Origin of the sequence: Rheinheimera baltica DSM 14885 (assembly GCF_000425345.1) — a bacterium.
GTDB lineage: Bacteria > Pseudomonadota > Gammaproteobacteria > Enterobacterales > Alteromonadaceae > Alishewanella > Alishewanella baltica.
Window position 1 is genome coordinate 1 of record NZ_AUDG01000003.1, and the last position, 115,343, is coordinate 115,343.

The 115,343-nt window shown below is 46.8% G+C and carries 102 protein-coding genes, 2 tRNA genes, 1 other RNA gene and 1 pseudogene (1 of these 106 running past the window's edge); 51 read left to right on the forward strand and 55 right to left on the reverse strand.

What is annotated here, in order from left to right; all coding sequences use genetic code 11:
- Window positions 1-486 precede the first annotated feature (486 nt).
- From H595_RS0102110 to smpB, 12 genes are all read right to left on the reverse strand, one after another.
- A complete protein-coding gene (locus tag H595_RS0102110; RefSeq protein ID WP_156885903.1) occupies window positions 487-885 on the reverse strand; it encodes a hypothetical protein in 399 nt (132 codons plus the stop codon).
- Window positions 886-928: 43 nt separating this feature from the next.
- Window positions 929-1,108 (reverse strand): helix-turn-helix transcriptional regulator, encoded by a 180-nt coding sequence (locus H595_RS24755; RefSeq protein WP_084153432.1) that lies wholly within the window; start codon window positions 1,106-1,108, stop codon window positions 929-931.
- A gap of 503 nt (window positions 1,109-1,611) precedes the next feature.
- A complete protein-coding gene (locus tag H595_RS24080; RefSeq protein WP_156885904.1) occupies window positions 1,612-1,749 on the reverse strand; it encodes a hypothetical protein in 138 nt (45 codons plus the stop codon).
- A 787-nt stretch (window positions 1,750-2,536) separates the two neighbouring features.
- Window positions 2,537-3,334: a hypothetical protein gene (locus tag H595_RS0102120; protein WP_027669698.1), complete on the reverse strand. Its 798-nt coding sequence runs from the start codon at window positions 3,332-3,334 to the stop codon at window positions 2,537-2,539.
- 3 nt (window positions 3,335-3,337) lie between these two features.
- Window positions 3,338-3,802, reverse strand: coding sequence for a hypothetical protein (locus H595_RS0102125; protein ID WP_027669699.1), 465 nt, complete (start codon window positions 3,800-3,802; stop codon window positions 3,338-3,340).
- A gap of 8 nt (window positions 3,803-3,810) precedes the next feature.
- The gene (locus H595_RS0102130; RefSeq protein ID WP_027669700.1) at window positions 3,811-4,023 is read right to left on the reverse strand and encodes a helix-turn-helix transcriptional regulator; all 213 of its coding nucleotides are present in this window, start codon (window positions 4,021-4,023) and stop codon (window positions 3,811-3,813) included.
- Between the two features lie 97 nt (window positions 4,024-4,120).
- Entirely contained in the window at window positions 4,121-4,987 is an 867-nt protein-coding gene (locus H595_RS0102135) for a hypothetical protein (protein ID WP_027669701.1), read from the reverse strand.
- Between the two features lie 4 nt (window positions 4,988-4,991).
- On the reverse strand, window positions 4,992-5,222 hold the full coding sequence (locus H595_RS0102140; RefSeq protein ID WP_027669702.1) for a hypothetical protein: 231 nt from the start codon (window positions 5,220-5,222) through the stop codon (window positions 4,992-4,994).
- 1 nt (window position 5,223) lies between these two features.
- Window positions 5,224-5,451 carry a hypothetical protein gene (locus tag H595_RS0102145; protein ID WP_027669703.1) on the reverse strand — a complete coding sequence of 76 codons (228 nt, stop codon included), beginning with the start codon at window positions 5,449-5,451 and terminating at the stop codon, window positions 5,224-5,226.
- Window positions 5,452-5,469: 18 nt separating this feature from the next.
- Window positions 5,470-6,693 (reverse strand): tyrosine-type recombinase/integrase, encoded by a 1,224-nt coding sequence (locus H595_RS0102150; RefSeq protein WP_027669704.1) that lies wholly within the window; start codon window positions 6,691-6,693, stop codon window positions 5,470-5,472.
- Window positions 6,694-6,926: 233 nt separating this feature from the next.
- Window positions 6,927-7,287: a transfer-messenger RNA gene (gene ssrA, locus H595_RS23765) on the reverse strand.
- A gap of 145 nt (window positions 7,288-7,432) precedes the next feature.
- On the reverse strand, window positions 7,433-7,915 hold the full coding sequence (smpB, locus tag H595_RS0102155) for an SsrA-binding protein SmpB (RefSeq protein ID WP_027669705.1): 483 nt from the start codon (window positions 7,913-7,915) through the stop codon (window positions 7,433-7,435).
- A 105-nt stretch (window positions 7,916-8,020) separates the two neighbouring features.
- On the opposite strand from smpB, the gene H595_RS0102160 reads away from it, so the two are divergent.
- Together H595_RS0102160 and H595_RS0102165 are read left to right on the forward strand one after the other, a co-directional pair.
- Complete coding sequence (locus H595_RS0102160) at window positions 8,021-8,455, forward strand: type II toxin-antitoxin system RatA family toxin (RefSeq protein WP_027669706.1); 435 nt, start codon at window positions 8,021-8,023, stop codon at window positions 8,453-8,455.
- 1 nt (window position 8,456) lies between these two features.
- A complete protein-coding gene (locus tag H595_RS0102165; RefSeq protein WP_027669707.1) occupies window positions 8,457-8,804 on the forward strand; it encodes an RnfH family protein in 348 nt (115 codons plus the stop codon).
- A gap of 45 nt (window positions 8,805-8,849) precedes the next feature.
- On the opposite strand, the gene H595_RS0102170 is transcribed toward H595_RS0102165, so the two are convergent.
- From H595_RS0102170 to nadK, 3 genes are all read right to left on the reverse strand, one after another.
- On the reverse strand, window positions 8,850-9,200 hold the full coding sequence (locus H595_RS0102170; RefSeq protein ID WP_027669708.1) for an outer membrane protein assembly factor BamE: 351 nt from the start codon (window positions 9,198-9,200) through the stop codon (window positions 8,850-8,852).
- A gap of 67 nt (window positions 9,201-9,267) precedes the next feature.
- On the reverse strand, window positions 9,268-10,941 hold the full coding sequence (gene recN, locus H595_RS0102175) for a DNA repair protein RecN (RefSeq protein ID WP_027669709.1): 1,674 nt from the start codon (window positions 10,939-10,941) through the stop codon (window positions 9,268-9,270).
- A 99-nt stretch (window positions 10,942-11,040) separates the two neighbouring features.
- Window positions 11,041-11,922 carry an NAD(+) kinase gene (nadK, locus tag H595_RS0102180; protein ID WP_027669710.1) on the reverse strand — a complete coding sequence of 294 codons (882 nt, stop codon included), beginning with the start codon at window positions 11,920-11,922 and terminating at the stop codon, window positions 11,041-11,043.
- A 127-nt stretch (window positions 11,923-12,049) separates the two neighbouring features.
- Between nadK and hrcA the strand changes: the two genes are divergently transcribed.
- From hrcA to H595_RS0102215, 6 genes and pseudogenes are all read left to right on the forward strand, one after another.
- Window positions 12,050-13,081, forward strand: coding sequence for a heat-inducible transcriptional repressor HrcA (gene hrcA / locus H595_RS0102185; RefSeq protein WP_027669711.1), 1,032 nt, complete (start codon window positions 12,050-12,052; stop codon window positions 13,079-13,081).
- 30 nt (window positions 13,082-13,111) lie between these two features.
- On the forward strand, window positions 13,112-13,675 hold the full coding sequence (gene grpE / locus H595_RS0102190) for a nucleotide exchange factor GrpE (protein WP_027669712.1): 564 nt from the start codon (window positions 13,112-13,114) through the stop codon (window positions 13,673-13,675).
- 217 nt (window positions 13,676-13,892) lie between these two features.
- Window positions 13,893-16,637, forward strand: coding sequence for an FAD-binding and (Fe-S)-binding domain-containing protein (locus tag H595_RS0102200; protein ID WP_027669713.1), 2,745 nt, complete (start codon window positions 13,893-13,895; stop codon window positions 16,635-16,637).
- Window positions 16,638-16,719: 82 nt separating this feature from the next.
- On the forward strand, window positions 16,720-19,389 hold the full coding sequence (locus H595_RS0102205; RefSeq protein WP_027669714.1) for an ATP-binding protein: 2,670 nt from the start codon (window positions 16,720-16,722) through the stop codon (window positions 19,387-19,389).
- Window positions 19,390-19,538: 149 nt separating this feature from the next.
- Window positions 19,539-21,919, forward strand: a pseudogene (locus H595_RS24530) (PAS domain-containing protein).
- 12 nt (window positions 21,920-21,931) lie between these two features.
- Window positions 21,932-23,566 carry a diguanylate cyclase gene (locus H595_RS0102215; RefSeq protein WP_027669715.1) on the forward strand — a complete coding sequence of 545 codons (1,635 nt, stop codon included), beginning with the start codon at window positions 21,932-21,934 and terminating at the stop codon, window positions 23,564-23,566.
- Between the two features lie 49 nt (window positions 23,567-23,615).
- On the opposite strand, the gene luxS is transcribed toward H595_RS0102215, so the two are convergent.
- The gene (luxS, locus tag H595_RS0102220) at window positions 23,616-24,125 is read right to left on the reverse strand and encodes an S-ribosylhomocysteine lyase (protein ID WP_027669716.1); all 510 of its coding nucleotides are present in this window, start codon (window positions 24,123-24,125) and stop codon (window positions 23,616-23,618) included.
- A gap of 225 nt (window positions 24,126-24,350) precedes the next feature.
- Here luxS and dnaK point away from each other — a divergent pair, with 225 nt between their 5' ends.
- From dnaK to H595_RS0102235, 3 genes are all read left to right on the forward strand, one after another.
- Window positions 24,351-26,264, forward strand: a complete 1,914-nt coding sequence (dnaK, locus tag H595_RS0102225; RefSeq protein WP_027669717.1) for a molecular chaperone DnaK — start codon at window positions 24,351-24,353, stop codon at window positions 26,262-26,264.
- Window positions 26,265-26,329: 65 nt separating this feature from the next.
- Window positions 26,330-27,466, forward strand: coding sequence for a molecular chaperone DnaJ (gene dnaJ / locus H595_RS0102230; protein ID WP_027669718.1), 1,137 nt, complete (start codon window positions 26,330-26,332; stop codon window positions 27,464-27,466).
- Window positions 27,467-27,573: 107 nt separating this feature from the next.
- On the forward strand, window positions 27,574-28,374 hold the full coding sequence (locus H595_RS0102235; protein ID WP_084153434.1) for a M48 family metallopeptidase: 801 nt from the start codon (window positions 27,574-27,576) through the stop codon (window positions 28,372-28,374).
- 95 nt (window positions 28,375-28,469) lie between these two features.
- Here H595_RS0102235 and H595_RS0102240 read toward each other — a convergent pair whose 3' ends face one another.
- Window positions 28,470-29,789 (reverse strand): Na+/H+ antiporter NhaC family protein, encoded by a 1,320-nt coding sequence (locus H595_RS0102240; RefSeq protein ID WP_027669720.1) that lies wholly within the window; start codon window positions 29,787-29,789, stop codon window positions 28,470-28,472.
- A 172-nt stretch (window positions 29,790-29,961) separates the two neighbouring features.
- On the opposite strand from H595_RS0102240, the gene H595_RS0102245 reads away from it, so the two are divergent.
- The 5 genes from H595_RS0102245 (at window position 29,962) to greA (ending at window position 37,934) form a co-directional block, all read left to right on the forward strand.
- Window positions 29,962-31,848, forward strand: a complete 1,887-nt coding sequence (locus H595_RS0102245) for an MFS transporter (RefSeq protein ID WP_027669721.1) — start codon at window positions 29,962-29,964, stop codon at window positions 31,846-31,848.
- Window positions 31,849-31,948: 100 nt separating this feature from the next.
- On the forward strand, window positions 31,949-32,758 hold the full coding sequence (gene dapB / locus H595_RS0102250) for a 4-hydroxy-tetrahydrodipicolinate reductase (RefSeq protein ID WP_027669722.1): 810 nt from the start codon (window positions 31,949-31,951) through the stop codon (window positions 32,756-32,758).
- A 197-nt stretch (window positions 32,759-32,955) separates the two neighbouring features.
- Window positions 32,956-34,095: a glutamine-hydrolyzing carbamoyl-phosphate synthase small subunit gene (carA, locus tag H595_RS0102255; RefSeq protein ID WP_027669723.1), complete on the forward strand. Its 1,140-nt coding sequence runs from the start codon at window positions 32,956-32,958 to the stop codon at window positions 34,093-34,095.
- A 144-nt stretch (window positions 34,096-34,239) separates the two neighbouring features.
- Entirely contained in the window at window positions 34,240-37,461 is a 3,222-nt protein-coding gene (gene carB, locus H595_RS0102260; RefSeq protein ID WP_027669724.1) for a carbamoyl-phosphate synthase large subunit, read from the forward strand.
- On the forward strand, window positions 37,458-37,934 hold the full coding sequence (gene greA / locus H595_RS0102265; protein ID WP_027669725.1) for a transcription elongation factor GreA: 477 nt from the start codon (window positions 37,458-37,460) through the stop codon (window positions 37,932-37,934). The genes carB and greA overlap by 4 nt, the downstream gene beginning before the upstream one ends.
- A 62-nt stretch (window positions 37,935-37,996) precedes the next feature.
- Here the strand turns inward: greA and radD are convergent, their stop codons facing one another.
- Both radD and yhbY read right to left on the reverse strand, forming a co-directional pair.
- Window positions 37,997-39,748, reverse strand: coding sequence for a DNA repair helicase RadD (gene radD / locus H595_RS0102270; RefSeq protein ID WP_027669726.1), 1,752 nt, complete (start codon window positions 39,746-39,748; stop codon window positions 37,997-37,999).
- Between the two features lie 114 nt (window positions 39,749-39,862).
- Window positions 39,863-40,159: a ribosome assembly RNA-binding protein YhbY gene (gene yhbY, locus H595_RS0102275; protein ID WP_027669727.1), complete on the reverse strand. Its 297-nt coding sequence runs from the start codon at window positions 40,157-40,159 to the stop codon at window positions 39,863-39,865.
- Between the two features lie 83 nt (window positions 40,160-40,242).
- Here yhbY and rlmE point away from each other — a divergent pair, with 83 nt between their 5' ends.
- The 17 genes from rlmE to H595_RS0102365 all read left to right on the forward strand — a co-directional run bounded on the left by rlmE (window position 40,243) and on the right by H595_RS0102365 (window position 57,764).
- Window positions 40,243-40,872, forward strand: a complete 630-nt coding sequence (rlmE, locus tag H595_RS0102280; RefSeq protein WP_027669728.1) for a 23S rRNA (uridine(2552)-2'-O)-methyltransferase RlmE — start codon at window positions 40,243-40,245, stop codon at window positions 40,870-40,872.
- Window positions 40,873-40,921: 49 nt separating this feature from the next.
- Window positions 40,922-42,850 (forward strand): ATP-dependent zinc metalloprotease FtsH, encoded by a 1,929-nt coding sequence (gene ftsH / locus H595_RS0102285; RefSeq protein ID WP_027669729.1) that lies wholly within the window; start codon window positions 40,922-40,924, stop codon window positions 42,848-42,850.
- 110 nt (window positions 42,851-42,960) lie between these two features.
- Entirely contained in the window at window positions 42,961-43,794 is an 834-nt protein-coding gene (gene folP, locus H595_RS0102290) for a dihydropteroate synthase (RefSeq protein ID WP_027669730.1), read from the forward strand.
- 3 nt (window positions 43,795-43,797) lie between these two features.
- Window positions 43,798-45,132 (forward strand): phosphoglucosamine mutase, encoded by a 1,335-nt coding sequence (gene glmM, locus H595_RS0102295; protein WP_027669731.1) that lies wholly within the window; start codon window positions 43,798-43,800, stop codon window positions 45,130-45,132.
- Between the two features lie 83 nt (window positions 45,133-45,215).
- Window positions 45,216-45,968 (forward strand): triose-phosphate isomerase, encoded by a 753-nt coding sequence (gene tpiA / locus H595_RS0102300; RefSeq protein WP_027669732.1) that lies wholly within the window; start codon window positions 45,216-45,218, stop codon window positions 45,966-45,968.
- Between the two features lie 2 nt (window positions 45,969-45,970).
- Window positions 45,971-46,300, forward strand: coding sequence for a preprotein translocase subunit SecG (secG, locus tag H595_RS0102305; protein WP_027669733.1), 330 nt, complete (start codon window positions 45,971-45,973; stop codon window positions 46,298-46,300).
- Between the two features lie 15 nt (window positions 46,301-46,315).
- A tRNA-Leu gene (locus H595_RS0102310) sits at window positions 46,316-46,400 on the forward strand.
- Window positions 46,401-46,474: 74 nt separating this feature from the next.
- A tRNA-Met gene (locus H595_RS0102315) sits at window positions 46,475-46,551 on the forward strand.
- A gap of 317 nt (window positions 46,552-46,868) precedes the next feature.
- On the forward strand, window positions 46,869-47,324 hold the full coding sequence (rimP, locus tag H595_RS0102325) for a ribosome maturation factor RimP (RefSeq protein WP_027669734.1): 456 nt from the start codon (window positions 46,869-46,871) through the stop codon (window positions 47,322-47,324).
- A gap of 29 nt (window positions 47,325-47,353) precedes the next feature.
- The gene (gene nusA, locus H595_RS0102330) at window positions 47,354-48,853 is read left to right on the forward strand and encodes a transcription termination factor NusA (RefSeq protein ID WP_027669735.1); all 1,500 of its coding nucleotides are present in this window, start codon (window positions 47,354-47,356) and stop codon (window positions 48,851-48,853) included.
- A gap of 21 nt (window positions 48,854-48,874) precedes the next feature.
- Window positions 48,875-51,559 carry a translation initiation factor IF-2 gene (gene infB, locus H595_RS0102335; protein ID WP_027669736.1) on the forward strand — a complete coding sequence of 895 codons (2,685 nt, stop codon included), beginning with the start codon at window positions 48,875-48,877 and terminating at the stop codon, window positions 51,557-51,559.
- A 71-nt stretch (window positions 51,560-51,630) separates the two neighbouring features.
- Window positions 51,631-52,089 carry a 30S ribosome-binding factor RbfA gene (gene rbfA / locus H595_RS21495; protein ID WP_037053468.1) on the forward strand — a complete coding sequence of 153 codons (459 nt, stop codon included), beginning with the start codon at window positions 51,631-51,633 and terminating at the stop codon, window positions 52,087-52,089.
- On the forward strand, window positions 52,089-53,012 hold the full coding sequence (gene truB / locus H595_RS0102345) for a tRNA pseudouridine(55) synthase TruB (RefSeq protein ID WP_027669737.1): 924 nt from the start codon (window positions 52,089-52,091) through the stop codon (window positions 53,010-53,012). Before rbfA ends, truB begins: the two co-directional genes overlap by 1 nt.
- A gap of 121 nt (window positions 53,013-53,133) precedes the next feature.
- Entirely contained in the window at window positions 53,134-53,403 is a 270-nt protein-coding gene (rpsO, locus tag H595_RS0102350; RefSeq protein ID WP_027669738.1) for a 30S ribosomal protein S15, read from the forward strand.
- Window positions 53,404-53,580: 177 nt separating this feature from the next.
- Window positions 53,581-55,710 (forward strand): polyribonucleotide nucleotidyltransferase, encoded by a 2,130-nt coding sequence (gene pnp / locus H595_RS0102355; protein ID WP_027669739.1) that lies wholly within the window; start codon window positions 53,581-53,583, stop codon window positions 55,708-55,710.
- Complete coding sequence (nlpI, locus tag H595_RS0102360; RefSeq protein WP_205623156.1) at window positions 55,691-56,599, forward strand: lipoprotein NlpI; 909 nt, start codon at window positions 55,691-55,693, stop codon at window positions 56,597-56,599. The genes pnp and nlpI overlap by 20 nt, the downstream gene beginning before the upstream one ends.
- Entirely contained in the window at window positions 56,589-57,764 is a 1,176-nt protein-coding gene (locus H595_RS0102365; RefSeq protein WP_027669741.1) for a hypothetical protein, read from the forward strand. The genes nlpI and H595_RS0102365 overlap by 11 nt, the downstream gene beginning before the upstream one ends.
- A 6-nt stretch (window positions 57,765-57,770) precedes the next feature.
- Here H595_RS0102365 and H595_RS0102370 read toward each other — a convergent pair whose 3' ends face one another.
- Window positions 57,771-58,127: a PilZ domain-containing protein gene (locus H595_RS0102370; RefSeq protein WP_027669742.1), complete on the reverse strand. Its 357-nt coding sequence runs from the start codon at window positions 58,125-58,127 to the stop codon at window positions 57,771-57,773.
- A gap of 292 nt (window positions 58,128-58,419) precedes the next feature.
- Here H595_RS0102370 and H595_RS0102375 point away from each other — a divergent pair, with 292 nt between their 5' ends.
- Window positions 58,420-58,758, forward strand: a complete 339-nt coding sequence (locus H595_RS0102375) for a hypothetical protein (RefSeq protein WP_156885905.1) — start codon at window positions 58,420-58,422, stop codon at window positions 58,756-58,758.
- Between the two features lie 65 nt (window positions 58,759-58,823).
- Here the strand turns inward: H595_RS0102375 and lipA are convergent, their stop codons facing one another.
- From lipA to leuS, 13 genes are all read right to left on the reverse strand, one after another.
- The gene (gene lipA / locus H595_RS0102380; protein ID WP_027669744.1) at window positions 58,824-59,789 is read right to left on the reverse strand and encodes a lipoyl synthase; all 966 of its coding nucleotides are present in this window, start codon (window positions 59,787-59,789) and stop codon (window positions 58,824-58,826) included.
- Window positions 59,782-60,489 carry a lipoyl(octanoyl) transferase LipB gene (lipB, locus tag H595_RS0102385; RefSeq protein ID WP_051219705.1) on the reverse strand — a complete coding sequence of 236 codons (708 nt, stop codon included), beginning with the start codon at window positions 60,487-60,489 and terminating at the stop codon, window positions 59,782-59,784. Before lipB ends, lipA begins: the two co-directional genes overlap by 8 nt.
- A gap of 49 nt (window positions 60,490-60,538) precedes the next feature.
- Entirely contained in the window at window positions 60,539-60,820 is a 282-nt protein-coding gene (gene ybeD / locus H595_RS0102390; RefSeq protein WP_027669746.1) for a DUF493 family protein YbeD, read from the reverse strand.
- Window positions 60,821-60,916: 96 nt separating this feature from the next.
- Complete coding sequence (locus H595_RS0102395) at window positions 60,917-62,074, reverse strand: serine hydrolase (RefSeq protein WP_027669747.1); 1,158 nt, start codon at window positions 62,072-62,074, stop codon at window positions 60,917-60,919.
- A gap of 46 nt (window positions 62,075-62,120) precedes the next feature.
- Window positions 62,121-62,936, reverse strand: a complete 816-nt coding sequence (locus tag H595_RS0102400) for a septal ring lytic transglycosylase RlpA family protein (protein WP_037053472.1) — start codon at window positions 62,934-62,936, stop codon at window positions 62,121-62,123.
- Window positions 62,933-64,051 (reverse strand): rod shape-determining protein RodA, encoded by a 1,119-nt coding sequence (rodA, locus tag H595_RS0102405; RefSeq protein WP_027669749.1) that lies wholly within the window; start codon window positions 64,049-64,051, stop codon window positions 62,933-62,935. Before rodA ends, H595_RS0102400 begins: the two co-directional genes overlap by 4 nt.
- Window positions 64,044-65,912, reverse strand: coding sequence for a penicillin-binding protein 2 (gene mrdA, locus H595_RS0102410; RefSeq protein ID WP_027669750.1), 1,869 nt, complete (start codon window positions 65,910-65,912; stop codon window positions 64,044-64,046). Before mrdA ends, rodA begins: the two co-directional genes overlap by 8 nt.
- A gap of 2 nt (window positions 65,913-65,914) precedes the next feature.
- Window positions 65,915-66,385 carry a 23S rRNA (pseudouridine(1915)-N(3))-methyltransferase RlmH gene (rlmH, locus tag H595_RS0102415; protein WP_027669751.1) on the reverse strand — a complete coding sequence of 157 codons (471 nt, stop codon included), beginning with the start codon at window positions 66,383-66,385 and terminating at the stop codon, window positions 65,915-65,917.
- Window positions 66,386-66,391: 6 nt separating this feature from the next.
- Window positions 66,392-66,712 (reverse strand): ribosome silencing factor, encoded by a 321-nt coding sequence (rsfS, locus tag H595_RS0102420; protein ID WP_027669752.1) that lies wholly within the window; start codon window positions 66,710-66,712, stop codon window positions 66,392-66,394.
- A gap of 62 nt (window positions 66,713-66,774) precedes the next feature.
- Window positions 66,775-67,410 carry a nicotinate-nucleotide adenylyltransferase gene (nadD, locus tag H595_RS0102425; protein ID WP_027669753.1) on the reverse strand — a complete coding sequence of 212 codons (636 nt, stop codon included), beginning with the start codon at window positions 67,408-67,410 and terminating at the stop codon, window positions 66,775-66,777.
- A complete protein-coding gene (holA, locus tag H595_RS0102430; RefSeq protein WP_027669754.1) occupies window positions 67,403-68,446 on the reverse strand; it encodes a DNA polymerase III subunit delta in 1,044 nt (347 codons plus the stop codon). The genes nadD and holA overlap by 8 nt, the downstream gene beginning before the upstream one ends.
- 19 nt (window positions 68,447-68,465) lie before the next feature.
- Complete coding sequence (locus H595_RS0102435; RefSeq protein WP_240474811.1) at window positions 68,466-68,960, reverse strand: LPS-assembly lipoprotein LptE; 495 nt, start codon at window positions 68,958-68,960, stop codon at window positions 68,466-68,468.
- Window position 68,961: 1 nt separating this feature from the next.
- Window positions 68,962-71,553, reverse strand: a complete 2,592-nt coding sequence (leuS, locus tag H595_RS0102440; RefSeq protein WP_027669756.1) for a leucine--tRNA ligase — start codon at window positions 71,551-71,553, stop codon at window positions 68,962-68,964.
- Between the two features lie 135 nt (window positions 71,554-71,688).
- Here leuS and H595_RS0102445 point away from each other — a divergent pair, with 135 nt between their 5' ends.
- The 9 genes from H595_RS0102445 to pnuC all read left to right on the forward strand — a co-directional run bounded on the left by H595_RS0102445 (window position 71,689) and on the right by pnuC (window position 79,315).
- Window positions 71,689-72,171, forward strand: a complete 483-nt coding sequence (locus H595_RS0102445) for a zinc ribbon-containing protein (RefSeq protein ID WP_027669757.1) — start codon at window positions 71,689-71,691, stop codon at window positions 72,169-72,171.
- Between the two features lie 101 nt (window positions 72,172-72,272).
- The gene (locus tag H595_RS0102450) at window positions 72,273-73,757 is read left to right on the forward strand and encodes a SulP family inorganic anion transporter (protein ID WP_027669758.1); all 1,485 of its coding nucleotides are present in this window, start codon (window positions 72,273-72,275) and stop codon (window positions 73,755-73,757) included.
- Window positions 73,758-73,785: 28 nt separating this feature from the next.
- Window positions 73,786-74,640, forward strand: coding sequence for a universal stress protein (locus H595_RS0102455; protein WP_027669759.1), 855 nt, complete (start codon window positions 73,786-73,788; stop codon window positions 74,638-74,640).
- A 125-nt stretch (window positions 74,641-74,765) separates the two neighbouring features.
- Window positions 74,766-76,217, forward strand: coding sequence for a sodium:proton antiporter NhaD (gene nhaD, locus H595_RS0102460; protein WP_051219706.1), 1,452 nt, complete (start codon window positions 74,766-74,768; stop codon window positions 76,215-76,217).
- A gap of 55 nt (window positions 76,218-76,272) precedes the next feature.
- The gene (locus H595_RS0102465; RefSeq protein ID WP_027669761.1) at window positions 76,273-76,623 is read left to right on the forward strand and encodes a putative quinol monooxygenase; all 351 of its coding nucleotides are present in this window, start codon (window positions 76,273-76,275) and stop codon (window positions 76,621-76,623) included.
- Between the two features lie 135 nt (window positions 76,624-76,758).
- Window positions 76,759-77,454 (forward strand): aspartate/glutamate racemase family protein, encoded by a 696-nt coding sequence (locus H595_RS0102470; protein WP_027669762.1) that lies wholly within the window; start codon window positions 76,759-76,761, stop codon window positions 77,452-77,454.
- 79 nt (window positions 77,455-77,533) lie between these two features.
- Entirely contained in the window at window positions 77,534-78,244 is a 711-nt protein-coding gene (locus H595_RS0102475) for a ZIP family metal transporter (protein WP_027669763.1), read from the forward strand.
- Between the two features lie 57 nt (window positions 78,245-78,301).
- On the forward strand, window positions 78,302-78,712 hold the full coding sequence (locus H595_RS0102480; RefSeq protein WP_037053475.1) for a DCC1-like thiol-disulfide oxidoreductase family protein: 411 nt from the start codon (window positions 78,302-78,304) through the stop codon (window positions 78,710-78,712).
- A 15-nt stretch (window positions 78,713-78,727) separates the two neighbouring features.
- A complete protein-coding gene (gene pnuC, locus H595_RS0102485; RefSeq protein WP_027669765.1) occupies window positions 78,728-79,315 on the forward strand; it encodes a nicotinamide riboside transporter PnuC in 588 nt (195 codons plus the stop codon).
- A gap of 143 nt (window positions 79,316-79,458) precedes the next feature.
- Here the strand turns inward: pnuC and H595_RS0102490 are convergent, their stop codons facing one another.
- The 4 genes from H595_RS0102490 to H595_RS0102505 form a co-directional block, all read right to left on the reverse strand.
- The gene (locus tag H595_RS0102490) at window positions 79,459-80,160 is read right to left on the reverse strand and encodes a DUF3379 family protein (RefSeq protein WP_027669766.1); all 702 of its coding nucleotides are present in this window, start codon (window positions 80,158-80,160) and stop codon (window positions 79,459-79,461) included.
- The gene (locus H595_RS0102495; RefSeq protein WP_084153439.1) at window positions 80,153-80,818 is read right to left on the reverse strand and encodes a sigma-70 family RNA polymerase sigma factor; all 666 of its coding nucleotides are present in this window, start codon (window positions 80,816-80,818) and stop codon (window positions 80,153-80,155) included. Before H595_RS0102495 ends, H595_RS0102490 begins: the two co-directional genes overlap by 8 nt.
- A complete protein-coding gene (locus H595_RS0102500) occupies window positions 80,815-81,420 on the reverse strand; it encodes an HvfX family Cu-binding RiPP maturation protein (protein WP_051219707.1) in 606 nt (201 codons plus the stop codon). The genes H595_RS0102495 and H595_RS0102500 overlap by 4 nt, the downstream gene beginning before the upstream one ends.
- A 95-nt stretch (window positions 81,421-81,515) precedes the next feature.
- Window positions 81,516-81,791 (reverse strand): hypothetical protein, encoded by a 276-nt coding sequence (locus H595_RS0102505; protein WP_027669769.1) that lies wholly within the window; start codon window positions 81,789-81,791, stop codon window positions 81,516-81,518.
- Between the two features lie 147 nt (window positions 81,792-81,938).
- On the opposite strand from H595_RS0102505, the gene H595_RS0102515 reads away from it, so the two are divergent.
- A complete protein-coding gene (locus H595_RS0102515; protein ID WP_027669770.1) occupies window positions 81,939-84,332 on the forward strand; it encodes a Lon protease family protein in 2,394 nt (797 codons plus the stop codon).
- Between the two features lie 39 nt (window positions 84,333-84,371).
- Here H595_RS0102515 and H595_RS0102520 read toward each other — a convergent pair whose 3' ends face one another.
- From H595_RS0102520 to H595_RS0102570, 11 genes are all read right to left on the reverse strand, one after another.
- Window positions 84,372-84,950, reverse strand: a complete 579-nt coding sequence (locus H595_RS0102520; protein ID WP_084153441.1) for a GNAT family N-acetyltransferase — start codon at window positions 84,948-84,950, stop codon at window positions 84,372-84,374.
- A gap of 80 nt (window positions 84,951-85,030) precedes the next feature.
- The gene (lnt, locus tag H595_RS0102525) at window positions 85,031-86,587 is read right to left on the reverse strand and encodes an apolipoprotein N-acyltransferase (RefSeq protein ID WP_084153443.1); all 1,557 of its coding nucleotides are present in this window, start codon (window positions 86,585-86,587) and stop codon (window positions 85,031-85,033) included.
- A gap of 5 nt (window positions 86,588-86,592) precedes the next feature.
- Complete coding sequence (locus H595_RS0102530) at window positions 86,593-87,465, reverse strand: HlyC/CorC family transporter (protein ID WP_027669773.1); 873 nt, start codon at window positions 87,463-87,465, stop codon at window positions 86,593-86,595.
- A gap of 33 nt (window positions 87,466-87,498) precedes the next feature.
- Complete coding sequence (gene ybeY, locus H595_RS0102535; protein ID WP_027669774.1) at window positions 87,499-87,960, reverse strand: rRNA maturation RNase YbeY; 462 nt, start codon at window positions 87,958-87,960, stop codon at window positions 87,499-87,501.
- A complete protein-coding gene (locus tag H595_RS0102540) occupies window positions 87,960-88,961 on the reverse strand; it encodes a PhoH family protein (RefSeq protein ID WP_027669775.1) in 1,002 nt (333 codons plus the stop codon). Before H595_RS0102540 ends, ybeY begins: the two co-directional genes overlap by 1 nt.
- A gap of 46 nt (window positions 88,962-89,007) precedes the next feature.
- A complete protein-coding gene (gene miaB, locus H595_RS0102545; protein WP_027669776.1) occupies window positions 89,008-90,441 on the reverse strand; it encodes a tRNA (N6-isopentenyl adenosine(37)-C2)-methylthiotransferase MiaB in 1,434 nt (477 codons plus the stop codon).
- Window positions 90,442-90,565: 124 nt separating this feature from the next.
- Window positions 90,566-91,414 carry a DMT family transporter gene (locus H595_RS0102550; protein WP_027669777.1) on the reverse strand — a complete coding sequence of 283 codons (849 nt, stop codon included), beginning with the start codon at window positions 91,412-91,414 and terminating at the stop codon, window positions 90,566-90,568.
- A gap of 117 nt (window positions 91,415-91,531) precedes the next feature.
- A complete protein-coding gene (locus H595_RS0102555; RefSeq protein ID WP_051219708.1) occupies window positions 91,532-96,067 on the reverse strand; it encodes an EAL domain-containing protein in 4,536 nt (1,511 codons plus the stop codon).
- Between the two features lie 120 nt (window positions 96,068-96,187).
- On the reverse strand, window positions 96,188-97,156 hold the full coding sequence (locus H595_RS23375) for a cobalamin biosynthesis protein CobD/CbiB (RefSeq protein ID WP_051219709.1): 969 nt from the start codon (window positions 97,154-97,156) through the stop codon (window positions 96,188-96,190).
- On the reverse strand, window positions 97,146-97,856 hold the full coding sequence (gene mtnN / locus H595_RS0102565; RefSeq protein WP_027669779.1) for a 5'-methylthioadenosine/S-adenosylhomocysteine nucleosidase: 711 nt from the start codon (window positions 97,854-97,856) through the stop codon (window positions 97,146-97,148). Before mtnN ends, H595_RS23375 begins: the two co-directional genes overlap by 11 nt.
- An 82-nt stretch (window positions 97,857-97,938) precedes the next feature.
- A complete protein-coding gene (locus H595_RS0102570) occupies window positions 97,939-98,826 on the reverse strand; it encodes a pirin family protein (protein WP_027669780.1) in 888 nt (295 codons plus the stop codon).
- 203 nt (window positions 98,827-99,029) lie between these two features.
- Here H595_RS0102570 and H595_RS0102575 point away from each other — a divergent pair, with 203 nt between their 5' ends.
- Window positions 99,030-99,566 carry an outer membrane beta-barrel protein gene (locus H595_RS0102575; protein WP_027669781.1) on the forward strand — a complete coding sequence of 179 codons (537 nt, stop codon included), beginning with the start codon at window positions 99,030-99,032 and terminating at the stop codon, window positions 99,564-99,566.
- Window positions 99,567-99,595: 29 nt separating this feature from the next.
- On the opposite strand, the gene H595_RS0102580 is transcribed toward H595_RS0102575, so the two are convergent.
- Window positions 99,596-100,045, reverse strand: coding sequence for a methylated-DNA--[protein]-cysteine S-methyltransferase (locus H595_RS0102580; protein ID WP_027669782.1), 450 nt, complete (start codon window positions 100,043-100,045; stop codon window positions 99,596-99,598).
- A 3-nt stretch (window positions 100,046-100,048) separates the two neighbouring features.
- Window positions 100,049-101,416 carry an AlkA N-terminal domain-containing protein gene (locus H595_RS0102585; protein WP_205623157.1) on the reverse strand — a complete coding sequence of 456 codons (1,368 nt, stop codon included), beginning with the start codon at window positions 101,414-101,416 and terminating at the stop codon, window positions 100,049-100,051.
- Window positions 101,417-101,600: 184 nt separating this feature from the next.
- Here H595_RS0102585 and H595_RS0102590 point away from each other — a divergent pair, with 184 nt between their 5' ends.
- From H595_RS0102590 to H595_RS0102600, 3 genes are all read left to right on the forward strand, one after another.
- The gene (locus H595_RS0102590) at window positions 101,601-101,945 is read left to right on the forward strand and encodes a HopJ type III effector protein (protein WP_027669784.1); all 345 of its coding nucleotides are present in this window, start codon (window positions 101,601-101,603) and stop codon (window positions 101,943-101,945) included.
- A 132-nt stretch (window positions 101,946-102,077) separates the two neighbouring features.
- Window positions 102,078-103,316: a DUF819 family protein gene (locus H595_RS0102595; protein WP_027669785.1), complete on the forward strand. Its 1,239-nt coding sequence runs from the start codon at window positions 102,078-102,080 to the stop codon at window positions 103,314-103,316.
- Window positions 103,317-103,342: 26 nt separating this feature from the next.
- The gene (locus H595_RS0102600) at window positions 103,343-104,428 is read left to right on the forward strand and encodes an AI-2E family transporter (RefSeq protein ID WP_027669786.1); all 1,086 of its coding nucleotides are present in this window, start codon (window positions 103,343-103,345) and stop codon (window positions 104,426-104,428) included.
- A 207-nt stretch (window positions 104,429-104,635) separates the two neighbouring features.
- Here H595_RS0102600 and H595_RS0102605 read toward each other — a convergent pair whose 3' ends face one another.
- From H595_RS0102605 to H595_RS0102620, 4 genes are all read right to left on the reverse strand, one after another.
- The gene (locus tag H595_RS0102605) at window positions 104,636-105,655 is read right to left on the reverse strand and encodes a hypothetical protein (protein WP_156885907.1); all 1,020 of its coding nucleotides are present in this window, start codon (window positions 105,653-105,655) and stop codon (window positions 104,636-104,638) included.
- A gap of 112 nt (window positions 105,656-105,767) precedes the next feature.
- Window positions 105,768-106,673 (reverse strand): metallophosphoesterase family protein, encoded by a 906-nt coding sequence (locus H595_RS0102610; protein WP_027669788.1) that lies wholly within the window; start codon window positions 106,671-106,673, stop codon window positions 105,768-105,770.
- A gap of 20 nt (window positions 106,674-106,693) precedes the next feature.
- Entirely contained in the window at window positions 106,694-107,728 is a 1,035-nt protein-coding gene (locus H595_RS0102615) for a helix-turn-helix transcriptional regulator (RefSeq protein ID WP_027669789.1), read from the reverse strand.
- Complete coding sequence (locus H595_RS0102620; RefSeq protein WP_027669790.1) at window positions 107,728-108,624, reverse strand: GGDEF domain-containing protein; 897 nt, start codon at window positions 108,622-108,624, stop codon at window positions 107,728-107,730. Before H595_RS0102620 ends, H595_RS0102615 begins: the two co-directional genes overlap by 1 nt.
- 201 nt (window positions 108,625-108,825) lie before the next feature.
- Here H595_RS0102620 and H595_RS0102630 point away from each other — a divergent pair, with 201 nt between their 5' ends.
- Window positions 108,826-111,591 (forward strand): TonB-dependent receptor, encoded by a 2,766-nt coding sequence (locus H595_RS0102630; protein ID WP_027669791.1) that lies wholly within the window; start codon window positions 108,826-108,828, stop codon window positions 111,589-111,591.
- A 14-nt stretch (window positions 111,592-111,605) separates the two neighbouring features.
- Entirely contained in the window at window positions 111,606-113,558 is a 1,953-nt protein-coding gene (locus H595_RS0102635; protein WP_027669792.1) for a phytase, read from the forward strand.
- 68 nt (window positions 113,559-113,626) lie between these two features.
- Here H595_RS0102635 and H595_RS0102640 read toward each other — a convergent pair whose 3' ends face one another.
- Window positions 113,627-114,010 (reverse strand): response regulator, encoded by a 384-nt coding sequence (locus H595_RS0102640; RefSeq protein WP_027669793.1) that lies wholly within the window; start codon window positions 114,008-114,010, stop codon window positions 113,627-113,629.
- A gap of 346 nt (window positions 114,011-114,356) precedes the next feature.
- Between H595_RS0102640 and H595_RS0102645 the strand changes: the two genes are divergently transcribed.
- Window positions 114,357-115,343, forward strand: partial view of a methyl-accepting chemotaxis protein gene (locus H595_RS0102645; protein WP_027669794.1) — the 5' portion only. It continues 567 nt past the right edge of the window; only the first 987 of its 1,554 coding nucleotides appear in the window; it begins with the start codon at window positions 114,357-114,359; the stop codon falls past the right edge of the window.

A 115,343-nucleotide genomic window follows, 5' to 3' on the forward strand; every position in this document is an offset into this window, starting at 1 on the left:
GATTTAAGAACGTTAGCACGGAAATCAGTTTGCATGTGCTGGCTTATAACCTCAAAAGAATGATGTCCATCTGGGGTTCTGAAGGATTAACTAAAAAGCTGCAAGAGCGTTACGGCTAGCGGCTGTAGTCGCTTTAGCTCCTGATACCACACCCATAACGCTCAATATCGGACTTAATAAGCCTCCGAACCGCACTGAATGAAAACTAAAACGCACACTCATTATTTCAGCGAGGCACTAACAGTGCATACTGGCGAACCGCTGAAAGAGCGGAAAATATGAGTTTTTACACAGCCTGGGCACAGAGCAGCTATCCGAAGAAGTGGTACTTTATATTTAATTAAACATCTGCTGGCGCAAACTGGTCTTGTTCACGACTTCTGTGGTCGCAATTGTGGTTGTCTCGTGTTGTATTTAATTTCATTTTTCGCTGGTATAAAAAAGTGTTTAAAGGGGTGCTATAGGGCAACTGAGGAAAGTAGCGATTCAGATACTCCGACCTAGCCTTATGTTGTGGGCACTATTAACCGGTTGCGCTGCCCAGTGTAACAAAGAGGCCACCAGTTCAAGCTCTACGTTTATGAGCGCCAGCTTTTCAGTATTGGTTAACGTTGCATTTTTGATATAGCGCATATTCAATGCCCGGCGCTGCGCCTCGGGCAAAGTTTCTGTTATCTGATCTATCTGGTCAACCCATGCCGGCGGCCTGATGCTGGCGCTGTCAAATCGTGTAGCGTTTTTATCAGTGCTGGCAAAAATACCGGTTTTGGCCTGTTCTATTACTTTGGCTGTGATAGAACTTCTGTGAAAGCCTACTGGCCGCTTCATTGCTGCCCAGTATTTGCCCCAATCCTTTAGCAATCGTCTTACATCTTTGATGTTCACAAGCTCGCTTCCGCTATTTGCCAAGCCTCGAATATTGATAGCTTTAGAATATCAGAGCAAATACGCAGACCATACTAAATTCTGGCTCTGTCTCTTTTGCTTCCCATCTGCCATACGTCCGGCCACTGACACCAACCAGTTGTGACAATTCATCTTGCGTAAGCCCTCGGTGTTTCCGTACACAACGTAATATAAAGCCACCGTGTAACACTGACCGTTGCATATGTCATAACCTCACCGTTGTTTAACCGTTAAGCTCTAGATATTACCGGTATCGATCCCGTTAAAAGACAGTCCTTAAGTGTTGAGCAATCATAAGCGGAAACAACGGAGCATTTGCACCGGCTTTACGGTGCATTTGTTCCGTCTTGCTGGAACATTTGTTCCGTAAATTGCCGGAGTATGTACAGCTTGATCAGCTCAGAAGCGTTATTGGGTATGGGCTTTGGTACACCTGTGGTGGATCACTATAGATAGCCGAAAAATACTGTTGCGCCGCGGCTTTCCGCGCCCCCTTGGCATAAAATGTACAGCTGGGGTCCCCTGTCGCTACTGGTTTTTATTTCACATGCCTTGGGTTTCACCTATTCATTGGCTGCCCATGAGTTTGATTTCGCGCTCATGTAAATCTGGTTTAAGGGCTAGGCTGCCTTAGCTGTTGAGATTGTAGTAGGAGGCAGCTTTATCCTCATATACTTAAAGATTAAACGTCCTTTTGCGCACTCTTTATTTAAATAGGACAGCTGCACCAACCATGATCATAAATACAGCAATTCCCACAGCGATGATAGTTCCAGCGACATCAGATCCTTTTGTGGACATCTTCCCTTCTACTTTTAAACTACTTTTATTGATACTATTCACAAATGTGTTGCTCCTAAGTTTGAGTTAGGGGTGAATACAAAAAGCCCCGGCATGCTGGTAACATCCGGGGTTTTGCTTTTTTGGTTTTATCCTAGTAACCGTCTTTGTTCGACTGAACTATTAAAGATATTCGTAAGGACTGTTAGTAACACTCGGCTTGTTAAACTGGCATAACAAATCACAGTTAAGCGGGTTTTAGGTTCTGGTCGGATCAACTCCTATGATTGGCAAAATACAAAGTGCGGACCAAACAAGTTCAATAAGCAAACGTACTAAAATTATTGGCGTCAGCTTTCGCAGAAAGTGACACCCTCTTAGTAATAGAGGATCTTACTAATAGAAGATCTTATGTGGGGGCAATTTGGCGGTCTTGTAGAGGGCAGATTGGCGGAGCTGTAGAGGGCAGTTTGGCGGATGGGGCGCGTATTAATCCTGATCGCTCTTGATTAGTAGTGATATTACCAGAGTGCGCCGGGAGCGCTGGTTGGCGGCATCTGTTCCGCCTTTCCGGAACCGTTGTTCCGTTTGTACGGAACTGCTGTTCCGGTACTTCGTCAGTGCTTGGCGGTTTCCGTCTTGTAAAACTCCCGGCAACTTTGTAACCAGCAGTGCTGCTGGCTTTCGTGGCGTCGGGCTACCCTGTAATGCCTGCACAGTGCCTGCGTGGAATGTTCAAATATTACAATTCCAGATTAAGCGCTAGCCCCTTAATATTGTGGCTTTAAGCATTCGGCAATTATGACTGGTGCCTGCATAATGCCTACACAGTGCCGGTACTTTGTGCAGTTCAGATGCTGCGCTTTAATTGATAAAGCATATCGTCTGCCCAATCCTGCAGATAGGGTTTAGCTGTGCTGTCATCGGCCAGCAAGTTGCTCAGGGCGGTTTCCCGCTCTCGTTCTATCCTCAACAATGGGGCCAGTAGCTCAGCCTCTGCAACACCTGGTGCTGCTATATGATTGCCCACTATTACAACAGCGCCGGTGCGCCTGGCTTGCTCGGTGTAACGCTCAAGCGTTCGTTTTGGTAACTGGCAATAGTGTGCTAGCCAATCCATGCTTTTAAAGGTGGTAACAGCGCTGGCGCTTTTGCGGTGCTGGTTAAGGAAAAGTAAGCGGCTTACTCTGTATAGGAACCAAGCGAACCCAGCCGGGCTGCTGTTGTTGCCATATTTGATAGCCAACTGAATATACTCCAGCGGGAATACAACTAAATTCGCTATTGCGCCAGCGTCATTGCTGCCGGTTGATTGCGCTTTTCTGTTGCGCTTCATTTGATCTTTCCTCCACTGATGCAAACTATAGCAATTGGCACCGAGCACGGCGCGGCCTGCGGCGTTCTTTCGTCGGGTTCTTTCAACCACAAATAAGCCGGCTAACTTCGATTGCTGGCGCTTAATGGTATCAGTAGACACGCAAAACATTAGCGCCCAGCGCTGGTATGGCACCCAGCGGCAAGGCTTATCCAGTGCAACAAGCCACCAATACAGATCAGCAGCCATTAGCGCCGTCAGTACACCATGAACTTGCACTATGTTAGTGTCTACTTCCAACCGTGTGGGTAATGCCTGGTTGTCTTGAACCATGCGTTACCCCCTTGTGCTTTGCCGGCAACTCTCTGCTGATTGCAAATACTGATTAAGGGTATGACTGGTTAACTGCCTCCAGTTTATCGGGGGCGCGTTGCGCCTTGCTCGCAACTGGTTAACCATCGCCTGCGCTCTGTCTGTTTGAGCTGTGGGCAAACTATACCGGGTTAGATGGCAAGCTGTGCCCTGATAACCTTTAACTTGTTCGCGCTGCCGGCCTACTTCAAGTTGGTGCCTGTTTGCCAGTTCACTGATCACGCTGTTCAGATGACGCGCCCTAATCGGCTGGTGCTCAGCTTCCTGGCAATTAATGCTACCGTTGTATAACAGCGCCAGCAAAACCCGTTCTATCTGGCTGGCGGGCTTTGTTGTTGCTGTTCTTGCGCCAATTTGTGTAAACTCTGAACCGTTATATTGAGTGTCTATTGGGCTGCCTTGCCGGGCGGCCTGATTTTTTTCTGACATATCGCCCCCTATGCTGCAGCCCGGCCAGCTTCGGCCAGTCGTTCATTAATCCAGCTATCTATATCGCTTTCCAGCCAGGCAACACGACCACCACCTATAGCAACAGGGCGGGGGAACTCTCCGGCGTTCATGCGGTTATAAATACTGGCTTTGCATAGGCCGACACGGGCAATTACTTCAGCCCGGCGGATCAGACGTGGTTTTGGTGTTTCTGTATTCATACTATACCCCTTTAGGCTTGTTTAGCTCTCAGGGGTATGTTCGTGTAATGGCTGGCGCTTAGTCTCGAAGTTAGCAGCTTTATGCTTATAACTTCGGTTAGCTGTTTAGCTTCGGTTGCCGCGCTGCTCTGGCAGATTTCGCCTTATCAAGCATGTCGGCAAAACCCCGGTCTGTTATCTGTATTTCAGTTAGCTGATTTTTTCTTAAAAGATCATTCAGCTGGGAGTACAATTTATAAGGGTCATCAACCAGCTCAAGTTGCAGATTCAAGGCTTTTAGAGCTAGTTCAACTATAGACAACGTTGCTTCTGCTCTGCCAGGGCTATTGCGCTCGGGCTTACTTGCGCTAATTAGCTCATTGTTCTGTGCAATGCTGTTGGCTATATCAGCATCATTATATTTGCTTTTAAGCGGTGCTCCAGTCGTTATTGCTGTGTGCAATTTTTTTAATTCGGAGTATGTGATTAGTATCTCGCTTTCGCTGAATCTTGCCTTAGGGCCCGTGTGACACACAACGGTAACACCAGCAGTGTTATCACTGAAGAGCCATAACGGATTAAAAGCATCACTATCTTTGTCTGCTCTCTCAGGACCTATCAACGGAAACTCGATTCGCCAAATACCGCTAATGCTTATGCCCGGGAAGCTGATTAAGCCGTTACGCTGCTCGCTTGTCAGAAAGTCTTCAGTATTGAAATGCAGTGCAGACATACCTAATGCCAGGCTTGTTACCGATTCAGCAGGATCAATTAGCTGCTTAATCTCATTGTAAACTGGCAGTTTTACAGAGAAATATGGCTGCTCTATGTCATCCGGCTTTAGGCATAGCTTAACTGCCCCAATTAACGCCCAATGTACTAAATCTTCGACCTCGCAATCTAATAGCCTGGATGCCCTGGCCAATGTGCAATACTCAAGCGGAAGTAGGGGCGGCAGTGGCCGCCCTGAATTGCTTTTCGGCATAGGTTTAACCCAGCTTTATTTGTTTAATTTGCTTATCGATATCATCCAGCCTTTCACCAAGTAACCAAAGCAGGTTAGCCAGCGTTGCCTCGTTCAGCGTCTTGAAGTTATCGTCCGAGCACAAGCTGGTAACAACCGCTCTAGCTTGACCGGTAAGGCGGTTCAGATTATCAACCGTGTCGATAAGCTGGTTTGATTTAGTTGTTTCTACCGGCGAAAGCTTTGCTGTGTTCATGTTATGTCCCTTGCTTCGATTGTTGTTGGTCGCTTAATTCCGAGGCCAGTGCCAAGGCGCGTTGCTGCCATTGTTGCAGCGCGTTAACCTTTGCCATATTGTCCGCCATTTCCCTAATTCCCTTGTATTCAACTATTAACTGTAACGCCTGCTTTTCCCTGCTTTGTTTCACTGCCGGATTAAATGCCACAACGGATACATTGCTGACTTTGCTATCAATGGTTTGCATCGCTATAACCTTTGTGAGTTAGCCGAACTTAGCCGGTATTACGTTTGTACTGCTGGCGCTTAAGCGCAGCGTGTCCAAGTAATCAGCCCAGCGCTGCATCATGTCAGTTCGCTGGGGCAGGTGCTTGGTTCTGTTGTACGCTCTGCCGTTGGCGTCTTTCACAGCGTGCGCCAGCTGCTGCTCTATCCATTCAATGCGATATCCCAGCACTTCATCTAGCAACGTCCTGGCCATCGCCCTAAAGCCGTGCGGTGTTAAGGTGTCGTTGTCATAGCCCAGCGCCCGCAGTGCAGTTCTTACGCCGTTTTCGGACAGTGGGCGGCTCTGCCCCCTGGGAGATGGGAAAACATACTTTAAGTGGCCTGTGAGCTGGTGCAGTTCTTCAAGTACTGCCTGGGCCTGTTTACTCAGCGGGATAATGTGCGCCTCGCGCATTTTCATCTTTTCCGCTGCTATCTCGATCCGGGCCTCAGCCATATTGATTTCTGACCATTCAAGGTGACGTAATTCACCCGGGCGGCAAAATAGTAAAGGTGAAAGCTGCAGCGCTGCTTTGACAATATTGGTGCCGGTATAGTTATCAATTGCCAGTAACAGCCGGCCTACCTCTGCCGGCTCAGTGATGGCCGGAAAGTGCTTTGTTATCGGGTTCTTCAATGCGCCCTTTAGATCTGCGCTAATGTCACGCTCAGCGCGGCCTGTTGCAATGGCGTAGCGGATAATCTGCCCGGCGGTTTGCTTTGCCCTGTGTGCTGTTTCGATAGCGCCACGTTTCTCTATGCGCCTTAAGGTGGCCAGTAGATCAAGCGGCGTTAGTTCAGCAATTGGTTTGCGTCCGATATAGGGGAATAAGTCTTTTTCCAGTGCTGCACTGGTGCGGTCGCGGTGGCTCTCGCTTTTGTCGTACATTTTCACTGCCAGCCATTCACGGGCGATCACTTCAAAGCTATTGGCTGCAGCTTGGTTACTGGCCAGCTTACGGGCCTGCTTTTCTGCGCTGGGGTCAACACCTTGCGCCAGCAGTCGGCGGGCTTCATCGCGGGCAAGTCGAGCATCTTTCAAACTGACGTCAGGATAAACGCCGATGGCCAGCAGACGTTCTTTACCGGTAAAGCGGTATTTAAAACGCCAGTACCTTGAACCGCTGGTTTTAACCAGCAGATAAAGGCCGTTACCGTCAGACAGTTTATAGTCCTTATCTTGTGGCTTGGCTTTCTCAACCTGCGTTGCTGATAACGGCATGTCGTAACCTCCGGTATGCTGGCGCTATATCTGATTGCTAATGGCTTTTAGCAGCCTGGGGTATCGGTTCGGGGGTATCACTCTGGCAGTTAGTCCGTATACCCCAGCAAATACCCTGAAAATCACGGGGTATCCGCTGGACAACATTAGACCAATATAGAATTTATGGCAATAAAAAACCCAGCAGTTACGCTGGGTTAGTGGCCGGTTATGGACTGGCTTAGTCCGTCATTTGGTGGAGCTGGCGGGAGTTGAACCCGCGTCCGAAAAACCTACATCGTCGGTACTACATGCTTAGCGCATTCATTTAGTTAACCCTATGAGCGCCGAATGGCAGGCTATCGTCGGGCGAGCCTGATTGGTTTTAACGTGTTGTCTCCAGGCGAAGACGCGACGCGATCCTATTAGGGGTGATCTTCCAGAGTCTCAGCTTATAGGCATGCGTGAGGGGAAGAGCTATCTACTGCCTATTAAGCAGCGATTGCGTAGTTTTCGTCGTTTGCGACTAGTTTTTTGCGGCTTTTTTACGAGGCCTACCGCACCTCGGCATGCACCTAAGAGTTCGTGAATCCCGTCGAATCCAGAATCAGCCCCGAATTCTGTGGTGTTACACTCACACTTACAGTGTTTGGCTATTGTACGCAGCTCGCTTTGATTAAACAAGTAAGCTTTGCATCGCCAGCCTTTTTTCTACAACACCTATTAGATGGGGTGTTGCAGGAAAAGTTTCAATTGCTGTTTAGCGCTTGGAATGTTTCATCATCCGCTCTTTTTCACGTGACCAATCTCTATCTTTAATATCGTCACGTTTATCAAAGGTTTTTTTACCTTTGGCCAGGTGGAATTCCAGTTTTACCCAACAGGCTTTCCAGTACATTGCTGTCGCTACTAGGGTATAGCCATCGCGTTCTTTTAAGCCGATAAGTTTATTTAGCTCACGCTTGTGCAACAGCAGTTTGCGGTTACGCTCTGGGTCGCATATTACGTGTGATGAGGCACTGTTTAGCGGTTGGATCTGCGCACCTAACAGGTAAGCCTCACCGTTATGCAAAATAACGTAAGAATCTGACAGATTAACCTTACCTTCGCGGATGCTTTTTAATTCCCAGCCCTGCAGGGCCATGCCTGCTTCATAGCGCTCTTCTAAAAAGTACTCGTGACGGGCTTTTCTGTTTTGCGCGATGGTACCGTTCTTATTTTTACTAGCTTGTTTTTTACTCATAATGTGTTGTATTCGCAGCTCTGTTTTCTATGTCAGCGATGGCTCAAGCCTTGTTGCAGCGCGTTATTCTGTTACAATCGGCGGCGAGTTTAAAGGGGAGAGAGTATGCCACAAATTGAGCGCAGTGCGCTGGTTTTTTACAGTGCAAAGCAGATGTTTGACTTAGTCAACGCTGTTCCTGACTATCCACAATTTCTGCCTGGCTGTACTTCTGCCCGTATCGTTAGTCAATCTGATACAGACATGGTGGCATCATTGCAAGTTTCCAAGGCTGGTATTGGTCATACTTTTACTACCCGTAATACATTGTACCCTGATCATCGTATAGCCATGCAACTGGTAGACGGCCCTTTTAAACAATTACAGGGAGGTTGGGAGTTTCAACCTCTTAGTGACAATGCTTGTAAGGTGATCCTTAAACTGGAATTTGAGTTTTCCAGCAAACTTATTCAGTTTGCCTTTGGTAAGATATTTAGCGAACTTACCGCGTCTATGGTGAATGCTTTTACACAACGCGCGAAGCAAGTGTATGGAGAGTAGCATGTCTGATTTAATTACCGTTGAAGTGGCTTATGCCTTACCACAGCGGCAAAGCTTGCTAACTGTGGCAGTGAATCATTTGAGCACCGTGCAGCAAATTATTGAGCAAAGCGGTATTTTGCAACAGTTTCCTGATATTGACTTAAGCCAACAAAAAGTTGGTATTTGGAGCCGGCCAGTTAAATTGACTGATAAGGTAAAAGCGGGCGATCGCATTGAAATTTACCGCGCCCTGATTGCGGATCCAAAAGATTTACGCCGTCGTCGGGCAGAGAAGGCTAAAGAAGAAGGGCGGGCCGACAAAACTACCGGTGGTCGGCCACATGAAGTAAAAGCAGGCGTTGAATAGCAAAAAACCAGCATTAAGCTGGTTTTTTTCACTTAACCGCAGCGCTTAAATATCCAGCGGCGTATCAAAGTCGGCAGACTTAGCAAAATCGCCTTTAATGTTCTGTAATTTATTATCTTCAAATTCAATGACTAATTGCTTTTCAAAGTGCTTACCGTTACCACTTTTCAACGCATAAAAATAATGCCAGGTGTCGTTGTCAAAGGCGTTAGCGGCCACTGGCGTGCCTAGTACGTATTTAACCTGCTCTTTGGTCATGGCAATACGCAGTTTGTCGATATCTTTCTGCTCTAAAAAGTTACCTTGTGGAATATCAATGCGGTATACCCAGCTGCTGCAGCCACTTAGGCCCATTAACGCTGTTACCAGTACTAAAGTTGCTATTACTGCTTTCATTTGTCACATCTGCTTTATCTGAATGGGCTCATCATACCCTATGACGCGCCCGGTTAAAAACCTTCTTTCAGACCCCTGGTGTACATAAAAGTTCGCGTGCGTTTGCTAAAGCGCTGGCGCTGATATTTTCGCCTGCCAGTAGGCGGGCTATTTCACTGATGCGCTCTTCATCTGTTAGCTGGCGCATACGGGTTTCGGTAGCCTGGCCGTCGATATATTTTTCCACAAACAGTTGTTGATGTCCTAAGCTTGCAACCTGCGGCAAATGGGTAACACAAATAATCTGCGTTGACTCGCCCAGCTGGCGTAGTAAGCGGCCTACACCAGCTGCGACCGGGCCGCTAATGCCAACATCGACCTCATCAAATATCAGTGTGGGGGTGGTTATTTTATCCGCCAATATCACCTGAATTGCCAAGCTGATTCGGGATAACTCGCCGCCAGACGCGACCTTATGCAGCGCTTGTAATGGCTGACCGGGGTTGGTGGATACCTGAAATTCAATATTGTCCAGACCGTTGGCGCTGGCCTGTTCAATACTCTGCTGTTGCAGTTGAATAGTAAAACGGGCATTCGCCATACTAAGCTCATGCATACTGCTTGTTATTTTCTCACTTAACAGGCCGGCGGCCGTCGCACGTTCGTTGCTTAATTGCGTTGCAGCTGTGACGTACTGCTGCTGCGCTTTAGTGATATCGTCAGCGAGTTGCAGTAGCCGTTTATCATTGCCAGTTAATGTAGCCAATTGAGCTGATAACTGTTGGTGTAGAGCGGGTAGCGCTTCATTAGCAACCTGATGCTTACGGGAGAGGTTTAACCACAGGCTTAAACGTTCTTCTACTTGTGCCAAACGTTCGGGGTCTAATTCAACTTTATCGGCGTAGCGACGTAATTCCCGGCTGGCTTCTTCTGTCTGCACTAACGCTTCGTTAAGCATTTGGGTAATGCTATTTAGCGCGGGGTCTAAACTGCTTAGTTGCTCTAACTGGGCTGTTGCCGCAGACAGCGCCTGATAAATATTTTGCTGCTCGTCATCATACATTAACTGCAGGCATTGCTGGCTTTGGCTTAGCAAGGTATTGCCATGGCTTAAGCGGCTATGCTCACTTTCCAAAGCGGCGAATTCATCTTCCAATGCAGCAAAGTTATCCAGTTCGGCAACCTGATATTCTAATAGTTGGCGCTGTGCATCTCGCTGCTGTTGAGATTGTTCTAGCTCAACGTATTCTCGTTGCAGTTGTTGCCAGTTGCGCCAAGCGCTGCGGGTAGCGTCCCGACTTGGGCTGTTGGTCGCGAAGGCGTCCAGCAACTGGCGCTGGTAGTCTTGTTTTAGCAGCTGTTGATGGGCATGTTGACCATGAATGCTCAGTAAATGTTGTCCCAACGCTTTTAACTGTTGCGCCGGTACTTGCACACCGTTGATATAGCCTCTGGAACGTCCTTCGCTACTTACTACGCGCCGGACAATACACTCGTTGCCCATGGCTAAGTCTTGCTCTGTAAGCCACTGCTGCGCGGCGTGTAGTTTGCCGATATCAAAACTGGCGACAATGTCTGCTTTATCTGCTCCGGGTCTTACTACACCGGCATCTGCCCGCTCACCAAGACACAACGATAATGCATCTATGGCAATAGATTTACCGGCACCGGTTTCGCCGGTAATGGTAGACATGCCATTGGCCCAGTCTATTTCTAAGGCACGAACGATGGCAAAATTACTGATATGCAGATGACACAGCATGCGTTGCTCCAGTGCTAAGTGGTAAGTCGCTGTTAATAATAACAGTGGTTATTTATACAGTAACTTTATACAGTAAATTAAGCGCTGGCAAGTAGCCGGTTAATAAAGTTTGCTACCCCAACCCAACTTATTTCGTAGTACGTTGAAATAGCTATAACCCGGTGGGTGAACCAGCCGAAGAGGGGTGGGATGCTTACGAATATAAATATCATCGCCAGGCATAACCGCCAGTATAACGTGGCTGTCGCAGCTAATTTGTAAATGGGCGTCATTAGTGCTAGCCACTTTTAGCCGGATGTTACTATTGCCAGATACCACTAGCGGACGGCTGCTTAGTGTATGAGGAAACATGGGCACCAGACAAACAGCGTCCAGGTCGGGGGTAAGGATAGGGCCGCCACCAGAAAGGGAGTAGGCTGTAGAGCCTGTTGGCGTGCTGACAATTAAGCCGTCAGAGCGCTGGCTAAACACAAACTCATCATCAATGTAGGCTTCAAATTCAATCATATGCGCAACTTTGTCGGCGTGCAGTACGGCTTCATTTACCGCGCTGTTACTGCTTTTTACTGTGCCGTGGCGATGAACCGATATTTCCAGTAAGTTGCGTTTCTCGGTGACAAAATTTCCAGCTAATACTTCGCTTAACGGTTGTTGAAAGTTCTCTGGGGCTAAATCGGTTAGAAACCCCAGGTTTCCCCGATTAACGCCTAACACTGCTACGTCAAACCGGGCTAATACCCTGGCAGCACCTAGCATGTTGCCATCACCACCCACAACAATCGCCAGGTCGCATTTTTTGCCTAATTCAACCAAATCCAGCACTTCAACGTCAGGGATATTGATAGATTGGGCCACACGTTCTTCTACATAGATTTTCAGTCCCTGCTGCTGTAGAAAAAGATAGAGTGCCATCAGGGTATTATTTGCCCCTTGATGATGCGGTTTGCCGATCAAGCCAACCGTAGTAAAAGCATGCTGCATAGCGGTTTCCTTTCAGTGCGTTCTCGCAGTATAACGGCAGCGTGCGTCAGACACTAGCGATGCAAGAAGCTTGAATTGTAAAGCGATGCCCCCATATCAAATGTCATTGAAGAAATGAGTGTGGCGCATGACGTTAACCCTAAGCAGACCAGAGCTTATTTTAAAGCTGATTGTTGAGCAGTATCTGTTGGATGGTCAGCCGGTGTCATCTAAGCTGCTTGCTGATAATACACAACTTGTAGTAAGTTCAGCTACCGTTCGAAATACCATGATGGCATTGGAGCAACAGGGGCTTATTCGTTCACCGCACACTTCAGCCGGGCGTATTCCTACCACCGCTGGCATTCGTCTGTTTATTGATAAAATGCTGCAGTTACAGCCACTGAGCAGTTTTTGGAATATGGAACTTCAGCGAAAGCTGGTACCACAGTTACCCGTATCACTGCTATGTCAGCAAGCTGGGCAATTACTGACAAACCTTACGGGCTTTGTTGCTATTGTCAGTGCACCGAAAGCAGATGGGCGTATAGTGCGGCAAATTGACTTAGTTCGTTTAGCCAGTGATCGCTTGTTGTTAGTGGTGATAGATGAAGATGGCGATATTTTGCATCGGGTGCTGCACTGCGAAACCGCAATTGATAACAGTACCCTAAGCAAGGTGCTGTGTTTGCTAAATGCCGCTTTGGGCGGCGGTGGACAATGGCAGGATGGTATTGAGCGCCTGGGTACCATAGTGCGTGGCGAGTCAGCGTTATGTCAGCAGTTATTGCAAAAGGTGCTTGGGCAACTGAGCTTAGATGAGTTACAACAGCATCAACCGCTTATTTACGGCCAGCATCAATTATTGTTAACGCCAGAATACCAGCAGAATACCGCGCTACAACAGGTGATGGACATGTTAGAGCGCCCGGACGGTTTAATGCAGTTATTACAAACGGTTACGCTGGATGAGCAACCCAAATTACTGTTAGGTAAAGAGTCTGGTTTTATCGAGCTGGCAAACGTGAGTGTGATAGTGCAGCGCTATCAAGTACAACCTAAACGCTTTATTGCGTTGTTAGGCCCGAGGCGAATGAATTACGCCCGATTAATTCCATTAGTGGACGCTTGTGCCCGCCAGTTAAATTTAAACTTGAATCGGCGCCAAGCATCCCCATAATACATCTACTTAATTTGGGAGTAGTAACGCATGACTGAGCAACAACAGCCAAACGACAACACAACTGAGCAAGCTAATGAGCATGCTGATACCGTTGAATTATCCGGTGAGCAGGCCATTATCACTAAATTAGAAGCCGAATTGGCCGAAACAAAAGCGCAATTGGCAGATCAGCAGGATCTTGTGCTGCGCATTAAAGCTGAGTCTGAAAACGTGCGCCGCCGTGCCAGTATGGACGTGGAAAAAGCACATAAGTTTGCATTGGAAAAATTTGCCGGTGATTTATTACCGGTAGTTGATAACCTGGAGCGCGCGTTAGGTTTTATTGACCGTGAAGACGAAACATTAAAAGGCGTGGTGGAAGGGGTTGAACTTACACTGAAAAGCTTCCTTGATACCGTAGGCAAATTTGGCGTAAACCAGGTCGATCCGCAGGGGCAGCCGTTTAATCCTGAACTGCATCAGGCAATGAGCATTCAGCCATCTGCCGACGTTGCGCCAAATACCGTTACTTTTGTTATGCAAAAAGGCTATGAGCTAAATGGCCGCTTATTGCGCCCGGCGATGGTAGGCGTTTCTAAAGCCCCTGAATAAGCGCTTCAGTATAGATACTTGCCTGATGTCTAATGCCGAACAGCGTAGCTGTTCGGCATTTTTTTAAGCTGAAACTATGTCCGGCGTGGAATTTTGGGGTCTTTGCGAATAATTTATACATTGCTTGCTTGTTGGCGCTAGAAAATTTATGCAAACTGTCTGCTGTTGCCGTATTATCGGCTAATCTAGCTTTAATGTTTTAGTGTCAGAGGGTGACATGCACGCGCAGTTTATTCAGGCCGTTAAACAGCTGATTCCGGCTGAGCGTTATTTTGACGACCCTATAGCCACGTTGGCGTACGGCACAGATGCCAGCTTTTATCGCTTGCTGCCCAAGTTGGTGTTGCGTGTTGAAAGCGAAGCCGAAGTGGTGGCGCTATTAAAACTGGCTAACCAATACAAAGTGGCGTTGACCTTTCGTGCTGCTGGCACCAGTTTGTCCGGTCAGGCAGTCACAGACTCTGTGTTATTGGTGCTGGGCGAAAATTGGCAGCAACGTGAGGTGCGCGGTTTAGGTGAACAAATTCGCCTGCAACCTGGCGTGATAGGTGCGCAGGCAAACCGCGCTTTAACCAAGTTTCAGCGTAAAATTGGCCCCGATCCGGCATCAATTAACAGCTGCAAAATTGGCGGTATTGTGGCTAATAATGCCAGTGGCATGTGTTGTGGCACCGCCCATAACAGTTTTAATACCCTGGCAGCTATGCGCGTGGTGTTGTTTGATGGCACTGTACTGGACACTGAAGACCCTGCCAGCGTAACTGCCTTTAAGCTAAGCCATAGCGCCTTGCTTACTGAGCTTGAATTACTAGCCAGACAAACCCGTGCTGACACAGCGCTAACAGATAAAATTCGGCATAAATACCGGTTAAAAAATACCACCGGTTTTTCCCTCAATGCGCTGACAGAATTTACTGATCCCATCGATATTCTAACGCACCTTATGGTCGGCTCAGAGGGTTGCCTTGGTTTTATCAGTGCCGTGACTTATAACACGGTGCCTGATTATCCGCATCGGGCCAGTGCATTATGGGTTTTCCCATCGGTAGAAAGTTGTTGTCGCGCTGTGAGTGTACTTAAAACTGCCCCGGTGTCCGCGGTTGAATTATTGGACCGGCGCAGCCTGCGCTCAGTGCAAAATAAAGCAGGAATGCCATCATGGGTTAGCACGCTATCAGATAACGCATGTGCGCTCTTAATAGAGAGTACTGCTGCCAGTAACAACTTATTGCAACAACAACTACTGCAACTAACTGCGTTATTGCCACAGTTTGAGCTGGAGCAGCAGGTTGCATTTAGCAGTGATCCAGGGGTATATAACCAACTATGGGCTATTCGCAAAGGCACATTTCCGGCCGTTGGTGCGGTGCGTAAAACCGGCACTACGGTGATTATTGAAGATGTGACTTTTCCCCTTGCGCAACTAGCAGAGGGGGTTTCCCGCTTACAGCAGTTGTTTGATAAATACTATTACACCGAGGCGATTATTTTTGGCCATGCGCTGGAAGGCAACTTGCATTTTGTATTTACCCAAGGCTTTGACGATGCGACTCAGGTGGCCCGTTATGATGCGTTTATGCAAGATGTTGCCGCCTTAGTTGCCACAGAGTTTGGCGGCTCTTTGAAAGCCGAGCATGGCACTGGCCGCAATATGGCACCTTTTGTTGAGTTGGAGTGGGGCACTGAGGCGTATCAGTTAATGTGGCGGATTAAGCATCTACTTGACCCGCAGCATATTCTTAATCCTGATGTGGTGTTAAGCCATAATCCGCAGCTACACCTGCAAAATTTAAAACCATTACCGGCAACAAACCCCTTGGTAGACAAATGTATCGAGTGCGGCTTTTGTGAACCAGTTTGCCCGTCGCGAAATTTAACACTGACACCACGCCAGCGTATTGTGACGCAGCGGGAAATATCACGCTTACAACGTAGCGGCGATGAACCTGAGCGTTTGCGCATATTGCAGCAGTCTTATCAATATAAGGGTAATGATACCTGCGCTGCCTGTGGGATGTGTAGTAGCGCCTGCCCGGTGGGTATTAATACCGGCGATTTAACCCGCCAGCTGCGGGCGGTGAATAACCGGCAATGGCGTGGTGTTGCCGCGTTCTTGGCCCGGCATTTTGCCGCGGTGTCCACCCTGGCGCGTTTTGGTTTGAGCATTGGCCGGCGATTTAGTGCATTGGTGCCATTTTGGCATTCTGCAATGCCAACGGCAAATTACAGCGTGAATCGCGTGGATAACAAGACGGCAGATGCCAACTTACAACCTGTGATTTATCTGGCCTGTTGCGCGGGCCGGGTGATGGCACCGCAGGTTGCTAGCCAAGACCCTCGCACCTTGCAGCAGGTAAGTGCCAACTTACTTAAAAAAGCCGGTTATCAGCTAATTGTGCCAGACGGTATTAACCAACAATGCTGCGGTATGCCGTTTCAATCTAAAGGCCAGTTTGCCGTGGGCAGTTTAAAACAACAAGAGTTGGAACAATGGTTATTGCAGGTAAGCAATAATGGTCAATGGCCGGTTTTTTCTGACAGTAGCCCATGCAGCTTAACTTTAAAGGGGCAACTAGATAGTCGATTAAACATTATCGACAGTGTCGATTTTTTGCATGATCAGGTGTTGCCCAAACTCAGTCTCACACCACTAACTAAGCCGATAGCATTACATATTACCTGCAGCGCAAGTCAGTTGGGGCAAACCAGCAAGTTGCAGCGTTTACTAAGTGCTTGTAGCCATAACGTCGTTGTTCCAGAAGGCATAAGCTGCTGTGGTTTTGCCGGGGATAAAGGATTTGTGTTACCAGAGCTAAATGCCTCTGCGTTGTCTGGTTTGAAACAACAGGTAAGTCATTGCTCACTAGGTGTCTCGACCAGCTTAACATGTGAATTGGGGTTATCCCGACACAGTGGTATCGAATACCAGCATCTGGTGTATCTGTTGGACCAGGTCAGTTGATGTTGCCGCGTTTAATTTATCGTTTGCAGTACAGCTTAAATTAGGCAATGCTGTACTAAGTTGATGAAACTGGTGCAGTTAAATGAACCTGAGAACGGGTCCGAAACCAATATCTATAAAGCGGCTGTATTGGCTTTGTGGTGCAGTTGTGGTGGCTATTATGTTGTTTGCCGCCTTTGCTGTTGCCAATCAACGAGCAAAGGTATTCGAGTCAAGGCTGGAAAGCTTACATCAACTGCAGACAGATAAGCTGCTTCAACTCAGGCAAGAGCTGAGTTTTCAATCTGAAATAATGTTAAAAACAATTATTGCTGATGAGCAGCTACTTAACGTGCTCAACGATATTGGCAGGGACGGGACAAATAACCCGACGCAAGGGCAGATTGAATCATACCGCCAACTTAAACTGGTTCTTGCCAGCTACTTGAAAAAGTTTGAGTCAAACGCTGTTACTCAATTGGGCCTATATTTGTCCGTTGATCAAAACGTGTTAATTAACACAACGCAGCCACAGGTTACACTCGGTGAGTTACTGACGTTCCCCGATATGGTTACGCGCGCTCAATCCCAAAAGCAACTTGTCAGCGGGCTTAGTTTAGAAGCCGATGGTTTAGGGTTTAAGTCAGTGTTGCCGCTGCAATACAGCGATAAAACGGTGGCTAGCCTTGCTCTGGTATTAGATATCAAAAAGGTGGCTGGTATCAGGCAGGCATGGGCGAATTTAGGCCATACCACCAATCTTTTTATGCAAACTGCTATTTTGCATGACACCCGCGTATTCGATGCTTTTTATAATCAACGGCCTCAAGGTTGGTTTCGTGCTAATGATTGGAGCACGCAGCATCCTAGTCAAATGCTGCATAGCTGGATAGAACAAGGCATTGTCGATACAAATGTTGAAGAATATAGAAAACTGGTTCCCCATGCTGATAAGCAATACTTAATGTCTGTAATGCCATGGCAGTTATGGGGGCAGCAAACTAATGACACCCAAAGTACGATTAGTGTTCAATGGCAGGATGTAACGGATGTATACAATGCCTATCTGTTTGAACAAAAAATAGGTGCAATGATACTGCTGCTATCAACATTTGGGGTGGTGTTGCTGGCTTTATTAATTATCCGTTTTTTGCTGGGTATTGCTAAGCGCGAAATGGCACTGCAACAATCGTTGTTACAACAATCGGAAAGGAAATTTGCGGCCTTGTTTAGATTGTCACCCCTGCCAATTTTATTAAATCGCTTTGATGACGGTGCCTATGTTGATGCTAATCCGGCAATGGAGCTTTTAGTTGGCTACAATCCGCAAGAGTTGAAGCAGCTAAGCTATTGGGATTTAACACCAGCGCGCTATGCAGAAGCTGAACAGCAACAGCTGCAGTCGCTAAGCCAAACCGGAAGCTATGGCCCTTACATTAAACAGTATTGCCATAAAAACGGTGAGCTTATTGATATTGAATTAAACGGTGTGCTTTTTGTCGACACGGCAGGTGATAAATATATCTGGACCATTATCAAAGATATTCGTGAGATTAAGCGGGTTGAAAAGTTAAAAGATGATTTTGTTTCAACAGTAAGCCATGAGCTTAGAACACCGTTAACGTCAATTGCAGGTTCGTTAGGATTGGTACTGGGTGGCGCTGTTGGTGAGCTTAACGCAAATGCCGAAAGACTGCTTAGTATTGCACACAAAAATAGTCAGCGTTTAAACTTATTAATCAATGACTTGATGGATATAGAAAAGCTAATGGCAGGAAAAATGCGTTTTGAGCCTGCCGCTTTGTCATTACCTGAATTATTAAACGAAGCGCTGGAACAAAATCAGCCCTTTGCCAAGCAGCATGATATTAAATTAACGCTTATCCAGCCGCAGCCACTGAGTGTATGGGTAGACAACGCCAGAATTCAGCAAGTATTGGCTAACTATATTTCTAATGCTGTGAAGTTTTCACCCGCGCATACCGAAGTAACAATTAGCGCAGAACAACACGGCCAAACCATTAAAATTTTGGTGCAAGATCAGGGGCCTGGTATTAGCGATAGTGACCAAAACCAATTGTTTAAACGTTTTTCTCAGTTGGCCAATGCTGAGCATCATTCTAAAGGTGGGACTGGTCTTGGTTTGGCTATTAGCCACGAAATTTTGTTGCAGTCTGGTGGTGACGTAGGGGTGACTTCATCGCCTGGGCAGGGAGCAACCTTCTGGTTAACACTGCCTATTTATCATTTTGATAAGCCGTTAGCTTCGCAGGAAGTGTCGGATAACACTGAAAACGTATCAGTACTTGTAGACGACGCAGATATTCCTCATGTGCAGGACTGGTTAGAAAAGCCAGTAAATCCTGAGTTACTTAGCGCTAAGCTTGGGCAATTTCTTAGCAACTTACCTTCTAATGCGGGTACCAAGCGTGTATTGCATATAGATGATGACACAGATCTGGTTACTATTATGCGACTACAGCTTGAAAAAAATTTTGAATATCATGCGGTAACAACCATTGAAGCGGCAAAGGCAGAGTTATCGGCTAATACCTTTGACTTGGTATTGTTAGACTTGGAGTTATCTGACGGTAACAGTATTAACTTATTGCCAAATATTGTTCAGCATCAAGGTGATATTCCGTTGATAATATTTACTGCACAGGATACCTCGACAGTAAATAAAGCCCTGGTTAAAGCGGCTTTTAGCAAAAACCGCTTCAGTACAAATATGCTTGCAACATATCTAACAAACCTACCTGAACAGACTTAAACATGAAGTAGGTGATTGACAACATTAACCGCTATCCTAGATAAACAACTATAAATGTTTCAAGATGAATAAAAAGTATCAATGCAACCTTACATCAGCTAGATGTTTATCTATGTAAGGTAACTCAAGTAAACTGTGTCGGAGATCATATGCAGCAGCCGATAATTCCGGCAAATGAACCAGAGCGTATACAAGCGCTGGTGAATACAACACTACTTGATTCTGCCGACGAGCCAAGGTTTGACCGGCTGACGCAACTGGTTCAGCTATGTTTAGGTGCTGAAATAGTTCTCATCTCACTGGTTGATTCAGATCGGCAGTGGTTCAAATCCCGACAGGGCCTGGATGCCTGCGAAACAGGCCGTGATATCTCCTTTTGTGGCCACGCTATATTATCAAACGATATTTTTGAAGTGTCTGATGCACTGTTAGATGAACGTTTTGCCGACAACCCCTTGGTCACCAGTGCACCGTTTATCCGCTTTTATGCTGGTGCACCGCTGCAAATTACCAACCAAAATATTGGTACTTTATGTATTATTTCCGTTCAGCCACGGCAGCTTACGCTATCAGAGCGGCAAATATTGCGACAGTTTGCTGATGCTATTGAACAGGAGATTATTGATAGACTGCAACAGCACGCTGAGCAGGATTTAAAGGCGAGTAGAGACCAATTTCGAACTTTGGTTGCCAATATCCCGGGTATTACCTATCGATGTAAAGCGGATAGTGATTGGACCATGTTGTACATGAGCGGCAGTATTGACCCATTATCTGGTTATCCGGCCAGTGATTTTATTAATAACGCAGTACGCAGTTACGCCAGCGTGATCCATCCTGACGATTGCGCTTGGTTGGAACAGGCAGTGTTAGATGCAGTTAAAACAAAGCAAAGCTGGATATTACAATATCGGGTAATACACAAAGACGGCAATATTCGTTGGGTAGAAGAGCGGGGGCAGGCTGAATACAACGATGATGATGAGGTGCTTTTACTTGATGGTTTTATTCTGGATATTACCGAGGAGAAAACTTTAAAACGGCAACTGCTTCAATTAACGTCGCAATTGCCCGGCGTGGTGTATCAATTTCAACAGTGGCCAGATGGCCAGATGGCCGTATGGCCTTTCCTTATGCCAGCGATAACATTGAGAAAATATATGGTGTATTGCCTGAGCAGGTAAAACATGATGCATCGCTGATACTCGATAAAATTCACCCTCAAGACCTGCCCGGGCTGCTTGACAGTATAAATAAATCTGCAGCGACACTAAGTAACTGGCAGTATCAATATCGGGTGCTAAATAGCACAGGTGGGTTAACTTGGTTATCAGGACATGCGGCACCTGAGCGCATGCCTGATGGCAGTACGTTGTGGCATGGTTACCTGGAAGATATTACCAATACTAAGCAGTATTATCTTGAACTTGAGCGTGTTAATAAGGCGCTTAAGTTGAGCCAGGAGCGTCTTGATACAGCGAGTGAAAATGCGCTAATTGGTTTTTGGCAGGCGTCGCTTGATACTGGTGAACTGTGGTGGTCGTCGGTTATTTATCAGATTTTTGGTTTTGAAGAAGCCACTACAACACCCAGCGTGGCATTATTCAAAAACGCGGTGCATCCCGATGACAGAGACATGGTGATACAAAGTGAAAAAGTAGCGCAGGAAACCGGTCTTAATGATGTGGTGCACCGTATTATCCGCCCTGATGGCACGATACGTTGGGTGCATGAGTTGGCTCGTATGCTGCCAGTATCAGACAGTGCAGTTGCAACTTTAATTGGTTCTGTTCAGGATGTAACAGAGCGCATGCAATTGCAGCAGTTGAAAAGTGAATTTATCTCTACTGTAAGCCATGAACTTAGAACGCCATTAACGTCGATAAAAGGTGCCTTGGGGCTGGTTAATTCGGGTAAATTAGGGCAAGTGCCTGAGAAAATGTTTAATTTGCTTACCGTGGCACACAGTAATAGTGAACGTTTATCTCACTTAATTGACGATTTACTGGATATTGAAAAACTGGCTGCCGGAAAAATGTCCTTTGATTTACAGGTCGTTAGTGTGCAAAAAGAATTGCAACATGCAATACGTAATTTACAACCCTATGCGAAGCAATTTGCCGTTATAATGCAGTTACAATTGGTGCCTTCAGCGCTTTGTATTAAAGCTGACGCGTCACGTTTACAGCAGGTTTTGACCAATTTGTTGTCAAATGCCATAAAATTTTCATCACATGGCGCGACAGTGACAATTGGCGCAAAGCACGAAGCAGACAAGGTGAATATTGAGGTTACGGACAATGGTCTAGGCATTGCGCCGGAATTTCAGCCCAGGGTGTTTGAACGTTTTGCGCAGGCTGACGGGTCTAGTAGCCGACAGCGTGGCGGAACAGGGTTGGGTTTAGCAATATGCAAAGAGTTAGTTGAGCAAATGGGGGGTAGTATTGGCTTTCGTTCCGTACTGCAACAAGGTTCTACATTCTTTGTTTCTTTACCGTTGCATCAAGACAGTAGCGGTCAGTTGGAGTAAAGCGTTAGAACAATGAAAGCCTTAAATAACAAAACTGACTTAACAGCTGCCTTTAGCAGTTTGCGCCAGCGTTTCGAGCAAGGGTTGCCACAACGTTCTGCGGCTATGTTAGCCATGGTACAAAAAAAGCCAGCACAGCAGATGTTGGCTGATATTGTTGCCGAGTCACATAAACTATCGGGGGCCTGTGGCACCTTTGGGCATGCACTATTAGGTGCGATGGCCAGACAAATTGAGCAGTTAGCGCAAGCGATAAGTGCTAAGCCTTTACAAGAGCAAGAGCAAACCATACCAGAGCTTATTCATACGGTACAGGAGTTTGACATTGCCGTGGCGCAAATGATTGCCGGAGTAACTGGTAAGCATGAGCTTCAGCGCCAGATGCCTGTGATGAAGAACAGTGTATGGTTGTTGTTAGATAACGCGGCACTCACTATTGAAATTACCGCTCAGCTGCAAGGCTTTGGTCTGCAGGTTGAAGAATTTAAAGATTACACCCAATGCGTTGCGCGACTAAGAGAGGAAACGCCCGCGATTTTGCTCGCCACCGTCGCGCTGTCTACGGGTGAATTATTGTTTGAACAGACGCTGTTGTTAAATAGGCTAGTTCAGCAGCAAATACGCCTAATGGTACTGGCAGAGGCCGACAGTTTTCCATTAAGGGTGCAGGCTGCTGCGCAACGTGCAGAAGCGTTTTTTGTTACGCCACTTAATGTACCTGAAATGATAACGTACGTTAGTGAATTGCTTGACTATAGCAGTGGCGTGGGCCGGGTATTTATTGTCGATGATGACAAGTTACTGGCCGAGCATTATGCGTTGGTGTTATCTACAGCGGGCATTGAAACACAAATTAGCAATCACGTTGAAAATATTGTTGATGAAGTGATGCGTTTTCAACCTGATTTAATTCTAATGGATATGTATATGCCAGAGTACTCTGGTGCAGAAATTGCCAGTGTGCTGCGACAATATCGTGATTTTAAACGCTTACCCATCGTGTTTTTATCATCAGAGCTGAACAAGTCTTTGCAAATTAAAGCAATGTCGCATGGTGCAGATGACTTTATAACCAAACCAATTGACGACATGCAGTTGATTCAGGCCATAAAAGTGCGTCTGGCGCGCAGTTTGCAAATAAAAAACCTAATAGAAAAAGATAGCCTGACGTCGCTCGTCAAACATGCCGCCATTAAAGACACTGCTGAATTAGAGTTTCTTCGTGTCGAGCGCAGCAAAAAGCCGCTAAGCGTTGTGATGCTGGATATTGACCATTTTAAAATGGTCAATGATACCTATGGTCATGCTGCTGGCGATTTGGTCATTACCGCCTTGGCGACGTTACTGCGCAAACGGATTCGTAAAACCGACCGTGCAGGTCGCTACGGTGGAGAAGAGTTTTTATTAGTATTACCCGATTGTGACACCCAGCAAGCAAAACTGATAACAGAGCAAATTCTTGATGCCTTTAAAAAGCTGACGTTCAGTGCTGGCTCTATTCAATTTAGTTGCACCTTTTCGGCTGGCGTAGTGTCGACCGATGATAACGACTTCGCCAATGCGATACAGATGATCGCCGCGGCAGACAGTGCGTTATATAAAGCAAAAGTAGCGGGACGTAAGCAGGTATTAAGTTGGAGTGCTTGATATCAGTTTATTAAGACGCAGCGTTGCTGCGTCTTATCTGTGGCAGGTATTACAGTGTATTTAATATTTCAGCGGGCAATGCCAGTTCATCATTGCGGTTTACCCTAACACCCCGGTCAAGAATGTTCTTGGCAATTTGCTTAGCTTCTTCTAGTGAGTGCATTTGTGCTGTGCCGCATTGATAGACGTTAAGTTCGGGAATATCGTTCTGGCTAGCGACATGCAGTACATCATCCATGGCTGCCTGCCATGCTGTTGCTACCTGTTGCTCATCTGGTGTGCCAATTAAGCTCATATAAAAGCCAGTGCGACAGCCCATCGGCGAAATGTCGATTATCTCTACATCTGCGCCGTTTAAATGGTCGCGCATAAAGCCGGCAAACAGGTGCTCCAGGGTATGAATACCCTTTTCCGACAGAATTTCTTCGTTTGGCACACAAAAACGCAAATCAAATACGGTAATGGCGTCGCCTTTTGGTGTGTTCATCTTCTTAGCAACCCGCACAGCAGGTGCTTTCATAATGGTGTGGTCTACAGTGAAACTATCTAATAATGGCATAACTAAACCCTGTAATTAACGACGGTTGATAGCAGCTATTATAGTCAGGTCAGCTGTTATAAGTTAACCGCTTTCGCCGCTAAAAGCGGCAAATCACGGCTAAAGCATTGCTTTTAGCTATTAAAGTAATTTTTTTACTTGAATAACCTTGAATGGATCAGGGCTAATCCCCATAAATGCTTCAACACAATTTGTAATTGTAAAGAATATAAGTGGAGAGCAGTTATGGGCAGAATTATTGGTATTGACTTAGGTACAACTAACTCATGTGTAGCGGTGTTAGACGGCGATAAACCTCGCGTATTAGAAAACGCAGAGGGTACACGTACTACGCCATCTATTATTGCTTATGCTGAAGATGGCGAAGTATTAGTAGGTCAGCCAGCTAAGCGTCAGGCGGTAACCAACCCGAAAAATACCTTATTCGCGATTAAGCGTTTAATTGGTCGTCGCTTTGAAGATGAAGAAGTACAGCGTGATATTAAAATTATGCCTTACGCCATCGTTAAAGCTGATAATGGCGATGCCTGGGTTGAAGTTAAAGGTAAAAAGTTAGCTGCACCACAAATTTCAGCTGAAGTGCTGAAAAAGATGAAGAAAACAGCAGAAGATTTCTTAGGTGAAGCGGTAACAGCTGCAGTAATTACTGTACCGGCGTATTTCAACGATGCTCAGCGCCAAGCCACTAAAGATGCTGGCCGTATCGCGGGCTTAGACGTAAAACGTATTATCAACGAGCCAACAGCTGCTGCATTGGCTTATGGTATGGATAAAAAGAAAGGTGACACCAAGGTTGCAGTATATGACTTAGGTGGTGGTACTTTCGATATCTCTATCATTGAAATTGACGACGTTGACGGCGAACAAACCTTTGAAGTATTGGCCACTAACGGTGATACCCACTTAGGTGGTGAAGATTTTGATAACCGTTTGATAAATTATTTGGTAGAAGAATTTAAGAAAGAGCAGGGCATAGACCTGCGCAACGACCCGCTGGCGATGCAGCGCTTAAAAGAGTCTGCTGAGAAAGCCAAAATTGAGCTGTCTTCAGCGTCACAAACTGAAGTTAACCTGCCGTACATTACTGCAGATGCGTCTGGCCCGAAACACCTTAACATTAAAGTCACCCGCGCTAAGCTGGAATCTTTAGTGGAAGACTTAATTCAGCGTACTATTGAGCCGCTGAAGCAAGCACTGAAAGATGCTGATTTAAGCGTTGGTGAAATCAACGATATTATTTTGGTTGGCGGTCAAACCCGCATGCCAAAAGTACAAGAAGCTGTAACAGCTTTCTTTGGCAAAGAGCCACGTAAAGACGTCAACCCGGATGAAGCGGTAGCAGTAGGTGCAGCCATTCAAGGTGCAGTACTTTCAGGTGATGTAAAAGATGTACTGTTACTTGACGTTACACCTCTGTCACTGGGTATTGAAACCATGGGCAGCGTAATGACGGCGCTGATTGAGAAAAATACCACTATTCCGACTAAGAAGTCGCAAGTGTTCTCAACAGCAGAAGATAATCAGTCGGCAGTAACGATTCACGTTCTGCAAGGCGAACGTAAGCGTGCGTCTGACAATAAGTCGTTGGGTCAGTTTAACTTAGAAGGTATTCGCGGCGGTCGTCGTGGCGAGCCACAAATTGAAGTGGTATTTGACCTGGATGCTGACGGTATTCTGCACGTGTCAGCGAAAGACAAAGACACGGGTAAAGAGCAGAAAATCACCATCAAAGCTAACTCGGGTTTAACCGATGAAGAGATTCAAGCTATGGTACGTGATGCCGAAGCCCATGCTGAAGACGATAAAAAGTTTGAAGAATTGGTACAAACCCGTAACCAGGCTGATGCGATGGTACATGCTACGCGCAAACAACTGGAAGAAGTGGGTGATAGCTTAGCGGCAAACGATAAAGAAGAGATTGAAACGGCAATTAAAGAGCTGGAAGCTGTGTTGAAAGGCAGTGATAAAGCTGTAATTGACGAGAAGTCTCAAGCGCTTATCCAGGCTTCTCAGAAGCTGATGGAAGCGTCTCAGGCAAAAGCTCAACAGGGCGGAGACGCTGCAGATCAGCCACAAGCTGATGGTAATGATGATGTCGTTGATGCTGAGTTTGAAGAAGTTAAAGACGACAAAAAATAAGTTTGGTTTAACCCAGGCTGCAGTATACTGCAGCCTTTTACGTTGAGAAACACTGAGCGAGAAGTATGTCCAAGCGTGACTATTATGAAGTACTAGGTGTTGCTAAAAGCGCCGACGATAAAGACATCAAAAAGGCTTATAAACGCCTCGCCATGAAATTTCACCCGGATCGTACTCAGGGTGATAAAGCTATGGAAGAGAAGTTTAAAGAAGTCCAGGAAGCCTATGAGGTGTTGTCGGATGAGCAGAAGCGTGCAGCCTATGACCGTTATGGCCATGCCGGAGTAGATCCTAACCGCGGCGCAGGCGGCGGTGCCGGTGGTGCTGATTTCGGTGATATTTTCGGCGATGTATTCGGTGATATTTTCGGTGGCGGCGGTGGACGTCGTGGCCAATCTCGAGCCCAGCGTGGTTCAGATTTACGCTACAACCTTGAGATGAGCCTGGAAGACGCCGTTCGTGGCAAGTCGGTAGATATTAAAGTACCGACTATGGTTGGTTGTGATAGCTGTGATGGTTCAGGTGCCAAAAAAGGCACATCAGCTAAGTCTTGTCCAACGTGTCATGGTGCCGGTCAGGTTACGATGCGTCAGGGCTTCTTTGCTGTACAGCAAACCTGTCCAACCTGTAGTGGCCGCGGTAAAATCATCCCGGATCCTTGCAGCAAGTGCCATGGCGAAGGCCGTATAGAGAAAACCAAAACGTTGTCGGTGAAAATTCCAGCCGGCGTAGATACTGGTGATCGTATTCGCCTAACCGGTGAAGGTGAAGCCGGTATGCATGGTGCACCAGCGGGTGATCTTTATGTGCAGGTACATGTTAAAGAGCATCCTATTTTTGTGCGTGATGGTAATAACCTTTACTGTGATGTGCCGCTGAGTTTTACTACCGCAGCGCTTGGGGGCGAAATTGACGTACCCACACTGGATGGCCGCGTTAAACTTAAAATCCCTGCTGAAACGCAAACAGAGAAAATGTTCCGTTTACGGGGTAAAGGTGTTAAGTCTGTGCGTGGTGGTGGTGTTGGAGACTTAGTTTGTAAGGTCGTGATTGAAACACCGGTCAATTTAAGCGATAAGCAAAAAGACTTACTGCGACAGCTTGATGACACTATGGCGGGTGATGGTGAGGCCAAACATCGGCCAAAATCTAAAGGGTTCTTCGATGGTGTGAAGAAGTTTTTTGATGACTTAACCAGTTAACTGCAAATGAAAAAGCCACCTGCGGGTGGTTTTTTGTTTTTTCGGGGATACAATAAAGTGGTGCTGACATATGTTTACCCGCTTTGGTCACAAATAAGGATATATTCATGTTGAAAAAGTTGTTTATTACCGCGACCTGCGCTCTCGTTATTGCTGCCTGTGCGCAGTCCCCTACTGGCAGACGCCAGATTATGCTGTTTAATGACGCTGATTTAAGCAAAATGGGTGCACAAACCTTCGACAGTATGAAAGCTGAAGTCCCTATTTCTAAAGACGCAAAAACCAATAATTATGTGCAGTGTGTGGCCAACAGTTTGTTGGCCGTTACGCCGGAGAATGTTCGTGCACAAAGCTGGGAAATCGTGGTGTTTGAATCCGATCAGGTAAATGCCTTTGCGTTGCCGGGCGGTAAAATTGGTGTTTACACTGGTTTGTTAAAAGTGGCAGAAAATAAAGATCAACTGGCTGCTGTGGTGGGTCATGAAATTGGCCACGTCATCGCAGGTCACAGCAATGAGCGATTATCCACTAATCAGGCAATTCAGACGGCAATGTCGTTGGGCGATGCCGGTATGAAAGCCTATGGTGTTAAATACCAGCAGGAAATTATGGCATTGATTGGTGCCGGTTCTCAATTTGGTATTGTGTTGCCATTTAGCCGGGCGCACGAGTCTGAGTCTGACATTATTGGCTTAGACTTAATGGCCCGAGCCGGTTTTGAACCACGTCAAGCGGTTAATTTGTGGCAAAATATGGCTGCTCAAGGCAGTGGTGGTACGCCAGAGTTTATGTCTACCCACCCGGCACCAGATACCCGTATCCGTGAGTTGCGAGAGAAACTGCCTGAAGCTATGAAAACATTTAATGAACGCAAAGCCGCGTCAGCACTGCCTAAATGTAGATTATGAACGGTTAACGTATTTTGCACATTACCGCATAACAGCTACCTCGTTATACGGTAATGTGATAACGCCAAACTGTTCCGTCCAGCTATCCCGTCAAACTAAGGCGTTGTGGTTTTACGTAACAACACGACCAACACGGCTACCAGTAACAGCAGCAGACAATAGTAACTTTGGCTAACGACTTGCCAGGGTGAAATACCAAAACTGGCCCCTAACAGTAGCGCTTGCGCACCGTAGGGAACTAAACCCTGACTGATACAGGCGAAAATATCCAGTAAGCTGGCGCTACGCCGGGGTGTAATGTGATGCTGTTGCGCCAGCGTTTTAGCCACGTCACCGGTAAGCACAATCGCAACAGTGTTATTGGCTATACAGAGGTTACTGATAAATGCCAACGCGGCTATGGCTAGTTGTTGTGCTTTATTACCTGCCAGCTGGAGCTTGTTGGCGATACGTTGAATGTTGTCGGCTATCCATTGTAAGCCTCCTTGCTGCTTAATAAACTCACTTAACGCACTTACCAGCATCGCCAGTAAGAATATCTCCTGTACATTAGCGAAACCTGTCGCGATATCTTTGCCCAAATTTGCGATGGCATAATCGGCAAATACTGCACCTTGTAATGCGGCTAAGACGATTCCCAGCAACAGCACAACAAAGACGTTTAAACCCATAACGGCAAACACTAATATTGCCGCATAAGGCAACACCCCGGTCCAGTTTACCGCGTTTGTTTGCACTTGCGCACTGTCACCGGCCCACACTACATACAGTAACAATGTGAGCAGTGCTGCGGGTAGAGCAATGTTAATATTTTCTCGAAATTTATCTGCCATCTGTGCGCCTTGTGTCCGGGTAGAGGCGATGGTGGTATCGGAAATAATAGATAAGTTGTCACCAAACATGGCGCCGCTTAACAGCACACCGGCAACTAACGCCGGTTCCAGGTCTGCTTGATTGGACAGACCCACAGCGATGGGGGCTAAAGCGCCAATGGTGCCCATAGAAGTACCCATAGCCGTGGAAATGAGCGCGGCAATCACGAACAAGCCAGGCAATAACCAGGGGGCAGGCACTAAACTCAGGCCGGCATTAACAGCCGCATCCACACCACCGGTTGCTGTAGCAACACTAGCAAAAGCACCTGCTAACAGGTAAATAATGCACATGGTGATAATATTGCTGTTCCCAGCGCCTTTAATCATTACATCGATCGATTGTTGTAACGGCGCTTTATGTAACCAGATTGCAAGCATAAGTGCTGGAATAATCGCCACATGCCCCGGTAGCTGATAAAAAGCATACGCTACGTCCTGGCTATGTAAATACAAGCCGGTCCCCAGAAATAACGCGACAAAAAAGAGCAGCGGCAACAACGAGCGTTTTGCGCCAATTGGTGTCGAAGAATGTGAATTCATAGTATTACCTTTTCAGTAAACAGACGGCCTGGCCATCTTAATAGCTGCGCAATATATAGATGGCTAGATGGCCTGTCAATTTGCGCAGATTATTTTCTCTGCTGGTATAAGCTACCTGAGTTGATTATGCTGGCAACTTATTTATTTGGCTGCTTTTTTCGCTGGAGTGTCTATGTCAGCTAACCGGTTAATCTACTCGCGGCGCTTTTTGCCGTTTTTTCTTACTCAGGCGTTCGGCGCCTTTAACGACAATGTATTTAAAAATGCGCTGATGTTAATGCTGGCGTTTACTGCTGCTAATGCGCTGCCATGGGACACGGACTTAACCATGAACTTAGCTGCCGGGCTGTTTATATTGCCTTTTCTATTGTTCTCTGCAACGGCTGGCACCCTGGCCGATGCCATGTGTAAAACAAAGCTTATCCGTGCGCTAAAGCTATTAGAAATCGGCTTAATGCTGTTAGCGGGGGCGGCTTTTTACTATGAGCAATATTTGTTGCTATTGGGGGTGCTGTTTTTAATGGGCAGCCAGTCTGCTTTTTTTGGTCCGGTAAAATACGCCATATTACCGCAGTTGTTGGATGACAAAACCTTATTAAGCGGCAATGCCTGGGTAGAGATGGGTACCTTTGTCGCCATTTTACTTGGCACTATAGTGGGTGGTTTGTTGGTTGGTGTTGCTAATGCACCGATCTGGATTGGGGCTGTTGTTATTGTATTTTCTGTATTGGGTTACCTTGTCAGCCGCAATATTCCGTTGGTTGGTGAAGTGCATCAAGCGGATCCGTTCAAATTTGCACCGTGGCAGCAAACAAAGGCAGCGGTTAGCATCAGTTATCAAAACCGTACTTTGTATCTGTCGATTATGGCAATTAGCTGGTTTTGGTTTTTGGGCGCGGGCTATTTGACGCAGTTCCCTAATTTTGCCAAGACGGTTTTGGGCGGCGACAATACGGTCGTTACGGCGTTGCTGGTGGCTTTTTCCGTTGGAGTAGGCGCAGGTTCAATGCTGTGTGAACGCTTATCTGGCGATAAGGTTGAACTGGGGATTGTGCCAGTTGGGGCCTTAGGGTTAACCATATTTGGTATCAGTCTGTTTTTTAGCAGCCCCGCCAGTATAACAACAGAATTGTTATCGCTGTCGCAATTTTTGGCAACCGGCCTCGGCTGGAAAGTGCTGTTTGATTTGTTGTTTATTGGCATATTTGGCGGCTTGTTTATTGTGCCTCTATATGCGTTGTTACAACAACGAGCCGAACCGCAGCAACGGGCCAGGGTGATTGCTGCCAATAATATTTTTAATGCGCTGTTTATGGTGGTAAGCGCGTTAGCCGGTATCTTATTTTTAAGTGTATTAGATTTAGCTATCCCGGAATACTTTCTGGTGCTGGCCATTATGAATGCGGTTATTGCAATCTACGTATTCAGCCAGGTGCCAGAGTTTGCGGTGCGTTTTGTCATTTATTTGCTGAGCCATACTATGTACCGGGTAACTAGCCGCGGGCTGGAGCATATTCCGGCAGAAGGGGCGGCAGTGCTGGTTGCAAACCATGTTAGTTATGTCGATGCATTGCTAATAGGAGGGGCCGTGCGTCGGCCAGTTCGCTTTGTGATGGAAAAAGCCATTTATGATTTACCTGTAGCCAATTGGTTGTTTAAAGCTGCGCGTACTATTCCGATTTGTAGTAAGCAAAAAAATGAAGTCGTATATGAAGCTGCATTTGTTGCTATAAAGCGTGAGCTAGACGCTGGAAACCTGGTCTGTATTTTTCCAGAAGGGCGTTTAACCAAAACCGGCGAGATAGATAGCTTTCGCCCGGGAATAGAACGTATTTTAGCGGAAACGCCGGTACCCGTAGTTCCAATGGCGTTACAAGGGTTGTGGGGGTCGTTTTTTAGCCATCACGGCAGTGGGGCATTTAAATTCAAAGGTCGGCTCTGGTCAAAAGTTGGTCTTGTTGCGAATGCAGCCATAGCTGCAGAGGTCGCCAATGCAATGACGTTGGAGCAAGAAGTCCGCCAACTCTATCAAGACAGTGTCGAGAGCAAACGCGTCTAAACAAAGCTTATTATTTAGCTATAAAGATGGCTATTTCTCTTCCTACCGCAGGCGGCTTTTGCTTTAATAGCCGCCTCTGAATTTTATAAAGAGTTTTACTATGGCCACTATCGGAATTTTTGGTGCTAACGGCCGTATGGGGCGTGCATTAATCACTGTTGCCAAAGAGCAGCAGCTTAATTTGACCGCTGCTACGGTGCGGGCAGGTTCTGAACTTATAGGCGTTGATGCTGGCGAACTAGCTGGCGTTGGTAAATATGATGTAGCTCTGAAACAAACCAACCAGAACAGCGTAAGTTTGGCCGACGTTTGGGTCGATTTTACCATGCCAGAACCAATGCTTGCGCACCTTGAGCTTGCTGTAACAGCCAAAAAAGCTATGGTTATTGGTGTTACCGGCTTAACTGACGCGCAATATGCTAAGGTACAGCAGGCTAGCCAGCATATTCCGATTGTTTGGGCACCTAATATGAGTGTTGGTGTGAACTTGTTGCTGCATTTGGTGCAAACAGCCGCCAAGGTAATGGGACAAACCGCTGATATTGAGGTTATAGAAGCGCACCATCGCTTCAAGAAAGATGCGCCATCAGGCACCGCAATGGCCATTGGCACGAGCATTGCCAAAGCGCTTGATCGCAATCTAGCTGACGTTGCAGTTTATGGTCGTGAAGGGTTTACTGGAGAACGTGAGCAGCAAACAATAGGCTTTGCTACCGTACGTGGCGGCGATATTATTGGTGACCATACTGCCTTATTCGCAGATTTAGGCGAAAGACTGGAAATTACACACAAAGCTTCAAGCCGAAACACCTTTGCGCAAGGCGCACTGCGTGCTGCTCAGTGGTTACAAAATAAACCGGCAGGACTTTATACTATGCAACAAGTGTTAGGTTTGGCTGATTTAAGCTAGTCTTTTGCCTTATTAAGGATGAAATTACGCTTAACTTGCCATTTGTGATAAATATCAAAAAAAGCATAGCTAATTCTGTGCTTATCGCCTAAAATAGTCAGGTTTGCCTAAGGCAAATCCGGGTATCACATTTTGGGTCAAAACGGGTTGTAAAACAGTGTCAGTTTTCGCCCGTTTTTTGCTGTTTGGAGGTTATCTTGACTAAGTCCGCCCTGCTCGTACTGGAAGACGGCACCGTATTTCGCGGTACAGCCATTGGCGCTGAAGGAGTTTCTGTTGGTGAAGTGGTGTTTAACACTTCGATGACCGGGTATCAGGAAATATTAACTGATCCCTCATATGCAGAACAGATTGTAACGCTTACTTATCCACACATCGGCAATACCGGTACCAACACTGAAGACGAAGAATCCGGACAAATCTGGGCCCGAGGCCTGATTATCCGCGACTTACCACTTCTTGCCAGTAATTTCCGTAACCAACTCTCACTTAGTCAGTATTTAGCACAACACAACATACTCGGCATTGCCGACATCGACACCCGTAAATTAACCCGTATTTTGCGTGAAAAAGGCGCTCAAAACGGCTGCTTAATGGCTGGTGACAACCTAGATGAATCTAAAGCATTACAACTTGCCAAGGGCTTTCCTGGTTTGTCAGGTATGGATTTAGCCAAAGAAGTTACTGTTAAGGCCCCTTATCACTGGACGGAAGGAAGTTGGGCGTTAGGCGAAGGATACCGCAGTGCACCCACAGAACAGTTTCATGTAGTAGCGTATGACTTTGGTGTGAAGCGTAATATTTTGCGCATGATGGTAGACCGTGGTTGCAAGTTAACAGTGGTACCCGCTCAAACACCGGCCAGTGATGTTTTAGCGATGAACCCAGATGGCATTTTTCTTTCTAATGGCCCGGGCGATCCTGCACCCTGTACTTATGCCATTGACGCTATCAAAGCCTTTTTAGATACAAATATTCCGCTGTTTGGCATTTGCTTAGGCCATCAGTTACTGGCATTGGCCAGCGGTGCAAAAACCGTGAAAATGAGCCACGGCCATCACGGTGGTAACCATCCGGTGCAAAACCTGGATACCAAGCGCGTGCTGATTACTGCACAAAACCATGGCTTCGCAGTAGATGAAGCCAGTTTGCCAGCGAATTTGCGCGCAACCCATAAATCGTTGTTTGATGGCACCTTGCAGGGTATACATCGTACCGACAAGCCGGCATTTAGCTTTCAGGGGCACCCTGAAGCCAGTCCGGGGCCGCACGAAGCTTCTGAGCTGTTCGACCACTTTATTGCGCTGATGCAACAGCATAAAGCCGTTACCCAATAAATGTCGAAATGCACGTAGGCGGCAAGACCGGGGGCTCATGAGCTTAGTTGTGCTAAGTGATTGGGCACCTCGGCACAGGCAACGACCGTGCATGATGACAGATGAAGGGTATAAGCAGACACGAATTACGGAGATATAGCAGCAATGCCAAAACGTACCGACTTAAAAAGTATTCTCATTTTAGGCGCTGGACCAATCGTAATTGGTCAGGCCTGTGAATTTGACTATTCCGGCGCTCAGGCCTGTAAAGCCTTAAAAGAGGAAGGTTATCGCGTTATTCTGGTGAACTCTAACCCAGCCACCATTATGACTGATCCGGAAATGGCTGACGCTACTTATATCGAGCCAATACACTGGCAGGTAGTAGAAAAAATTATTGAAAAAGAACGCCCTTGTGCAGTGCTGCCAACAATGGGTGGTCAGACTGCACTGAACTGTGCGCTGGATTTAGAGCGTCATGGCGTATTGGCTAAATATTATGTTGAAATGATAGGTGCCACAGCCGATGCTATCGACAAAGCAGAAGACCGTGGGCGCTTTGATAAAGCTATGCGTTCTATTGGTTTGGCCTGTCCGCGAGCAGGTTTTGCTCACTCGATGGATGAAGCGTATCAGGTACTGGATGATATCGGTTTCCCTTGTATTATCAGGCCCTCTTTTACCATGGGCGGCTCAGGCGGTGGTATTGCCTATAACCGCGAAGAGTTTGAAGAAATTTGTACCCGTGGGTTAGATTTGTCGCCAACCAAAGAGTTGTTAATTGACGAATCATTGATCGGCTGGAAAGAATACGAAATGGAAGTGGTGCGCGACAAAAACGATAACTGTATTATCGTCTGCGCCATTGAAAACTTCGACCCTATGGGGGTGCACACCGGTGACTCTATCACTGTCGCACCAGCGCAAACCCTAACCGATAAAGAATATCAAATTATGCGTAATGCCTCGTTGGCAGTTTTACGTGAAATTGGCGTTGAAACCGGCGGTTCAAACGTACAGTTTGGTATTAACCCGGTTGATGGCCGTATGGTTATTATTGAGATGAACCCTCGGGTATCACGCTCCTCTGCACTGGCATCCAAAGCAACAGGCTTCCCTATTGCCAAAGTGGCCGCTAAGCTGGCGATTGGCTATACGTTGGATGAGTTGGCCAATGATATTACCGGTGGTAAAACGCCTGCCTCGTTTGAGCCGAGTATCGATTACGTTGTCACTAAGGTGCCACGCTTTAACTTTGAGAAATTTGCCGGCGCTAACGATCGCTTAACCACCCAGATGAAGTCGGTTGGTGAAGTAATGGCGATTGGTCGTAACCAGCAAGAGTCTTTACAAAAAGCGCTGCGTAGCCTGGAAATTGGCGTTTGCGGTTTAGATCCAATAATTGATATCACGCTGCCAGAAGCCAAAGATAAGATTATTCGTGAATTAAAAGAGCCGGGTTCGCACCGTATTTGGTACATTGCTGATGCATTTCGCATGGGCATGAGCATGGATGATATTTTCAGCCTAACCAATATTGACCGCTGGTTTTTAGTGCAGCTGGAAGATTTAGTTAAAGAAGAACATTCATTAGCTAAAGACGGTTTTGTTGCCCTGGATAAAGCTCGTATTGCACGCCTGAAACGCAAAGGTTTTGCCGATAAGCGTATCGCTGACGTATTAGGTGTCAGTGAAAATGAAGTGCGTAAAAAGCGCTACAGTTTCAGTATTCATCCGGTTTATAAACGGGTAGATACCTGTGCCGCCGAGTTTGCATCTAACACGGCTTACATGTACTCAAGCTACGATGAAGAATGTGAATCTGCACCGACCAACCGCGATAAAATTATGATTATCGGTGGTGGCCCAAATCGTATAGGTCAGGGTATCGAGTTCGATTATTGCTGTGTTCATGCCGCGCTGGCACTGCGCGAAGATGGTTTTGAAACTATCATGGTGAACTGCAACCCGGAAACCGTTTCTACCGATTACGACACGTCAGATCGGTTGTACTTTGAACCGATTACGTTAGAAGACGTATTGGAAATTGTCCGCAAAGAACAACCTAAAGGCGTTATCGTGCAATATGGTGGTCAGACACCGCTGAAATTAGCACGTGCGCTGGAAGCTAACGGAGTGCCAATTATTGGTACTTCGCCTGATGCTATTGACCGCGCTGAGGATCGTGAGCGCTTCCAGCAGGCCGTTGAGCGCTTGGGGCTTAAACAGCCGAAAAATGCTACCGTAACCAGTATGGAAGAGGCGATTACTAAGTCGGTTGATATTGGTTTTCCGATGGTGGTGCGCCCGTCTTATGTGTTGGGTGGGCGGGCAATGGAAATTGTCTATGACGAGCAAGACTTACGCCGCTATATGAACGAAGCGGTCAGTGTATCTAACGATTCACCGGTATTGCTGGATAACTTCCTTGACGATGCGATCGAAGTTGATATCGATGCCATCTGTGATGGTAAAGATGTTGTCATCGGCGGCATTATGGAACACATTGAACAAGCGGGTGTGCACTCTGGTGACTCTGCCTGTTCGCTGCCACCGCATAGCTTGAGCAAAGAAATTCAGGATGTGATGCGTGAGCAAGTACGGAAACTGGCACTTGAGTTAGGCGTAGTTGGCCTGATGAACACCCAGTTTGCGGTTAAAGATAACGAAGTGTACTTAATTGAAGTCAACCCGCGTGCTGCCCGTACAGTGCCGTTTGTTTCTAAAGCGACCGGTGTAGCGGTGGCTAAAGTAGGCGCACGTTGCATGGCAGGCATGTCTCTGGCTCAGCAAGGTGTGACTAAAGAGATTATTCCACCGTTCTTCTCAGTAAAAGAAGTGGTTATTCCGTTTAACAAATTCCCGGGTGTCGATCCTATTTTAGGCCCGGAAATGCGTTCAACAGGCGAAGTTATGGGGGTGGGCGACACGTTTGAACAAGCCTTTGCTAAGGGACAGTTAGGCGCAAGTACGCTTATTCCAACCGGTGGCCGTGCCTTGCTTTCAGTTCGTGACAGCGATAAAGTGCGCGTTGTTGAACTGGCAAAACGGATGGTAGAAAAAGGCTTTGAGCTAGATGCAACCGGCGGTACGGCTAAAGCTTTACAAGCTGCAGGCGTGGAGTGTCGTACGGTTAACAAAGTATCAGAAGGTCGGCCGCATATATTAGATCGTATTAAAAACGGTGAATACAGTTATATTGTAAACACCACTGACGGTCGCCAGGCCATTGAAGACTCCAAAGTCATTCGTCGTGGAGCGCTGCAGTATAAAGCCAACTATACCACTACTTTAAATGCCGCCTTTGCTACCGTTAAATCAAACACTGCCAGTGCGTTTGATAGCGTAGCCTCGGTGCAGGAACTACATAAGAGAGTAAACGGATGAGTGCAATTCCGATGACAGTGCTGGGCGCAGAGAGATTACGCGCCGAGCTGCATGAACTTAAGTCAGTAAAACGGCCTATCATTATTCAGGCTATTGCGACGGCGCGTGAACACGGCGACTTAAAAGAGAACGCTGAATATCATGCTGCGCGAGAGCAGCAAGGGTTTTGTGAAGGGCGTATTCAGGATATAGAAGCTAAGTTATCTAATGCGCAGATCATTGATATTAGTAAACAACCTAACAATGGTAAGGTGATCTTTGGTTGTACAGTCACTATTTTGAATTTAGATTCTGAAGAAGAAGTGACGTATCGCATTGTTGGAGATGATGAAGCCGATATTAAAAATAACCTGATCTCTGTCAATTCGCCTATTGCGCGTGGCTTGATTGGCAAATCTGCTGATGACGTTGCTAACATTACTACGCCAAAAGGGGTGGTAGAGTTTGAAATTATAGATGTTAAATATATCTAAGCATTAACGCTACTGATGTAAAAACGCCAGCCTTAGGGCTGGCGTTTTTTATTTCTATAGTGCTACGTTATGCTAGCATTAGATTGATAACGGCCGTTGTAATCAAAAATACTGTCCAGATGTTGCCAACCTTTGTTGGTTTTTTTTAACAGAATAAGTTGCGGCATGCGAAATTTATCTTGATCGGCGACGACTTCAAGGGCTGTCAGGTAGTTTTTAGGTTTTAATCCTGGTGCACGTTGATGCGGTAAAATAAATAGCGCAAATAATGCCCTGCGCTGTGCTGCGGTTTGAAGTGCAAACTGACGATAAAACGGATTGCCATCAATATCTACATACTGCACTTGCAATCTGCCTTGCACATCAGTAAGCAACATGTGCTGACAACGAAACAAATGATGATGTTTTTGGTTTAATACCTCTTTCAAACGCTTATCAGGGTCGATAAGTTGAGACTGACACTGCTGACACACTCTGGCGGCAATATCATTTTCGCCACCACAATCTGGACAAATTCTGGCACGAAACCGATAACTGCATTGGTTGGGTACTGTGGTGGGCGCATGCTCTGCTAGCCCCTGGCAGCGTCTGCCGTAGTGTTCAATAATATCCCCGTCGTTATCGACCAGCCCCCAAAATATGTTGGCAAACTGACATTGTGGGCAAGGCACTTGAACGGGTACTGCCTTGCTGGTAGGCCTTGGGCTGCCCACTTCAGGGTAATATAAGTCATAGCCATTTGCGGCGTAGTCAATAATCAGGCAGTGGGTTTTATTTGGTGCACTGCGAAGGCCACGCCCTACCATTTGCTGAAATAAACTGACCGAGGCTGTAGGGCGCAAAATAGCGATTAAATCGACATGAGGCGCATCAAACCCAGTGGTAAGCACTGCAACATTAACTAAAAACTTCAGTCGCTGCGCCTTAAACTCGCTAATCAGCTGGTCGCGCTCGTTACCAGGTGTTGTTGCAGTGAGCAAGGCGACTTGTTGATTTAAGCCCTCGAGTAGAGTAACAATTTCGTTGGCATGACGCACCGAAGCGGCAAAGATAAGCACACCTTGCTTATTATGGGCTAACTGATTTAGTTGGCCGACAATTAATTTAGTAGCACGGCCCGTTTTACCGAGAATTGAATCAACCTGTTGCTCGCTGTAATCACCACCCTCAGTGGGAACAAGATGGCTAAAGTCATACTGCGCTGCCAAGCCGTCCAACAACACTGGTTTAGCTAAATAGCCTTTGTTGATAAGTGGCCGTAACGGCAGTTCGAAGATACAACGCGTAAAAGTGGCCTGCTCGACAGAGCCTACCTTACCGTGGTAGTGACTTTGGTATACCCAGCCTGTTCCTAACCGGTATGGCGTAGCAGTAAGTCCAAGGAGCTTAAGCGTGGAATTTTGCTGAAGTAAATGATTAAACAGTAACTGATACTGGCTATCTTCACTAAGACTAATTCTATGGCATTCATCAATAATGACTAGCGAAAAAGGCTGGCTAAACTGAGTCAGGTTACGTGCTGCTGATTGCACGCTAGCAATAACCGTCTTACCACTACTGTCCTTTTGCTTTAGTCCTGCAGCAAACACAGTGCCAGCTTGGCTTAGTAAAGCCACTTTTTCGGCATTTTGTGCCACTAACTCTTTAACATGCGTCAAAATAAGTACCCGCCCGTTGGCCAGGCGCGCCAACTCTGCCAGTACTAAACTTTTTCCTGCACCAGTCGGCAGTACTATAACTGCCGATTCGCTACTGTGCCTGAAATGGGCAATAGCAGCGTCAACGGCTTGCTGTTGATAGTCTCTTAATTGCACGGCAGGTTCGGTATTGTGACTGTTTAAATGTTTAATGTTATCATTGCCTACATGATGATGCAGGCAGTTGATAATATAGTTAAGTAGCTTGCTACAGAGTTAATGGCAGCAACATTAACCGCGAGGCAGTGGGATCTTTTTATCTTTACCCTGGCGGAAAAGTACCAGTGTTTTACCAATGACCTGAACTTTATCTGCTTTAGTTTCACGAACAATAGCATCCATGATGAGCACTTTTTCTTCACGATCTTCTGTAGGAACTTTAATTTTAATCAGTTCGTGAAAATTAAGCGCCACGTCGATTTCTGCTACTACACCTTCGGTCAGGCCATTGCCACCGAGCAGAATGACGGGTTTAAGATCATGTGCTTTTGCTTTTAAAAATTGTTTTTGTTTATTGGTTAAACTCATAAAATGACTATTTCCGCAGATAACGCTTGAATTTGCGTTATTGTAGCGCCATCTAACGCATAACACTAATCAAGAGTGATAGCATGACCAAGAAAAAACGCTCTGCCAGTTCAACACGCTGGTTGAAAGAGCATTTTGATGACAAATTTGTGCAAAAGGCACAAAAGCTCGGTTTAAGATCGCGCGCAGCGTTTAAACTTGAAGAGATTAATCTGCAAGACAAGTTGATTAAACCGGGCATGACCGTAGTCGATTTGGGTTCAGCGCCGGGCAGTTGGTCTCAATTTTGTGTTGGTTTAGTTGGGAGCTCAGGCACTATTATTGCGTGCGATATTTTGCCGATGGACCCGATAAACGGGGTTAGTTTTTTACAAGGCGATTTTCGCGAAGAAACGGTACTTGATGCACTACTGAGCCGAATTAATGGTCAGAACGTAGATGTAGTGCTATCTGATATGGCGCCGAATATGAGCGGAAATGATACCACGGATCAGGCGCGTTCTATTTATCTGGTGGAACTTGCGTTGGATATGTGTCACAAAGTATTGAAGCAAAATGGTAGTTTTGTGGTCAAAGTATTTCAGGGTGATGGCTTTGAGCAGTTCTTAAAAGATGTGCGAGCGGCTTTCACAACGGTTAAAATTCGTAAACCAGATTCGTCTCGTGCGCGTTCACGAGAGACATATATCGTGGCTACCGGCTTTAAAGTCTAGTAAAGTAGTCTGGTAATTATCTAATTTTCGGTAAGAAGAGGTTATAACCTTGAGTGACATGGCAAAAAATGTGATTGTCTGGTTAGTTATCGCCGTTGTTCTAATGTCGGTGTTCAATAGCTTTGGACCCGGTGACAACAGTGAGAGACAAACCAGTTACACTCAGTTTATCAAAGAGGTAAATCAAGGCCAGATCCGCGAAGTTAAAGTGGATCGCGCTGGCGTTATTACTGGTGTGAAACGCAGCGGTGAGCGCTTTGAAACCGTTATTCCGACAGGTTATGACCCAAAGTTAAATGATGACCTGATTAAAAATGAAGTGGACTCTTTTGGTAGCAAACCAGAAGAAAGTAGCTGGCTAACGACCATCTTTATTTCATGGTTCCCAATGTTGCTGCTCATTGGTGTGTGGATTTTCTTCATGCGCCAGATGCAGGGTGGTGGCGGTAAAGGCGCTATGTCATTTGGTAAGAGTAAAGCACGCTTAATGGGCGAAGATCAGATTAAGACCACTTTTGCTGATGTCGCAGGCTGTGACGAAGCAAAAGAAGAGGTGTCTGAGCTGGTCGATTACTTGCGAGACCCATCACGCTTCCAGAAGCTGGGCGGAAAGATCCCCAAGGGTATCTTAATGGTCGGCCCACCAGGTACCGGTAAAACGTTACTTGCAAAAGCCATTGCTGGCGAAGCTAAAGTTCCGTTTTTTACAATATCGGGTTCAGACTTTGTTGAAATGTTCGTTGGTGTGGGTGCGTCACGGGTACGTGACATGTTTGAACAGGCGAAAAAAGCCGCACCTTGTATCATTTTTATTGATGAAATTGACGCAGTTGGCCGTCAGCGCGGTGCCGGTTTAGGCGGTGGTCACGACGAACGTGAACAAACGTTAAACCAGATGCTGGTAGAGATGGATGGCTTCGATGGTAATGAAGGTATCATCATTATTGCCGCTACCAACCGTCCAGACGTATTGGACCCAGCGTTATTGCGCCCAGGTCGTTTTGACCGTCAGGTAGTCGTTGGTTTGCCTGATGTGAAAGGTCGTGAACAAATTCTTAAAGTGCATATGCGCAAAGTACCTTTAGCTGAAGGTGTTGAGCCTTCAGTAATCGCGCGAGGCACTCCGGGTTTCTCAGGTGCAGACTTAGCCAACCTGGTCAACGAAGCGGCATTGTTTGCTGCCCGCGGAAATCGTCGTGTGGTGTCGATGGATGAGTTTGAAAAAGCCAAAGACAAAATCATGATGGGCGCAGAACGCCGCTCTATGGTGATGACGGAAAAAGAAAAAGAGATGACGGCCTACCATGAAGCAGGCCATGCCATTGTTGGACGTTTAGTTCCGGATCACGATCCTGTCTACAAAGTGAGTATTATCCCGCGTGGTCGTGCCCTGGGGGTGACTATGTACTTACCTGAGCGTGACCGCGTATCACACAGCAAGCGTTTGCTTGAGAGCATGATAAGCTCGTTGTTCGGTGGTCGTATTGCTGAGGAAGTGATCTACGGTTTTGAGTCTGTAACTACAGGTGCTTCTAACGATATTGAACGTGCCACAGATTTGGCGCGTAAAATGGTAACTCAGTGGGGCTTCTCAGAAAAACTGGGGCCGCTGTTGTATGCAGACGAAGAAGGCGAAGTGTTTCTTGGACGCTCAGTCAGTAAAAATAAGCATATGTCTGAGGATACGGTAAAAGCCATTGATGCAGAGATCCGGCAGTTTATCGATCGCAACTACGACAGAGCTAAAAAGCTGATTGAAGAGAATATGGACATACTGCATGCGATGAAAGATGCATTAATGAAGTATGAAACCATTGATGCTAAGCAGATTGATGACTTAATGGAACGTCGTGAAGTTCGTCAACCGGAAAACTGGGAGCCCCGTGATAAACCGGGTTCTGATGATAAGCCGGATGCGAAATCAAATAACGATGATACCGCAACATCGGCGAAGCCTTCTGAAGGTAATCTGCACTAAGCACGTTGTCTAAAATTGATATTGTCCAAGCCCCGGTTTTGCCGGGGTTTATTTTTAGTGCCTATTTTTATCGTAAGTAAAAATAACGTTTATGCTTTACAGGAGTCGCTATGCTGTTGTCTCTACCTCGTCAGCGCCAACTTGATTTAACACGGCCAGTGGTTATGGGGATTTTAAATATCACACCCGATTCATTTTCTGATGGAGGTCGTATTCAGCGGGTAGACGATGCACTGCGTCAAGCCGAGCAAATGCTGGCAGATGGTGCGCAGGTTTTAGATATTGGTGGTGAGTCTACCCGCCCAGGTGCTGACGAGGTGCCGGAACAAGCTGAACTGCTGCGGGTAATACCTGTTATTGAGGCGATAAGGCAACGGTTTGATTGTGTTATTTCCATTGATACCAGTAAAGCTGCCGTGATGTCAGCAGCGGTTCAGGCAGGTGCAGATATTATCAATGACGTACGGGCACTGCAGGAACCCGGAGCACTCGCGGTTGCTGTGGCGTCTCAGGTTCCTGTCTGTTTAATGCATATGCAAGGTGCGCCACGCAGTATGCAACATGCACCGCAGTACGACGATGTTACCGCTGAGGTAAAACAGTTTTTACTACACAGAGCGTTAGCCTGTGAACATGCCGGTGTAAAAAAACACAATATCATTCTTGACCCCGGTTTTGGTTTTGGCAAAAGCCTGGAGCACAACTATACGTTACTGCGCCAGCTTTCTCAGTTTTGTGATACCGGTTATGCGATGCTTGCCGGTATGTCGCGCAAGTCTATGGTAGGGCAGTTACTTAGCCTGCCAGTGAACGAACGTTTGGCAGGCAGTCTGGCCTGCGCTACTATTGCAGCATTAAAAGGTGCCCAAATTATACGGGTGCATGATGTTAAAGAAACCGTGCAGGCCGTCAAGGTAGTGACAGCCATGCAGTATGGAGTATAAAGGATGAGCAGAAAGTATTTTGGTACCGACGGCGTACGCGGCAAAGTAGGGGATTTTCCTATTACACCTGAGTTTGCCATGAAACTAGGATGGGCAGCCGGTCGGGTGTTGTCGCAGCGTGGCACGCGTAAAGTGCTTATTGGTAAAGACACACGTATTTCCGGTTATTTACTTGAAACTGCACTAGAGGCAGGTTTAATTGCCGCCGGGATCAATGTACGCCTGCTGGGCCCAATGCCAACCCCCGCCGTTGCCTATCTCACCCGTACCTTTCGTGCCGAAGCCGGTATCGTTATTAGCGCGTCACATAACCCATACTATGATAACGGCATTAAGTTCTTCTCTGCTGATGGTACTAAACTGCCGGATGAAGTTGAACTTGCGATAGAATATGAGCTGGAACAGCCCATGGTCTGTGAATCGTCAGAAAAGCTTGGTAAGGCACAGCGTATCGAAGATGCGGCAGGCCGCTATATCGAGTTTTGTAAAAGTCATTTACCAAACCACCTATCGCTCAGTGGGATGAAAATTGTCATCGACTGCGCGCATGGCGCCACCTATCACATTGCACCTGCCGTATTTAAAGAGCTCGGTGCTGAGGTTGTGCTTATTGGTGCTAGCCCGAATGGCATTAACATTAATGCTGACTGCGGCGCGACGCATACAGACTTAGTGCAGAAAACGGTAGTAGAACAACAAGCTGATTTAGGTATTGCCTATGATGGCGATGGTGACCGGGTCATGATGGTTGATCATACTGGTCGTGTTATTGATGGCGATGAAATTGTTTATATTATTGCCCGTGCAGCGAAGTCACAAAATAAGTTACATGGAGGTGTCGTAGGCACCTTAATGAGTAACCTTGGCCTTGAACTGGCATTGCAGCAATTAGATATTCCCTTTGCCCGAAGTGCAGTTGGTGACCGGTATGTGATGGAATTGCTGCGTGAGAAAGATTGGCGTATCGGTGGTGAAAATTCTGGTCATGTACTTAACTTAGATCATACCTGTACCGGCGATGGCATTATTGCATCACTGCAAGTATTAACCGCGATGATTGAAGCGAAAATGACGCTGGCTGAATTTAGCCAAGGTATGCACAAGTTGCCACAAGTGCTGGTCAATGTGAAGTTTGAAAAAGGCACTGCACCTTTAGAAAAGCAGCATGTTAAGCAAGTTATCGCAGATGTTGAAACTAGGCTTAATGGATCTGGTCGAGTGCTAATTCGTAAAAGTGGTACTGAACCCTTGATCAGGGTAATGGTAGAAGGCGAAGACGCATTATTGGTGCGTGAATATGCTGAACAGATCGCCGCTGCGGTAAAAATAGCCAGTTGATTGTTCAATTGCGCCAATAATACTTGTTTGGCTGGGCGTGGTTGGTTACTATCGCGCCCGGTAAATAATGGGGATACCGCATCATGCATCGTACACCACTGATTGCTGCTAACTGGAAAATGAACGGTTCGGCTGCACTGGCACAAGACATGACTGCCGCGCTTAATGAGTTGTCGCAAGGTACTACCACTGTTGTGGTTTGCCCGCCGGCAACTTTGCTTACAGCCTTTACTAATCCAAAGACGTTCGCCTTAGGTGGCCAGACATTAAGTCATGAAGTTAGCGGTGCTTTTACCGGTGAGTTGAGTGCCAATTTGCTCCTTGAGGCGGGTGCAACCTATGTCATTGTTGGGCATTCTGAGCGACGCGAATTAAATTTTGAAACTGACGCCTTGATTGCGGCAAAGCTCAGTCGTGCAGTAGCAGCAGGCTTAACACCTATTTTGTGTGTTGGTGAATCATTATCTGAGCGACAACAAGAAAAAACTCAGCAGGTTCTTGCACGGCAACTTGATGCGGTGTATGCTTCGCAGCCCGAATTACTGGCAAACTCAGTGATTGCATATGAGCCAATATGGGCTATCGGTACCGGAGAGTCAGCTACGCCAGAACAGGCTCAAGCAACTCACCATTTTATCCGGCAGCATTTGGCGAAATATAATTCGCAGTCAGCCGTAACGGTGAAATTATTGTATGGCGGCAGTGTTAATGCAGACAATTGTGTTGCGTTATTTCAGCAAGCCGACATAGACGGTGCACTGGTAGGTGGCGCTAGCCTCAAGCCAGTTGAATTTGCGCAAATTTGCCTTGCAGTTACAAAAGGTGCAAAGGAATAAGCATGTACGAAATTTTTATAGTAGTTTATCTGTTAGTTGCGATGGCATTAATTGGCTTAGTGTTAATACAGCACGGTAAAGGTGCTGATATGGGCGCTTCTTTCGGTGCTGGTGCGTCTGCTACAGTGTTTGGCTCTTCTGGTACTGGTAACTTCCTTACCAAAACCACCACTATTCTGGCAACCATCTTTTTTGTCCTGAGTATTGTACTGGGCAATTACAGTGCAGGCCAGAGTAAAAAAGTTGACGAATGGCAGGATCTTTCTGTTCCTACTACAGAGCAAGTCGAATTGAAAAAAGACGATGCTAGCGATATTCCTGTAGGCAACTAAGTTAACAAAGAATTTGCCGAGGTGGTGAAATTGGTAGACACGCTATCTTGAGGGGGTAGTGTCTTCGGACGTGCGGGTTCAAGTCCCGCTCTCGGCACCAAATTAATCAACAGTTTGCCATAGCAACCCTTGCGATTAACCAGTCAGCGCTATATAATAAGCGCCAATTACGGACGCGGGATGGAGCAGCCTGGTAGCTCGTCGGGCTCATAACCCGAAGGTCGTCGGTTCAAATCCGGCTCCCGCAACCAAATTTAATGGTTAAGCAGTTACAGAGAAAGTCCAACGGGCTCCTCTTTATAACGGCAGGGCGAAGGTCTGAAATCCGGCTCCCGCAACCAACTTTCAGTCTTGTCGCATACGATGATGCTTTAAGGCAAAAGTGATTATGTTTTTCAGTAAACATTGGCGATATGTTTACTGATTAGATGCCCATTCGCCCCGCTAGTTCGGGGCGTTTTCGTATCTGCAGACTCAGTTTTAAGCAGTATTGGGCTACGCAGCCCTTTTTTTATTTGTTGCGACCTAGGACCTGGTTGCAGCAGATACAGGTTTTTCGGAGGTCGCATTGACTAAGCAAGAACAAACACTGACCGAGCTGTTGCTTCCAACAGTTGAAGCAACTGGCTTTGAGTTATTAGGGCTGGAACTGGTGCAGGCTGGTCGTCATTCGACTTTGCGCATTTATATTGACCATGCCGATGGCGTGAATGTTGATAATTGCGCACTGGTCAGCCGTGAAGTCAGCGCCATTTTAGATGTGGAAGATCCTATCACGAACGAATACCTGCTTGAGGTATCGTCGCCGGGTTTAGATCGCCCGCTATTTACTCCGGCACATTTCGCTGTAGTAGTAGGGCAAAAGATTGAAGTGAAACTTGCGATTCCACAGGATGGCCGTCGCAAGTTTAAAGGCGTACTAACAGCTATTGAAGACGATATGTTGATAGTGGAAGTAGATGGCAAACCCTATCGTTTGCTGATGGATAACGTAGATAAAGCAAACGTGGTACCTGTTTTTTAAGGTATCGGGGCAAAGCGAGGCAACAGACAATGGCAAAAGAAATATTATTAGTTGTTGATGCAGTTTCAAACGAAAAATCGGTACCGCGGGAGAAAATCTTCCAGGCATTAGAATTTGCGTTGGCAGCAGCTACGAAGAAGAAAAATGAAGGCGACATCGAAGTACGCGTCAGTATTGATCGTAAAACCGGTGCCTATGAAACTTTCCGTCGCTGGCAAGTTATCCCGGATGATCAGGTGCAAGAGCACCCGTACCGTGAAATGACATTATCGGCAGCGCAGTACGACGAGCCTTCAGTGCAGATTGGCGATTACTACGAAGAGCAAATCGATTCTATCGAATTTGACCGTATCACCACGCAGATGGCCAAGCAGGTTATCGTGCAAAAAGTGCGTGAAGCAGAACGTTCACAAGTTGTTGAAGCTTATGTCGACCAAGTGGGTGAGTTAGTCACAGGTGTAGTGAAAAAAGTTAATCGCGATAGCATCATTGTCGACTTAGGCAACAATGCTGAAGCGATGTTGGGTCGTGACGAAATGTTACCACGTGAAACCTATCGTCCGGGTGACCGTATTCGTGCCTTACTGTTTGAAGTAAAGCCAGAAGCGCGTGGTGCGCAACTGTTTTTAAGCCGTTCACGTCCAGAAATGTTATTGGAGCTGTTTCGCATTGAAGTGCCAGAAATTGGCGAAGAAATGATTGAACTGCGTGGTGCTGCTCGTGATCCGGGGGCACGTGCCAAAATAGCGGTGAAGACTAACGACCGTCGTATTGACCCGGTTGGTGCTTGTGTTGGTATGCGTGGTTCACGTGTACAGGCGGTATCAAACGAATTGGCCGGTGAGCGCGTAGATATCGTGTTGTATGACGACAACGATGCCCAGTTTGTTATTAACGCAATGGCACCAGCAGAAGTGGCTTCTATCATCGTTGATGAAGATACCCACTCTATGGACATTGCGGTTGAAGATTCAAGCCTGGCAATGGCAATTGGCCGTAATGGGCAAAACGTACGTTTGGCAAGCCAGCTTACAGGTTGGGAACTGAATGTTATGTCTGTTTCTGCCATGAAACAGAAACACCAGGAAGAAACAGCCAAGGTACGCCAGGCTTTTGTTGATGCTTTAGAGATTGATGAAGACTTTGCTGATGTTTTAGTTGACGAAGGTTTCTCGACACTAGAAGAAATTGCTTATGTACCTGTGAGTGAATTGTTAAGCATTGATGGTTTAGACGAAGCAATGGTTGAAGAACTTCGCGGTCGTGCTAAAGCAGTGTTAACAACTCGCGCACTCGCTAGCGAAGAATCGCTGGAAGACGCCCAACCAAGCGAAGCGCTGTTAGCGCTGGAAGGATTAGATACCCATATGGCTTATGTTTTAGCCAGTAAAGGGGTAACAACGTTAGACGACCTGGCAGAGCTGGGTGTTGATGATTTACTGGAAATTGCCACCATGTCGGAACAACAAGCCGCCGACCTGATTATGGGCGCCCGTAATATTGTCTGGTTTAGCGAAGAAAATAAGTAGTCAACGGAGGTAACAACACAAATGGCAGAAGTCACTATAGAAAAGCTAGCCAGTGATGTCGGTACTACTGTTGAACGGTTAGTGCAGCAATTCGCTGATGCCGGTATCAATAAAGCAGCCGGACAGGTAGTCAGCGAAGATGAAAAGAAATCTTTACTGGAACATTTAAGTGCACAGCATGGTGGAAACTCATCAGAGCCAGCGCGCTTAACGTTAAAGCGCAAAGAGAAGACCACGTTGAGTGTGTCTGGTGGCGCAGGTCGTAACCGTGAGATTCAGGTTGAAGTTCGAAAACAAAAGACCTTCGTGAAAAAGCCTCTGGTTGATGAAGCGACATTAAAAGCACAGGAAGAAGCCCGTTTAGCAGAAGAAAAAGCGAAAGCCGAAGCTGACCTCGCGCGTCAGGAAGCGGATCGCAAAGCAAGAGAAATTGCGGCAGCAAAAGCCAAAGAAGAGGCTGAACGCAAAGCTGCAGAAGCTAAACGTCGTGAAGAAGCTAAGCAAGCTCAGCTGGTGAAAGATGATCCGGAAGAAGCGGCACGTCGCGCAGCAAAAGAAGAAGCCCGTAAAGAAGCTGAGCATATTCGTCAGCAGCAAGAGGCTGAAGCACTTCGGAAGCTAGAAGAAGAAGCGGCCAAGCAAGCCGAAGCTGCCCGTAAACTGGCAGAAGAAAACAGTGAACGATGGGCTCAGGAAGAAAAAGCCAAGCCAGCAGACACTGATGATTACCACCTAACCAGCAACGAGTTTGCTAAACAGGCTGAAGATGAAGTGGACGCGAAAGAAGAGCGTGCAGGTCGTCGTGGTGCAGGCAAAAAAGCGCCTCCTGTAAAAGGTAAAAAGAAAGACGATGCTAATGACAAAGAAGCATTTAACCGTGCTAACCGTCATGCTAAGAAAAAGAAAACGCCGACGAGTATGCAGCATGGCTTCAACAAGCCAGCTCAGCCGGTTGAGCGTGAAGTGAAAATTGGCGAGACCATCACTGTTGCTGAGCTGGCAGCCAAAATGGCCGTTAAAGCATCAGAAGTTATTAAAGTGATGATGAAAATGGGTGCTATGGCAACCATTAACCAGGTTATTGATCAGGAAACGGCGGCCATTGTCTGTGAAGAAATGGGCCATAAGTTTACGCTGACAAAAGAAAATGAGCTGGAAGAAGCGGTAATGTCTGACCGTGAAGGTCAGGGTGTACTAGAGTCTCGTGCACCGGTTGTTACGGTAATGGGTCACGTTGACCATGGTAAAACATCATTACTGGATTATATCCGTAAAGCGAAAGTTGCTGCAGGCGAAGCCGGTGGTATTACCCAGCATATCGGTGCCTACCACGTAGATACTGACCGCGGTATGGTCACGTTCTTAGATACGCCAGGTCACGCTGCGTTTACGTCTATGCGTGCTCGTGGTGCTAAAGCAACGGATATCGTTATTTTGGTGGTAGCGGCTGATGACGGCGTGATGCCACAAACCAAAGAAGCTATTCAGCATGCGAAAGCTGCTGGTGTGCCGTTAGTGGTTGCAGTTAATAAAATGGATAAGCCAGAAGCTGATCCAGAACGTGTACGTAACGAACTGTCACAATACGATGTTATTTCAGAAGAGTGGGGCGGTGATGTTCAGTTCGTGCCAGTATCGGCTAAATCTGGTATGGGTATTGACGACTTACTAGAAGCCATTTTGAACCAATCTGAACTGTTAGAATTAAAGGCCGTTAAAGATGGTTTAGCGCGTGGCGTGGTAATTGAGTCACGTCTGGATAAAGGTCGTGGTCCGGTTGCGTCTATACTAGTGCAAGCTGGTACGTTGAAGCAGGGCGAAATCGTACTGTGTGGTTTTGAATACGGCCGTGTTCGTGCGATGCGTGATGAGAACGGCAAAGACGTTAAAACGGCTGGCCCATCTATTCCGGTAGAAATTTTAGGTTTATCTGGCGTACCTCAGGCGGGTGACGAAGTTACTGTTGTAAAAGACGAGCGTAAAGCTCGTGAAGTTGCGCTGTATCGCCAAGGTAAATTCCGTGATGTTAAGTTAGCACGTCAGCAGAAATCTAAGCTGGAAAACATGTTTGCTAACATGACTGAAGGCGATGTGTCAGAACTAAATATCGTACTGAAAGCTGACGTACAAGGTTCGGTAGAAGCTATCATTGAATCATTAATGAAGCTGTCGACTGACGAAGTTAAAGTTAAAATTGTTGGTAGCGGCGTAGGTGGCATTACCGAAACCGACGTAACATTAGCCGCAGCGTCTTCAGCTATTGTTATCGGCTTTAACGTGCGTGCTGATGGTACTGCACGTAAGTTAGTCGAAGATGAAGGTCTGGATTTACGTTACTACGGTATCATTTATGAGCTGTTAGACGAAGTTCGTGCAGCAATGACCGGTATGTTAGCGCCTGAATTTAAGCAACAGATCATTGGTCTGGCGCAAGTACGTGACGTGTTCCGTTCACCGAAATTCGGTGCGGTTGCCGGCTGTATGGTTACCGAAGGTGTTATTAAGCGTAACGCGCCTATCCGCGTACTGCGTGACAACGTGGTTATATTTGAAGGTGAGCTGGAGTCATTACGTCGCTTTAAAGATGACGTTAGTGAAGTTCGTAACGGCTTCGAATGTGGTATCGGCGTGAAGAACTACAACGATGTTCGCGAAGGCGACCAAATCGAAGTGTTCGAAGTGATACAGGTTGAACGTACCCTGTAACAGGCAACGCAACAATAAAACAGGGGCCGACGGCCCCTGTTTTGTCTGCTGCATACAACGGAAATAAGTGTATGAGTAAAGAATTCTCGCGCGTCGACAGATTGTCGCAGCAAATGAAAAAAGAAATGGCCGTGATCTTACAGCGTGAAATTAAAGATCCGCGTTTACACAGCATGATTACGGTCTCCGATGTGGAAGTATCAAGAGACTTATCGCATGCCAAGGTATTTGTGACCTTTTTAGGCCTTGCCGATGAAAAGGTTGAAGACAACCTTAAAATTTTAAACGACGCGTCTGGTTTTGTCCGAAGCTTAATTGGCAAGCGGATCCAGGCACGTATTGTGCCCCACATTCGTTTTGTGTTTGATGAGTCGCTTAACGAAGGTATTCGTATGGCCACCTTGGTTAGCTCAGCTCGCGCTGATGATGACCGTCGCCGGTTGGAATCAGGCCAAGCGTTGGATGATGTTGACGCAAATAAAGACGCAGCGGATACAGAAGTCAGCAACAGCGACGAGCCTAATAACTAATGGCGCGTAAAAATGCCCGTGCGGTAAATGGCATTTTATTACTGGATAAGCCGCTGGAAGTTAGCAGTAACGGCATTTTACAGCGTGTTCGTTGGTTGTTTCAGGCTCAAAAAGCCGGTCATACTGGGGCATTAGATCCCATGGCGTCAGGTTTACTGCCTATATGTTTTGGTGAGGCAACCAAGTTTAGCCAGTTTCTACTCGATACGGATAAAACCTATCTCGTTACGGCGACCTTTGGTGTTAGAACTAATACGAGTGACAGCGAAGGTGAAATAATCAGCGAAAAGCCGGTCAATTTCAGCCAGGCAGAGCTGGAGCTGGCGATGCAGGCGTTTCGCGGGGATATTCTGCAGGTGCCAACGATGTTTTCTGCTTTGAAGTATCAAGGCCAACCATTGTATCGCTATGCGCGCCAGGGTATCGAAGTACCACGTGATGCAAGGCCCATTAGTATTTTTCGCTTCGAGCTACTGGCAATGGCGGGTAGTAATGCTGATTTTATAGTGCACTGTTCAAAAGGCACCTATATTCGCACACTGATTGATGATTTAGGTGAGGCGCTGGGGTGTGGTGCTCATGTTGCTAAGTTGCACCGAACTCAGGTTGGCCCGTTTGACGCGGCGCAAATGATTACGCCATTACAATTGGATGAATTGGCTGAAACTTGTCATCAAAGTACCGATTTCACCACTATGGACAGCCTGCTACTGCCGATGGATGCGGGTATTGTTGCTATGCCTAAAATAGTTCTGACTGGTGCTGAGCAGCATCGGTTACAACATGGCCAGAGTTGTCAGGTGACTGCGCAGAACATTACGGCAATAAAACTACATGGTCCTGACGATAGTTTTTTTGGTATTGGCGAGATAACCGATAGTATCTTAAGTTCACGGCGTTTACTTAATACAGCTGCACTGTAATGCTAGTGAAAAACGTATTGAGAAAAAACCGTAAAATGGTATAATCGCGCGGTTTTTTGGGCTTGCTGGATGAGTGATCGGCAATTCCCTTATTTTAGTTCACTCACATTTGGAGTTACATATGTCTTTAAACGCTGCTGATAAAGCAAAAATCGTTGCTGACTTTGCTGTTAAGCAAGGCGACACAGGTTCACCAGAAGTACAGGTAGCCCTGTTAACTGCGTCAATCAACCATTTACAAGGCCACTTTGCCCAGCACAAGCACGACTTCCACTCTCGTCGTGGTTTGTTGCGCATGGTTAGCCAGCGTCGTAAATTACTGGATTACTTAAAAGGTAAAGACCAGAGCCGTTACGCCACACTGATCGAGCGTTTAGGCTTACGCCGTTAATCGGTTTAAGTAAAAAAGGGGCTTTTAGCCCCTTTTTTTATATTAGGCGATGAAATTTTCTACAAACTTAACGATTGACTGAACTATCTTTCCGCTTTGGTTACAGAGTATACTACGTAAGAATTAAACGACAAAAATGACATCGCAATTAGGCGATTAAGTAAAGGAAACAAACACGTGACTCCCATCGTAAAATCATTCCCATTCGGCCAACACACTTTTACCTTAGAGACCGGCGTTATCGCCCGTCAGGCAGATGCCGCAGTGCTGGCCAGCCTGGGTGATACGTCAGTTTTAGTAACGGTAGTGGGTAAGAGAGAGCCAAAACCTGGTCAGGATTTCTTCCCGTTAACGGTAAATTATCAAGAAAAAATGTATGCTGCCGGTCGTATCCCTGGTGGTTTCTTTAAACGCGAAGGCCGCCCATCTGAAGGTGAAACCTTAACGTCGCGTTTAATCGACCGCCCAATTCGTCCACTGTTTCCTGAAGGCTTCATTAATGAAGTTCAGGTTATTGCTACTGTTGTATCCGTACAGCCGGAAATTCAACCCGATATCGTAGCGTTAATCGGTGCCTCTGCTGCGCTGGCGTTATCAGGTATTCCGTTTGCTGGCCCTATCGGTGCGGCTCGTGTTGGTTATATTAATAACCAGTACGTCCTGAACCCGTCAGAAGAAGAGCTGAAAACCTCTAAGCTGGACTTAGTGGTAGCCGGTACTTCCAGTGCTGTGTTAATGGTTGAATCTGAAGCCGGCATTCTGTCTGAAGATGTCATGCTAGGTGCAGTAATGTATGGCCATGAGCAAATGCAAACGGCTATCAATGCTATCAATGAATTTGCTGTTGAAGGCGGGAAGCCTAAGTGGAACTGGCAGGCTCCTGCGAAGAACCAGCCGTTAATTGATAAAATTGACACATTAGCACGCGCTCAACTGAGTGAAGCTTATCAAATCACTGAAAAAGCCAAACGCTACGAGCGTATTGGTGAAATCAAAGCCGCTTTAGTTGAAAAATTAACTGCTGAGCTGGCTGACGGTGAAGAACTTAATAAAAACGACGTCGGCGATATTTTCCACGAGTTGGAATCTAAAGTGGTACGTGGTCGTATTACCAAGGGCGAGCCGCGTATCGATGGCCGTGACCCGGAAATGATCCGTGGTTTAAGCGTGATGACGGGCGTATTGCCTCGTACTCACGGTTCAGCCTTGTTCACCCGTGGTGAAACTCAAGCGCTTGTAACTGCAACTTTGGGTACTGCCCGTGATGCACAAAATATCGATGACTTGCTAAGTGCAAAAACCGACACCTTTATGCTGCACTATAACTTCCCTCCGTACTGTGTTGGTGAAACCGGTATGGTTGGCTCGCCTAAGCGTCGTGAAATTGGTCATGGCCGTTTAGCGAAGCGTGGCGTACTAGCTGTTATGCCTGATTTTAATGACTTCCCATACACTGTTCGTATCGTGTCTGAAATCACTGAATCAAACGGTTCAAGTTCTATGGCATCGGTGTGTGGTTCTTCATTAGCACTTATGGATGCTGGCGTACCTATCAAAGCATCTGTAGCGGGTATCGCTATGGGGTTGGTTAAAGAGGGCGACGATTTCGTTGTTCTGTCAGACATCTTAGGTGACGAAGACCATTTAGGTGATATGGACTTTAAAGTAGCGGGTACTACCGACGGTATTACAGCGCTGCAAATGGATATCAAAATTGATGGTATCACCAAAGAAATTATGCAAATTGCGCTTAAGCAAGCTAAAGCTGCCCGTTTGCATATTCTGAACGTGATGGACCAGGCTATCAGCGGTCACCGCGAAGAAATGTCAGAATACGCGCCGCGAATTTACACCATGAAGATTAACCCGGAGAAAATCCGCGAAGTTATCGGAAAAGGTGGTGCAGTAATTCGTCAGATCACTGAAGAATCAGGTACTACCATTGAACTGGAAGACGACGGCAGCATTAAAATTGCCGCTACAACAGCCAAAGCGGCACAAATTGCTATCGACAAAATCAACGCTATTACTGCTGAAATTGAAGTAGGTACCATTTATGAAGGTGAAGTCGTACGTATTGTTGATTTCGGTGCCTTTGTAAACGTGTTACCGGGTAAAGATGGCTTAGTGCATATTTCACAAATCTCTGATGAGCGCGTGAATAATGTTTCTGAACACTTAACTGTTGGTCAGAAAGTTGCCGTTAAGGTGTTAGAAGTCGACAAGCAAGGCCGCGTGCGCTTAAGTATTAAAGAAGCGACCGCTAAACCTGCTACTGAGCCTGCAAATGTTGAAGACAATGCCTAATAGGCTGTTAAGTCAAATAGCGCCTTTGGCGCTATTGGCTTCGTTACTTGGCGGCTGCGCTTCGCAGCCGGCCATGCATGCTGGTTGGCTTGTACCAGAACCGCTTGCCGCGTCAACCCGTACTGAATTGGCTATCGCCCGGTTAAGTGAAATCTTGTACCGTGCAGAGTTGTCGGAAGAACAGTCTGCGCAGTTATACTACGACCGTGGTGTGATGTACGATAGCGTTGGGTTACGTTCATTGGCTCGCCTGGATTTTATTCGCGCTTTGCGTTTAAAACCTGATATGGCGGACGCATACAATTTTGTTGGTATTCACAATACCGTTAATGGTGACTTTAACTCGGCATTTGAAGCATTTGATTCTGCTTTAGAGCTAGCGCCCGAGCATGAATTTGCCTATTTAAATCGTGGTATTGCGTTATATTATGCTGGCAAAACTGAATTAGCTCTAACTGATTTCAAACGTTTTTTGGCGTTAAAACCTAACGATGCTTACCGTGTTATTTGGTTATACCTTGCCCAAAGCGATGTATCCACTGAGCAAGCCCGCACTGAATTGAAGCAGAACCTTGCTAAGTTAGATAAGGCGGAATGGTCTACTAACATAGTGCGCTTTCTGGCGGGAGAAATGGCTGAGCAAACGTTGCTTGATTCTGTATTACAAGATTTAAGCAATTCACAGCTGTTGGCCGAAAGATTGTGTGAAGTGTATTTCTACTTGGCTAAATGGCATGAAAGCCAGAATCGTCAGGAGCAAGCATTAACTTATTACAAGCAAGTATTGGCGACTAACGTATTTGAGTTTGTTGAGCACCGCTATGCCCGCTTGGAAATAGCACGTTTGCGAGGTGACACTATGCCCGCCAGCGAATACGATGAGCCGTAATATATTGGTACAACGATTTATAAAAAGCCGGTTTACCGGCTTTTTTGCTTTTCTGTTACTGAGTGCTTGTCAGCCGGTAAATAATAATCAGGCTGAGTTGACGCGAAGGGCTGCAGACGACCCCGTTGCTGCAGTTACGTTAGCGAGTCAGCGCTTAGCCTCGGCAGAGTATGATGCAGCGCTGCGTTGGTTTCGACATGCAGCGTTACTTGGCGATGATATTGCGTTGCATCATGCCTTGCAGTTACAACAGCGCGAACAAGGTAGGCTTGCTACAGCGCAGTGGCTGCAGCAACAACTTGATAGCAATATCATTGATAACGCTGCCGTAAATCTGGCACAGCGTGCTGAGTTGGGATTATGGCAACAAAACAAACCCCGTATTGCGGGCATTTCCCATGCTCTTGGCTGTAAACTCACGTTGCAACCGGTTATTAGTCAGCAGGCTGGGGCAGACAACTGGCAAAGCTTATCTCAGCAATGGCAACAAGATCCGCAGTTGTCGCAGCTACCAGTCTGTTTTTTGCCAGTATATACTCTGGATAGCACCGTTTTGGGCTGTACAGAAAGCAGTGACACCCTTATACAGTGCCATTATCGAGCACTTGACACTGTTGTTGAAACTGGCAGATTTAGCCAGCTATTGGTTATTGCTGGGCGGGGTAAAGCCAGTTACAACAACGGTATTTTGCAGCTGCCAGACAATGCTGACTTGGCATTATTTCGTCACGAGTTTATGCATGTTTTGGGCTTTGTAGATGAGTATCCTTTGACAGAGCAAGCGGCTATGGCGATATGTAAGCCGGGTATGCGCTACCCCAATCTTATTATTGGTGACAATAGCACAGCGTATTTGCAACATTGGCAATTAGCGCCAGAGGATATTGCTTTAACCGCTGTAAAAACCTGCCAGTCTATTGGGCAGCAAGCCTATCGTGTGGTAAGTACAACAAATGTGATGCGATTTTATGAGCTTGGATTACCGGATTTATATCTGGCTTTAGCGCAACAAGTGTTGCAAAACCCACAGCAGCTAATGCCGGTACAATATTATTTTGCTTACCTTGCTAGACAGCAGCAAAGTTGGTTGCAGTGGCAACAGTTTATGCAACGCGCATCTGAACAAGGTTATGCAGATGCGCAGCAAGCATTAGCAGTAGATTAACAGGGACTAGTCTGCGCTTAGTTCTGACAGTTCTCGGCTTAAGAGCTCAGCATCGCCTAAGTTAAGTTCTAACAACCGGCGTAAATGTGAGACGCTTTCTATATCTATTTTTTCGCAGTGCAATCCTATTACCGTATCAGAAGTATGCGCAACGCTAACGCTCATAATTACTTCCAACGGAAAATCATCCAACTGAATACGCAATTGAAGTTGCTGAGGTATAGCCGTTGGCCAGTCGTTAGGTTTGCTGATCAAGGCACCTTGCAATGAGAGATCCAGTACTTCAGTAAATAAGCTGTGCTCACCCATATCAAGATGAGCTTTGCCTTTAAAATTGACCCGGCTAAAACGTCTGTTATCCATTTCGTCCCCCATTAATCTTTATTGAGCATAGCGTCTTTTAAGTTAAACAAAAGCACGACAATGCTCCCGCAGTATATCTTTAGCATTGTAGCTTGGAAAGCAAAGTAAGTTCCGATTGATTTAGTAGAATATGTTAGTTAGTTTGACTTATTGTAAATTAACATTCACCAGGTAGAATGAAATAAAGTTTTGGTGCGTGTTTGGAGGGCTTATGAAAGCAAGCTTGTTTATATTGTGTTTTTATCTAACGGGGTGCTCAGGAATTGTGTTTAATTCTAACATGGGTCCTTACGTGCAGAACAAAGCAGAAAATAGTATTAGAGCGGGTGTGGTAAAAGAATACTCCGAGGGTGAGATTTGGCAATTAAACGCTGCTGTAGTGGGGTATGTTGATGCAGACTACTGCCAGGTTGATAGAATGGATGAAAAACCCAGCCAGGGCTATTTGATGACAAAACTAAAGATTGATACACAGCGCTTAGGCGGTAACGGCGTTGTCTTTCAAGCATGTGGCCTGCAAACCACAAGAGCAAGTTGGTTATGCGTATATGGCCTGCAAAGGCACTGCTTACATGGTAACAAATTAGCGCTACAGCTAGGAATGAAATTAGTGTGGAGGCAACACAAGTAGCTGATTTCGCATTATATAAAAGCGCCTTATGGCGCTTTTATATAATGCATTAATTACAATCTTTGTTAGCTAATATCTTCACCTGCTGCCTGGCGGTCGGCATGGTAGCTTGAGCGCACAAAGGGGCCACTGGCAACATGCTTAAATCCCAGCTCGTAAGCAATGCGTTTAATCTCGTCAAACTCGGCCGGTGGCATATAGCGTTTTACTGGTAAGTGGTGTTTACTCGGTTGCAGGTACTGGCCCACCGTAAGCATGTCGACATCATGCGCACGCAGGTCTTTTAATACTTCAATCAGCTCTTCCGTGGTTTCACCCAGGCCGACCATTAAACCAGACTTGGTTGCAACTTCCGGGTGGGCCGCTTTATAGCGTTGTAACAGTTGTAGCGACCATTTGTAGTCAGCACCGGGACGCGCAAGCTTGTATAGTCGTGGCGCGGTTTCCAGATTGTGGTTAAACACGTCTGGTGGGGTTTGCGTCAAAATATCCAGTGCAGTATCCATGCGGCCACGAAAATCAGGTACCAGCACTTCAATTTTTATTTCAGGGTTATGTTTACGTATTTCACTAATGCAGTCGGCAAAATGTTGCGCACCACCATCGCGCAAGTCGTCGCGGTCGACTGACGTAATTACAACATATTTTAGTTTCATGTCACGAATGGTCAACGCCAGTTTTTCAGGTTCTTCAGCACTTGGCGGCAGGGGGCGGCCATGCGCTACGTCGCAGAATGGGCAGCGACGGGTGCATATAGCGCCAAGGATCATAAACGTAGCGGTACCATGATTAAAGCATTCTGTCAGGTTGGGGCAAGCGGCTTCTTCGCATACAGAATGTAAACCATGTTTGCGCAGTGCGCCTTTAATCTGGTCAATACGTTCTGAGCTTTTTGGCAGTTTGATTTTTAGCCACTCGGGTTTACGCAACATTTGATCTGGCTCTGTCGGTAACACCTTCACCGGAATAAGTGCCATTTTTTCCGCGTCGCGCAGTTTTACGCCCGGTTCCATACGTGCAGTTTTAGTCATTTTGCCAGTCTAACCCTGTGGTGTGCTGCAGTGTCGCGACATTCAGTTGCTGCATAAAACACTGCACTATTCTTTGTTTGGCCTCGGCAATACTTTGCGGGCCGCCTAAATCGTTTGATTGGATCATCGTCATACCAGCATAACCACAGGGGTTAATACGGGAAAACGGCGCCAAATCCATATTTACATTTAATGCCAGGCCATGAAAGGTACAGCCTTTGCGCACTCTTAAACCTAACGAGGCAATCTTGGCATCATTAACATAGACACCTGGCGCATCGGATTTGGCATAAGCATTGATGCCATAGGATGCTAATAATGACACCAGCACCTGCTCAAGTAACGTAACCAGCTGGCGTACGCCTAAGTTACGTCGCTTTAAATCGAATAATACATAGACTACCAGTTGCCCAGGGCCGTGATACGTTACCTGGCCACCCCGATCAACTTTTACCACCGGTATATCGCCGGGAAACAACAGGTGTTCCTCTTTTCCGGCCTGCCCCTGGGTAAACACCGGGTTGTGTTCCAGCAACCACAATTGATCCGGTGTGCTAGCGTTGCGCTGATCCGTAAACTGCTGCATGGCATGCCACACGGTAGTGTAGTCCTGCAATGCCAGATCACGTACAACGAGTTGGCTATTTATATGTTGTTCTAAAGGCACTTGTTGTCCGGCGTGGTTCGAAACGCTGTGCATTATACCGCCTTATACATGGAATACGAATGGCTATGCCTGTGGTATTACCTTAAAGTACGTAACGCACCAGCTCAATTTTGCCAAGCTCAGTGTACAGCAGTTCAATATGCTGCTTACTGGTCACAGTTACGTTGACAGACACGGAGTGATAAGTGCCTTTGCTGCTAGGCTTAACGGCCGGGCTATAATCACCGGCCTCAGTATGTTCCCGCACCACAGCCATCACTTGATCTACCAACGCGTCTTCAGCCAGGCCCAGTATTTTGAAACTGAACTGGCAAGGAAATTCCAGATATTCGTCGAACTTGGTATTTTTTACTTCTTGCACCATGGTTGTCTCTCTGTCGCAGGTGTTGCTGTTAATAGGTGTATTGTAACAAAAAGTCCCGGGCGTTGCCGGGACTTCATCCGTTTACAACTGAGCCAGTTAGATAAACTGCATTTTAATATAGTCAATCATCCGGCTGAAGATACCACCTTCGGCAACATCTTCCAGTGCAACTAACGGATAGGTAGCAATGTCTTCACCATTGAGTTTAAGGTAAATAGTACCAACTTGCTGGCCCTTGGTTATGGGGGCAATAAGTTGTTGATTCAAGGTAAAGTCTGCCTGTAGGTTTTTGCGTTGGCCTCGCGGAATTGTAACTTGCACTGACTGCAAAATACCGAGCTGGATATTCTCTTTATCACCCTGCCAAATTCGTTGCTCAGCAAACTGCTCTCCAGCTTGATAAGGCATATAGGTTTCAAAAAAACGAAAGCCGTAGGTAAGTAATTTTTTATTTTCAGTTTGGCGACTACGCTCACTGTTAGTGCCCATTACAACTGATATAAGCCGCATGCCATCGCGTGTTGCAGATGTAATTAAGCTAAAGCCAGCTTCACTGGTGTGGCCGGTTTTTATACCATCAACGTCCAGGCTGCGATCCCACAACAAAGAGTTACGGTTGTATTGTTTAATGTTGTTATAGGTAAATTCTTTTTCAGCGTAAATAGCATATTCTTCTGGTACATCACGGATAAGTGCTGCTGCCAGTATGGCCATATCTCTTGGTGTAGAAAAATTCTCTGCACTTGGTAAGCCATGTGAGTTACCAAAGCGGCTGCTATGCATACCCAAGCGCTGAGCGTGGGCATTCATTAAATCAACAAAGGCACTTTCACTGCCTGCAATATGCTCTGCCATGGCGACACAGGCATCATTCCCTGATTGGATAATTATACCTTTATTTAAGTCTGCTACTGAAACCTTGGTGCCCACTTCAATAAACATCAGTGACGAACCCGGAAAGTTTTTCGCCCAGGCATTTTCACTGATAGTCACCATATCGTCATTGGTGATATTACCGTTTTTTAACTCAGTACCAATAACATAGCTAGTCATCATTTTTGTTAAACTAGCAGGGGCTAATGACATGTCTGCATTATTTTCAGCTAAGACTTTATTAGTGTCAAAATCAAGCAGGATGTGACCTTTAGCGGCAACCTCAGGTGGCTCAGGCATTACCGTTTGGGCTTGAGCCGTAAGGCTAATGCTAGCGAGTGTAAGGGCGGCAACGGAGAAAACGTGGCAATAACTATTCATGAGACCTGTTCTTTTAATTTATGGATGATTAAACACTAATTCGAGTTCAGCTGCACTGCTGGCTATCAGCAAAATAGGCTGATGGGAAACTTCCCGTACGCAATTGACTTAGCCAGCGTTGAGCCTGTTGCTTGTCATGTATCGGACCCACCAACAAGCGAAAAATTCCACTGGCAGGGCGAACTTCAGACGGCAATGCTTGTTGCTGCTTCAGTTCTTGCTGCAATTGCGAAAGCTTATTGCTGTCGACGCTGGCAAAGACCTGAATATAGCATGGCTCGACAGGTGTTGTCTGTGCCAGCATGGCCGGCGACTGTAACAGTTCTAACTTAACTCTGGCTGTACCTTGTTGTAGCATCCCCAGCTTGTTGGCAGCAGAATAGGATAAGTCAATAATGCGGTTGGGGTGAAACGGGCCGCGGTCATTAACTCTGACAATGGCAGTTTGTTTGTTATCCAGATTAGTTACCTTAACGTATGACGGTAGCGGTAGCGTTTTGTGGGCCGCTGTCATAGAAAACATGTTGTAGGTTTCACCATTTGACGTCAGATGGCCGTGAAATTTATTACCATACCAAGACGCAATGCCAACTTCAGTATGATCTACAGCACTAATTAATGGCGTGTAATCTTGGCCAAATAAATTATATGGCTTGTTGCCGCCTCGACTAAGCGGTTCAGATTGAGGCGTTGGGTCAGTCATTTCCAATAAGGTTGGGAGTCGCTTGGGAATGCTGTCTTTGCTTTGTTGATAACGACCGGCATTAGGCTCGCTGGCGCGGCTCTGAGCATTATCACGTGTATTGCTGCATGCCGACAGCAGACAGAGATGGCAAAGCACTACCCACAAGTATTTCATCATGGCGTTGCCAACATGCGTTTATGTGTACAGACAGACATTATTACCCCAAAAGCAGCCATCAAAGTTACCATAGAGGTACCGCCATAACTTACCAGCGGCAGTGGCACTCCCACAACCGGTAGCAAGCCCGATACCATACCGATATTAACAAATACGTAGACAAAAAATGTCAGGGTAAAACTCCCCGCAACTAACTTACTATAATTCTCTTGTGCCTGAGTAGAAATGAACATGCAACGGGCAATAATAAACAGATAGACACCTAACAAAACCAGCACGCCCAGCAACCCCATTTCTTCACTTACCACGGCAAAGATAAAATCGGTGTGGCGTTCAGGCAAAAATTCCAGTTGTGACTGTGTGCCCTGTAGGTAACCTTTACCTTCTAACCCACCTGAGCCAATAGCAATTTTTGATTGAATAATGTGGTAGCCAGAGCCAAGTGGATCGCTTTCCGGGTTAAGAAAAGTGAGGACACGTTGACGTTGGTAGTCATGCATCAAAAAAATCCACAAGACCGGTAAAAATGCCGAAATTACGCCAGCAACAAAAATAATAATGCGCCAACTCATGCCGGACATAAACAACACAAACACACCCGCAGTAGCAATTAAAATAGAGGTACCCAAATCGGGTTGTTTGGCAATAAGTAAGGTGGGAATAGCGCACATGAGAAAACCCACCAACAAATGCCATAGTCTGGGAGGTAAATTGTGCGACGAGATAAACCATGCCACGGCCATTGGAACGGCCAGCTTCATTACTTCTGACGGTTGAAACTTCATAAAGCCTAAATCTAACCAGCGCTGGGCACCTTTACCCACGTGTCCAACCAATAACACGGCAACTAATAAGCCTAAGCCGGCAATAAAAAGCGGCAATGACCAGCGCTTCAAGGTTTGAGGCTTAACCTGCGCAATAGCTACCATCACCGCCAGGGCAACGCCAAGACGAATAAGCTGAGCTTTCATCATGATCATATTTTGGCCTGAGGCACTGTAGAGGATCATTAGGCCAAAGCCCATCAGTAGCATTAATCCGAGCAGTAAGGGGCCGTCAATGTGGAACAGCGCCAGCCTGCTTTGTCTGGCTGAGCTGTCAAACTGTTCATTCATTGGCGTTTACTCCGGCGGTAAAGTAATAGTCCAGCATATGCCGTGCTATCGGCGCCGCATTACTGCCACCGCCACCGGCATTTTCTAATGCTACAGCGATAACAATACTTGGGTTGTCGTAAGGCGCATAGCCAATGTACATAGCATTATCCCGCAACCGTTCATCTATCGCCTTGGCATCATATTTTGCATCCTGGGCAATGGCGGCTAGCTGTGCGGTGCCTGTTTTACCTGCCGCATCATAGCTGGCACCAATAAACGCTTTGTGTGCCGTGCCTCCGATGTCTTTCACTGTGCGATGCATGGTATCTCTTACCACCTGCCAGTTATTTGGGTCTACAACTTCTATTGCCGGTTGTAATGGTGGTGAGTGAAAAGTGGTGTTTTGTTCATCGCTAAAAGCAGTTACCAGATGTGGCGTAGCCAACTGCCCCTCATTTAATATTACGGCCGTGGCAACAATCAGTTGCAGTGGGGTCGTCGTCCAGTAACTTTGGCCAATACTTAACGGCACGGTATCACCGAGATACCAAGGCTGATTGTGTCTGGCGCGCTTCCAGCCGCGAGATGGCATAATGCCGCTACTTTCTTCAAAAATATCAATGCCGGTTCTTTCACCAAAACCCATTTTTCCCATGTATTCAGAGATACGATCAATGCCGAGTTTTACCCCTAATTCGTAGAAAAATGTATCGCAGCTCTTCATCACCGCAGTGTAAATATCTACCCAGCCATGGCCCCAGCTTATGTGGTCGCGAAAGCGGTGGTCGACATTTGGCAGCATAAAATATCCCGGGTCCCAAATTTTACTGCTGGGTGTAATGGTATTCGTTTCAAGGCCGAGTAATGCGAGATGTGGTTTAATCGTTGACGCCGGAGGGTAGGTAGCTTGTGTTACCCGGTTAAACAGTGGTTTGTCGCGCGAGTGCAGCAGTGCATTGTAGTTGGTTGAGCTAATACCGTGGACAAACAGGTTAGGATCGTAACTTGGGTTGCTATAAAACGCCAATACTGCACCATCACGCGGGTCCATCGCCACAATAGCGCCACGTTGATCTTTTAGCACTTGCTGAGCAGTGAGTTGTAAGCCAACATCTAGTCCCAGATGAATATTTTGTCCAGACACTGCAGGAACTGAACGCAATACCCGGATTAGCCGGCCACGGTTATTAACTTCAACTTCCTGGTAACCCATGGTGCCATGTAACTCACGCTGGTAAAAACGTTCCAGACCAATTTTGCCAATATCGCGGCTGGCGGCATAGTTAGCGGCCTCACCATCTTCATCAAGTTGTTGCAGTTCACGGGTATTTATTTTGCCAATGTAGCCTAGCGCATGAGTAAACAGATCACCAAACGGATAATGGCGGCTTAAACGGGCTTCTACCGTAATACCCGGGAAACGGTGTTGATTCGCAGCAAGTATGGCAACTTCGGTATCGTCGAGTTGCTCTTTTAATGCAATGCTATTAAAGCGGCGCTGTGCTTTGACATGCTTGAGGAATGACTCTATTTGCTCTGGTGTAATATCAATTAACTGAGCCAGTGCTGAAAGCACCTCATCCATATCTTTGATTTGTTCAGGTACCAGCTCCAGTGAGAAAACCGGCCGGTTTTCCGCAAGTAAAATACCACTTCTATCGTAGATTAGACCGCGATTAGGTGCCATCGGCATAACTTTAATGCGATTACCTTCAGAGCGGGTTTGATAATCTTGATACGAGACTATCTGCAACTGATATTGGTTAAAGATAATGACGCAAAACAGTATCGCAACAACTGACATTGCTACCACAGCCCTGTGGTTAAACAGTCTGGTTTCGGCAGCGAAATCCTGGATGGCAACGCGCTTTTTTAACATCTTTACTCGCGATGATAAGGATGGTTAGTACAAATGCTCCATGCCCGATACAAACTTTCTGCCAGTACGACTCTCACCATCGGGTGAGGCAGTGTTAGCGCAGACAGCGACCATTTAGCCTCACTGGCAGCGATACACGCTGGTGCCAAACCCTCTGGTCCGCCAACCAGCAAACAGACATCACGGCCATCTCGTTGCCAGTCGGTTAACTTACTGGCCAGCTGTGGGCTACTCCAGTTATCACCGGTTACTTCCAGTGTCACTATTTTGCTACCCCGCGGCACAACCGCCAGCATTTTTTCACCTTCTTGTTCAAGAATGCGTTTAATATCAGCGTTTTTACCCCGTTTCCCCGCGGGTATTTCGATTAATTCCAACGCCATATCGCGCGGAAAGCGGCGGGCGTATTCGTCGTAGCCGCTTTGTACCCAAGCTGGCATTTTACTGCCTACAGCAATCAGTATTAACTTCATACTGGTTTAAGCACCCCAAAGTTTTTCCAGCTGGTAAAAGCTGCGGCTTTCTTCCAGCATGACGTGCACAACTACGTCGTCCAAATCTAGCAAAACCCACTCACCAGAGCTTTGGCCTTCAATGCCTAGCGCATTAATACCGGCTTTTTTAACTTCTGCCGCAACATAGTCAGCAATTGATTTAGTATGTCGATTAGATGTGCCTGAACACACTATCATGAACTCTGTTACGCTAGACTTACCACGGACATCTAACACAACAATATCACGGCCTTTCATATCGTCAATTTTGTCTTGAACAAAACTTACTAACTCGGATGTTTGCACCCTAAATCCTCTGCACATTAAAAAAGCGGCATTTTAGCATAGTTTACGTCTGGCGATAGCTCTTACGCCTGATAGAGTTGTTGTGTAGCAATATAGTTCAATACGACAGGATCTAAAGTGTCAGTGCCTGGGTTAGCGCTAACAAGTTGTTGACGAATATGGCTGGCACTGATGGCGTGAAGTGGGTTATCAAGCAGTAAAATTTTACCGGCACTAACCTGTTTCAGCGACGTTACATTGTTGATGCCATAGTGCTGCAATAGGAATGGCGCATCACCCTCTGCCGCGCTATATCCTGGCCGTTGGCATACCAAAATATGGGCCTGCTTTAAAATACCTTGCCAGTCTTTCCACTGTTGGAAGTAGCAAAGTGAGTCCATGCCAATAATAAAGTAGAAACGGCTGTTGGGTTCGCGGTGGGTGAGCAATGCTAAACTGTCTGCGGTGTAAGACGCGCTTTGCTTGTCCAGCTCCAGCCTTTCCAATGAAAGCCTTGGGTAAGATTGTATCGCCAGTGTTACCATAGCGGCGCGTTGTTCACTGGTTGCACCAGGTGTGGCGCGATGTGCAGGTAAATGGCATGGCATTAGTCTAACTTCGTCAAGTTGACAGTGCTGCTGCACGAAGCGAGCACAGCTAACGTGTCCCAGGTGTACCGGGTCAAAAGTTCCCCCCAGAATGCCAATATGCTTAGTCATATCCCGCCTGTTGTTGCAGTGAAAACGCTTTAGGTACTGGCTGAATAAACAAGGTAACCAGGTGTGCTAGTGCAACGTCAGTATTACTCAGGCGACCTCCTTTATATAGCCGGTCGAATGCTGCCAGTTCTTGTAGCAGATAATCCAACCAGTTAATGGAGAGCCGTTTTAACGCCTGTTGATACAGCGGTTGGCGCTTTGGCCAGATAGCCAACGTTTTAAAGAGATTATTGAGGTTGTGCTTCTCAGCCTGTTGCAGTTGTCGCAGTTGTAGTACTTCTTTTTGCAGTTGCCAGGCGATAATCACCGGTTCGACATCTTGCTGACACAAACGCTGCAGCTTGTGCAACGCATCGTGGGTTTGGCCTTGCAAGATAGCATCAACTAACTGAAACACGGTAAAGTTTGAATGGTCAGCTAAAAACTGACTAAGTGAGGCGGCATCCAGCGGCTGGTCAATATTACTCAGTGCCAATTTTTCCAGTTCTTGCCTTGCAGCTAAAAGGTTGCCCGCACAGTGCTGTTGTAACAATGTCAGTGCGTCACTACTGAGCTGCAGCTGGAGTTGTCGGGCGCGTTCTTTTAACCATTGCATACTTTGACGCTCATCCAACGGATAAACGGGTACTTGTACCGCTTGGTTTTGCAATTGCTTAAACCAGGCCAGCTTACTGACTTCGCTATGGCTGCGATCGCCATGAATAAGCAGAATAATGTCCTGATGTAACTGTTGAGGTAGCGCTTTTAACTGTTCATTTGCTGCAGTGGACAGCTTTTGCTGTGCCAGTTCTAATTCAATAAGCCGTTTTTCAGCAAATAATGACATCGCTTGAAGCTCGTTGTTGAGTTCATTCCAATCAAATTGCGTATCGGCAGTCAGGCTAATGCGTTCAGCAAAGCCTTTTTGTTTGGCTGCAGCGCGAATGGCGTCAATGGCTTCAAGTTTTTGCAGTGGTTCATCACCAAACAGCAAGTAGCAGGGCGCTAGCGCACCAGCTAAATGCTGGGGTAATTGATTGGCATACAGTTTTTGCATCAACCTTGCCCAATGCGCATCAATGCAGCCGGGACAATTGACGCATAATGCGGTTGGCGGCCTGCTGGCGAAGTTCGCCCAGCATCAATTCCAGCTCTTTGGCTTTCGCTAACGCTTGGTTTGGGTCGTCCTGATAATCGCGGAACAGCTCAAATTGATAGTTTTGTGGTTCACCTTCAGGCATGGTGAGTGCATAGCGCACTCTATAAATTAGCTCGTACTCAGCGACCTGGCCATTAGGGAATAATGACAGGGTGCGTCGCTCAAGGGTGTCGTCAATGAGTTGTAGTACCGGTGCAGACTGCTGATAACTTTTCAGCAGTTGCACATTGTTTTGCTCCAACCTGGTGCTTAGTAACGAGGCTAGTTCAGAATGACGCTGACTTTGAACATGCATCGCCGGGAAATGGCTAAGGGGTAAATCACCGCGCAGATGAAAGCCGCAGCTACTTAGCAACATGCTACTAAGTAGCACACCACATTTCAGCAGCCGCATTGCACTGAAGCGGACCATACTAGCCCACCACCAGGTTCAGCAATTTACCCGGTACGTAAATCACTTTACGTACTGTAACGCCCTCAAGGTGGCGACAAACATTGTCGTCCGTTTTTGCGGCATTTAGCACAGCGTCCTGATCGGCATTCGCGGCGACCGTGACTTTGCCGCGTACTTTACCGTTTACCTGAACCACCACCAGCTTTTCGTCTTCTACCATGGCGGCAGTGTCAGTTTCTGGCCAAGGCGTTTGCTCAATGCCATGCTGTTGCCCAAGTTGTGCCCACAGGTATTGTGCTACATGCGGCGTTATTGGGTTTAACATTTGCAATAACGCTAAAACGGCTTCTTGCATCACAGCTCGGTCAAGCTCTGTCGATAAACTGGCTTTTTGTAGTTTATTGCTCAATTCCATAATAGCGGCAATAGCAGTGTTAAAGGTGTAGCGCCGGCCAATGTCATCTGACACCTTGGCAAGGGTTTTATGCAGTTCGCGGCGCAGCGTTTTCTGATCATTATTCAACGCGTTGATGTCAAGTGTCCCCACGTTACCAGCAGCGACAAAGTCAGTAACCAGGGCATAAATACGTTTAATAAAACGGTGTGCACCTTCAACTGCTGAGTCAGACCACTCTAATGTTTGCTCTGGTGGTGCAGTAAACATCATAAATAAACGCACCGTGTCCGCGCCATACAGGTCGATAACCTTCTGTGGATCGATACCATTGTTTTTCGACTTTGACATCTTACTCATGCCAGAGGCAACAACAGGTTGGTTATCGCTGTTTAACACAGCAGTTAAAATGCGGCCTTTTTCATCGCGGCTAACAGTAACATCCTGCGGCGAGAACCACTGCTTACCACCATTTTCGCTTTCGCGATAAAAGGTTTCAGCCAACACCATGCCTTGACATAACAGGCGTTTAAACGGTTCGTCAGAATTTACTAAGCCAACATCGCGCAGTAATTTGTGAAAGAAACGGCTGTATAACAGGTGCAAAATTGCATGTTCAATACCGCCTATATACTGATCTACCGGCAGCCAATAATTGGCTTTGGCCGGGTCCAGCATAGCTTTATCGTGATCAGGGCTGCAGTAACGGGCATAGTACCAGCTCGACTCCATAAAGGTGTCGAAGGTGTCTGTTTCATGCCAGGCATCAGCACCGTTATAGGTGGTTTTTGCCCAATTGGGGTCGGCTTTAATCGGCGAGGTTACCCCGTCCATTACCACATCTTCAGGCAAACGCACTGGCAGTTGGCCTTCTGGTACGGGTACCTGGCTGCCATCTGCCAGGTTTAGCATAGGAATAGGCGTGCCCCAATAACGTTGGCGTGAAACGCCCCAGTCGCGCAGGCGATAATTCACTTTAACTTCGCCGCGGCCGATTGCGGCGAGTTTATCGGCAATGGCGTTAAAGGCTGGCTCAAAGGCTAAACCATCAAATTCGCCAGAGTTAACCAGTACACCTTTTTCGGTAAAAGCGGCGCTGGATAAATCGCAATCCTGTGCACTGTCCGGAGCTGGCGCAACAACTTGCTTGATAGGCAATTTATATTTGCTGGCAAATTCGTAATCACGTTGATCATGGCCGGGCACCGCCATTACGGCACCAGAGCCATAATCCATTAATACAAAGTTGGCTACCCATACCGGAACTTGCTCACCTGTAAGCGGATGCACGGCAAAGATGCCTGTAGCGCAGCCTTTTTTCTCCATGGTAGCCAGTTCAGCCTCGGCCATTTTCCCGCCTTTACAGTCTTCAATAAAGGCGGCCAGTTCTGCATTTGTTGCAGCGGCGTGTTGTGCCAAAGGGTGCTGTGCTGCTACCGCAACATAGGTTACACCGTATAGCGTATCTGGCCGGGTGGTGTACACGGTTAAACTGTCTTTTGTGTTGGCAATATCAAACCGGATCTCAACGCCTTCTGAGCGGCCAATCCAGTTTTTCTGCATGGTTTTAACTTGTTCTGGCCAGCCATCTAACTGATCTAAATCTTGCAACAATTCTTCTGCATAGGCGGTAATCTTAATAAACCACTGTGCTAATTCGCGCTGTTCTACCAAGGCACCTGACCGCCAGCCGCGACCGTCAATAACCTGCTCGTTTGCCAGTACACATTGATCTACCGGATCCCAGTTAACCGTGGCCATTTTTTTGTATACCAGGCCTTTTTCATACAGTTTGGTGAAAAACCATTGTTCCCACTTGTAGTATTCTGGCTTGCAGGTGGCCACTTCACGGTTCCAGTCATAGCCAAAACCCAGGCGCTTTAATTGGGTGCGCATGTAGTCGATATTTTCGTAAGTCCATTTTGCTGGTGCCGTTTTATGGTTAATAGCGGCGTTTTCTGCAGGTAGACCAAAGGCATCCCAGCCCATTGGCTGCATAACATTTTTACCCTGCATACGCTGAAAACGACTAACCACGTCACCAATGGTGTAATTGCGCACATGGCCCATATGCAAGCGCCCGCTTGGGTATGGGAACATTGAGAGACAGTAAAACTTTTCTTTACTGTCATCTTCTGTCACGTTAAAAGCGTTGGTATCTTCCCATTGCTGCTGCAGAGCAGTTTCAATCTGCTGCGGGTTATATTGTTCTTGCATTCAGGTCTTCCGAAAAAGGGGGTTAGTACAGCTGCCGCAATTACGGCAAAAAAGTACCCATAGCATACCGCAGAGGCGTATTGACAACAATAAGCAGCGCATTGTCTATACTTGTTTTACATAACAGGAGGCGTAATGACAGATTTTGTGAAGCGATATCAGCAGTGGCTTAGCGAATTTAACCGCACTTTACAGCAAAATGATCAGTTGCAGTTGGACAGTATGGTGCATTTTGTCGAGCAATTTAAAGCCTATTTAAAGGCTGGTAAGGATTTAAGTGCCTATGAAACGACCTTGTTTGTCGAAACGCTAAAACGGCAGTGGCAGGAGCACAATGAGCAAGAGCTTGCACAAAAAGCCCATGAACCGCCTTCACTGTGGCCAGAGGCATTGTGGCAAGAGCTAAGTAGTATTACCGACAAAAGCCAGTTGGAATGGCAAGAGTTGGTGCAGGATTTCAAGCATCAGGGTGTTTATTATCAGGGCGAAGTGGTTGGTATGGGTCGTTATCGCTGCAGCCATTGCTTGCAGCACATCGACTATACTCACCCTACAGAATTACTGGTATGCAATGATTGCGGTGGTGTGCAGTTTTTTCGTGAAGGCTTACCGGTTTAAGGCTAATACATAATACGCCAACAAAGCTAGTTTACGGGTGGGCAGACGGGCTGATTATTGCTAGAATATGCGCCCTCTGTTTTGCTTAATCGGCGCCTGTCATGCTTATGTACTTAAAACAACACTGGTTTTCTAACCTGCGCGGTGATGTGCTTTCAGCGCTGGTAGTCGCCTTGGCGTTGATACCTGAAGCTATCGCATTTTCCATTATTGCCGGAGTTGATCCCAAGGTAGGGTTATATGCTTCATTTTGCATAGCGGTAATAACTGCCTTTGCGGGTGGTCGTCCTGCGATGATCTCAGCTGCGACGGGTGCCATGGCGTTGGTTATGGTCACGCTAGTGCGTGAGCATGGCTTACAATACCTGTTGGCTGCAACCTTACTTACCGGCTTACTACAAATTATTTTCGGCTATTTTAAGCTAGGCGATTTAATGCGCTTTGTCTCGCGTTCAGTGGTCACCGGCTTTGTCAATGCATTGGCTATTTTGATATTTATGGCGCAATTGCCCGAACTAAGCGGTCAGCATGGTACGGCTCTGGTCTACGGTATGACCGCGCTGGGCCTGGCGATTATTTACTTGTTTCCCTATGTCACTAAAGCCGTTCCTTCGCCGTTGGTATGCATTTTAGTATTAACTGCATTAGCGATATATTTTGGTTTTGATATTCGCACTGTGGCTGATATGGGCGAGTTACCTGACAGCTTACCGATATTTTTATGGCCTGAAGTTCCACTAACGTTGAATACACTTATTATTATTTTTCCGTATGCTTTGGCGCTGGCTGTAGTGGGGATTTTGGAGTCATTAATGACCGCCACCATCGTGGATGACTTAACCGACACCAGCAGCGATAAAAACCGTGAGTGTGTTGGTCAGGGCATCGCCAATATTGGCTCAGGGCTTATTGGTGGTATGGCAGGTTGTGCCATGATTGGCCAGTCTATCATTAACGTAAAATCAGGCGGTCGTACTCGCTTATCCACTCTGTTAGCGGGTGTGTTTTTATTAATTTTAATTGTGTTTTTAGATGCGTGGGTCGGTTTAATTCCTATGGCCGCCTTGGTGGCCATTATGATCATGGTGTCTATTGGTACCTTTAACTGGGGCTCAATTAAAGATTTACGCACCAACCCTAAAAGCTCTAGTGTAGTGATGATAGCCACCGTTATTGTTACCGTGTTTACGCATAACCTGGCCTATGGCGTGTTAGTTGGCGTGTTATTTAGTGCGCTGTTTTTTGCCAGCAAAGTGGGCAAAATACTGTTTATTGGCTCGAAACTCAGCGCAGACGGCCATCAACGCCAATACCAGGTGGTTGGTCAGGTGTTTTTTACCTCGGCGGAGCATTTTATCGCCGGTTTTAACTTTAAAGAGGCCGTAGAGCAGGTGCAAATTGATTTGAGCCGGGCACACTTTTGGGATATTACCGCCATCAGTTCACTGGACAAAGTGGTGCTGAAGTTTCGCCGTGAAGGCACCAAAGTAGAGCTAATTGGTTTAAACGAGGCCAGTGCCACCTTAGTGGATAAATTTGGTGTGCACAATCAGCCTGATGCCGTTGAAAAGCTGATGGGCCACTGATAAGTAAACTGGACTACGGAGCAAAGTAATGACTAAAAAAGTACTGGCGTGTATTGATGCCTCACCTTATGCCGAAGCCGTTTGCGATTATGCCGTATGGGCAGCGAAAAAGCTTGATGTTGCAATGTCTGTGGTACATATCCTCGATAAAGCGCAACACACTCATACACCAGATTTAAGTGGCAGCATAGGCCTTGGCTCACAGGAATTATTGTTACAGCAACTGGCTGAGCTGGATGAAAAACACAGCAGACTGGCGCTAGCCCGCGGTCGTAGTATTTTAGATGCGGCTAAGTCACGTGCGGAACAGGCCGGTGTAAAAGCGGTAGACGAGCGTTTACGCCATGGTCAATTGGTGGAAACATTAACTGAGCTTGAAGACGAAACCCGCTTGCTGGTATTAGGCAAGCGCGGTTTTAGCAGTGCAGAAGCGCACGGCCATATGGGATTACATGTTGAGCGTGTGATCCGCAGCTTGCATAAGCCAATACTGTTAACGCAGCAGAGTTATACCGAACCTAAACGTATTATGTTGGCCTACGATGGCAGTGCCACCGCTTTAAAAGGCTTGGAAATGCTAGCCGCCAGCCCATTAGGGCGCGGTTTACCTGTACACCTAGTGATGGCCGGTGCTGATGTTGAAGCGGCTCGTTGTCAAATGGACACCGCCGAACAGATTTTACGTACAGCCGGTTTTGATACCAAAACAGCCATTGTAGCGGGTGAGCCTGAAACGGTGCTGCACCAGTATCAACAAGAGCATGTAATCGATTTAATGGTGATGGGGGCCTATGGTCATTCCCGGATCCGGCAATTTATTGTTGGCAGTACCACCACTGCCATGATCTGCAAAGCGAAGTGTTCTTTGTTGATCTTACGTTAAACCCTAAACCCGGCTATTGGCCGGTTTTTTTGCTGTAAGTTGAGCAATTATTCTAACTGAGTTTGTTTTATACTAACCGCCCGGTATCCGCCGGATTTTATTCGTTCTAACCTGAGGGTAAAACCGTGAAGCTGTTTCTGCTGTGCCTGTTGCTGTGTGCGGGGTTTTCTCCGGCGGCGTTTGCCGCAACCGGAAGCCTGGATCTGACCTTATCACCTATTGGTATTGTCTCGTTAGTGCTGTTCGCTCTGGCGTATCTGCTGGTAATGGCAGAGGAAAAAATTCATCTGCGAAAATCTAAACCGGTGTTGGTCGCGGCGGGGCTTATTTGGGCACTTATTGCCTGGCGCTATATGCAGGACGGCATACCCGATGTTACTGCGGACGCGTTTCGCCATACTCTGCTTGAATTTGCCGAGTTGATGCTGTTTTTGCTAGTTGCGATGACCTATATCAGTGCACTGGAGGAGCGGCGTTTATTTGATGCACTGCGCGCTTGGATGATACGACGGGGCTTTAGTTATCGCACCTTGTTTTGGATAAGTGGTGTATTAGCCTTTGTCATCTCTTCGTTCGCCAACAACATGACCACGGCAATGCTAATGTGCGCAGTCGTAATGAAGGTGGCTGAAGGCGATAAGCGCTTTATTAATCTAACCTGCGTTAACATCGTTGTAGCGGCTAATGCTGGTGGTGCGTTTATACCCTTTGGTGACATCACCACGCTAATGGTTTGGCAGGCGGGTATTGTTACCTTTAATGAATTCTTTACCTTATTTATCCCGGCTGTCGTTAACTATTTGGTGCCAGCTATCATTATGAGTTTCTTCGTAGAGCGCCGCTACCCGGCAGCTCTGCAAGAAGATGTTGAGTTAAAGCGCGGTGCCCTGCGTATTTTAACGCTGTTTTTAACCACCATCGCCATTGCCGTGCTTTACCATTCCTGGTTAGATTTACCGCCAGTGTTAGGCATGATGACCGGCTTAGGTTTACTGCAGTTCTTTGGTTTCTTTTTGCGCAAAACGTTGCCAGGCTCATTGGCGCGCAAACGGGCGATGGCCGAACGCGAAGGCGACAAAGAGCGCCTGCGCGCCTTGGGGCAAATTGTACCGTTTGACGTATTTAACCGTATAGCCCGAGCTGAATGGGACACCTTATTGTTTTTTTACGGCGTGGTAACCTGTGTTGGTGGCCTTGGCTATATTGGTTATCTGGAAATGCTATCTACCAGTTTGTACGGTAATGGCAACCCTACCACCGCCAACGTTATTTTAGGCTTAATGTCATCGGTGGTAGATAACATACCGGTGATGTTTGCGGTGCTTACTATGCAACCCGACATGTCTCACGGGCAATGGTTACTGATTACTTTAACCGCTGGTGTGGGCGGTAGTTTGCTATCTATAGGCTCTGCAGCCGGTGTTGCATTAATGGGCCAAGCACGTGGCTACTATACCTTCGTTGGTCATTTAAAGTGGGCGCCGGTTATTTTGCTTGGATACGGTGCAAGCGTGCTGACGCATTTATATTTAAATGCCGATGTGTTTCAGATTTTCGGCAGCCCAAGTGGACATTAGCTACTAAAACACGTGTCGCGGTGAAGGCCGCGACGCTCTTGTAAAAGGATCCTTTATGTCAAAGAAAGTGTATTGTATTGCGCAGTTTTTGCCTAAACCCGGCAAAGCGGAACAGTTATTTAAGGTGCTGCAAAGCTTAGAGCCTAACAGCAACCGTGAAGACGGTTGTTTGCAGTACATTGTAACCCGGCAAATTGCCAGCCCGTTTGCCGAAGGTAAAAGCTTTCCAATCGCCTTTAATGAAATATGGGCCGACATAGAGAGTTTTGAAGCGCACTGCCAACGCGCTGAAATAAAGCACTTTTTCGACACCTATTGCTTAGCCGAAGATGGCCTGGCGCAAGACTGGAATGTGTGTGTTTACAGTGACGAACCGGCTAACTTCGATGCGCCTAAGCTAGGCTGATTGTTAAAATTTACAAAAAGCCTTGAAATGCAGGGCTTTTTTTTACCGCCGTATCCGACTTATCTCTAGCCAGTTATTGCAGTTTACCTGCTTTTACGCCACTTTATGTCTATCTAATACGCAGAGAGTTTTACGATGAAAACCATAGGCCTGATAGGTGGTATGAGCTGGGAGTCGACGGTGCCTTATTACCGACAGCTTAACGAAGCGGTAAAACGGCAACTGGGCGGGCTGCACTCGGCTAAATGTATTTTATATAGCGTTGATTTTCATGACATAGAGCGCTTACAGCAGGCCGGAGATTGGGATGCTGCCGGTGAATTGCTGGCCAATGCAGCACGCTCACTTGAGGCCGCTGGCGCAGATTGCATTGTGCTTTGTACAAATACTATGCATAAAGTAGCCGCGCAGATTGAGGCCTCGGTGACTATTCCGCTATTACATATCGCCGATGCTACGGCCACTGCGATAAAGCAAGCGGGTTGCAACCGGGTGGGGCTGCTGGGTACTAAATTTACCATGGAGCAGCCGTTTTACCGTGAACGACTAAGTGAGCATCATGGCATAGAGGTTGTTTTGCCCAACGAGGCGGAGCGAGATAGCTTGCATCAGATTATTTATCAGGAATTGTGTCAGGGTATTATTAACCCGGAGTCGAAGCAGGCCCTGCGCAAGATGATGGCTGGCCTTGGCTGGCAAGGGGTGGATGGCATCATTCTTGGGTGTACTGAAATTGGTTTATTGGTGGGCAAAGCTGATGCTGCCGTGCCGTTATTTGATACCAGCTTAATTCACGCTAATGCAGCAGCCGATTTTGCGCTACAGGACTAATACGGTGCTGCGTGTTTTTTTGGCTGTCACTATTGATGGTTAAGGAAGCTACCGCGTAAATGAATAGTGGAGAAAGCATATGGATGCCTTGCTAATCATTTTGTTAGTAACGCTAGGTGCCGGTTTAGCGATGCCATTAGGGGCCGTTATAGCCGCTGTTGAAAATATTCACTCAGATTGGCTGGAGCAAGAATTTCGCCACAGTGTGCTGGCGTTTGGTGCAGGCGCATTATTGTCTGCCGTTGCATTAGTACTGGTGCCGGAAGGGATCAAGCACCAAAGTGCAAACAGCGCGGCATTGTGGTTCATCGCGGGTGGCTTTGGTTTTATGTTGCTGGATATTGTGCTGCAAAAGGCGAATACACCCGCTAGTCAGTTAGCGGCGATGCTGGCAGATTTTATCCCCGAATCTATCGCATTGGGGGCGACGTTTAGTGCCAATCCCCAAATGGCGCTGTTGCTGGCGGGTATTATTGCACTACAAAACCTGCCTGAAGGCTTTAATGCTTATCGTGAATTACGCAACCGGTTTACCTCTGGCCCACGGTTAATTGGTAGTTTTGCGCTGATGGCCTTGTTGGGGCCAGCCGCTGGCCTTGCTGGCTATTTATGGCTGCATGATGCGGTTGAAATTGTCAGTGCCATTATGTTGTTTGCCGCCGGTGGTATACTTTATGCCGTGTTTCAGGATATGGCGCCAAACGTTAAACTTGAGCGCCATTGGGGGCCGCCAATGGGCACCGTGCTGGGGTTTGTCTTGGGCATGGTTGGTTTTATGCTGGCGTACTAATAATGCTTTTGCGGCACATATTGGTAGAAAACGGACTATGAAAAATGGAGTGCTAGGGTGGCAAAGCACGCAGAAATTGTATTGATATACGACAAAGATTGTCCTGCCTGCAATGCGTATTGTCAGATAGTGCGTGTGCGGCAGAGCCTTGGCGAGCTTAAGTTGGTTAACGCCCGTGAAGACAGTGACATTATGCAGCACATTACCGCACAGGGTTTAGATATTGACCAGGGAATGGTGCTAAAACTGGATGAAAACTGGTATTACGGCAGTGATGCGGTATATATGCTTTCACTACTTAGTAGCCGCAGCGGTATATTTAACCGGTTAAATTACCATTTATTTAAATCACAGCGGGTTGCTAAGTGGCTTTATCCGGTGTTACGCAGCTGCCGTAACTTACTGCTAAAGCTGATGAGAAAGCGCAAAATTAATAATCTTGGGGTGAGTAACAATGACCGCTTTTAATACTATGGAAGTTAAATGGATCTAACGTATCTGGAATATGCCGCAAACGGCTTTTACTTGTTAGCGGTGTTTTTGGCGGCGCGCAATAGCATTCATACGTGGTGGTTAGGCATTATTGGCTGCATATTATTTGCCGGTTTGTTTTATCAGGTTCAGCTGTATGCTGAAGTATTGCTAATGCTGTTTTTTACTGCAACCAATCTGATTGGATGGTACCAATGGGGCCGTGCCAGTGGTACTAAACACGTTAGCCAAACGCCTATAAAAAGGCTGGCAGGATATAGTGCGCTGGCACTCTTTGTTACCGTGCTATACGGCTATATGCTGCATCGGTTAACGGACGCCTATGCGCCGTTTATTGACTCGGCCATTTTAATGTTCAGTGTTATTGCGCAGTTTTTGCTGATGAACCGTAAACTGGAAACCTGGTGGTTCTGGCTTGTGGTCAATACGCTGGCAGTGCCGTTGTACTTTTCACGTGACTTGCAGCTTACGGCTATCGTCTACATTGGGTTTTGGTTTAATGCCTGGTATGGCTTATATATGTGGCGCAAGCTTAGCCGCAGAGAGGAAATTGACGGGGAAGTACAGCGTGGTAATTGAAAAATGCCAGTGCTGATACCACCCGTTTAGCATGACGCATAATGCTATTTGCTCACGTCAACACAGCAGCCATCCATGGCCTTCATCGGTTTAATAACAGCAAGCTGGTGATATTTAGCTGTGGTTAAAAAACACTGTGCTTGTTATGCCGAAAAGATAAGTTTATCGGTTAACTTTTTCGGTAGCTGCTTTAAGTCTGACGCATTGCTGCTAACAATAACGATATTCGCCTTTGCCATCGCCAGTGTTAACCCCTGATACTGATCATCTGCGAAATGTTCGCTATAGGAAAGCTCGGCGTCTTTGGGCACGACAAAAATAGTGGCATAGCCGCTGTCCGTTTTAACCGCCAGATGTAATGACCGTACGCCCTGAAACGTGCAATACCGGGCGTATATAATTTCGTCCTGCCAATCTTGTAAGCTGGCGCTGAAATCGGCTAGTTTCAGGTTTACGTCTGCCAATGGCTGTGCGCTGGTGTGGCTGAGCATAAAATTTTCTTCGTGGTACACATGTGCTAGTGCATGGCTGCCAAGATCAGTGGCAAAACTCTCCTGGTACAGTTGTATCCCCAGTACCGATACCAATGCGATGCTAGCGGCCATTGCTAAGGGGGCAAACCAGCGTCGGTGTGATTTTGGCTGCTGTTCAGGCAGTTGCAGTAATCGCTCTGCCAGCATTGGGGGTATCGGCACCTGCAATGCATCTTCTAACTCGCGCTCTTGTTGTTGCAACTCTGCAGCAAACTGTTGTAAATCGGCATCTTGTGCTAAGGCGGCTAACACATCAGGGTGCGTGCTAAACGGATTGGCTAGCAAGATACGCTGTAGTTCTAAATTATCCATTGCTGGGCTCCCCTTGCGCTGAAAGACTGTCATGTAACATCTTACGAGCGCGAAACAGTCGGGTATTGACGGTATTCACATTTAACTGCAGTAAGTTGGCTATCTCGTCGCTGCTGAACCCTCCCAAGGCCTGCAGCACTATAGGTTCGCGGTACTCTTGCGGTAACATGGCTATGCGTTTACGCAGCAAGTCATTGTCGCAATGTTGTTCAGCACTGCTTTGAGTGACATCAACCAGACTGTCTTGCTCCGTTACGTCGTCGTAGTCAAATTGTTTACGTTCAAACCGCCTTGCATTCTCTCGCCGCAAAATGGTTATCAGCCAGGCTTTTGCTGCACCAGGGTCTAACAAACTGTCCAGACTTTTCCAGGCGCGCAAAAAGGTGTCTTGTACTAAGTCTTGAGCGATATCCGGGTCTTTGCATAACCAGTAGGCATAGCGATACAGATCTGCATGATAATGTTGCACTAACTTTTCATAGCGGTGAGTTTTGCTATCACTGAGCTTGAACAGCGCCGTTACATTAGCTGACGCAGCGTTAGCTTGTGTCACGAGTTTTACTAAGGGCTCACTCATAGAGGATAATTCGTTTGCAGCTGAGTTAGTTGCCAGCCTAGCGCTATTTTGCGTAGTAGGCAAAAAATGAATGTTATTCATGCTTGTGCCTTGCCGGCTTGCAAGCGGCCAATAAAGTGATCGAGACTGGTATAGCGTCCACCACCACTAAAAAACAGGCTGAATAACATAACAAAGTAGGTTGCAGCGAATTCAATGCCATTGTTCAATATGACGAATTGTCCGTTTTTAGTCAGCCAATCGTAGTGACCATGCTCTTGTAACAAACCTCTGGCTGCGCTAAGTTGTTGTGCCGAATCAATAACCTGCTGGTTTGCCAGCCAACTACTACTGTCGGCAATGGCGAGCCAACCATTGGGCCAGTGTAGCGCAAAAATAGCGACCAACATGGTTACCATGAGTGGCAAGGTAGCAAGACGGGTTAATAAACCCAACAGTAATAGCAAAGCACCTATTATTTCTGCGCCAATTGCCAAAGCCGCCATCAACGTGGGCATGGGCAAACCAAGCCCCCAGTCGGCGTTGGCGAACCAGGCAACGGTATTGTCAAAATGTTGGTATTTATTCCAGCCGGCTTGCAGTAACACCGGTGCCAAATATAGCCGCAGCAACAATGGGGCTAAGCCCGACAGATATTGGCTTTGCGCTATGGTGTGATGATAAAAGTGAACAACAGCCTGCATGGGTACTTACTCAAATAATGCTTTACTGAGGTATAAGAACGGCAGGACAGAAAGAATATTTCAGCACAGCAGCAATTTACTGTGCGAGGAACAGGTTAGTGCACGCGGTACAAACGGCAAAAAAAATCAATAACTGCATCTGCATCTAAGGTGGTAAAACGCACTTTGCGCTTGGCAACAATGGCCTCACCCAACGTTTTTAACGTGTGTTCCAGCGGCATACCAAAAGGTCGCTCCAATTCATGATCGGCAAACAAAAAGTTAAGTGCGGCGCTGGCGTAAGATTTACCCGGTGTTAATGCCACCAATTCCAGTTCCTGTAAGCGTACGCCCAGGTTGCGAATTTTCTCTAAGCGGTAAGTCTCGTTCATTGCGGGCTCCATGTTTTCTTTGCCTTGGTAAACACCGTATCGACTGCGGCAATGATTTCTTTAGCCAAACAATAAAAATGACCAGCACAGTAAGGCCCATTTTTGCTAGTATAGCGGGCATAACAGCTGGTTAAGCTAAGGTAATACATGACCCATCACGCACACACTCTGGCCCTGACAGTTCAGCAACTCAGTCCACAATTGGACAGCAAACTGATTAAGCAAGCGCTGGAGGTAAAACAACTTATCCCGGCGTTTATAGGCCAGGACAGGGCAAAATCTGCACTGGCGTTCGCCATTGGTATGGACATGCCGGGTTACAACCTCTATGTAATGGGGGAGCCCGCACTAGGCCGTTTTACCCTGGTGCAAGATGTTCTGCAGCAAGCGGCCAGTGAAAAAGCTACACCGGAAGAATGGTGTTATCTGAATAACTTTGATGATGAGCGTGTGCCCAACACGCTACGTTTGTTGCCAGGTGAAGGCAAGGTGCTGGTAAAGAAAATCGAGGGACTGATTGACGAGTTACTGGATACCTTTCCGGCGGCGTTTGACAACCCGGGTTATCAGCGTAAGAAAAAAGCCATAGCTCGCGCGTTTGACGACAAATACGAACACGCCATTGAGTTGGTGGAGAAAAAAGCACTGGAAAAAGACGTTGTACTGTACGAAGACAACGGCGCAGTGAGCTTTTCTCCCATTATTGATGGTAAGCCGCTGGATGATCAGGAGTTTTCAAAAATAACTGACGAGCAACGTCAGTACTTTTATGGCTTAGTCAGCGAGCTGGAAACGATTTTAAACGAGCAGTTACTTGAGTTGCCGCAGTGGAAGCGTGAGCTGTCGGAAAGTTTGCGAACTTTGCGCAAAGACACTATAGAGCAAGCCATAAAGCCATTGTTAAAACAGCTGGAGCATGACTACGCGGCAGAGCTTGGCGTACAGCGTTATGTCCGCGAAATGCGCAGCCACCTGATAAAAGCGGTTCTGGAACTGTTACCGGACGAGTCAGAAGGTGAAAAGCAGGAAGAGGCTGACAATCGCGAAATTTTTATCGAAGAATTTGTCCCTAATGTGTTAGTTCATTATGAAAGCATGTCTGGTGCGCCCATCATTTTTGAACCTAACCCCAGCTATGGCAACTTGTTTGGCCGGGTGGAATACAATTCAGCAAGTGGTGCGTTATACACCAATTACCGGATGATACGCCCCGGTGCACTACACCGGGCCAATGGTGGTTATTTAATTCTGGATGCGGACAGGTTATTAACTCAGCCTGCACTTTGGGATGCGCTTAAGCTGGCACTGAAATCGGGTGAGCTGCTTATTGATACCTTGTCTGAACACTCGGTAACCAACTCTACCATTATTACCCCCAAAGCTATTCCGTTGAACGTAAAGGTGGTGTTGCTGGGATCACGTGATCTGTATTACCTGATCCAGGACGTAGATGATGAGTTTAACGAACTGTTTCGTGTGCTGGCAGATTTTGAACATTACCTGCCATATACACCGCAAACAGTGAGTTATATGGCAATGCAAATTAAAGAACAAATGCGCTTGCTTGATATTGAAGCGCTTAGCGCCCCTGGTTTAAAACAATTACTACTATTTAGTTTTCGCCAGGCAGAGCATCAGCGTAAATTGTCAGCCCGTTTTGCTGATGTGCTCGAATTGGTGCGCGAAGCGTGTTATTACGCCGGACAGCAAAGTAGCTCTTTGTTGGGAGCCGAACATATTCAACAAGCATTAAAAGGCAAGCAGCATCGAACCGGTCGCATCAGCGAAGGGTTTCTGGAAGATATTCAGGAAGGCCAAATTTTAATTGATACCGAGGGTTTAGCCGTCGGTAAAATTAATGGCTTAACGGTACTGGAAATTGGTGATACGGCTTTTGGTACACCGGCGCACATTAGCGCGACCGTATTTGCTGGCTCTAGCGGCGTTATTGATATAGAACGTGAAGTCGAATTGGGTAAAGCCATTCACTCCAAAGGGGTGTTGCTATTAACCGGTTATTTAGGCGCAAAATATGCGCGCGAGTTTCCTCTGACGTTGTCTGCCAATATTGCCATGGAGCAAAGCTATGGCCATATTGATGGCGATAGCGCGTCATTAGCCGAAGTGTGTGCATTAATTTCAGCCATTACCGATATTCCGATAAAGCAAAGCCTGGCGGTTACCGGTTCTATTAACCAACATGGGCAGGTACAAGCTATTGGCGGCGTTAACGAAAAAATTGAAGGCTATTTTCGCTTGTGCCAAAGCAGGGGGTTAACCGGTGAGCAAGGTGTTATTATCCCTGTAAGTAACCAATTGAATTTAGTGCTTAATGACGAGGTTATTAATGCCGTTAAGCTTAAAAAGTTTCATGTATACGCGGTAAAAACGGTCGATGAGGCATTAACCTTACTGACAGATGTGGATGCCGGTACGAAAAATAGCCGTGGTCAGTACCCGAAAAAATCTGTTAATGGTCGTGCGATGACGCGGCTAGCGCAGATTGCAGAAATTGTTAACGGCGCGGTAGAGGAAGAATAACGATCTCACATCGTTATGTGGCTTTTGGTTAAGTTGCAACTAAAGCGCTGAAAAGGCCGGGTGATATACAACCTGGCCGTTTATTTTATGCAGAGCCTGCGGTTGTAACGGTAGCAACATAAAGGTGTTGTCGGGCACTTGCCATGTACTGCTTATATTAAACGTGCTGGCAGGAACAAAACCAAACCGGGGATAGTAAGCCGGATGTCCTAATACGACGACAGCGGCAATACCTTGCTGGCGACATAATTCTAAACCCGCCCTTACCAAGGCTGAGCCAATGCCTTGTTGCTGCAACACACTACTTACCGCCATCGGGGCTAATGCCATTAGTTTTGTGTTTGTTTCGTTATCTAAGGTGGCAGGTGAAAACAAAATATGACCAATAACACGGCCATGTTGCTCAGCTACCAGCGAAATACATTCTGCACACTGCTGGCGCAAGGTGTTGATTAATTGTACTTCGGTATCGTTATTAAATGCCGCCTGCGTAAGACTGGCAATAGCCTTAATATCAGCAGGGGTTTCAAAGCGCACTGTGGTGTCATAACCCAATGCATGCCAGGTACTGTTGCGGCGGCGCTGCAACGTGCGGCTGATGTTGTGTAGTAAGGTCATTACTGTCGTCAGCTAAGCAAAGCGTACTGTTAGTTTACCCGACTGAGCTATAGGGACAAGTTAAAAGTTAACAATTAATCTTATTTGCGTGCGACATAATGTCGGTAGGTTCGTTGCAAAAGCAGCGGTAATAATATCAGACTGCACAGCAACCACAGCGGGTAGTTACCTGCTCGGGAATATAGTGTGTTGCCATGGGTTAAACGTAGCGTATCTTTTAGTACGGTTTCGCTAAATTGGGCAGCGCGGGCGCTTATGTTGCCACTGGCATCAATTGTTGCGGTAATGCCGTTATTAGTTGCTCGGATCATTGGCCGGCCAAACTCGATGGCGCGCATTTGCGCAATCTGCAAATGTTGATGTGGCCCTATACTGTCGCCAAACCAGCCGTCATTACTGACGGTGAGTAATACTTGTGTGTCAGGAGTCATGTTGGCTGCTATTTGCGTTGGAAACGCAATTTCAAAGCAAATAGCAGGCAGTATATGATAACCATTGGCGACTAAATTTGGCTGAACATAGCCGCCACGGGTGAATGAGCTCATTGGCAGATCAAAGATAGGCGCTAAGTTTCGTAACCAATTTTCAAAGGGAACAAATTCGCCAATCGGTAGTAATTGATGTTTGCTATAGCGGTTAGCATGGCCATAAAAATAGTCGCCGTCGGTAGAGTCGGCGTTACGTTTTCCCAGCACGATTAAATTATTCCAGGCTTCACGGCTTTTAACGTTGTAATCCAAAATGCCACTGATCACTGCGGTATCCGCATACAACGCTGCCCGGTTCAGGTTGTCGAGGTAATCCTGTGCCAAGGGTTCCATTTTGGGAATTGCCGCTTCCGGCCAGATAACCAGGTCAGTATTAAAGTGCGGCCGGGTAAGATCCATATATTTCATCATGGTTGGCCATTCTTGCTCCGGTGCCCAGCGCAATTCTTGTTTGATATTGCCTTGTACCAGCAGTACGGACAGCGAGTTATCACTGTACTGCCAGCCTTTAACCTGGTTTAAAAAAGGACTAATGGCAAAAACAGCACCCGCAATAAGTAGGTAACTATAACGGCTAATTGCGGCTTGCGGCCGACAAATTTGTGCCAGTGCGGCTGCGGCAAAAACTAATAAAAAGCTGATACCGGTTTCACCGATGAGGGGGGCAAAATCTTTCAGGCCAGCTGAAGTTTGGCTGTAGCCCAAAGATAACCATGGAAACCCCGTCAAAACAACGCTGCGTAACCATTCTGCTAACGTCCAGCTGGCCGCGAATACCAGGGGCATCACAACCGGCAAACGCAGTTTATGGTTTAGCCAACTGGCTAACGCCGGGAAGATGGCCAGATAGGCTACCAACAGCGCCATTAACCCTAAGCTGCCCGCTAACGGTAAGCCACCAAACTGATCAATGCTAATGTGTACCCAGCTAATGCCCACACCAAACCAGCCTAAGCCAAAGCTAAAACCCAGTAGCATAGCTTGCTTAGCAGTATTCGCGCGCTGTAGCAGAAACACCAGCAACGCCAGCGTTACCAGCGGTAGCCACCATAGCGTGTAGGGCGCGAAAGCCAGCGTGGTTACCCCACCGGCTAGTATTAGCAGCAGGTGAGGAATAACCGCGTGTAGTTTAGAAACGACAGCAGGCAAAATGGCTAGTTTTCCTCAGGGGGTACGGGCTCTTTTGCACGTATTACTTGTAACTGCACTAAGCGGCGGCTATTGGCTTTGCTTACTTTGAAGGTTAAGCCTTCAAGCTCAATGCTTTCGCCTTTAGTTGGCATATGGCCGAAAGCATGCAGCACAATACCGCCAATGGTATCTGCGTCTTCTTCGTCAAAACGGGTGTTAAATGATTCGTTAAACTCGTCCAGTGGCGTTAACGCACTTACCTGAAACACTCGGGACGCCATTTTCTTAATATCGTTTTCTTCTTCATCGTCGTGCTCGTCTTCAATTTCGCCGACAATTTGCTCCAGAATATCTTCGATGGTTACCAGCCCTGATACACCACCATACTCATCTACAACCACCGCCATATGGTAACGTTTTTGCCGGAACTCTTTTAGGAGTGCATCAACCCGTTTGCTTTCTGGAATAATAACCGCAGGGCGCAATAAATCGCGCAGGTGCCAGTCTGTCACATTGGGGTCTAGCGCATATTGCAGCAGGTCTTTTACCAGCAAAATACCTTCAATATGATCTTTATCTTCATTGACGACCGGGTAACGGCTGTGGTTATTTTCCATCAGAATGGGCAGCATGGTGGCAACGTTATCGTCAATATCGATAGTGGCCATCTGTGAGCGAGGTACCATAATGTCACGTGCGCGCATATTGGATACGTCCAGTACACCATGCAACATGCTCTTGGTATCGGCATCAATCAGGCTGCGTACTTCTGCCTCGCTGATGATGTCTTGTAAGTCTGAAATATCTTGTGGTTCTGCATTAAAGATACTGGCGATCCGATCTAACCAGGTTTTACCGGCAGAACCGCGACTAGAGTGTGGATTGTCGTCACTCATAGGTGAACTATTACTCCAAAAAACGAAAAAAACCTACTCGTCATCCAACAAATAGGGGTTAGTAATGCCAAGTTGCTGCAATATGGTAACTTCTTCAGCTTCCATTTGTTCAGCATCGTCGTCATTTATATGGTCAAAACCCAACAAATGCAAGCATCCGTGTATCACCATATGGGCCCAATGCGCGTTCAGGCTTTTACCTTGCTCTGTCGCTTCTTGCATTACCACTGGAGCACAAATAACTAAATCACCCAGCAACGGTAGTTCAATACCGGGTGGACACTGAAAGGGGAAACTTAATACATTGGTGGGCTTATCTTTACCACGATAGCCCAGATTAAGCTGTTGGCTTTCACTATTATCAACAATACGTATGGTGACTTCGGCTTCTGTCTGAAACGGCAGTATGGCTGCTTCTAACCATAGCTGAAACTGGGTTTCTGCCGGTATATTGTCTATTGTGCAGGCCAGTTGCAAATCTAAAGTAATGGCCATTAGTCACCTTTGCCAATAGCACTTGCTGCCAGTTTGGCGGCTTCATGTGCCTCGTAAGCCATAACAATACGTTGAACGATGGGATGGCGTACCACATCTTTGGCGGTAAAGTGATTAAAACTAATTTCTGTAACCTCGCTTAGCACATCTATAGCGTGTTTTAACCCTGAGTACTGACCGCGAGGTAAGTCGACCTGGGTAATATCGCCGGTAATTACCGCTTTAGAACTAAAGCCAATACGGGTTAAGAACATTTTCATTTGTTCTACTGTAGTGTTTTGGCTTTCATCCAAAATAATAAAGGCATCATTCAATGTGCGGCCGCGCATATAGGCCAGCGGTGCAATTTCAATAATACCGCGTTCTAAATACTTTTCGACCTTTTCAAAACCAAGCATCTCGAACAAAGCGTCATAAAGTGGCCTTAAATAAGGGTCAACTTTTTGCGCTAAATCGCCAGGTAAAAAACCCAACTTTTCACCGGCTTCTACCGCCGGGCGGGTTAAAATAATGCGCCGCACTAAGTTGCGCTCCAGGGCGTCAACCGCACACGCCACTGCTAAGTATGTTTTGCCGGTACCCGCTGGGCCTATGCCAAAACAGACATCATGTTTAAGCACATTACCGACATAGGCCGCCTGGTTTGGGTTGCGTGGTTTAATCAGCCCCTTTTTTGTTTTCAGGCTGAAATCACGGTTATCACTGTCTTGTTGATACTGAATGTCATAGTTTTGGCTAATCAATAAATGCACCTGTTCGGGGGTTAATTCAGCCGTAACCGCTGCCGTTGCGTCATACAGTTGCTGAACCACATCTAGTGCAGCGGCCACATTGTCTTCAGGTCCAGAGATTTTTAACTGATTGTCGCGATGATTGATATCGACCAGTAAACGGCGTTCAATATGTTTCAGGTTATCGTCAAATGGGCCACATAACTGGGTTAGACGCCGGCTATCGGCTTCTTCAAGTATTAACTCTGCGGTGAATAAAGGTGTGCTCAAATGCCTGCCTCAATGCAAAAGGGGGGCAATAATGCCCCCGAATAAGTTAAGGTGTAAAGGTTGCAACACCCATGCTGTCAACAGATGGTTCAGCTTTTTGCCGGGCAAGAATTTGCTGCGGAGCAACTTCCCGACGTAAGCCCATTTCCTTTTCTGTTCTAAGCAGGTCGCCGCGCAGTGAATTACTAAATACATCGGTAATTTTTACATCGACAAACTGGCCTATCATCTCAGGCGTGCCTTCAAAGTTAACAACGCGGTTATTTTCAGTGCGGCCGGTGAGTTCCATAATGTTTTTCTTGGATGGGCCTTCAACTAAAATACGCTGCTCGCTGCCTAACATGCCGCGCGCAATACGTAGGGCTTGCTGGTTAATACGATCTTGCAGGATATATAAGCGCTGTTTTTTTGCGTCTTCGCTAACATCGTCTGGTAAATCAGCAGCCGGGGTACCCGGGCGCGCGCTGTAAATAAAACTAAAGCTCATGTCAAAGTCGATGGCTTGAATCAGATCCATTGTGGCTTGGAAATCAACATCGTCTTCTCCCGGGAAGCCAATGATAAAATCAGACGACATGCTTAAGTTTGGCCGGATACGCTTTAGCTTGCGAATTTGAGCCTTGTATTCCAACGCCGTGTGTCCACGTTTCATCAGGTTAAGAATTCGGTCAGAGCCTGATTGTACCGGTAAATGCAAGTGATCAACCAACTCCGGCACATCACGGTACACTTCGATGATATCGTCGGTAAATTCAACAGGATGTGACGTGGTATAACGAATGCGGTCTATGCCATCAATAGAGGCAACCAAACGCAATAGCTCTGAAAAATGGCACAAGGTACCGTCAAATTTGTCACCACGATAGGCGTTAACGTTTTGGCCTAATAAGTTAACTTCGCGTACGCCTTGTTCTGCCAGCTGAGCAATTTCAAATAATACATCATCCAGCGGTCGGCTAACTTCTTCACCACGCGTATAGGGCACCACACAGAAGGTGCAGTATTTGGAACAGCCTTCCATAATAGACACAAAAGCGCTTGGACCATCTGCTTTAGGCTCTGGCAAGCGGTCGAACTTTTCGATTTCTGGAAAAGAAACATCAACAACGGGTGACTTTGAGCCTTTTACGGCATTAATCATTTCAGGCAAACGATGCAGCGTTTGTGGGCCAAATACGATATCGACATAAGGTGCTCGCTCACGTATCGCTTTACCTTCTTGCGATGCGACACAGCCGCCCACGCCAATAACCAGCTCAGGGTTCTTCTCTTTCAGCGGACGCCAGCGGCCTAATTGATGGAATACCTTCTCCTGTGCTTTCTCACGAATAGAACAGGTATTTAGCAAAATAACATCTGCTTCTTCTGCGTCTTCAGTCAGTGTATAGCCATGAGTAGCATCCAAAAGGTCTGCCATTTTAGATGAATCGTATTCGTTCATCTGGCAGCCCCAGGTTTTAATGTGCAGCTTTTTGCCCATTGCGCGTTGTTACCTGTATTGTCACTTGGAAAAAAGGAGCGTATTTTATCCTGTTAAGGCTTGTGTTGCCAGCATTGGCTGAAAATGGCTTTTCAGCACTGCAACGACCCTGTTCGTCGAATTATTACAGCAGTCTCTGGCGGGTTGTAATATAGCCAGCATAAAAAATAACCAGTACGCCGCCAAACCAGGCTAACGTGACAGGTTCCAGCCAAAACAGGTAGCCAAACAGGCCGGCAAAAATAACACTGCTGTATGTCCACATACCTATATCACTGGCGGGTGCCAGAGCATAAGCGCGTGTCATCGCCAGTTGACCTATTGCCGCTAAAATACCCATACCAACAAAAGCTAACCAGACTGAGCCATTCAACGGCTGCCAATAAAAAGGCACTGGAATAGCTGATAAGACAGCGGTTAACAGCGAAAAATAAAATACAATTCGTACTGCAGGTTCAGTATCTGACATATAGCGAATCGTGGTTTTGGTAATGGCAACCAACGCAGCCGATAAAAGCCCCACTAATAAGATGGCATCGGTATTGCCAAAATTAACCGGTAACGCCAGCATAACACCAACAAAACCTAGTAAAATGCCAAATAAGGTTAATCGACTAGGGCGCTCTTTTAACCAAAATCGTGCAATAATCGGTACAATAAACGGTGATAGCAGTAATACCAGCATACCTTGCGCAAGCGGTAATCGCGCCAGCACATAGAAAAAGCAATACATAGAGATAATACCGGTTAAAGCACGGCTTAAATGCAGGTACCAGCGTTTGGTTTTAAGTAAACTAAAACCGTGTTGATATAAGAAAGGCAGCATTAACAACAAGGCAAAAAAGTTGCGGAAAAACACCACCTGAACTTCAGATGCTGTGCTGCTGGTAAACTTTACAATGGCACCGATACCCGCAAAGCAAGCTTCAGCAAGCAATAAAAGTAGAGCACCTTGCACTAACGGCGATAGCATAGATATCCAGCAGGCGTTGTTTGGCGCCAAGTATAACGTATAACAGAGCCCAAACAGATAACAGACCGGTGACGTTTGTGAATTACCTCGTAAGGTCAGCCATTTGCCGCAGCCATATTAAAGATTGTCATGTTCGTGCTGTAAAAATGTCAATAGTGCTTCTGCCGGCATAGGTTTAGCAAATAAGAAACCTTGGATCAGATAGCAACCTCGCCGGTTAAAAAATGCCAGCTGTTGTTCAGTTTCAACCCCTTCTGCTACGCAATACATGCCCAGACTGCCGGCCATGCTAAGCATTGCTTCGATAATGGTTTCATCGCTGTTATCTATACCGATGTCTTTAACAAAACTGCGGTCAATTTTGATCCCATCGATTGGCAGTTCTTTTAAATATTTTAATGAGGAATAACCTGTTCCAAAGTCATCCAGTGCCAGTTGTACGCCTAACTTACTTAATGCCAGCATGGTGTCTATTGCACTTTGATGATCTCTCATTAGGGCGCTTTCAGTGACTTCAAAACGTAAGCAACTAGCTGGTAATTCATATTTTTTCAGTAAGGCGCGAGTCTGTTCCGCTAATGCAGGTTGTTCAAGATGTTGAGTTGACAAATTGACCGACAGATAAATTTGGTGGCCATCGTTATGCCACTGTTTTAATGCGCTGAGTGCCCGCTCTAATATTTGCTGCGTCATGTTGATAATTAAGCGTAGTTCTTCTGCCAGCGGGATAAATTCTGCCGGTGAAACCATACCTTCGGCGCTTTGCCAGCGCAGTAATACTTCGGCGCCGACAACTTGTCGGGTCTGACTGTTGATTATGGGTTGGTAATAGTTAATGAACTCATCATTGTGCAAGGCGTTGCGCAAGCGGGTTTCTTTTGCCAGCCGCATATGGGCTTTCTCGTTCATTTCTTCGGTAAAGAACTGGAAGTTATTACGACCCGCTTCTTTCGCGTGGTACATCGCAACGTCAGCATGTTTGAGTAACTCAGTTGCATTTATTGCATCATCCGGATAGACAGCAATACCAATACTGGGTGAAACGCCTACGGTATGAGTAGCTAATTGCATTGGCTCACCCACTACGGTGAGCATTTTTCGGGCGACGTTGCTAATGTTGTCTTCATTTTTATAGCCTTCCAGTAGCACAACAAATTCGTCCCCGCCTAAGCGTGCTATGGTATCGCTGTCCCGTAAAGCCTCAGTAAGTCGCCGGGCAACTTCTTTTAGCAATAAGTCGCCGACATCATGACCAAGAGAGTCATTAATTTGTTTAAACCGGTCCAGATCGATAAAACACAATGCCAGGCTGCGTTTGTCTCGCTTGGCTTGATCAATGCCATGGTAAATGCGATCCATGAGCAGTGCCCTGTTCGGCAAACCGGTAAGAGCATCGTAGTTGGCCAGATAGCGAAGTTCGTCTTCTGCCATTTTTTGTGCGGTGATGTCGGTAAACACCAGCACAAAAAAAGTTTGTTGCTGTTGCTCACCAATAGCGCTGATATTGATCAGGGTTGGCCGCTCACGGCCATCAGGTGTTATAACTTGTTCTTCACCTTGCCAATGTTCACCACTTTGCAGTTCACGCAGTAGCTTGGTGTAAAACCGGCGTCGTTTAAGGCTAATACCCAAATGATGCACTCTGGGTTGGTCCAAATACTGCTCTATATTGCCAAAAGCCGTAGTAAAAGATTGATTGGCTGCAATAACACGTTGATGGCTATCTAAAATAACCACCCAGTCGCGCGTTTGTTGGAAGGCTTCACCAAATAAGCGCGCCTTTTCCTGATTCGCCCGGGTTTCAGTAATATTACTGTAAGTACCAATAACTTTAGTGACATTATCAACGTGCACCATGTCCGTAGCTTTTCCGATATCGCGAAACCAAAGCCAATTGCCGTCTTTATGCTGTAAACGATAAGTACAGTCAAAGCCAGATGTTGGTTGTTGCAAAAACCGCTGCCATTGGTTATTGAAGTTTTGCACGTCATCCGGATGAATAAGGCTAATGTGTTGCTGCAGACTAAGTGGATTTAATTGCTCTGAATAACCCAGCATATTGTAAATACGTTTGGCAAATAGTTGATCAGTGCTGGCATTCCACTCCCAGGCACCACTGTTGACCGACGCCAATGCTTGCATCATACGTAGCGCACTTTGTTGTACTTTTTCGTGGGCCGCTGTTATTTCGTCATGTTGACGACGGCGGTACTGATAGAAGCGAAAGGCCGCAAACATTGCCAATAGAAAATAGGCTGCCAGTGCCCAGTTTGACAACCAGGGACTGGGTAATACGTGCAAAAATAAACGGGCAGGCGTACTTTCCAAGCCATTTGTGGGAGATATTGACACCACATTGAAGACATAGTCACCACTTTCCAATTGAGGAAAAGCCACTTTGCTGCTGGTCTGAATGGGATATTGCAATTCTCGCTGGCCTTCAAGCCAAAAGCGATATTGCATTTTGTGCGCGTCACGAAAATTCATACTGCTGAAATTTATCGTTATACCCAAATCCTGATATGACAAGGTGATATGACGCTCATTTAAGTTGCCGTTAAGTGCCGAGAGTTCGCCAGCTTGAACACTGATACCCGTAATCATGGCTGTAGGGCGCTCATGTTCTGTTGTTAAGTCTGAAGGCGTAACCAGCGTAACGCCACGCATACTACCGAAGGCCAAACGACCATCAGGCAACTTTGCCGACGCAGTGCCATTGTATTCGTAAGTCGGTAAGCCATCGGCTTTGCTAAAATGTTCAATTTGGAGCGTGTCAGGGTTCAACCGGGAAATACCAATGTGTGATGAAAACCAAATGTTCCCTTCTGCATCTGTTTGTAAGGCATACGCATCGTCGGATAATAAAGCATTGCTGCTATCAAAATGATGCTGCAATGTTAGGCTTTCACGGTCAAAAGCGAAGAGACCCAGGCCATAGCAACCAATCCACAGCACGCCATTTCGATCAATGACTAACCCATCGGCTTGGCGGTTAAGTTCGGGTTTAAATTGCGGATGCTGATAAAACATACGAGCTTGTTTTCGCTCAGTGTCATACAGCCAGAGTTGATCTGCTGCTGATAGTAACAGTTGCCCGTTTGCTGAAACCTCACCAATAAAGCCACCAAACAGGCTAGCGGAAAATACCCCGTCTAGCTCCGGCAACGCTGTGAGGTCAGCCTTTTTAGGTGTATAAAGGAAAAATGCATTGTTTGCATAGATATAAAACTGCTCGTCAGCGCGGTAGATAAAACCACTTTGCTCAGCCAATATCCTCACAGCTTTATCATCGTTAGCCGCTGGCAATGTTAACGTGTTGGTAGTGTAATCAAAATAACGCAGCCCCAGAGCAGATAGTAGCCATAGCTTTCCAGGCGCGTCAGGGTAAATTTGATATATTGTTCCACCGTGAGAAATCGCTTTAGTGTCAGGGTTTACCAAATATTGCTGTACATTGTTTGTGGTTATATCAACCTGATTGAGTCCGTTGTTGGTGCCAACCCAAAGCGTTTTATTTCCTTCAACGGCAAGACTAAACACTTTCTCATTGCTTAGACCTGAAGCAACGGCATAGTTGCGGGTTATATTGCTAAACGCATTGCCACGGGGATGCCAATAAAAAGCGCCATCATCTCGAGACCCAAGCCAGTAACCACCGTAATTGTCAGCGACAAAATCAATAATATTGTTGTTATAAAGATCCATAGCACTATCCGTGAAGCGGATAACGTTTGTGAGTGAATTATCCGCTAACGACAAGCTAAACAAACCTTGTTCTGTCGCCACTAATGCTTGTTCGTTCTGCCACAGCAGTTGCCAGATGTTTTGGCGAGCAATATGCTGCAGAGGGGTATAAGTAACGTCGTGCTCTAAGTACGCTTCAATATCAGCAAGGCCAATACTGTATAAGCCCTCTACTGTACCAATCCAAAGCCGGTTATGCTTAAACTTCAGCTGTTTAACATGCTGCTGATCTTCAATTTTACTCTTTTCTAAAGTCGACATTGAGGCTGTAAGATGTGGCAACCTTGTCGCTTCTTTTGATGCGGTATCAAAGTGATATAGGCCATTAAAAGCAGCAATAAATATATGTCCATTAACCACTGCGGCAGTGCGTAGCCATCCATTTTCTATACCCTGCTCAGATAAACTAAAAATACGCTCCGGTACTGCGGTATCCAATGGTAATCGATATAGAGCATCGTCCATAACAAACAGCAGGGTGTTAGTATCATATTCCAATACGGCAGCAATATTATGCGGCACCGGTAGTTCTGAATTTGGCTCTGTGGGCATCGGCATAAACAATTCAAATAGCGCTTTATCCTGATTAAAGCGATAAATACCGGCATGGTCCGACGATGCCCAGATTTTACCACTAGAGTCTTGCAATAAACTGGAGAAAGACAGCGCCTTGAGCTGATAACCCTGTGCTGTGATGTGGGTTACTGAAGTACTGTCGTAGCGGTTAACGCCACCATCGGTTGCCAGCCATAAAAAGCCCTCTTTATCGAGCAATAAATCGCGGATAGAACCTTGCGATAAGCCTTGATCCGGAGTCAGCGGCCGCAACAGGGGTGATGCTACTGCAGAGCTTAGCGTTAACAGTAAACTAAAGGCAAAGTAGCACAAAAGGTGCGGCAAAAAATTCACTCGTACTCCCTTAGGGTAGCGTTGTTAAAGTTATAGTTGCTACATCTATCATAGGTGGAAAACATATAACGAGAAGGCTTAACTTGTCCAGTGTTGCGCTCCGTAACCTTGATGCAGATATCAGTTAGTCTGCAGCCATACTAGCTGTAGCAAGCTGGTTGTCATAATGAGCACATATAAATATAGATGAACAAAGTGCAACCGTTTGATAATACGCGCTATATCCGTTGGTTTGGGATCTGTGCCTTGCAGCATTTTACTGCGCTGCAGTTTGTGTTCATTGTAAAATACCGGGCCACCGATATTACGTTGAACTGCCACACTGGCACAGCATAGCAGCCAATACGAACCGGAGCTAAGATTCATTTTAGGCTGACGGCATTGTCTGTAGCATTGCAATATACCGTGCTGAAATGCCAGCAAGCTTACGCTTATTAGTTTTGGTATAAAACTGGTCAGGTTTGCTAATAGCGCGATCGTTACACCAAAATAGCGATGTGCCGAGCGCTTTATATTCCATTGTTGGTGCATCTCTATGAGCAGACGATAACCGATAGCCGCAAGGCCACCACCGATTAAAAACCAGCAGCAGACCGCAATTAATTGACGGGCTGAACGCAACGTCAGGCTTTCTATCAAGGCTTTACTTAATCCCATTTCGCTTAGGGAGGCTGTACGGCGACACAATAGCTGCTTGGCTTGTTCTCGTGCCAAAGTTAACTGGCAGGCTTGCAACTGCCGCTGAATAACTAGCGCTTGTTGCTGCTGAGTGTGCCAGTCCAGGCTGCAATACAGCAGCAAGGCATCCAGCACTAAAGGCAGCTCGGAAAACCAATACAGGCTATACAATAATGCCATAATGGGCAGCCAGATAACCAATATGGCAAGTGCACCGGAAATCATCAATTGCTGCCGTGATCTGGAAGGGTCCGGGTTGACCTTTTTACCTAATTGCTGTGCCAACAAGCGAAACAGCGTTAGGGGATGATATTGCGGCGGCATAGGCAGCAACCTTGCAACCACAACAACCAGCACCACTAACGCTGGGTAAGCTGACAGGCCTTCGGGCCAGCTTAGGTTATAGAACAACGGCGTTTAACCGACGCAGTAATTCAAGCACCATGGCTGAGCTGTGCTTAGAGGCGACTTCAAGGTATGCCTCAAAAGATTGCGGCGATTCTTTACCGGCAATATCGCTTAGGCTGCGGATCACGACAAACGGCATTTGCAGCATATGGCAAACTTGGGCAATGGCTGCACCTTCCATTTCAACGGCAAGCATGGTGGGAAACTGCTGCCGTATTATGGCTATCCGGCTTGGATCGCAAATAAAGCTGTCCCCGGTTGCAATTAATCCTTTCTTGGTTTTACAAAAGCCTAATGCGGCGATGCTTTGTTCTGCTGCGATAACTAAGCTTGGGTGCGCTATATATGCTGCCGGCATTTGCGGTACCTGGCCTATCTCATAACCAAAGGCGGTAACATCGACATCATGGTGGCGAACTTCTGTACCTATGACGACATCACCCACATTGAGCTCTGGGTCGAAGCCGCCAGCTGAACCGGTATTGATCACCGCTTCAGGTTTAAAATGTTGAATAAGTAACGCGGTGGCCAGTGCTGATGCGACTTTGCCAATACCAGATTGCACCAGCACCACGTTGACACCTGATAAGGTGCCACAGTAAAAGGTATAACTACCTAGTTCAGTGGTGGTGACATCGCTGATTTGCTGGCGTAACAACGCCACTTCTGGCTCCATTGCGCCGATAATACCAATAAGTTGCATGCTGCAGTCTCTATTATCCCAAAGCAGCTAGTATAAAACGCCATGACAGTAAAATCCCGTTTTTCATGGCGTTGTCTGTTACTTATTGTGTCAGCGTGATTTTTTGTGCTGCGCCTGCAGCGGTAAGTTTACCCTGTTGATAATCGTTTATAGCCTGTTCAATTTCAGCCATGGTGTTCATAACGAACGGACCATATTGCGCGATAGGTTCACCTATCGGCATTGCCGCCAATAATAGCAGCTGACAATCTTGCTCTGCCTGAATAGTTAATTCATCACCAAGGGTTAACACGCCAGCATGATGTTGCGGTATTTTGCGCGATCCAGAGTCATCTTTAACGTTAATGTTGCCAACATAAGGATATAAAAACGCATTGTAGGCACTTGGTAATTGCAGCGTAATAGTTTGGCCGCTGCGTAGGTGCAAGTCATAGTATTGTGGGTCAGTTGTTAAGCCTGTAATAGGGCCGCTTTGCTGTAAATCAGCAAGATGCAAAGTGCCTGCAATCACTTTTGCTTTGCCTTGGCCGATAGCAATTTGCGGTATTTGTTCTGGCAATATATCCATATAGGCTGCGGGCTTCATTTTTTCTTTTGCCGGCAGGTTTAGCCACAACTGAAAACCTTGCATTACACCGGCTTCCTGTTGCGGCATTTCCGAGTGAATAATGCCATGACCTGCTGTCATCCATTGTACTCCGCCACTTTTTAAGTGGCCTTGATTGCCCAAATGGTCCTGATGCAGCATATGGCCGTCTAGCATATAGGTTACCGTTTCAAAGCCTCGGTGAGGGTGAGGGGGAAAGCCTTTTATATAATCGCCGGGTTGATCAGAGCCAAAGAAATCAAGCATCAGGAATGGATCCAGCCGGGTTTGTGGATTTTGCCCCAGGCTACGTTTAATTTTTACCCCTGCGCCATCTGATGCGGCAGCCGATGGGATCAATCGTTGTAAGGTACGTGCGCTCATATTGGCCTCCATAATATTTGTCTTATTAAACATCAGTAAAATTGAAATGAAAATGGCATAATTTGCCTTAAAACTTTCTATTAAAACGAATGTTAGGGGCAATGCACAGTTCAGCCGGTGTTAATTCGCAGACGCTAAACTGGCGACACTTAAATAAAGTGCCACCACACTAGGTTGTATGTTGGATAACACGGAGTAACAACATGAAAAAGTCATTGTTTTTAGCGGGAATTATAACTGCAGTGTTTGCTGCAGGCGCACAGGCCAATATTAAATGGGATTATGTCGGCGCAGGGTACACTGACGCTGCGGGCGATGGTCCTTATATAGAGGGCTCTTATCGTCTTGACGGCCGCTGGGTAGTAGATGGTACATACAGCCGTTTGTCTAGTGGTCCGTTTGACGTAAATGTGGTGCAAGCCGGCGTTAACTATTTAACGGGGTTTAAGTTAGATTTTTCACCGACAACTCAGACCTATATTCTAGTGGGTATTGATAATGTGTCAGGCGACGCTGATGAAACCGGCGGTTATGGCGGTGTTGGTGTTCGTCACCCATTAACACCTCAGGTTGAGTTGTACTCAGAAGCGACTTATCACTCCATAGGTGATGATCATGGCAGTTTTACCGGTGGTATTGCCTTTTTCCTCAGTCCTGACTGGGCGATAAGAAGCAACATTGCTTTAAATAGCGGTGATACCAAAAACGAATTCCGTTTTGGTGTGTCATATCAGTTTTAATTAAGTTAACGCTAAAACACGAACAGCGCCTACAGGCGCTGTTCGTGTTTTAGCAGCCAGGCTTTTTTCTCCAGCCCTCCGGCATACCCGGTTAAGGTGCCATTGGCGCCAATAACCCGATGACACGGCACTACAATAGCAATAGGGTTGCGGCCATTTGCACTACCAACAGCACGTACAGCGTTGTTATTGCCAATACGTCTGGCGATATCGGCATAACTGCAGGTCATACCAAAGGGCACTTCACATAGTGCTTGCCAAACGTGTTGCTGAAACAGTGTTCCGCTTGCAGCCAGAGGTAACGTAAATTGCTGCAGCGTTCCGGCAAAGTAAGCTTGCAATTGTATTGCCGCTAACTCGGTAAAGCGTGACGGGGTACCATGTTCAGTTGCACTGCTGAACATGATTTCAGTTATGCCATCGGCATTGGCAGTTATTTTGATGTGTCCCAGCGGGCTGCTAATAAACTGGCAATACATATTTTATGCTCCCAAACTAAACCATAATTGAAACGTGGCATAACTGCGCCAGGGCGCTAATGCACTGATATCATTGCTGACACCCGCTTTGGCCAGCGCTTTTTTCACACCTAAATCACCGCCTAGCCAGATATCGCTATCCGACAAACCACGTAGCCTGGCATAGCTTACTGTCCAAGGACCAATACCCTTAATCGGCAGCCACTGTTCAGGTGCGGCATCTGGGTTTTCCATTACAAATTGCGCCAGTGCTCTCAACGTTTCACGCCGCGCTTGAGGGACTTTAATCATTTGCAAATCACTTTGTACTACAGATTGCGGTGTTGGAAACAACCGCCGGTCAGCCGGCTGTGGTTGGCCTAATGCCTGTATTAGCCGGTTGAGCTGTGTTCTGGCACCGGCCACGCTAACTTGTTGTCCTAACACAGCACGGACACCTGCTTCCCAGCTGTCCCAAACACCAGGAATACGTAGTCCCGGTATAATGCCATTGCTAAACAAAGTATGACGACTTAGTTGCTGCTCAATTTGCAGCATGTTGGCATCTAAATCGAGCAAACGACGTATTTGATTAATTAACTTGAACAAGCCTTGTTTGCCGTTCCAATGTACTTCCAGGCGCAAACTATTGTGCTGTCCCGGTGATATTTCAAACCAGCCGGGCTGCTGTAAAAATGTAAATGTCCGGCCATAACATTGCCCGTTAACACTATCAATGCCATCAAGTGTGCGGTCTCGCCAGAAATCCAGCATCTGTTGCCACGCGAGTGGCGGGCGGTAACTAAGCGATAATTGCAACGTATTGGGCGTTGTTTTGTTGGCGCGGCGAATTGTCAGTGGGCTCAGTTTGAGCTGTTGTTTGAAAGCATCGTTAAAACGGCGAACGCTATTAAAACCTGCCTGAAATGCAATGCTGCTAATTGGCATCACAGTCTCGTGTAATAATTTTTTTGCAAATAATACCTGCTGTGCCAAAGCATACTGTTTTGGTGATAGGCCAAGCTGTTGCTGAAATAGCTTGCGTAAATACCGTTCACTGATACCAAGTCGACTGGCAAGTTCACTTTGGTTTTGTTGTTGCAGACAGCCGTCGTCAATAAGTCGTAGCGCCCGTTGTAAGGTAGTATTAGTACCTTGCCAGGCCGCTGAACCCGGCGCGCTGTCTGGCCTACAACGTAAACAAGGGCGATATCCTGCGGCGCTGGCCGCAGCCGCTGAAGGGTAATATGTTACCTGCTGCTCAGCCGGAGCGCGTGCTGGGCAAATCGGGCGACAATAAATACCAGTGCTTTTTACAGCAGTGTAAAACAGGCCATCAAAACGGGCATCGCGTGCCAGCCGTGCTTGATGGCAGGTATCGGCGTTGATCACGTTATGCTCCATAAGTTAGGTGTTGCCTGATTATATCAGGCACGTTGGAATGAATTAGCCAGATCCGGCACTGAATAAAAAATATGTTGTGCGCCGACATTTGGCTTATTGCCTTATGATACCGCCCAGGCTTAGTATCTGCGTATTACGCGAGTCCTTAAAAAGGAATGGGGCAGGGGGAACTATGTTAGAACATTTTTTTATTCAATTAAGTACTGAACCGGAAACCATTAGTTTTGAGCAAAGTATTTCATTGATTGATGCGTTATATGATTTTACGCCGACAGCGTTTAAAAATGGTGAGCTATACAGCAGTGCGGGTGAAAATAATGGCTCCTGCAAAATACTGGCATTTGGTTTGTTGCATCAGTTGTCTGCGCCACAAACCTTGTTTTTGTTTGGCGATTATTATCGTGCAGTATTAGATAGCCCTAAGGGTACTGATCATCAAAATATTCGTAATTTCATCAGAAGCGGCTGGGATGGTGTTGAGTTTGAGCAAATCGCACTGAGCGCTAAATCTATTTAAAACAACCTGTCCAGTGCGTCGTCAGCGCATGCTGGATGCTGCTTATCTTGCGCCGCTTTGCTCAGTCACGCCCCTGTGGTATTTTGATGCCAGCTAATTTCAGATAATAATCATCATTATTCAGGTCTCCCTATGCAAGAATCCAGTGTACTAATCACCAATGATGCCGTGGTGCTTGGTTTAATGGCCGTGATCCTTGGTGCGGTGTTTTACACCAGCCATAGCGATAACCCATTTTTCAAAAAATTCTATACCTATGTGCCAGCGTTGCTGCTTTGCTATTTCATTCCGTCGTTGTTTAATACCTTTGGCATTATTGATGGAGAAGGATCGTCGTTGTACAAAATGGCATCGCGTTATCTATTACCCGCAAGCCTGGTGCTTTTGACATTAAGTGTTGATTTCAAAGCGATAATTGGGCTTGGGCCTAAAGCGTTAATTATGTTTTTAACCGGTACTGCCGGCATAGTGATTGGTGGACCAATAGCACTGGTTAGCATGGGCTATTTTTTCCCCGAGCAGCTTGGTGGTGATGTTTGGCGTGGTATGACTACCATTGCCGGCAGTTGGATTGGCGGTGGTGCTAACCAGGCGGCAATGAAGGAAGTGTTTAATGTCGATGGTAGTATTTTCTCGGTTATGATTACCGTTGATGTACTGGTGGCGAATGTCTGGATGGCCGTGTTGTTATTTATTGCCAGTCGGGCTGAGTTTTTTGATCGTAAAAACGGCGCCGATACCAGCGGCATTGTAAATTTGCGCAAAAAAATAGAGCAATATGAAGCGCAAAACTCGCGTATACCTCAGTTAAAAGACATTATGCTGATTATCGCTGTTGCCTTTGGTGTTACCGGCTTATCTCATGCCCTGGCCGACATTATTGCACCCTGGATTGAGCAGGTTGCGCCGCATCTTGCGATGTATAGCCTCACCAGTACCTTTTTCTGGCTGGTGGTTATTGCCACAACGGTAGGCTTATTTTTATCTACCACCAAGTTGCGTAGTTTAGAAGCCGTTGGTGCGTCCAAAGTGGGCTCCGCTTTTTTGTATATCCTTGTGGCAACCATTGGTATGCATATGGATGTTACCGCTATTCTGGATTACCCATTGATGTTCTTGGTTGGTCTTATCTGGATGGCCGTCCATGCCGGGCTTCTATTGCTGGTCGCCAAACTGATTAAAGCACCGATGTTTTATATGGCGGTGGGTAGCCAGGCTAACGTAGGTGGAGCAGCTTCTGCCCCGGTGGTGGCTGCGGCATTCCATCCGTCACTGGCTCCGGTTGGTGTATTACTCGCCGTGTTGGGTTATGGCCTCGGTACCTATGGTGCTTATATTTGTGGCTTAATTCTGCAGCAGGTTGCGCCTTAACCATTTTAAGCAAGGGAGTGTGATATATGAAACAAGCTTTTAAAACTGAATCGCGGCACTATGTGTTAATTGGCGCTTTATTGCTGGCGCTTTACGCCAGTTATCTGTTGGTGGCACCTTATGTTGGCGCCATAGTACTGGCATTTGTGTTGTCGTTGTTATGTTTTCCGGTGCATCAGTATATTGAGCGAAAAATTCCTGACAGGCCTAACCTGGTAGCTAGCATCTCGTGCTTATTGTTGGTCGTGGTCATTGTTGTGCCGGTGTCATTGGTGTTCACTGCTATAGTGCAGCAGGGCGTTGCGTTTACCAAGCAAAGCTACACCTGGCTTAACAGCGGTGGTGCCGAGCAGTTAATACAGCACCCATTGTTACAAGGTGCGCAGGATAAAATTAATCAGTTACTTCCTTCCGCCAACATTAGCGGCCAAGGCTTGGTGCAGCAACTTACCGAGTTTGCTTCCGGTTTTGGTAAAGAATTGCTGAATTTAAGCACTAAGTTGCTAGGCGATGTCACGGGCTTATTATTCAGTTTTATTTTGATGCTGTTTATTCTGTTTTTTTTACTACGTGATCACGACAAAGTGGTAAACACTCTGCATTGGGTGTTGCCGCTGTCACGCTCGCAGGAAGAGGCTTTGTTAGACGAGGCCAAAAAAGTGGCGCGCTCTGCAGTTATGGGCTCATTTTTAACGGCAATAGCTCAGGGCTTTGCCGGTGGTATTGCCATGGCCATTGTTGGTTTACCCGCGTTGTTCTGGGGTACGATGATGGCATTTGCTTCTTTTATACCTGTGGTGGGTACGGCGCTTATCTGGATACCTGCTAGCTTGTATTTGTTGCTTACAGGCGACTGGCCATGGGCGCTGTTTATGGCATTGTGGGGCGCGATAGTAGTGGGCTCTATTGATAATTTCCTACGGCCGTTGCTTATGCAGGACAGTGCAGGTATGAATACGCTGCTGATTTTTTTATCGCTAATTGGTGGTATTCAACTATTTGGTTTAATCGGTGTGATCTACGGGCCGATTATTTTTGCCCTGACATTGGTGCTGTTAAAGCTATACACCATAGAATTTAAAGATTTTTTGGAAAATCAGGATAAAAGCTAGCGTTTAGTTGCCCCAAAAGAACCGTCTTACCCACACCAACACGCCGTGAATACGTCCCTGTAGGCTCGATTACAAACTTCATCTGTGAAGTTTGCCCGTTGGGCCAGCGGGGCTGTTCAAATTCGCTCCGTGCGAATTTGTCCGGCATCCATGCCGTCAACGGTTGGTTTAAGGTACGTCGATTTTTATAGTGTTAATTGCCAACTACTACACCACCAAATCTATCTGTTGTACCAAAACGGGCCTGGCATCGTCTGTAAACGCCAGGCCACTGCGCTGTATTTCGCCCTGTTTTTGCTGTTGTTTGTCCAGCAGTGGCATCGACGTGGCGGCAGAGCTGACCGAGAATGCACCTAATTTTGCTTCAGTCATTGTTAACAAGTCTTGCTTTGGCCGCCATAAATACAGGTATTGCCAGATATCGTCGCCCGGGTCGATAAAGCCATTACCGTTGTCATCAAATTTTGCCAACTCGGCAAAGCCCTGGCCGCTTTGCGGACCAAATAACTCAGTACCATTATTTACCCGTTGGTCGTTGTTGCGATCATATGCCAGATAAAACTGCTGCGCCGCCAGTTGCGGCAACTGCACACTGCTGCCATTACTGAATAAATCAAACTCAGTTCGGCTATCAGTGAGTTTAGCCGGACTATTGTCCAGACTAACGATTAAGGGGTCTTGTAGTGTCTGCTCGGTGTAGCTGTAGCGGGCCCAGCTTACCTGCATACTAAATTCAAAGGCAAAACTGACGTTGCTACCATCTTGCATTTGCAGCTGGCCACTAAAATTGGCCTGTACAGACTGGTAACCAAGTTCCCATTCGGTTGTGGCCAGGCGTTGGCCGCTATTGTCTATTTGCTGCTGATTACCACTGACAAACAGGCTTTCGCTACTAAAACTGGCAGCAAATACAGCGGTGTCTACCTCCCTGTTCAACCGACTGTTGCTGTGTGCCGCAGGGGCTGCAAGATCAGGCTTTTGCCAGTCCTTGTGATGTTGTCCCAGCGTTGTCAGAATATGCTTTACCATGCCAAAAGTTTGGTAAGCATTAAACAAGGTACCGTCATCGGCACTGAAATCATCTTCTGTTAACACGTCGCTCTTTGCTGCCTCTGGTACGACAGGAGTTGGGCGGTTTTCATTGCTTAGTAACTGCTGTTTGCGACCATAAGCAAGAGTTTTTTGTTCGGCAACCGCAAACTGTTGCGAAGCAGATGAAATCTCCATCTTCAGCCTCACAAGGTTTTTATGTTAAACGGTTATCGGTTAGTGGTGGTTAAAACTTGAGCAATATTTTCAGCCTGAACAGTAACGCTATGATCAGGCTGGAATTAAAGTTTTATTTCTGGCTCGCCGTTAGGTTGAACTGGTAGGCATGACGCTGTAATGGGCTGGTTAAACCTGTCTGGTAGGTGTCCACCTGCACTATGCCGTCGTGGTAAACGCTAAAGACCCGGAACATGGCCGTGTGCTGGCTGTCATCCGGCACTTTAGTGCGTTCCAGCGCAGGGATGTGTAGGTAATGTATTTTACCCAGCTGTTTGGAGTGTTGCACCCTGTCCATATCCATATGCAAATCTCCTGAGATCACTGCAGCTAAATTAGGTTGGGCAATAACGCGGGTAAAGTCGGAATGGGTAATGCCTTTTGCGGCCATTTCTGGATAAACCCCCGTTTGGGCACCATGCACTACTAACAGCACGGGTTTGGGCGCTAACCGTGTAAGCTGATTAAGTATCCAGTTAATGCCGTTGTTATTAAAATCACGGCCGTGATCCGGTGAAGCAAAAACCAATGCTACGCCATCAAACTCCAGGACATAGCTGGGCGCATCCAGAGTTATTTTGCCGTCGTTCCACTTGTTGGCAAATTGCATAAAGCGCTCTACCGTGCTGCCGTGTTCTTCATTACCCATTATCGGATAAAACGGCAACGTCAGTTGCTGCAACACCGGCGTAGCATTTTCGTATTGCACCAGGGTGCCTTTGTGGGCGATGTCACCCACACCGACAACAAAGTGTATCTGCTGTTGCTGTACTAACCGGTTTATATCTGCCACTGCTGCGGCCGTATGCGGAAACTCCGCCAGCGGCTTCGGTTCGGCGTCACCCAACACGGCAAAGCGCAGCACTTGTGCGGATTGTGGCGGGCTTAGGTTAGTAGTTGTCGTTGTACGTTCAGCTGGCGAGCAGGCTATCAGCGTCAAGCACAGCTGGATAAAAATAATGCGCGATATAGATTTCATTAAAGGTCCTGAGTACATGTTTAGAGTGAAGGTGAATTCAGCAGGCTTTTAAAATTGCTGGGCAGCAACCCGGTCCAGCGTTTAAATGCGCGGCGGAAATTATGCTCGTCGGAGTAGCCCAGCCTGATGGCTAGCTGGCGGTTTGAGTAGTGTCCTTGCTGCAGCAATTGACGAGCGGCATCACGGCGAATAGCATCAAGCTGCTGGGCAAAATTGGTTTTCTGCTGTTTGAGCTGGCGTTTGAGAGTGTTTACTGAAATGTCCAGCTGCTGGGCAACTTGCTCCAGGCTAAGCAATTGCGGTAGTGCGCGGCGTTGTAGCCGGTAAATTCGTTCCAGTAAGCCGCGCTGGCGCGGTAAAATACGGTTTAGCTGTCGGCAGGTTCTCAGGGCCGCAGTGCATTTTGCTTTATCGGCTGTGTGAAACGGCAGCTGAAGCTTAGGCAGTGCAATATGCAGACTGTTGCTGGCTTGATTCGCCACAACCTCACAGCCCCAATGCAGCTGGCTTTGTACAGCTGTAGCTGTATCGTGTTGCAGCTGCACGCTAACGCCTTCGGTGTTGCCAAGCTGTTGTTTTATAAGGTTAAGCAGTAATGATAACACTATGCTGATGCAACTGTTATTTTGTGGCCCAAGTGCGATGCCACTGTGAAACTCTAACACCAAATGTTGTGGTTGGCTGCACAGCTGTACATAAATAGAGGGAAATAAATGATGGCGAAAATAGTACAACTGGCGCAGCGCCTGGCTTAGATTTTCTGCATGCAACACAGTTTGGCACAACGAGATATAGCGATTTTGGAGCAGGGCGCTGCCAAGTAAAAATGGTAGTTCCGGGCTGTTAAGGTGTTGCTGGCTGTTGTGCAGCAGTTTTAGCCAATCGGCATGATGCAATCGGCCATGCGGTTTGTGCAGGTCTTGTTCAAAAATGCCGGTACCGGCTAACAGCTTGTGCAGCGGTGCACCGCGGCGCTGTGCCAGCGTTAGTAAATCTGTGCAGCCATGTTGCAGTAGCAGTATTTTGTCCTGATGACCAAAATGCGCGTGCTTCATCAGTCTGTCTGTAAGGTTAACGGCCCGTGTTTGCGGGCAGAGGTAAGTGTATTTAGCGCCTGTTGCAGGGCGTCTTTCGCTGACAATTGCTCTACTTCCAAACTTATCAAGGTGAGTTGTGGCTGTTGATTCTGGTTTGTCAGTAATGAAAATTGTTGTTGTAAGTGTTGCGCGATAATGTTTGCCTGCAACTGCGCGGTGTTCGGCAACAACGCCACAAAGCGGTCGCCATTATAACGGCATACCACATCGCTATAGCGCAGTTGATTCGACAGCAATTCACTGAGCTGAACCAGATAGTTATCCCCGGCAGCAATACCATATTGCCGGTTGAAGTCAGCAAAGTTATCAACATCCAGTAGCAATAAACTTAGCGGTTTTTGCATACTGCGGTGCAACGTTATTTCACGTTGTAATACGGCATACAGATATTCTGCACCATAGAGTTGGGTTAACGGATCGATAAGTTCGTGATCGCGCAGAAACAGCTCACGGCCGCGTAGTTGGCGATCTATAGCCCGTTGTTCTCGGTGCCAACCGACTAAACCTATGGTAAGTACTAACATACCTACTGGTGCAGGTAACGACTCCAACCAGCTCATTAACCGAAGCGCGTCCGGGTAGCGGATAAACTCGTCCAGTAGGTCAAGAAAATAAGAAAACATCAGCAGTAAGCTGCCGTAGTAAAGCCATTCTGTGACCCGCCCAGCCGGGCGACTACTGATAATTAACCCCAGCCACAAGCACGCCACCAGAAAGGTGGTGCCTTCGCCTAGCACGTCAATCCAGTCAAAAGCCTGGCTTTGTTTTAGCTCGCCGGCATTGGTTGCCATTAACAGGCCGCCGCAAAGTAACAGTGTACTAAACAGCAGTTTGTAAGTGTGTTGTCGCCACATCGTCGGTTTCCGCTACAAATAAACAGCAGTTTGCGGTGCTGGTATGACAACTATATGACAGACTTGGCTGGCTTTTACCGCTTGCTGCGCGCTAAAGACCCGGGTCAGCAACGTGCAGTTGTTGCTGTTAATACTCGGCTTTTTGTCATACATCGGCGGCACACTTTACGGCAATTATTAGCCGTGATCTGAGAGCAACCTATGAAGTCGACCAATCATAAACACAATTCACGCAGCGTGCTGGCGTGTGCTGTAAGCCTGGCGTTTGCCACGTTATCTGCACCGATATTAGCAGATGCCGATGTACAGGGCCGTATTACGGATAACCGCAGTAATTTGATTACTGGTGCTGAGGTCAGTATTCCAGAGCTCACCCTGCGCCGTATAACCGGTGCCGATGGCCGCTTTCAGTTCAACCAGCTACCCAAAGGGACCTATACCTTGTTGGTCAATTATCTTGGCGCTATGCCGGAAACCCGGGTATTGGTGGTAAGCGATAGTGAGCAGCGCCTGGGTGATATTAAATTACTGTCTGCCAGCGACAGTATTGAACATATTGAAGTAGTCGGCCAATCTGGTGCGGTTAGCAAAGCACTAAACCGCCAACGCAATGCGTCAGGCATAGTTACGGTTGCCAGTACTGATGAGATGGGCCAGTTTCCTGACAGCAATGTGAGCGAGGCGCTGCAGCGTTTGGCGGGGTTGTCGGTAGAGCGCGATCAGGGCGAAGGCCGCTTCGTGCGGGTGCGCGGGTTAGCGCCAGACTATAACGCCGTAACGTATAATGGTACCCAGCTTGCTGCACCAGAAGCAGGCCGTCGGGCTGTGGCACTGGATGTGATCCCGTCGGATTTGTTGGAGTCGGTTGAAGTTAGCAAAACGCTAACACCAGACATGCCAGCGGGTTCGCTGGGTGGCACGGTGGAGATTAAAAGTTTGTCAGCGTTTGACCGTAGTAACGACTTTTATTCGATAACGGCCGAAGCGGGTTACAACGAGCAGCAAAGCAAAACCAGCCCAAAGCTCTCTGGTGTGTATAGCAAAATACTCGATGCTGCGGGTGAAACGGACAGTTTGGGCATTGCCATCGCAGCAAGTTATGCCGAGCGAAAATTTGGTTCTGAAAACGTAGAAACCGGCGGCAGCTGGGATTTTGACGATGGGTTGGAAGAGTTTGAACTACGCGATTACACCATTAGCCGCGAGCGGATTGGTTTAGCATTAAACCTGGACTATCGGCCTGGCAATCACAACGAGTATTACCTGCGTACCTTGTACAGTGAATTTAGTGATACCGAAAATCGACAGGGTCTGGTGGTTGAATTGGCCGATCCTCAATTTGCCGGTAGCACAGGTGAAGCCGAAATTATCCGTTCACTGAAACAACGCAAAGAAACGCAGACCATTAGTGCTGTGGTGTTGGGGACTAAACAACAATCGGGCAACTGGCAGTGGCTACTGGAAGCCGGTGCCAGTAAAGCTGACGAAGATACCCCGTTTAATATCTCCGCTGCCGACTTTGCGCAGGAGTTTGCTAGCGGCATTGGTTTTAGCGGTACCGATGTTTTGCGTCTGACCGCGCCGGCAGAAGCTTATCTGGCCAATGGCTATGCGCTAAAAGAAGTGGAAATGGGAGATACCTACGCGAAAGAAACCGAACGCAATGTGAAGTTTGATCTTAGCCGCGAAATTATTCAGTCTGCAGGTAGCTTAACGTTAAAAGCTGGCGCCAAATATAGCCAGCGCAGGAAAACCACAGAAGAAGATGTATGGTTGTTTGAGGACTTTGCTGATGTGGGTATTAGCGCGCTTAGTATGGCCGATTATGCCGCTGGCGCGGTTGATTATAGTCTCAGCACCATGGGAGCAGAGGTTAGTAGCGCAAGTATTTATCAGTTAGTGCGCGGTCTTAATCGCGACGACTATGTCGATGACGTGGAGTCACAGATTAATGATTACCGCGTCGATGAAGATATCAGTGCCGCTTATGTAATGGCGCAATGGGAGCGGGACAATTGGCAATTGATTAGCGGCGTGCGCTATGAACATGACAGCCGCGATGCCATAGGTACCCGTTACGACGATATCAACGAAGTCTTTAGCACTAACGAGCAAAGTAGTCGTAAAGGTTATTGGTTACCCGCTGTGGTAGCGCGTTATAACGTATCTGAGCAAAGCATAGTGCGGGCAGCGGTGAGTACAGGTTTAGTACGGCCGAATTTCGAACAGTTGGCACCGGCATATATTCTGGAAGAAGATGATGACGAGCTGGAAGCCAGCTTTGGTAACCCACAGCTGGATGCTTTAACCACCAAAAACCTTGATTTGGGTATTGAACATTACGCTGACAAACTCGGTGTGGTGTCGGCAATGCTGTTTTATAAACAGATTGATAATTTTATCTACGAAGCCGATTTAGCTGGCCGTGGCGACTATATGGATTTCGCCAAAGCAGAAACTTTTGTCAACGGCGGTAAAGCCGATTTATATGGCCTGGAGCTTAATGCGATTCATCAGTTATCCGGCCACGGCAATTGGATGGATAACCTGCTGCTGTCGGCTAACCTCACGCTGACGGATTCTGCTGCAGATATAGAATGGTTTGATGATGGTGCTTTATTGAGTCGCGAAGTGGCGTTGCCTAGCCAGTCAGATAAAACCGCCAACCTGAGTCTAGGGTATGAAACCGATACCATCAGCCTGCGTTTAGCCGCCAATTATAAATCGAAGTACCTCGCTGAAGTGGGTGATGTCACCGACAGTGCCTATGATGTGTACTCGGACGACCATATGCAGCTTGATTTTACGGCTAAATGGACATTTCAGCGTGGTATGCAGCTGTACTTTAATGTCGTGAACCTTAATGACGAGCCTTATTATGCTTACACTGGCAATAAGCAGTACAACTTTCAGTACGAACAATATGGCCGCACTTTAGTGCTTGGCGTACAGATCACTAACTGGTAAATAAGGGCTGTACGATGTTAGCAAATAAAACCATGTTTAAACTCAGTATCTTCAGTGTGTTGCTTGGTGTAACGTTGAGTGCTTGTCAGCAAGTGACTGAAGAGTCAACTGTGTCTGCGAGCCTGGCACCACAAGCAATAACAGTCCATGCCAGCCATTTCCATAGCATGCAACTGGCGGGAACTGACTATCAGCTGCTTACTACGTCACAGGGCTTGGAAATCCGTCAGGCAGAGCGGCTTATTGCAAACCACAGTGGCCATTTTATCCGCCTGACGTTGCATACACTGACACCTGACACAGCGTTGCTGGCGGCAATGGATGCAAATAGCAACAGTCTGTATCTGTGGCATTTTATGCCGAAACAGCAATCACCGCTGCAATTGATGCGTCAGCAGCTAATCACGAGTCGCGTGGTCGACGATCTGTGTTTTTATCACAGCAATGAAAACCAGCAACTTAGCGTGTTTTTGCTTGGCGGGCGTGGTGGTGCTGATCAATTGCTATTGCAACAACAACAGCAATGGCTGGAACAGCCGCTGGTGATCCGTGAGTTAAATGTGCCTTATGACAGCACGGCATGCGCGGTAGATCAAACAGCAGGGGCGCTTTATATTGCAGAAGGCGACAGGGCCATTTGGCGCTACCAGGCTGAGCCAGAAGCTGACGAAGGTCGCAGTTTATTGCAGGTTCAACAGCCATTTGGTCAATTGCAGGGCGAGGTTAAAGCGCTGCAGCTACTGCCAGATGGCAGTGTGCTGGCGTTGGAGGAAGAGCCGGCGCGTTTGTTACATCTTAGCCAGGATGGCCAGCTAGTTAGCGCGGTTAACGTGCCCGCTCTGGCTGAAGCCTCGGGGTTGAGCGTGCAACTGCAGCGAAACAGCGGCACAGCGTTTATTAGCAGTGAAGCCGCTAAAGCGGTGCAGCAGCTTAACTTAGGGGCAATCCCTGTATCACAGCCAGTATCACAGTCAACACCACAGCATCGCAATAATGCCACTATGGTGCAGTTGATGCCGACGTTGCAAACGGAAGCGGCCAGCCAACGCGGTGATGTCATGGACGACCCTGCGGTATGGCATCATCCTTCTATGCCAGCACTCAGCTTGATTCTGGCTACCGACAAGCGTGCAGGTTTAAACGTTTACAATATGCAAGGTAAGGATGTACAGCAGCTGCCAGTCGGACGGCTGAACAATGTTGATGTGCGCTATGGCCTGACATGGCAGGGTATACCACATGATATTGCAACCGCCAGTTTGCGTGATGATAACAGCCTGCAATTGTTTGCCATTGATAATAATGGCCAGTTGCATAACGCCGGTAAGGTGTTGACCAGCATGAACGACATTTATGGCCTGTGCATGTACCAAAGTGTTAAAAGTGGCCAGCACTATGTGTTTGTAAATGACAAATCTGGCTTGATTGAGCAATACCGCATCGACACCGATGGTAACACCTGGCGAGGTACGCTGGTAAGGTCGCTTACTGTGCCCAGCCAACCGGAGGGTTGCGTGGCAGACGATAAAAACGGCGTACTCTTTGTTGGTGAAGAAGATGTCGGGATTTGGCGCTTTGCGGCTGAAGCTGATGCAGCAACTAACGGCGACAGCATCATTTTAGTGGATGGCACCACCCTGGTAGATGATGTGGAAGGACTGGCATTGGCACAAGACGGTGACAACCAATATTTGGTGGTGTCTAGCCAGGGCAACGACAGTTATGTAATTTACGATGCAGTAGCACCTTATGCCGCCCTTTTGCGCTTTCGGGTTACAACCAACCCCACACTGGGAATTGATGGTAGCTCTGAAACCGATGGTCTGGATGTAACAACCCGTTCGTTAGGGCCAGGTTTTGAACAGGGAGCACTTATTGTACAAGATGGACGTAACCGCATGCCTGAGCAGGGCCAAAACCTGAAACTTGTACAATGGCAGGCTATTTTGCAACAGTTATCACAATAAAGCACAAGGCCGAAGCAGAAATCGGCCTTTTCTTTACGGTAAAAAAGACAGTTTATGCTATGTAGGAATTAGTTGAGTTTTGCCGCCAGACAGCGCTCAACAATATTTTTAATTTTTAGCGGGCTAAAGGGTTTGGCAATAAATCCACTGGCTCCGGCGGCGATGCTTTGTTGCACGTTATCAACTGAGTTGTGTGCAGTGACCATAACAACATGGGTTCTGTCGGTGTGGCTTTTAATTTGTTGCAGTAACTGCTGGCCATTAATGTCAGGCAACTCAATATCCAAAAAGACTAAATCATGTTGGTGTTGAGTAAATGTTGCTAAGCCTTTATTACCACTGGATGCTTCATGCACCTGAGTAATGCCTAAATGCATTAATGTCTGGCGTAAATATTCACGCACCGTGTAGGCGTCGTCAATAATCAACACTGAGTATTGCTGCCGGGTCATTGCAGTTCCTTTGCTTAATTAGAAAAACGATTACAGTATAACGCATAAATATGGGTACAAAATATTTTGATAGTTTAATTGGTTTGGCTGAACTTTAAATGAACCACCTGGAAAATGTGGTTTTTGTCTAACCATGATAGCGGTGAACGTAGATGTTGGGGCAGGTCGTTGGCATATTATCTGAATTGCACCCGCCAAAGTGGATGAAAACGAATACAGAGGGTAGCAAACAATTACATGAAACAATTCTTAGTGACTTATTTCGTTGATCTGTGTTGCCTTTTTGTAAGTGATGGCTACCTTTACTATCTGGATGTAAAATAAGTACAGAAGGGAGCCGAAGGTTATGCGAAGTAATATGCCAATTACAAACACAGAGCGCACTTTCCCGGTAGATGAGAAGTTGATTTCAAATACTGATTTGCACGGTAATATTCGACACTGCAATGATGCTTTTATAAAGATTAGCGGTTTTAGTAAGGAAGAATTAATAGGTCAGCCACATAACATTGTGCGTCATCCTGATATGCCCCCCTTGGCTTATAAAATAATGTGGGAGCATTTAAAGGCAGGCAAACCATGGATGGGATTGGTTAAAAACCGCAGTAAAAATGGTGATTATTACTGGGTTAATGCCTACGTTACACCGGTGACGGAAAATGGTCGTGTTATTGGTTACGAATCGGTGCGATCTTGTCCGTCGCGCGAAGACGTTGCCCGTGCTCAAAAGCTTTATCATGCCATTAATAAAGGAAAGTTTAATCAGCGCCATTTTCATTTGGGCGTTGCTAATATTGCGCTCGTTGTTGCCCTTAGTGCTGCCGTGGTGGCTTACTTTGCGGGTTATTCAGGTTTTTCTAAAAGCGTACTTTTTTTGGCGGCTGTAGGGTTTGCGCTTTGGGCAAACTTCAGCAAAAAATCTGCTTTGGATAGCGTTAAAACCTTACTTGTGAACTCTTTTAACCACGAGTTGGCCGTACAGACGTTTACCGATGACAAACAAGACTTGGGCGAGCTTAAAGTTGCGATTTTGAGCTCTAAAGCACACTTGGGTGCGGTGCTAAGCCGCATGGAGGATGCAGCGAAAAGTGTCTCTGCGCAATCAGATAACGGGCTGGAGCTAGCGCAATCGTCAATGAAGCTTATCCAAAGGCAGCAGCAAGAAACCGAACAAGCCGCAACCGCAATGCATGAAATGACGACAACAATTGCGGAAGTATCAAAGCATGTTCAGGACACTGCAGAGCGGGCAGAGCAGTCAAATGAACTCGCCGGAAAAAGCCGTGAAACGGCCGCCGTAACGCGCAAAGCCATTGAAGAATTGCGCAATACG

Coding starts and splice junctions, on each gene's coding strand:
- H595_RS24755 (WP_084153432.1), bottom strand. CDS start 1,108: ATGCAACGGTCAGTGTTACACGGTGGCTTTATATTACGTTGTGTACGG.
- H595_RS0102120 (WP_027669698.1), bottom strand. CDS start 3,334: ATGGTTCAAGACAACCAGGCATTACCCACACGGTTGGAAGTAGACACT.
- H595_RS0102125 (WP_027669699.1), bottom strand. CDS start 3,802: ATGTCAGAAAAAAATCAGGCCGCCCGGCAAGGCAGCCCAATAGACACT.
- H595_RS0102130 (WP_027669700.1), bottom strand. CDS start 4,023: ATGAATACAGAAACACCAAAACCACGTCTGATCCGCCGGGCTGAAGTA.
- H595_RS0102135 (WP_027669701.1), bottom strand. CDS start 4,987: ATGCCGAAAAGCAATTCAGGGCGGCCACTGCCGCCCCTACTTCCGCTT.
- H595_RS0102140 (WP_027669702.1), bottom strand. CDS start 5,222: ATGAACACAGCAAAGCTTTCGCCGGTAGAAACAACTAAATCAAACCAG.
- H595_RS0102145 (WP_027669703.1), bottom strand. CDS start 5,451: ATGCAAACCATTGATAGCAAAGTCAGCAATGTATCCGTTGTGGCATTT.
- H595_RS0102150 (WP_027669704.1), bottom strand. CDS start 6,693: ATGCCGTTATCAGCAACGCAGGTTGAGAAAGCCAAGCCACAAGATAAG.
- smpB (WP_027669705.1), bottom strand. CDS start 7,915: ATGAGTAAAAAACAAGCTAGTAAAAATAAGAACGGTACCATCGCGCAA.
- H595_RS0102160 (WP_027669706.1), top strand. CDS start 8,021: ATGCCACAAATTGAGCGCAGTGCGCTGGTTTTTTACAGTGCAAAGCAG.
- H595_RS0102165 (WP_027669707.1), top strand. CDS start 8,457: ATGTCTGATTTAATTACCGTTGAAGTGGCTTATGCCTTACCACAGCGG.
- H595_RS0102170 (WP_027669708.1), bottom strand. CDS start 9,200: ATGAAAGCAGTAATAGCAACTTTAGTACTGGTAACAGCGTTAATGGGC.
- recN (WP_027669709.1), bottom strand. CDS start 10,941: ATGCTGTGTCATCTGCATATCAGTAATTTTGCCATCGTTCGTGCCTTA.
- nadK (WP_027669710.1), bottom strand. CDS start 11,922: ATGCAGCATGCTTTTACTACGGTTGGCTTGATCGGCAAACCGCATCAT.
- hrcA (WP_027669711.1), top strand. CDS start 12,050: ATGACGTTAACCCTAAGCAGACCAGAGCTTATTTTAAAGCTGATTGTT.
- grpE (WP_027669712.1), top strand. CDS start 13,112: ATGACTGAGCAACAACAGCCAAACGACAACACAACTGAGCAAGCTAAT.
- H595_RS0102200 (WP_027669713.1), top strand. CDS start 13,893: ATGCACGCGCAGTTTATTCAGGCCGTTAAACAGCTGATTCCGGCTGAG.
- H595_RS0102205 (WP_027669714.1), top strand. CDS start 16,720: ATGAACCTGAGAACGGGTCCGAAACCAATATCTATAAAGCGGCTGTAT.
- H595_RS0102215 (WP_027669715.1), top strand. CDS start 21,932: ATGAAAGCCTTAAATAACAAAACTGACTTAACAGCTGCCTTTAGCAGT.
- luxS (WP_027669716.1), bottom strand. CDS start 24,125: ATGCCATTATTAGATAGTTTCACTGTAGACCACACCATTATGAAAGCA.
- dnaK (WP_027669717.1), top strand. CDS start 24,351: ATGGGCAGAATTATTGGTATTGACTTAGGTACAACTAACTCATGTGTA.
- dnaJ (WP_027669718.1), top strand. CDS start 26,330: ATGTCCAAGCGTGACTATTATGAAGTACTAGGTGTTGCTAAAAGCGCC.
- H595_RS0102235 (WP_084153434.1), top strand. CDS start 27,574: ATGTTGAAAAAGTTGTTTATTACCGCGACCTGCGCTCTCGTTATTGCT.
- H595_RS0102240 (WP_027669720.1), bottom strand. CDS start 29,789: ATGAATTCACATTCTTCGACACCAATTGGCGCAAAACGCTCGTTGTTG.
- H595_RS0102245 (WP_027669721.1), top strand. CDS start 29,962: ATGTCAGCTAACCGGTTAATCTACTCGCGGCGCTTTTTGCCGTTTTTT.
- dapB (WP_027669722.1), top strand. CDS start 31,949: ATGGCCACTATCGGAATTTTTGGTGCTAACGGCCGTATGGGGCGTGCA.
- carB (WP_027669724.1), top strand. CDS start 34,240: ATGCCAAAACGTACCGACTTAAAAAGTATTCTCATTTTAGGCGCTGGA.
- greA (WP_027669725.1), top strand. CDS start 37,458: ATGAGTGCAATTCCGATGACAGTGCTGGGCGCAGAGAGATTACGCGCC.
- yhbY (WP_027669727.1), bottom strand. CDS start 40,159: ATGAGTTTAACCAATAAACAAAAACAATTTTTAAAAGCAAAAGCACAT.
- rlmE (WP_027669728.1), top strand. CDS start 40,243: ATGACCAAGAAAAAACGCTCTGCCAGTTCAACACGCTGGTTGAAAGAG.
- folP (WP_027669730.1), top strand. CDS start 42,961: ATGCTGTTGTCTCTACCTCGTCAGCGCCAACTTGATTTAACACGGCCA.
- glmM (WP_027669731.1), top strand. CDS start 43,798: ATGAGCAGAAAGTATTTTGGTACCGACGGCGTACGCGGCAAAGTAGGG.
- tpiA (WP_027669732.1), top strand. CDS start 45,216: ATGCATCGTACACCACTGATTGCTGCTAACTGGAAAATGAACGGTTCG.
- secG (WP_027669733.1), top strand. CDS start 45,971: ATGTACGAAATTTTTATAGTAGTTTATCTGTTAGTTGCGATGGCATTA.
- nusA (WP_027669735.1), top strand. CDS start 47,354: ATGGCAAAAGAAATATTATTAGTTGTTGATGCAGTTTCAAACGAAAAA.
- infB (WP_027669736.1), top strand. CDS start 48,875: ATGGCAGAAGTCACTATAGAAAAGCTAGCCAGTGATGTCGGTACTACT.
- rbfA (WP_037053468.1), top strand. CDS start 51,631: ATGAGTAAAGAATTCTCGCGCGTCGACAGATTGTCGCAGCAAATGAAA.
- truB (WP_027669737.1), top strand. CDS start 52,089: ATGGCGCGTAAAAATGCCCGTGCGGTAAATGGCATTTTATTACTGGAT.
- rpsO (WP_027669738.1), top strand. CDS start 53,134: ATGTCTTTAAACGCTGCTGATAAAGCAAAAATCGTTGCTGACTTTGCT.
- nlpI (WP_205623156.1), top strand. CDS start 55,691: ATGTTGAAGACAATGCCTAATAGGCTGTTAAGTCAAATAGCGCCTTTG.
- H595_RS0102365 (WP_027669741.1), top strand. CDS start 56,589: ATGAGCCGTAATATATTGGTACAACGATTTATAAAAAGCCGGTTTACC.
- H595_RS0102370 (WP_027669742.1), bottom strand. CDS start 58,127: ATGGATAACAGACGTTTTAGCCGGGTCAATTTTAAAGGCAAAGCTCAT.
- lipA (WP_027669744.1), bottom strand. CDS start 59,789: ATGACTAAAACTGCACGTATGGAACCGGGCGTAAAACTGCGCGACGCG.
- lipB (WP_051219705.1), bottom strand. CDS start 60,489: ATGCACAGCGTTTCGAACCACGCCGGACAACAAGTGCCTTTAGAACAA.
- ybeD (WP_027669746.1), bottom strand. CDS start 60,820: ATGGTGCAAGAAGTAAAAAATACCAAGTTCGACGAATATCTGGAATTT.
- H595_RS0102395 (WP_027669747.1), bottom strand. CDS start 62,074: ATGAATAGTTATTGCCACGTTTTCTCCGTTGCCGCCCTTACACTCGCT.
- H595_RS0102400 (WP_037053472.1), bottom strand. CDS start 62,936: ATGATGAAATACTTGTGGGTAGTGCTTTGCCATCTCTGTCTGCTGTCG.
- rodA (WP_027669749.1), bottom strand. CDS start 64,051: ATGAATGAACAGTTTGACAGCTCAGCCAGACAAAGCAGGCTGGCGCTG.
- mrdA (WP_027669750.1), bottom strand. CDS start 65,912: ATGTTAAAAAAGCGCGTTGCCATCCAGGATTTCGCTGCCGAAACCAGA.
- rlmH (WP_027669751.1), bottom strand. CDS start 66,385: ATGAAGTTAATACTGATTGCTGTAGGCAGTAAAATGCCAGCTTGGGTA.
- nadD (WP_027669753.1), bottom strand. CDS start 67,410: ATGACTAAGCATATTGGCATTCTGGGGGGAACTTTTGACCCGGTACAC.
- holA (WP_027669754.1), bottom strand. CDS start 68,446: ATGCAAAAACTGTATGCCAATCAATTACCCCAGCATTTAGCTGGTGCG.
- H595_RS0102435 (WP_240474811.1), bottom strand. CDS start 68,960: ATGGTCCGCTTCAGTGCAATGCGGCTGCTGAAATGTGGTGTGCTACTT.
- leuS (WP_027669756.1), bottom strand. CDS start 71,553: ATGCAAGAACAATATAACCCGCAGCAGATTGAAACTGCTCTGCAGCAG.
- H595_RS0102445 (WP_027669757.1), top strand. CDS start 71,689: ATGACAGATTTTGTGAAGCGATATCAGCAGTGGCTTAGCGAATTTAAC.
- H595_RS0102450 (WP_027669758.1), top strand. CDS start 72,273: ATGCTTATGTACTTAAAACAACACTGGTTTTCTAACCTGCGCGGTGAT.
- H595_RS0102455 (WP_027669759.1), top strand. CDS start 73,786: ATGACTAAAAAAGTACTGGCGTGTATTGATGCCTCACCTTATGCCGAA.
- H595_RS0102465 (WP_027669761.1), top strand. CDS start 76,273: ATGTCAAAGAAAGTGTATTGTATTGCGCAGTTTTTGCCTAAACCCGGC.
- H595_RS0102470 (WP_027669762.1), top strand. CDS start 76,759: ATGAAAACCATAGGCCTGATAGGTGGTATGAGCTGGGAGTCGACGGTG.
- H595_RS0102475 (WP_027669763.1), top strand. CDS start 77,534: ATGGATGCCTTGCTAATCATTTTGTTAGTAACGCTAGGTGCCGGTTTA.
- pnuC (WP_027669765.1), top strand. CDS start 78,728: ATGGATCTAACGTATCTGGAATATGCCGCAAACGGCTTTTACTTGTTA.
- H595_RS0102490 (WP_027669766.1), bottom strand. CDS start 80,160: ATGGATAATTTAGAACTACAGCGTATCTTGCTAGCCAATCCGTTTAGC.
- H595_RS0102495 (WP_084153439.1), bottom strand. CDS start 80,818: ATGAATAACATTCATTTTTTGCCTACTACGCAAAATAGCGCTAGGCTG.
- H595_RS0102500 (WP_051219707.1), bottom strand. CDS start 81,420: ATGCAGGCTGTTGTTCACTTTTATCATCACACCATAGCGCAAAGCCAA.
- H595_RS0102505 (WP_027669769.1), bottom strand. CDS start 81,791: ATGAACGAGACTTACCGCTTAGAGAAAATTCGCAACCTGGGCGTACGC.
- H595_RS0102515 (WP_027669770.1), top strand. CDS start 81,939: ATGACCCATCACGCACACACTCTGGCCCTGACAGTTCAGCAACTCAGT.
- H595_RS0102520 (WP_084153441.1), bottom strand. CDS start 84,950: ATGACCTTACTACACAACATCAGCCGCACGTTGCAGCGCCGCCGCAAC.
- H595_RS0102530 (WP_027669773.1), bottom strand. CDS start 87,465: ATGAGTGACGACAATCCACACTCTAGTCGCGGTTCTGCCGGTAAAACC.
- ybeY (WP_027669774.1), bottom strand. CDS start 87,960: ATGGCCATTACTTTAGATTTGCAACTGGCCTGCACAATAGACAATATA.
- miaB (WP_027669776.1), bottom strand. CDS start 90,441: ATGGGCAAAAAGCTGCACATTAAAACCTGGGGCTGCCAGATGAACGAA.
- H595_RS0102550 (WP_027669777.1), bottom strand. CDS start 91,414: ATGCTATCGCCGTTAGTGCAAGGTGCTCTACTTTTATTGCTTGCTGAA.
- mtnN (WP_027669779.1), bottom strand. CDS start 97,856: ATGCAACTTATTGGTATTATCGGCGCAATGGAGCCAGAAGTGGCGTTG.
- H595_RS0102570 (WP_027669780.1), bottom strand. CDS start 98,826: ATGAGCGCACGTACCTTACAACGATTGATCCCATCGGCTGCCGCATCA.
- H595_RS0102575 (WP_027669781.1), top strand. CDS start 99,030: ATGAAAAAGTCATTGTTTTTAGCGGGAATTATAACTGCAGTGTTTGCT.
- H595_RS0102580 (WP_027669782.1), bottom strand. CDS start 100,045: ATGTATTGCCAGTTTATTAGCAGCCCGCTGGGACACATCAAAATAACT.
- H595_RS0102590 (WP_027669784.1), top strand. CDS start 101,601: ATGTTAGAACATTTTTTTATTCAATTAAGTACTGAACCGGAAACCATT.
- H595_RS0102595 (WP_027669785.1), top strand. CDS start 102,078: ATGCAAGAATCCAGTGTACTAATCACCAATGATGCCGTGGTGCTTGGT.
- H595_RS0102600 (WP_027669786.1), top strand. CDS start 103,343: ATGAAACAAGCTTTTAAAACTGAATCGCGGCACTATGTGTTAATTGGC.
- H595_RS0102605 (WP_156885907.1), bottom strand. CDS start 105,655: ATGGAGATTTCATCTGCTTCGCAACAGTTTGCGGTTGCCGAACAAAAA.
- H595_RS0102610 (WP_027669788.1), bottom strand. CDS start 106,673: ATGAAATCTATATCGCGCATTATTTTTATCCAGCTGTGCTTGACGCTG.
- H595_RS0102615 (WP_027669789.1), bottom strand. CDS start 107,728: ATGAAGCACGCGCATTTTGGTCATCAGGACAAAATACTGCTACTGCAA.
- H595_RS0102620 (WP_027669790.1), bottom strand. CDS start 108,624: ATGTGGCGACAACACACTTACAAACTGCTGTTTAGTACACTGTTACTT.
- H595_RS0102630 (WP_027669791.1), top strand. CDS start 108,826: ATGAAGTCGACCAATCATAAACACAATTCACGCAGCGTGCTGGCGTGT.
- H595_RS0102635 (WP_027669792.1), top strand. CDS start 111,606: ATGTTAGCAAATAAAACCATGTTTAAACTCAGTATCTTCAGTGTGTTG.
- H595_RS0102640 (WP_027669793.1), bottom strand. CDS start 114,010: ATGACCCGGCAGCAATACTCAGTGTTGATTATTGACGACGCCTACACG.